Here is a 107,905-nt window from a genome sequence, read left to right on the forward strand (position 1 = left end):
ATGCCGCGCGCCTTCTCTTCCGGCGCCGCGTCAATCTGGTCATAGCGCTTGTATTCGCCAAAATACTTGGTGATCGCTGCCGTCAACGACGTCTTGCCATGATCAACGTGGCCAATCGTGCCGATGTTCACATGCGGCTTGGTGCGCTCGAATTTACCTTTTGCCATAGTCTCTTTCCTTGGACGGCCTGGACCTTCAGTTCAGTCGAATGCGGGGCGATTAGCGACAAAGGCCAAAAAACACAAGCGTCTTTTGCCCGGGCGCCGTCTCACTCGGTCCGAACCCGTGATCCGATTGCAGGGATATAGCGCTGATATAGGAACGTGCCGCGCGAAATGGAATGGCCTAAACCCCTGCGCAATGGCGCCGGCATTGCGCGCGCCGCTCGTCGGTTGCTGTCGGATTGGTCGCCGCTCCATGGCCCATTGCGGCGGCGTTCCCGCTCTGATTTCCTGCACCGATGCATTTCATCCCGATAGCCGTTCGCGGCCCCCTGTTCATGATCGTCTCGACCGGGTCGTATCTCGTCAACGATACGATGATGAAGCTCGCCACGGCCGGCCGGCCTATGAAGTGCTGTTCCTGCGCGGCGCGGCGGCGGCGCTCTGGGGCTTTCCGCTGCTGTTTGCGCTCGGTTATGGCAAGCAGATCCCGCTGATCTTCGACAAGCGCGTGCTGCACCGCAACCTGCTCGAACTGGCCGCCATCCTTTGTTACGTCGTGGCGCTCGCCAACATGCAGATCGCCGATTCCACCGCGCTCGGACAGGTCACGCCGCTCTTGATGCTGGTCGGCTCCTCCATCCTGTTCGGCGAGCGGATCGGCGGCCAGCGCATGGCGCTGATCGGGCTCGGCTTCATCGGCGCGCTGATGGTGGCGCAACCGACCATGCAAGGCATTTCGGTGTATGCCTTGCTGGCTCTTGGCAACGCGGCGTTCGCAGCCGCCCGCGATCTGGCCGGCCGCAAGATCACAGCCGAGGTGCCCGGAATGATCGTGGCGATTTCAGCCGTCGTCGTGGTGCTGATCGGCGCCGGTGCGGCACACCTGGTTTCAGAGCGCTGGATCATGCCCGAAGCGCATCATCTGCTGCTCATGGCCGGAGCCGGATTTTTCCTGATCTTCGGCCATTTCTTCATCTTCATGGCCTATCGCGTCGGGCCGACCAGCGCGGTGGCGCCGTTCTACTACTGCTTCACCGTCTGGGCGGTGATTTCGGGCCTGCTGGTGTTCGGACAATTCCCAAACGCGCTGGCGGTCTGCGGCATCCTTCTGGTTGTCGGCAGCGGATTGGCCATCGTCTCGCTCGACCAGCGCAAGCGCCGGCTGGCCGCCGTCGCATAGGCCTAGCGCCCTGGCAGGCGCCCGCATATGCCCTTTCAGCAGATATTGCAGTAGCCAGATTGATCGTCTAATCGGCGAAGCATCGTCCGACCGACCAAGACATGATGATCAGCCAAGGGAGATTCCCCATGACCGATTTTGACCAGAACAGGCACTCCGACGCCGAGCACAAGGCGGCCATCCGCAAGTCGCTTGTCGGCTGGGCGGTGTTCATCGCGGGAACGCTGATCTTTTTCGCCGCGGCCGACGCAATCCTGATGCCATAGGCAAGCTTGCCGGGCATACCGGCCGGAAGCCGGTGTTGCCTCGGCGGAATTCGAAATATCAGACAGTTCGGCTGGCGCTTAGATCGTGCGTTTGCCGGCGAACTGGTGGTAGGCCCACAACACGACCACGGCCCCCACCACCGCGACGATCAGGCTGTATATGTTGAGGCCGGTCACGCCCGACGCGCCGAAAGCGCTGAAGATCAGGCCGCCGACAATGGCGCCGACAATGCCGAGCACGATATCCATGATCATGCCCTGGCCGCTCTTGTTGACGATCTTGCTGCCAAGAAAGCCGGCGATGACGCCCAGAATAATCCAGCTGATGATTGACATTTTTCCTCTCCAATCCCCTGCCACGTCCATCATTTTCATATGATTGTCAAAAGCTCAAGCCAGCTTGAAATTCCGCCCGATTGCGTCATTGTGAGGATGGGACGGGCTTGGTTGACAAGGAGATCCACGATGGGACTGTTTGACAATGCCGTTCCGGGCGGCAACATCACCAAACCCCTGATGATCGCGCTCGGCGCGCTGCTGGTCGGAAAGATGCTGAGCGGCAGGAGTACCGAACAGCCGGAGCAACCCCAACCTCCCGCACCGGCCGAGCCCAGTGAAACCGCGGCCGGCGATGGCGGCCTGCTTGGCGGACTGGGCGGCCTGCTCGACAAATTGAAGAACTCCGGCCACGGCAACGTCGCCGATTCCTGGGTCGGCACCGGCCAGAACCAGCCGATCAACGCCAACGACCTGGGCAACGCGATCGGACCGCAGGTCATCCGCGAGATCGCGCAGAGGACGGGGCTCGACGAGCAGGAACTGCTCAAGCAATTGAGCACGGCCTTGCCTGGCATCGTCGACAAGCTGACGCCGAACGGCCAGGTGCCGCAGCAACACCAAGTCGCGTCGGCCTTCAACAGCTGAAGCGAGCGGACAGCCATCCTCTGGAGCGCTGCGCGACTTGGCCGCGCAGTGTTTCAGCTTGCCGATGGCGTGGGTTGGAAATCTGGAGCGGGTAGCGGGAATCGAACCCGCATATTCAGCTTGGAAGGCTGCTGCTCTACCACTGAGCTATACCCGCGCCTTGCCCTGAAGTATCGGATTTCCCGGAAAAGCGCCATGCGCTTTTCGCCTCCGATGCTTTCACGTTTCAGGGCTTCCGGGCCGGCAGTGGTGGAGAGGGTTGGATTCGAACCAACGTAGGCTAAGCCAACGGATTTACAGTCCGTCCCCTTTAACCACTCGGGCACCTCTCCAGTCTGCCGCCGGAGCCATGCAACGAGGCATTCTTGCCGATCCGGACCCGAGTATCACTTCTCCGAAATCAGCGAAGCGCCTTATGGCGGCAAGGCCAGTGGGTGTCAACCGCGTGGGAAGGGTTTTTCGATGTTGTTCGCCGGCTGTGGCGACGGGCCATATCCCTGGCCGCCGGAGACCGCTATAGAAGCCGGCCATGAGCAACAAGACCGGCACCCCGAAAGACACCCACTACGCCAAGCTGCGCCGTGCGCACCGCGACGAGAAGAGCGGCGGCGCGCCGGCGTTCCGGCCGCGCCAGCCCGTGCCACCAGGCGAAAACGCAGGCGACGGCCTGGTGCGTCTCTATGGCCTGCACACGGTGCGGGCGGCGCTCGACAATCCGCGCCGCAAGATCAAGAAAATGCTGGTGACGCGCAATGCCGCCGAGAGGCTGGGACTGGCCGACCTCGCGGCCCTGCCTTTCAAGGCGGAGTTGGTCGAACCCAGGGACATCGACAAGATCACGGGTTCGGATGCCGTGCATCAAGGCGTGCTGATCGAGGCCGAGCCGCTGAAGTCCAAGCGCCTCGACGCTCTCGGCGATACGAAGCTGGTGCTGGTGCTCGACCAGATCACCGATCCGCACAATGTCGGCGCCATCCTGCGCTCGGCGGTCGCCTTCGATGCCGGCGCGCTGATCACCACGGCGCGCCACAGCCCGCAGGAATCGGGCGTGCTGGCGAAATCAGCCTCGGGCGCGCTGGAGCATATCGACCAGATCGAGGTGAAGAACCTCGCCGACGCCCTTGGCCAGTTGCACCAGGCGGGCTTCCAGACCATCGGCCTCGATTCGGATGGGCCGGCGGAACTGGAGACCAGCTTTGCCGGTGACCGGATCGCGTTGGTGCTCGGCGCGGAGGGCAAGGGCCTGCGCCAGAAGACGCGCGAGACGGTGACGACACTGGCCCGCCTCGACATGCCCGGCGCCATCCGCTCTCTCAATGTGTCGAACGCCGCGGCGGTGAGCCTTTATGCGGCACGGAAATTTTTAGCGAGTAGCGAGTAGCGAGTAGCGAACTCCAATCCCGGCTCTCCGCGGCTGCAACCCCTATTCGCTATTCCCTACTCGCTATTCGCCTCTGCCTACCTCATGTCCCGCCATCCGCTCCAGCGCCCTGACCAGGGCCGAGTGATCCTCCCTGGCGCCGCCGTTGGCGGCGCAGGAATTGAACAGTTGCTGGGTGGTCGACGTGTTGGGCAGGGAGACGCCGAGCGCCCTTGCGCCTTCCAGCGCCAGATTGAGATCCTTCTGGTGCAGTTCGATGCGGAAACCCGGCGCGAAGGTGCGCCTGACCATGCGTTCGCCATGCACTTCGAGGATGCGTGAGGCGGCCAGCCCGCCCATCAGCGCCTGCCTGACCTTGGCGGGGTCGGCGCCGGCTTTCGAAGCAAAAACAAGCGCTTCGGCGACGGCTTCAATGGTCAGCGCGACGACGATCTGGTTGGCGACCTTGGTGGTCTGGCCGACGCCGTTCGGTCCGACCAGGGTGATGTTCTTGCCCATCTTCTCGAAAACGGGCCTGGCGCGCTCGAAGGCCTCTTCCTTGCCGCCAACCATGATGGTCAGCGATGCGGCCTTGGCTCCCACCTCGCCGCCCGAGACCGGCGCATCGAGATAGTCGCAGCCCAGTTCGTTGATTTTTTTGGCGAAGGTCTTGGTCTCGATCGGCGAGATCGAGCTCATGTCGATGACCAATTTGCCTTTGGAAAGACCTGATGCGACGCCGCTGTCGCCGAACAGCACCTCGGCCACCTGCGGTGTGTCGGGCACCATGGTGATGATGATGTCGGCGGCCTTCGCCACGGCGGCATGGCCGGTGACCGACTTCAGGCCCCTGGCGACGAGATCGGCCGGCGGCTTGGAGCGATGGTCGCTGGCGATGACCGTGTAGCCGGCGTCCAGCAAATGTCCCGCCATCGGCGCGCCCATGATGCCAAGGCCGATGAAGCCGATGGTTTCCATTGTGGTTCTCCGTCTTGTTGAGGTTGCGTTCCTTCACGCCCCCTCTGGCCTGCCGGCCATCTCCCCCACAGGTGGGGAGATTGGCAGTTTCGGCGCTGGCCCCAATTTTCTCGGTTTAAAATTTAGCGAGGCCGCCGGTGACATCCGATCTCCCCTTTTTGGGGGAGATCGCCGGCAGGCCAGAGGGTGGCGCCGTAGAGCGCGAGTTCAAATTCCTACTGCTAAGCCGCCGCACTCCCTTGCCCAGCCAACTCTTTGAACCAGCCCAAACCAGCCTCGGTCCCCGCCTTCGGCTTGTATTCCGCCCCGACCCAGCCGGTATAACCAATGCGGTCTATGTGCTCGTAAAGGAAGGGATAGTTGATCTCGCCCGTCCCCGGCTCGTGACGGCCGGGATTGTCCGCAAGCTGGATATGCGCGATGCGGCCGAGATTTGCCTCGATGGTACGGGCGAGATCCCCCTCCATGATCTGCATGTGGTAGATGTCGTATTGGAGGAACAGGTTCTTCGAGCCGACGCGGTCGATCAACGCCAGCGCCTGGTCGGAATAGTTCAGGAAGAAGCCCTCGATATCGCGCGTGTTGATCGGCTCGATCAGCAATTTGATACCGGCCTGCTCCAGTTTCTCCGCGGCGAAGGCGAGGTTCTCGGCAAACACATCCTCGAGCACGTTGCGGTCGACACCGGCGGGCGCGATGCCGGCCAGGCAATTGACCTGTGAGCAGCCGAGTGCCTGCGCGTAGGCGATCGCCTTGGCGACGCCCTGGCGGAATTCCGGCACGCGGTCCGGCAAAACGGCGATGCCGCGCTCGCCCTTGCCCCAATCGCCCGCCGGCAGGTTGAACAGCACCTGTGTCAGGCCGTTCTTCTTCAGCCGCGCGGCCACCACCTCGGGGGCATGGTCGTAGGGGCCTATATATTCGACGCCTTTGAAGCCCGCGCGGGCAGCTGCATCAAAACGTTCGAGGAAGTCATGCTCGCCAAAGAGCATCGAAAGATTGGCTGAAAAACGCGGCATTCTTTTTCTCCTAGTCCAGCATCACGATCGCCGTCGGCGCGTCTTCCTGATGTTCGGCAAGGTCCTCGAATTCGGTGATCTTGTCGATCTCAGTGCCCATCGAGATGTTGGTGACGCGTTCGAGGATGAATTCGAGCACGACCGGGACCTGATGCTCCTTCATTAGCCCCTGCGCCTCCTTGAAGGCGCCGGCGAATTCTTCCGGTTTGCGCACCCTGACCGCCTTGCAACCCATCGCCTCGGCAACAGCGACGTGGTCGACGCCGTAGCCGGCCTCGGGATCGTCCGACCGGTTGATATTCTCGAAAGCGAGGCTGACCTCGTAATCCATGGAGAAGCCGCGCTGCGCCTGGCGGATCAGGCCGAGATAGGCGTTATTCACGACGACGTGGATGTAAGGCAGCTTGTGCTGCGCGCCGACCGCCAGTTCCTCGATCATGAACTGGAAATCGTAGTCGCCCGACAGCGCCACGATGGTGCGCTCGGGATCGGCCGCGCGAACGCCAAGGGCTGCCGGCAGTGTCCAGCCGAGCGGGCCGGCCTGGCCGCAATTGATCCAGTTGCGTGGCTTGTAGACATGCAGGAACTGCGCGCCGGCGATCTGCGACAGGCCGATCGTGGTGACGTAGGTGACATCGCGCCCGAACGCCTTGTTCATCTCTTCATAGACGCGCTGCGGCTTCAGCGGCACCTGGTCGAAATGCGTCTTGCGCTTCATGGTCTTCTTGCGGTCCCGGCATTGCTTCGCCCAGCCCGACCAGTCGCGCAGTCTTCCGGCCGTTTTCCACTCGGTGGCGACGTCGAGCAGCATCTTCAGCGCGGCCCCCGCATCCGAGACGACGCCGAGATCGGGTGCGAACACACGGCCGATCTGCGTCGGCTCAATATCGACATGAATGAACTTTTTTCCCCTGGTGTAGACATCGACGGAACCGGTGTGGCGGTTTGCCCAGCGATTGCCAATGCCGAACACGAAGTCGGCCTCGAGCATCGTCGCGTTGCCGTAGCGGTGCGATGTCTGCAGCCCGCACATGCCGGCCATCAGCCGGTGGTCGTCGGGGATCGCGCCCCAGCCCATCAGCGTCGGGATGACGGGCACGCCTGCTATTTCGGCGAACTCGATCAGCAGGTCCGAGGCATCGGCATTGATGATGCCGCCGCCGGCGACAATCAGCGGCTTTTCGGCGGCGTTGAGCATCGCCAGCGCCTTCACGGCCTGGGCGCGCGTCATTGCCGGCTTGAACGGCGCCAGCGGCTCATAGGCGTCGATGTCGAACTCGATCTCGGCCAATTGGACGTCGACCGGCAGGTCGATCAGCACCGGTCCCGGGCGCGAAGACCTCATCAGGTGGAATGCCTTCTGAAGCGCCATCGGCACGAGATAAGGCTCCATGACGGTGACCGCCCATTTGGCGACGGGCGAAGCGATGGTCGCGATGTCGACGGCCTGGAAATCCTCCTTGTTCAGCCGCGCCCGCGGCGCCTGGCCGGTGATGCAGAGGATCGGGATGGAATCGGCTGATGCCGAATAGAGCCCGGTGATCATGTCGGTGCCGGCCGGGCCTGACGTGCCGATGCAGAGCCCGATATTACCTGCCTTGGCCCTGGTAAAGCCTTCGGCCATGTGCGAGGCGCCCTCCACATGGCGGGCCAGCACATGACGGATGGTGCCCCTCGCCTTCAGGGCCGAGTAGAGCGGATTGATCGCCGCGCCCGGCACGCCGAAGGCGCAGGCGATGCCTTCCTTTTCGAGAACGAGAACCGCCGCATCAACAGCGCGCATCCTGGCCATTTTCCGGCCCTCCACAGGGGTTGTCATTGTTGGATGGCGGAGAATGTCAGCAGGCCGTCTATTTTTCAATTTTTTCAGAATATTTTTTCATTTCTAGGAAGCTGCCGTTGTCTCTTGATTTCATTTCTCTTTTTGTTTTCCAAAAAGTGGCAATGCAGAAGGCGTGAAAAACTTTTTTATTGTCCGCTCGGGAAAATCGGGCATGATGGCGCCATGGAAACCGCTGAAAAACGCCAGCGCGGCCGGCCGCGCGCCTTCAACGGCCCGTCGGAGGCGGCTTCGGTGCAGTCGTTGGACCGGGCCTTGCGCATCCTGGCCATCGTTGCCGAGGGCAGCGGCCTGTCGCTGAGCGAGATTTCAGCGCAAAGCGGGCTGGCCGCCTCCACCGCCTACCGCATGCTGACGACGCTTGAAAACCACGGCATGGTCGAGTTCGACAGCACGGACCAGCTTTGGTCGATCGGCGTCGAGACCTACCGGATGGGCGCGGCGTTCCTGCGCCGCCGCAAGCTGGTCGACCGCGCGCGCATCGTCATGCAGGAACTGATGGAGAAAACCGGCGAGACCGCCAATCTCGGCGTCGCCGAGGACGATTGCGTGGTGTTCGTCAGCCAGGTCGAGACGCACCAGGCGATCCGCGCCTTCTTCCGGCCGGGCACGCGCAGCCCCTTTCATGCTTCAGGCATCGGCAAGGCGGTGCTGGCGCATCTGGAACCCGCGCGCGTCGGAGCCATCCTGCGCAAGGCCGGCCTGCAGCGCTTCACCGACAGGACGCTGTCCGACATCCCTGCCCTCGCCCGCGATCTCGCGACGATCAAGCTGCGCGGCTGGTCGGTCGACGACGAGGAACGGCATCCAGGCATGCGCTGCGTGGCATCAGCCATCTTCAACGAATTCGGCGAGCCGATCGGCGGCGTCTCCGTGTCGGGCCCGACGGTCCGGGTGACGCCTGAGCGGCTGGCCGAGATCGGGCCGATCGTGCGCAATGCCGCGGCCGAGGTCACCAGGATGATCGGTGGCGTACAAACCGGATGATCAACCTGCCCCCGGCAGCGCGCTTCTGCTCGCAAGATCGAAGAAATCGAGCAGGATCGCCATGCCGACACCGCAGGCGGTGAAGACGAGGCCGATGATGAAGATGCGATTGGCGTGTTCATAGAGGCGCCGCTGCAGGCACTTTGTGTCGAGCAGAAGCGACAGTGCCCGCATCTGCAAGGCGATGCCGGCCAGGATCGGTAGCACGGCGACGAGATGATAGGTCTGCCACGGGATCGGATTGGCAGCCCAATGCGTGATGAAGCCCAGCGAAAACGCCAGCAGGATGCCGACGGCCGTGACCGTGCCGTTGCGGAAAATAATTTCGACCTGTTCCTCTTTCGGGTCCTGCTCGTCCAAGGATCACCCTCCCCCATATCTGCCCGCAGATCATCGCCAAGCAGATTAGGCCTTCGGGAAATGCCTGTACATTGCCGATCGCATTGATGATTCAAGGTTCAGGCTTGCCCTTGACAGTCGGCCCAATCCAACAAATGTCCCGCCGTCCAGAGCAGCAGAAAAGGGGCTCGCCTGAACCCCTCTTCCGGTGCTGAACGGTGCTGCTCCTCTCAAAGACGGCAATAATGACGATAGCCGTCGTAACCAATGTAGGTGTCGGAGTCCGGATCGTAGCTCGAATAGCGATCGAAGCAGCGGCGGACGTGCCACGAGCCGCCGTCCTCATCCACATAGACAGCGCGGGGCTGGGCAAGCAGGCTGCCCAGGACAAAACCGCCGACGCCGGCGGCAATGCCGATGCCGATGCCATGGTGGTGGTGATGCGAATGAGCCGCCGAAGGCTGGACGGTGCCGATCAAAGCGGTGGCGGCGACGGTGGTGGCGATGAGGCTGGAAACGAGTGCGCGCTTGAACATGATGATCTCCTTGCTTCGTTTGGAGAGGCGACCCATCCGCCTCTTGATCATCTGTCGTTCGGCACAAGAAAAAGGTTCGAATCTTTTTTTAACGTGAACCGAGGAGGTCGTGCTGACGGCGACCTAAGAGCTTGACGAGACATTCATGACCGCCCCGCTTCGCCCAACGAAAAAAGGCGGCCGAAGCCGCCCTTTCGGGTGAATTGGGTTCCTCCATCAAAGGAAAATGATCACCTTGCCGTGCTTGTGGTGATGATGGTTGTGGTGCTTCCACCAGAACTTCTTGAAGTGCTTCTTGTGATGGTTGTGGTGGTGATGGTGGCCGTGCATGCCGTGGGCCGACGACGTGCCGACGGTGCCGGCGAGCGCGCCGGTGGCGACGAAGATGGCAACGAGGCCTGAAACGAGAGTGCGCTTGAACATGATGATCTCCTGGATCTTTTGATCGAGGCGACCCATTCGCCTCTGACCATCAGTCGGCGCGGCGCGGGAAAAGGTTCGAAAGGTGGAGGAGATTTTTTCGGAGAGGTCGGGGGAGTGGTGAATAGTGAATAGTGAGTAGTGAACCCGCACGACCGACCTCGGGTTCACTACTCACTACTCACTACTCACCACCCACTCTTCACCACCCCAGGCCCGTGACATGGCGCAGCCAGAAGGCGAGCGCGATGAAGCCGATGATTGTGGTGACGCCGGTCCAGTCGATGTTGGCGTTCTTGACGTCCCTGATGAGCTTCACCAGCAGCATCCAGGCTATGACGACGATCGGCAGGATGATGACGAATCTGATCATGCGACAGCCTCGCCCAAGCGATTGCACCTGCCGTAGGATATAGGAAGCGAATTGGCCGTTTTCAGGATGGCGTGTCTGTTGCCCGGCAGCGTCTATGAGCGCCTCAAACCCGACATTTGTCTTTACTGGCGCCGCAAATATGGCTAACCGGTGCCGCATGCCCTTGTAGCTCAGCTGGTAGAGCAGCGGTTTTGTAAACCGAAGGTCGCGGGTTCGATTCCTGCCGGGGGCACCACCACATTATCCAATAAAAACAGTAGCTTGTCGACTGCGCGCCAATCGATTCCAACGCATTTCGACCTTGCAACACGCCGCACTCAGAACGGCGCGTTTCAAGGCTTTGTCATTGATTCCCACGGAGTCCGTGCAACACGGATGCAACACGGGAGCACCACTAGCCGTAATGCTCTCCCCGCTTAATCGTCATATACGTCAGCCAATCGATCGTGCCTCGCCCTGAGTTACACTCCCAGCAGGCCAGGGCTATATTGTCCCTGTCATTGCGGCCGCCGGAGGCGCGTCGGTTCAAGTGCTCGAGCGTCTCGGAATCGGGCAACAAGTGGCTGCTGAAACTGATCCGCATCTTCGTCTGACAATAGCAACAGCGGCCACCCTGCTTTGCCCGCAGGGTGGCGCGCAGTTCAGGGCGCTGGCCGCCCTTGCCCATGTCAGGCCGCCGCAGCCATGGTGGCTTCGATGGCGTCAAGTTCGCCGTCGACGGCATAAACAAGCTGATGCAGCATTAGGCTATCGCGTTCATCGACCACGATCTCGCTTGCCGACATGAGAATGGCGCGGAGCATGGCGCGCGCGGTTTGGAAATGCTCTTCGGTGTCCGTGTCGTTAAGCATGCCGGCGACTCCTCGTTGCTAGTTGATGTTAGCAGCGGTAAAACAATGCAAGTTGGCTGTCAACTAGCATCTGCTAACAATTGCAAACAGGAGACGAAATGGCCAGGACCGCGCCACTCGGATTGAGGATTGAGCCTGAAGTGAAGGAGGCGCTGGAGCGTGCTGCCAAGGCCGACAAGCGCACCGTTGCTTCATACGTTGAGATCCTCATTGTAGCTGACTTGGAAGCGAAGGGTTTCCTTCCCAAAGCCGAATAGGGAAAGGGCCGCCACCCCCGAAGGTGACGACCCTGCCGTGCGTCATGTCCAGTGAACCTCTTTCGAGGCGCTAAAAAGCCACTCGGCAACAACCAAACGCCAACCGCCAGCGATTGTTCCCCGCTAACGAAGAATTCCTTACTGCTTTGCTCCGCAGAATCGGCAAGCATGGCATTTACGCAAGTTTTTTCCAAGTACAAATTGCGTAAACGCCTAGTTCATTATTCCGTGTGGACTCCATTCTTGTTTTATGGAATCTAGCTCCAATGAGCGATATTCCCGCGCAAACTCTGCTGGGCACCATCTACACCGCAAAGGAAGCGGCAGGGCGGCTTAGAATGACGCAGCGCGGCGTTATCACGCTCGGTAAGCGCTACGGATGCTGCTCATTGCATGGCGAGCGTAAGGTGCTGTTTTCCGAGCAGGATCTTGTCGACATTTGGCAAATCATGCGGGCGCCTGCCACTGCAGAAAAGCGTGCAACGGCCAGCGCCATTGCGTTCTATACGTCTGACGCTTCCTACAAAGACCTTCTCCGAACCGACCAACGGAAGCGCGACGAAAAACGACGCTTGCGCAAAGAACGCGAGGCCGTTGAACGCGAGAAGCGGCTGGAGGCAAAGCGCCAAACCACCCGCGCAAAGAGTGATGCGAGAGCCGCGAAGCGCGAAGCCAAGGTCCAGGAGTTAGCCGCGAAGCGTGCAGCGAAGGCCGTAAGCGCGTCTGAGTTAGATCGGGGGAACCACGATCCTGCCTACTGGACGGATGAGCGAAAGCGCGCGCTTCGAGACGAGCGCGTTGCCAGGATCCGAGAACGTTCTGAATGAACGAACCTAAGACCGTCACCAACGCTGCGTTGGATAAGTTGCCGCTTTTCGCCACCGACCTGGAAATTGCGGTCGCGGTCGTCGGCAAGCGGAACGCTTCACGCTGGAAGCGCGACGTCATTCCTATGCTCGAGCGCCAGGGCTTCCCGCGTTGGGACCCATTGCACCAAGGGCGGCCTGTACCGCACGTGCGGCAATTCTATGCGCTTTATCTTGGCATCACCGCCGGCTTCACGATGGCGCCGCCAGACGGAGAGGAACGAGCGTGGATTGGAAAGCGAGAGGAAAAGAAGATAGACGACGAAGAGCGGCGTCGTGCAGCCGGGGAGGACGTTCCAGAGCGACACCCCATCACAAACGAGCCGACAAAGCTAAAAGCAATAGCTGAATACAGGGCCAAGACGGCGGCAAAGTATGCCGAAACACCGTATCAGCAACGGTAGCGTGAAAGTGAGCTTGAACGGTTTCTGAGGACTGGAAAATAGGTTCAGCAAGACTCGGCCTTGACTTTCCCTCCCATTTTTGTGTGGGTGGGTTCATCGTTTGATGCCGGGAGTTAGAAATTGGTCGACAACAACAACGAAGTAGTCAACCTGACCGCAGACATCGTGTCAGCGTATGTGCGCAACAATCCCCTCCCCGTGGACGGTTTGGCGTTTTTAATTGCTTCGATCCATTCATCGCTGCTGGGTCTAGGTCAGCAAGCAGCGCCCGCTGTCGAAGCGCTGGTGCCCGCAGTCAAACCAAAGAAATCGGTTTTTCCGGACTACATCATTAGCTTGGAAGATGGCCGCAAATTCAAGTCAATGAAGCGTCACCTAGGCTTGTTGGGAATGACACCCGACGAATATCGCGAGAAATGGGGGCTGCCGAGCGACTACCCCATGGTGGCGCCGAACTATGCGGCGCAGCGGTCGGCGCTGGCGAAGGCATCGGGACTCGGGCGGAAGGTGGCTGAACCGGCTAAGAAGGTGCCTACGAAAAGGAAAGCGAAGGCGAAATAGCCAAACGGCTGCGGCGAGAATTGGAGTCGGTGACCGGCTGCTTTAATGCAAAAGGCTGCCATTCGGGCCGCTTTCGATCCGCCCTGCTTACGGACAAGACCCTCCACACCACTCGTCTCTCCGGCGGATTTCAACCTCGTCCCCCGTTTCCTGGTCTTTGTCGATTTGGAGAACCATGTCTCGACCTCAAGCTATATGCGTGTACTGCGGCAAGCCCGGACGCACAAAGGAGCACCTTTGGGGCAAATGGAGCATAAAGCATTTCCCGTCATTCCATAAAAGCTCCGTGCACAAGGTAGTCCGCTATCCCCACGTGACAGGCTTCCCCTTGCCCCTTCATCTCAAGGGCGCGCTAACCCGTCAGGGTCCTACCAGATCCCTAACCATCAAAGCTCCTTGCGAACGTTGCAACACAGGATGGATGAAGGGAATTACCGATCGCAACATTTCCATCTTGAAGAAACTTGGAATGGACTAATGGTGGAACCTGTCGCCGGCTGAACGCACTGACTTGGCCGCGTGGGTATGCATGTTCGTGATGACGTGGGAATTTGCCGATAAACTTACAGTTGCCGTTACTGGCGGTGAACGCAAATTCCTCATGGAAAATCTCAGGCCGCCTGACAACTGGAAGATATGGATAGGCCGCTATAACGGGATCACGTATAACGATCAAATCTCGCATCGCGCGTTTTCGCTCGGAGATATATCAATCAAAGAACCGAATTCGCAGACCACTACGTTCCAATTTGGAAAACTTGTAGTATCGTGCTTCAGCACCGGCGCCGATTTCGATTTCGAGGCCAGCAAATATGGACTCGCTGTTGGGCTCCACACATTGTGGCCGTTGGTCGATCAAGCAATCAGTCAACCCGCACTCGTCGCTGACGACGCGCGCGCCAAATTTCTCGCCACCGCCTTCACCAACGACTTGCTCAGGCTCTTTGGCTAGAGCGGACGTTCCATGTCGAAATGAAGTGCCGGCCAGTCCCGGCTCAGTAGACATTTCCAATCCTGGTACGCCAAGTACATAATTGGGACACAATCCTAGGTGCAGCCATACCTGGCGATGCGCCGTCCATCCGATGAACGGAACGGGCCCGGTAAGGTTTGGCAGGATCTTGATGCGGGCAACCAAGTGGCCGCTCATCCCCGGAACCGCTCGGTGTACCAGGTGATCTTGCCGCCGACCTTCACCGGCTTGTGAATCATCAGCTTCTTGGGCAGGTGTTCGGGATGCACCTCGAGCAGCGTGACCTTGATCGACGGCTTGCAGCGGTCGCAGGTGAAATTCAGGGTTTGCGGGTCACGGCCGCCGCCGAACACCATCATCAGGTCGGCCGAGCGATGATAGCGGACATTGCCGCAGCTGCATTCCGCCTTGACGAGCATGTTGTGCCGGGTCGCCTTGCCCAGCGTGTCTATCGGATCGTGCGCCATGAGAACAAAAAAGGAACAAATTCCTTGCCCGTCAAGATAGCCCCGATGAAAATTGACCGGCGCGCCTCAGAAATCAAACAGGTCTTTCGGCCCGAGGCCGATTTCGTCGATGATATCGGGCGTGTTGTTGCGCGGCGATCCGACCTTGCTGTCGATTGGCCACATCTTCATCAGGTCGGACGGGAACGGCTTCATCAAATCCCGTGGGTCCAGCTCGGGCCCGAGCCAGCGCATGTAGTCGCCCGGCGCCAGGATCACTGGCATGCGGTCATGAATTGTTGCCATGAGCTCATTGGGCTCGCACGTGGCAACTGCGAAGGTGCGGATCAGTTCGCCCGTCGCCCTGTCGGAATACTCCTCCCAAATCCCGGCCAGCGCGAACGGCTCGCCAGACTTCATAGCGATGGCGTGAGGCTGCTTCTTCTTTCCGGAGGGGTCGAGCTTCTGCCACTCGAAATAGCCGTCGATCGGCACCAGGCAGCGGCGTGAGGCATAAGCTTTCTTGAAAAGGCCGTTGGTGGCGATCGTCTCGCACCGAGCGTTGACCGGAGGCGGCCCGCCGCCGCCGTCCCTCGCCCAGCCAGGCACCAGTCCCCAGCGCGCCGAGACAAAGCCCGCCATGCTGGTCGACATCTCCTCACGGATGATGATCGGGTATGTCAGGCTGGGCGCGCCGTTCCAGAGCGGAAAGCTGTTGCCCAGCCGCTCGACATCGCCAGCATGGGCGAATTCAAACCGGCGAACCATATCGGGAATGGTCGTTTTGACGAAGACGCGTCCACACATGGCGGGAAAGATAGGAAGCCCCTTGTGGAGAGTCCACATCTGGACAGCTATTCGCTCCCGCCACCGCTTCGATTGGTGACAGCTTCGAACATCACGGCAAACACGCTGTCTACCTCCTCCTCGATCTCCCGAGGCGCTATCCCATCCCTAGCCGCCTCCGCCATGGCGCGATCGGCGAGATCGGTCGCAGCTCCCGGGTCCATGGAGGGATCATCAGCGATATTTTCGGTCATCCATTTGTGCAGAAAGTTCAGCCCGCGTGTGCTCATCCAGCGATAAGCTCGATCAACAATTTAGGTTCCCGGGCTGCTGATGTAGCGCGCAAAAACGCTTGGCACCGACTCGCAACTTCACTTGGCAGCGGATTCCTATGCACTCCGCTCCAATACTCTGCGTACGACCTGCTCAATGCCGTTCAACGGATGTTCCATAGCCCAGACAGCGAACAGCTCCTCAGTAGCTTGTTGAACGAAAGGCGCGATCGCGCTTGGGGAGGTTCCAGCGTCAATGACGACGAATCCCTCTGCCTGATCGTCGTAAGCTTGACCATGCGGCGAGTAGTAACGCCTCGGATCGGTCCACGACTGGATTTGGCGGCCTTGTAGCTTTTCCCACCTAAAGGCAAATGCCAGGGAGGTACCTTCACCACGCTCCAGGCCCTTGGCTATCGCTAAGCCCACAGCAATCGTCTCAGCGACCCGATAGATCATCAAACCGGGATCGAGCACGGTGGACGGCTCGACGTGTTCGCTCATGTCGTCACCAAGAACACGCCACAAATAGAACTCACCCGTGGCCTTGATCCGGTAGAAATCGGCGTGGGCGCCCCATGTCCTTCCTGGGCGGAGCACGATGGTGTCCCATCCCTTGTCTGTCTTGCGGGGGCGGAATTCCTCATCGTGGAAATTTCTGGAATCTAGCCAAACCGGCCAGCCCGTGTATTGGGGATTCGAATTCGCGACAGTGTCGAAAAACTTCTGACTGCTATCCTGATCTGGAAACGGCGGGTCAATGACCAGCATGGCCGACCAAGTTCCTGCTTTTTCTACCTGCTGCGCCCTTTCCCGAAACTCGTCTGAGTCAAAACACTGACGCCGGCGTCGATCATTCATGCGGAGCAACTCAAAAGTCCGAGACCTGAGAATGTTGCTCCTAGAATTCGCATCCCAGCGGAAGAAATCGACACCCTCGTCGACGGCGGCTCCCGATTTCAGGCCAGTGATGAGCTCAATTAGCATCTCAAGCTGGTTCGGGCCGAGGTGCCGACGCAAAAACCGGCCGAAGTCGGCCTCCCGATTCTCAAAACAGATCTCCACGATATCTGGCCAGTCTGAGTGTTTGGCAATCGAGGAGCTCGGCACGTTGCTGGAATTCAACGTGCGAAAGTAGACTGCGTCCTGGCGTATCAGATGCTTGCCGTCAACGATCAGAGGGCGCTTCGCCGCGACTGGAGCCCTAACACCTGGTGCAACACTGAGCACGGGGAACCGACCTTCGACGCGCTCGCCAAAGCCGACTTCCACCTCGAATGCGTGCGATGCAAAATAGGAGACTATTGAGTTAATTGAATCTGTGTTGAAGGCCTGGTGAAGATCTGCCGGCCTGCCGTCGGTGGATGGGTGAAGGGCCTTGTCATCAAAGCCGATGATCAGCCGCCCGCCGTTTCGGTTTCGCAGGGCCATGCAGGCAATAGCGATCTTTGCTTTCCCTTCGTCCGCCTTAGGATCGAGCCATCGCTTCACTTCAACGTTGAGACTCTCAGCCGGATTTTCGACGAGTTGATTTAGGATTTCCTGTGATGACGCCACGTTGAAAGATCTCCCCACCAACACCACGATGTCTGGCCAGTTCACAAAAAGCAAGTTTCATCGCCGCATCTCAGGCGTCACCGCATGGTGAATTGGAGGTCAGGCCGAAACGCCTGTCCTGGCTTCCAGCTTCTTGCCGAGCGTGTCTTAGTCCTGCTCCCAGAATCCTTCAGCGAGGCGTGGCGCAGCTTTTCCTCGCCCTTGAGAGTTTGGACCTTGCCGGCCAGGCCCGGCCGCAACCACTGTGCCTTTTCCTTCTTGAGTCCTTTCGGCACCGGCGCGCCGATCTTGCCCTGCACTCTATCCCATAGGGCTTGCCTCTTGTCGTGCCTGAAGCTGACGTTCGCCGTGCCGACATAGCGACCCTTGTCGGCCATGAACACCCGAGCCGCCTGGCCGGGATCACGCTGCACGCCTATGATCTCCAGGTCCTTTAGCTCGTAGCACTTGACCTTGCGCCAATGCATGGTCTCGCCGCTGCGATAGACGCTGTCCTTGCGCTTCGAAACGATGCCTTCAAGGTTTGTCTCACAGGCCAGGTGGTAAACGGCATCGCCGGTGCCCGGCAACGCCTCGCTGAACTGTATCCTACCGCCGGTTGGGATCATCTCGTGCAGGATCTCGCGACGGTCTTCCAGCGGCATATCACGCAGGTCATGTCCATTGAGGTGGAGGAGATCGAAGGCGACCAGATAGAGGTCCTTCGGCTTGCGCCCCGCGACGGCCGATTGCAAGGCGTGGAAGTCAGACAGGCCCGCTTCGTCGACCTTCATGACCTCGCAGTCGAGGATGAAGTTTTCCGCCTCGATCGCCGCCGCCTCGTCGGCAAGTTGGCGATACCGGTCCGTCCAGTCGTAACTCCTCCTGGTGAGAAAGCGGATGCCGTCAACGTCCTTGATGACCTGGGTTCGATAGCCGTCGAACTTGACCTCATGGCTCCAGCCGTCGCCTTGCGGCGGCCGGTCGACCAACTCCGGCTCCATCGGCTTGATGAATGTCAGCCGGCCTTCGCCGGAATGCTTGCGCAATTGAAAACCCCACGCCACCACGCGATTCAAGCCGCGACGCCCGATTCAGTTCCGGAACATTTTAGCTGAATTGAATGTTTGACCGGTTGAGGAGGTGCTCATGCTGATCAACTGTCCGCAATGCAAAGGCAAAGGCTTCTGGAGGCTCCCGGTCGAAGACATTGACGATCGCTACGACCTTGCGTTGGCCACCATGATCTATGCTGATGGGAAGCGTTGGCCCGCTATGTCGGAGGGACCGATTTGGAGAGTTCCCACAGGTGACCCCGTCACCTACGAATTCCCTTGCTTCAGGTGCCGCGGACTAGGCGAAATCGACCTGTGATAGCTGAAACGCAAAACCCCGCCCGGGCGGGAAATGCCGGTTGAGTGCGCCGTCAATACCTACTTTCAATGATAGACTGCCCGCTCGAACGCGCTACTTTGGCAGAAACGTTCAGGAGCGATACGATGTCACGCACTGAAGCCAAGCCCATCGACGCAGCATTGACCATTGCGGAACTGGCCAGTCCCGAGCGAGCGGTTATCGCCGCGATCGAGCTTTACGGGCAGGATGCTGCGACCGCCGTCGCTTGGTGCGCGCTAGACGCGAATCTAGCTGGTCGAAACGCCGACTACCGCTTTTGGTGTCAGGTCTTTCGAGAACTGACCGGCGCAAGCACGAAGCAATAAAAAAAGCCCGCCACCGTGAGGTAGCGGGCAATGACAGGAAGTGCTGGGATCAACCAGCGTAGGTCAACGAGCGGCGGCGGGGTCGGTTGCGCTAAATTTGACCCCATAGGCCTGTGATCAATTGATGATATTGATCCGCCAGGGCGCGACTCACCACGGTCGCGGGGACACGGTGATAGGTCGCAATCTTCACAAGCGTCGTCTCTCCTCTGGCCAATCGCTGCAAGTCGATCCCCCGGCATTCATATGGATAGAGGACTTCGATTGCCGCTATCTCGGCAAGGACCTCCGATTGAGTGGCTTGGTGAGGGGCCTCTCCGTTGGTAACCTCAAATTCGATCAATAGATCTTGGATCCGGCCGACGCCATCGGTCGACCAGTCCTCCTTTTCGTCAACGACGGGGTGGCACATCTCCTTCGTCGCAGTGAAGCGTTTGTGATCGTCAGTTTGGTCATGCTTGACGCGGATGATCACCTTATTTTTGTAACGCTCCATTAGCCCGCGTGTAAACGTGGAGGTGAACACGACTTGGGTTTTGATGATCTCAAGCTCGTACATCTGTTCAATGCATCGCTGAAGATCCTCGATGGATACCATGTTGGCGTCACCGCCCAGCACGTAGGAGCGATATTCCTCACGGAGCTGGCGCACCTTCCTCAAAACCTGAAGCAATTTTTCGGTTGAGACTAACATCTTAAAGAATCCACATATGAAAAAGGCCCTAGGACAACCTAGGGCCTTCAACAGAATTCGGCTAATAAACGCTATGGCCGAGTCGAGTCCTTGAAGTCAAGGGGGGTCTCTTCGCCCCGGTCCACAGCAGCGTACAGCGCCGAGACTTCAGCGCAGACAGCCTCAGCCGTTGCCTCATCCTGATTCCGGATGAAGAACTTCACGTCCAAAAGCCCGTCTGCCGCCATTCTCTCGAATCGCACAGCGAGCGTCTGGCATTGGGACATGCTATCCATGACTCGCTCCTTTCGTTGTGGTCGAACGTGTCGACCCCTGGTATGTTCCGTTGTTCACGTTAAATAAGGCTTTAATAGGCAGATTTGAGTGGGCGTTACCACAAAACGTCGCGTTGTCAAGCCCGCCGTGATCCTTGGAAATCATCCGCATAATATGATTCCTATGTCGGTTCGTCTATAGCGGTTCATACGATTTCGTATGTTTCGTTAATTTCGGCCGTTTGACGATGCGTTGGTCGTTCGCATGAAACGCCGGAAATCGCGAAGTCGGCTGTGATGCATTTGCGTTTGACGCGGACATGTACAAGGCACCAACATCTGCGTTTCGCTGGATAATTGTCGGTATCGTCCGCCGTAGCTGCTCAATCCCTCTTCATGTCCCCCTTGGATGACGTCACGGATAGAGTCGCCGATCTGATCTGCGATTTCTACAACGAGTCACCTAGCTCGGGTGCGTGTCTAGCCACCCCGCGCAGCGCGCCAGATGTCTACCAGTAGGCCGTAACAAGCGAATCCAAAGCAGCGGCGGCCCGGCGGCACAGGCTACTTGCCCTTGGAAACTTTGTAATAAATCTGGACGGCAAGCCAGACGATACCGAGAAGTGTAAGCGCCAGGGAGGCGCCGTCCTGAATGTATGGAAGCCAGAGGACGTTGGTCGTGGCTGCGGCGGCTATGCCGTTGGTTACGCGTTCTTGGATCACTTCTTGACGCCCCGCAACTCGGCATCACGCTGCGCGTAGAAGTCCCGAAGGGCAGCATGCCGCTTGGCACACGTAATCAGCGCCTTGCGGTCAGAAATCCAAAGCCGCTCGACGTCGCGCTGTGTCAGGACGCCCTTGGGTAGCCGTACTGGACCAAGGCATGCCGCGACCGTCTCGCGCGCGGGCTCTACCAGGGCGGGCGGCAGTGCCGTGCTAATGGATCGAGTCGATACGCAACCCTGCATCGCCAGACAGGCAAACGCGATCGCGATCAGGGTCAGCGTCCGCTTCATCTGATTTTTCCTTGATAAGTTGTTCTAGGGCTGCGTTCTCGGCCTCGAGTTGCGCAATGCGCTGCGCTTCTAGCGCCTTGGCCTGCGCGTTGGCCTGCGCCTGCCTTGATATCTCGGCGTTGGTGGCGGCTTGGATGGCTACTTCGCGCTGTTCGTATTTTAGGGACCAAACGGCTTCTTTGTGGGCGCCACCCAAGTGATAAGTCCATGCCAAAACCGCAGCCACAGCCAGCGCGGCCAAGCCGTACACGATGAGCGAGGCATAGCCGCCCGTCAGGGTGTCTAGGAGTTTCATGCATCCCTCATTTCGATAGGCGGCGGCTCGGGCACGGCGCCGTAATCGGCTCCCTGCTTCAGCGCTGTAAGCAGTTGCCGAAGATCCATGTGGCCGACGCCCATGTATCCTGCCGCAATGGTTGCGATGAATGAGAAGCCTGCAACAGCAACGGACGCCTGCGCGCTGTAAATCGAATAGAACAGCGCCACCCAAGCTAACACCACGCACGCAATCACTAGCCGCTTGCTGAAGGTGCGGCTCTTGGGAATGAGGTCAGCCGCCATAGCCAACCGCCTTTAGAGCCGCGTCGTACTGCACGGCGTGACCAGCTATCAAAGCGGCACGGTCAGTGCCGTTGATGATGCGGCGGGCACCAGCGAAGTTCGATTCCTGAAGGGTGATGTAGTCGGCGAGCTTCTTGCCGGTGAACCATCCGTCGCGCATACCGGTAACAAGGATGACAGCAGCATGCTCCGGGTCCAGAAGCAGGCGCGGGTTAGCCACGAAGTCCACGCCGAGTTTCTTGCTGGCCAACTCGTAGTTGCGCTTCCACGTCAACTGCACAAAGCCCATGCCGACATACGGGTAATAGGCTTTGCTGCGCAGATAGGTCTCGCCGCCCATCTCGCGCACCGGATGCATCGTGTGGCCCGTCTCGTGCCAAGCCGTTGCCAGCACGTACGCCGCCTGATTGCGAAGCAATCCTTCGGCGTTGCACTTCGCCAGAATGAGGCGAGTGCAGCCAAAATCTAGGTTCATTTGGATTCCTTTAGAGGCTACCCGTTGCGCAGGCGGCCAACCATGCTGGTGCCGCGGCGATCCCAACGCGCCAACTCAATCGCGCAATGATTTGGCTCGACCGCCTCCATGAGGCGGCAAAACAGGCAGTCGGGCCGCCAAGCGGCGATGCGGGCGCAGAGGGTTTGGTTTGCTGAGCCGCCTAGCGCGCGGTTGAGGAGGCGGGATAGGCGGCCGAAAGTGGTCATGGCAGTTCCGTCCCGCCCTCGCGGGCAGGTTGTTCAGGGATATGAGTGGTGTAGGAATCGACTCGCGTCAGGCGCGGTGTTTTGATGCTGGCGTCTTAACGGGAGGGGAAAATGGCTGGAGAGCCGCGTCGATGGCAAACCGAGAAGCTTCGTCTAGAACGCGAACCGCCTCAACATGATGACATCTTGCGAAGTATTGGAGAAATTGTCATAGCTTGGAATGGCGTCGAAGCTTCCATTCGGCTTATCCTTGAGTTTCTATGCGGCCCCTCTGCTGTAACGCAGGTTATGACGGCAGAATTGACGGCAGAGCAGTTGTCAAATTCGCTTCGCGCCGTCGGGAAAATAGCGGCTCCCGACGAGATCAACGACAATATTGAGTTCATCTGTGTGGCGATGAACGAACAGCGTCCATATCGGAACGACTACCTACATGGCATTGTTTATAGCGCACCAGGCACAGAAGGTCTGGGTGCGCAGATCAAGAACAAAAGCTCTAGATCGGGTCAACTGCGCCTACACGACCAAGTCATCGACGCTTACGAAATGTTCCTCACGAAAGAAGCGATGATACTGCTGTCTGGCCATGCTCTTGAAGTGTACTCCTGGCTTTGGCTTCATCGTAATAAGGGGACACTTTCAACATTGCCGCAAAGACCGACATTCCCGAAGCTTCATTCAAGACGCCTTCGAAATTGGCCGCCGCGTCCCCCAATGCCTCTGCCATCGCAGGAGTTACGATGATGCCGCCGACATTCCACGTTAAAGCCATTTCAATTTTCTCCAGCCATGACGTGTCCAGCAATTCTATGCTGTGTACGCCGGCCACAACTCGTCGGCGGTCACGTCGGCCGGCAGCGGATCCATGGCTTTGATCGCCCAGGACGCAGCATAGAGCGCCGAGACGTATGTTGCCGATTGCTGCCACAGGGAGAGGACCTGCTCCGGCGTCAGGTCATGATCGGTGTTGGTGCCGTCCCGAAAGGTCGTCAGCGTCGTCGCGTCGCCCTGGCCGAGGCGCAACTGGGCGCCAAAGGCAAGATCGCTGAGATTGCTGCGATCCTCATCCCGGCCGGTGACGGCGATCCCGTCGATGGTCTTGCCGGCGACGATGCGACGGGCACGTTCGCGATTGACCGCGGCACGCTGGTCCGAGGCAATGGCGGCGGCCTTCTGCTCGGCGGTGACGATTTTGGCGGGATCAGGCGTCCACATTTTCACTCTCCGGCGCTGATACTTCCGCGATGAACGTCGTTTGAACTTCATCCGGCTGATGCCAGCGGTGCTTGGTGACGACGATGTTCTTGCCACCCTCGACGCGGACTTCGGCGATATCGACCGTCGTACTGGCGGGCAAATCGACCGCACCATCAGGCACATCCTCCAGCGGCTCTGGGAACGCCTGCCATTGTTCGGCGTGGAATGGCGTCGGCAGCAGCAGCGTCAAGACGATTTCACCGTTGATGCGTTCGACATCGCCAATGATCCATTCACAGGGGATTTCTCCGGACGGGATCGTCGCGCCGTCTGGCAGGGTGGTGAAGTCAAACGCTTCGCCGTTGATGTCCAAAGCATCACCATTTTTGATAACAATCAGTGCCCCGTCGCGGCATTCAGGCGTTAAATTGATACGCATGTTAGAACCACCTTCCAATGGCAAGCCAGTCAACGCTGTAGGCTGTCGACGCGATGGATGTCGGGCTTGTTGCGACGATGTTGTTTGTTTGGAACGGATAGAACCAGGCACGAGTACCGACGCCTCCCGATCCCACGTAAAAACGCTGTGCGCCGCCGACGAAGGTTGTTGGCTGGGTGATTGAAACGCCGCCCGGTGAGATAAACATATTGCCGAATGCGGTATCGATGCTGGTCGTCCAGCTTTTGGTACCCCAATTGATCTGCGTTCCGTCACCGAGCCGGCAACTATTGCCGTTCGCATTGGTGGTGAAGACGGGAAGAACCGGCTTCCATGTTGACCACGTTGCGCCGCCGTCGTTACTACCCCGCGCGTACATTGCGCCGATGCCACCGGACGACGTTTCCAAATGCGAAATCTGCGTGACGATGGAAGACGATTGCATGACCAGAACATTGCAAAAACTTCCGGCAACGGGTTGGTTCAGCGTCGATGAAATCGCCAGGTAGAAACCCGGTTTAATCGCCAAATTCAGATCATTGCTGGGAGGCGCGATGCCATTCAGGCCAAGCCGGGTTCCGGCCGCGATCGTTTCGAGAGCTGCGGCGGCATTGGCATCGTCCAGCAGCGTCTTCGCGAAGGCTGAGACACCGAGCGTCGTCAGCATCGCCGATGCATCCGCATCGTCCAGCAGCGCGCGGGCCGCTGCCGTGAAATCAGCCAACGCAGCCGCACCGGGACCGGTGAAGTAGGGAAGCTTGTCCGCCGCACTGTTCAGGGCGGCAATGGCGGCGATATCGCCATCGGCCAGCAGCTCGACCAACGCCGTTGCCGCCGCGGTATAGCGAGCGCCGTCCGGCTGGAAGCGTATGCGATAGGCGGAGCCAGCGAGGGTTGTGCCGGGCCAATTTTCAGCCAGCACCAGATGGGTGTTGTCGGTGACGGACGCGATTGGGACGGCAAGGCCGGCTCGCATGAAGAGATCGCCCGGCCGAACGCTCGCCGCCGCCCATGCCGTGCCGACGCCCGTAACAGCCGTGCTGCCATTGGCGACCGACACCGTGCCGGTCTGATAGTCCTGGACGATCGCCATGTCAGTTTGCCTTTTGCTTCCCGACCGGCGCTTCGGCCGGCAGTGTGGCGAGCTCAGCTTCCAACTCGGCAAGCCGCGCCTTCAAGTTCGCATTGCTTTGCGCCAGGTAGAGGATCCTGTTCTTGGATGCCTTCTCCGCCGCTGCCAGCCGCTCGACCTCTTCCTCCAGCGCGACTTGCATAGAAATGGTCATGACCCCGGGATCATTGGTTTTCGTGTCTGACATAACGTTCTCCATGACTGGAAACCCCGCTCGAGGCAGGGCGAAGATGGTGAAAGGTGGTGAGCGCCTCTACGAGGCGATATAATTCCGGTAGGCGGCGAGCACTTCACCGGCTTCGTTCAACAGGACGACGCCTTGCTGCGTCTCCCCAACGTCAAATGTGTCCGGCGCAAAATCGCCGACCGGCTCGCAACAAACGATCTCGCAGTCGGTGACCCAAAGCGCCACCGAGCCGTCATCCCGAAACAGCTTGGTCGAGATGCCATCGTCCTCGAGGCGGGAAGCCTCGACATCGACTTCGATGCCGCTTGTATAGGTGATCCGATAGATCGTCATCGATACCTCATCAGCGCACCGGTGATCGACCCAGTGCCGCCAGAGAGCGCGTAGGTAGCCGTCCCGGCTGAACGGGAGTCTCCAACCACGCCACACTTGTTGCCAACGAATGAGAAAATCTGCTCCTGGTTGGGTCCACCAAAATTGTAGTAGAGATTTGCTGTTCCAGCCGTGGTCACGGCGAAGATCAATGCCGGCGTGGAATAGGCGTCGAAGACCACGTCGATATAGCGGTTAGTGCCAAGAGCGCCGCTATAGGGCGCGCAGAACTGCGTGATCGAACCATCCTTGATGGTGATTGTGGTGACGTTCAGATCGGCGATCTTGGCCATGATCCCCTACTTCTTGAAATACACGGCCATGAGCATTCCGGTCAGACTCGCGGAACCCAGGCCGCTTGCATTGGCGGCACCAGTTGTGGAGTAGACGGGAGCCGTTCCGGGGGTTGGATCGTAGACCGCTCCGCTCCATGGCAGTTGCACGCCAGGATCCCCGATGTCCGTCCTTGTGACGCTATTGCTATAGAACGTCGTAGCGCCACGCATGACGGAAAAATTCACCGATGCCGTGCGGGCCTGGCTGGAAGTCGCACCGCTGGCGCATACCCCATTGGCGTTCCAATATAGGGTTATCGGGTTGCCACTCGGATTCGATATCGCAACAGATGCATTAACGCTCGTCGATGGATTATAGGAAAAACTCGACTGGCCAGCGCCAGTCAGCGCGGCATTGCCGAACTTAATGGTATCGACATCAAGGAGTGCGATCTTCGCCATCTCACTTCACCGTGTAAAACAGTTCGGTGGTGATCGAGTTGATCGTGCAAGTAGCATTTGACCCCGTGAAGCTAAAGTTTGTAGAAATCGAATATTGTTGGTTTGCGCCCATGCCTACATCGACGGCGTTAACCTTGACGATCGCCGGCTGATTCCCACTGCCACTGAACGTCCTGGAGCTACCGCCAACCACTTCATTGCTGGGCGAGCGTTTGGTGGAGACATTGAGCACTCCGGAGGAGTCGGCCTGTGTGCCGTGATAAAGGCAGTCGACTATGATCCAGATGATGTTGGGGTAACTGCCGTCGCCGCCCGAGGTGATCGTTGTCGTGCCGGTTACAATCTTGGTGACCGCATTGGGTGCGACATTGAGCTTTTCAACGGTGAGGTTGGCAATCTTGGCCGCGGTCGACGACGCTCCCCTGATCAAAGACGGCCGATCCTGCCAGTCGTGCAATACCTGCATCTGACAGTGGCCGGGCCGGAGAAGCCAGTGCTGACACTGCCCAAAGACGACACCGGACGATTGACGCTGCTCTTCCATCAGGCGAACGGCGGAGGCCGGCAGGTCGTCAGGGTCAAGCCGGTTCTCGGCGCCGATCGACCTGACCACCGAACCAGGAGACAGATGGTGGACCCGGCCGCCTTCCTCGATCGCGATGCCACCACCGGCGCCGACGATGATGGCCGAGAACCTTCCAATCAGCCGCAGACTGGCGATCAGGCCGGGTGCGATCTCGGCAAGCTCGCCAATCGATTTCGCATTTGAACGACGGCACAGATCCGCAATCCTTGGACCAATGACCGACGGGCCGCTCCACGCCAAAAGCGCCTGCTGCACCGGCAGCGGGAACACCTTGTCGGCGAGATGATCCAGCCTGCCGGTGTCACTGTTGTAGTGCCCGGTGTCGGCAAACAAATGGGTTGCGTCTTGGTCGACGAAGACGTTGATCGCGGTCATTGGACCACCTCAAGCCGCTGCGTCTTGTGGGACGTAACCGCCAGGTCGTCGATATTGGCGCTGCCGATCTTGACCGAGCCGAGATACCATTGGCCACCTGTGAAGACGAGCGGATTGACGGCGCTGCCGCTAGACAGGTCGCCGAAATACAAGCTTGTCGCACTCAGGATGATTCGCGATTGCGTTGCCGTGGCCTCAAGGAACAGACCAGCATCGCGAAAGGCGCTGGCTGTATCAACGCGCACCTGGATGCCGATGCGAGAACTCCACCCGGCCGCTGGCGTGTAGCCAGTCGCCATCTTGAACGTAGCGCCAGCCGAAACATCGCCATAGCTGCTCTGCAAGGCCAAGATCGCCGACGCATTGGTCGCGATCGTGGCGCCTTGCGCCGTCACCGTGGTCGACAGCTCTTGCACGGCCGTCGAGTTGGCGGCGACGCCCGTTAACGGGTCATTCACCGTCGCCTGAAGCGCAGTGATATCGAGGACGATCGCCGAACCCGGCCCAGTGGCCGCAAGGATCTGCTCAGTGAATTGCGCTACCGCGCCGTCCGTGGTGGACCGCAGTTCCCGCCGCAGTTCCTGTTTGTCGGACATGCCGACCAGGATGTTGCCGGCTGCATTGGCATCGAGCGCCTGCAACTGCTCAAACACATCGCGAACAGCGTTGCTGGCCCACGCCTGGAAGTCCTTCACATCCTGCGCGAGTTGGTCGAGGTCTATGGGATAAATGTCGGAGCCGGCCAAGCGCGCATCGAGCGTCGTGACCTGAACCCAATCTGTCCACGGAATGGTGCGCGGCGGGTCTGAGACAAGCCGGTAGCGCGCCTCATAGTCGGAGAGCGAAATCACGCCCGCGACCATTTGCACGACCGTCTGATCGGAAGTCGCCGTCTCACCCATGACCGCATCCGGCTGGTCGACCGGGCGGTACTGGAATTCGACGCTGTCGATCGTGACGTCTTCGATCGCATTCCAGGAGGCGCGAAGGGCCGCCCGCTGCGAACCTGTCGCGGTCTGGATGATGATCGGGTCGAGATGGTAGTTTTCCAACTCGCCCTGATAGTCGCCGGCACCCGGTACAACAGCATCAGGCGGAGCGGTCTCGTAGGCGGTCGGATCAAAGATACCGTCACTGACTTCCTGAAGTGTCAGCGTGATGTTGCGGGCGCCCTTGTCGCCCAACGGACCAAGGCGCTTCTCAAGGATTTGGAACGTGACGGTCCCATACTCCGCAGAGTCCCATTCAATCCAACGCCCTGCGTTCGCATCGGCGAGGAACTTGGGATGGATCGTAATCTCTGCGTTGCCCTGGTACCGGCTGGCCCGGAATGCAATATCAGCCAAACGATCGCCAACCTCAGAACGGTTGACGGCGCTATAAGGCACAGACACGGCAAGGCGTTCGCCGTCAACCAACAGCGCCGGGCCGTCAATTCGAACGGCAAGCGGCGTCTGTTCGTAGAAGTTGTCCGGCTCGAGATAGGTACCGGCCAGCGTATTGATCAGTTCGGATTTGGTGCGCTTGGTCGAGTAGCGAAACGCCTCATCGACCATGATGTCGTCATCGGTGAAAGTGAAGGCGATGGACTGCGCGGCACCAGCAATCGGGTATTCGCCAGCCGCATCCTCAACCCACGACGATGCCGTAGCCTCAAGCAGTGGCTGCATGTTTTGATCGTGCGTGATGCCAGATCCGGCCGCAGCAATGAGTGCAGCGGAGTATCTGGCACCAGTGCCGACGATTTCATCGCAGATGTTTGCGGCCTGCGACCAGTTTGCGAGCGGCAGTCTGGATGCCGAAACACCCTTGCCGACCATCATCTCTGTGCCGTTGAAGAACCCGCGCTCGAGCGCGTAGGCCATCAGAATGGGGTTCTCTGAGAACGTCCACGTATTCTGATCGCTCCAGCGCTGATTGCCGTCGCCGCCAGCTGTGTCGTCAAGCCGCCAATCGTATAACGGGGCACCCTCGATTTCGAAGAACGCGTCCCACGGCTGCGTCAAGTGCTCACGATCTAGCATGCTCGTGATGACGGCATAAGCGATACCGGCACCGCGATGATCTGCAGTCCAACGCCCTGGCGGGTTGCTTTCTTCTATGAGATTTGGATCGGCAACCTGGTCGAGCCGTCCGGTGTAGAGTTTAACCCAAATCTCGGCGTCAGTATCCTGAACGCGGAAACCCAATTCGGCGTTCTCCGTCCCGCCGAGAGTCTTCCATTCGCCATCGACGCGAACGCGAGTGATGCCTGTGATCCTGAAGTGAGACAGGATGCGGACGTCCTGAACCCTGCGGTTTCCGGATCCATAGGCGTTGCGGTAAATAAGTTGTCCGGCCGTCCCGACCTTGCCCATAGCGACGGTACGTGCAAGATCTTCGCCGTAGGTGGTGTCAAGCTGAGAAGCCTGCGCTTGCTGCTTGGGAGCAAGCAGGGCGCCGAGCGCGTACTTGGCTGCAAGACCCAAACCAAAGCGGGCCAAGCCCGCCAGGATAGTGGACCCGCCAAGCAGGCTGACGGCGCCCGTAATTACCGAACCAATGGCGGCAAAGACCGGGACAAGAAAACCCATAAGCTAGTCCACCCATTTAGCCGACTCGAAAGGCGGTCTTTATTGCTGTCAGCGGAAGGAAGGTGCGCCCGGTCTCAGTGCGCGCGAGGAAGCCGCGATCGCAGACAAAACCCGCGCAAAGGACGCCGTGTTGTTCAACAACACCGACATCACCGCGGCGCGCTAGGAGCCTGCCAACCGTAGGCAAGCCGAAGAACTTGCCGAGCACGTCTTCGACGTTCTCGCAGCCTTCTTTGCGCATAAGGCGCGCGGCGCCGATTTCGGTTGTGTATCGACCGCGCCACGGAGCCATGATGTCTTCGCCGGTAACGGCTTCAATACCAGCCGCGGCGGTAAGCAGGCAGTCGGACGCGCCCCACACGCCGGGCGCGTCGGTGATGCTGGAAACCAAGCGCGCAAGGCGCCGGTCCCAGTCTGGCAACCGGGTTAAGGTAAGCATGCGGATCCTTGATAGGGCGGGCAGCTAGTCGAACGTGATGTCGAAGCTCTCGTGCTTCACCTTACTGGCGTACTGAAAGAATTTGTCGCCAGGTGAAACCAGTTGCTGGTCAGCGTCGCTTGCCGTGCGGTAGCCGTCGCGATGGTTGGCAATGGCACCCGAGCGCACATTGGCGACTAGCTTCTTCTCGCCACCATCCCGCGAATGGTCGATAGTGTCGATGAAGCCGTAAGCGCCGGGTTCTGCGTGCAAGAACGAGCGGTCATCCGGATCGAAATAGAAGTCGAACACCGTGACAGGAGCGTCCTTGTAGCCTTCGTTTTCGATAAGCAGCAGCTTGTCAGGCGTAAGGCCGGAATCGCGCTTGGCGACAAGGCTCATGGTGAATGTCGACGCCGCGGTACCCAAGCCATAGACCGGCTCAGATACTTCAATAAGCGTGTTGGGCCAATACAACTGACCATCGACGGTGATGTCGCCTTTACCGTTCCAAAAGCCATAGGTGCCGGTTGTACAAACGATCTTAATACCGGAACGGATAACTGCCCGCCCTTCGGTAAGGACGTCTTGCAGGCGCGTTGGAAAAGTCATTTCGGAATCTCAACCAATGTGAACGTAGCGACAGGAAGAAAGTCGTCCGGTATAGAGAACGAACCCGGCATAACGCGCATGTTGGCCACGGGATTCTTGAACGTCACAATTGCGCCGGCTGTGATGTACGAAGGTACCGTCGGCTCAACCGTGATGGTCATGGCATTGCTTGCCGCAATTGCACCAGTTTGGACCCTGACCAACGAATTGTAGCTGCCCGTAGTCAGGCTGATTAGATCGCCCGCCGAAAGCGTAAGTCCGTTGTTGACGCTGTTAATTACCAGGCTATTGCCGGTGATTGAAACCAGATTGCCGGTGTTCGCCAGTGCAGCGTTGTCTGCGTCGCCCCAATATGCGCGCGGGATGCACATATGCTTTGGCGTATAGGTCACAGTCGTAAGGCCGCCGCGGGAGGCGTCCTTGAACGCCTCCACCAGTAGCCGCTGCGCCGCCGACAGAGGGACGGTCTTCATTTGGACTGTCCAGTAAGCGTCGGCATACTCCACAAAGGCCATAGCGCGTGTGCCTGACCGGCTTACAGATACAGACTCCACAAGCTGCGGATAACTGATCTGGAACGGGACTGCGGGGAGCGCTATTGCCATTAGATCATTCCTGTCGTTCTGGCGTCCCGCAAGGACTTCAAGACACGAGGTGTGAACTCCCGTTCAAACTTCTTCAGCGCTTGCGTCACCTCTTCCCCTGCGCCCTTCTGGGCGTTTGGCATGTTGATGGTCGGCGCAAAGGTGATGCTAGGCGCACCATTCTGATTTGCAGGCGCCTGGATCCGCGGCAAGCTGGGAGCACCAACCAGACCGCCATTGGCGTAACCACGCTGAAGCATGGCCAAGTTGCCGACACCAATGCGCTTCACCGCGTCCTGGTCAAAGACGTACTCGCCCTTGTGAACGATGCCCGCGGGCTGGTTCTTACCGCCAGCTCCGGTGAAGCCGCCCGTGTCGAATAGACCGATACCGCTCTCACCACCGCCGCCGCTTGGTGCGGATGGGAATATGCCAGACGATCCGCTGCCCGTAAGGAAGCTTAGTGCCCGTCCGAGAAAACCAGTTCCACCGCCCGCTGAATTAGCCTGCAATATTGCATCGACTAGATCGTTCTCGATCTTGTCGATGATCTTGTCCAAGGCGTTTTCGGCGATCGTGGCAAAGTCCTGCCAATCGAGCTTTCCGTCATCAAGTGCCGACCGCAGATCGTCAAACGCACCTTTGAGCACGTCGCGCTGTAGATCGAACATATCCTGCGCCTTGCGCAGTTCGTCTGCCTGGCGAGCGTAGGCGTCGGACACTTGATCGATCGCCTTGACTTGCGTTGGCGACAACTGCGCATTTTGCCAGTCCGCATCGCCCTTCTTGCGGGCTTCCTCGCGAACTTGCTTCAGGGCTTCCTGCTCGATATCGAGGCTGACTTTGCGCTTTTGCTGAGCTTCGAAGGAAAGGCCGAGCGAATTGAACTCTTCGTTCAGCGCCGCGGTGCGATCACGAATGGATTGCAGGTCTTCGGCGAAACGATCATCAGCCGTCTTGGGCTGCGCCCGATTTGCACGACGAGCGGCTGCGTCAGCTTTTCGTTGGGCGGCCGCCACCGCCTTATCGTACTCAGCGCCAAGGTCTTCCCGGTTGGGGGCTGGTGTCGGAATGATGCTTGCGCCGCGCCTTTGAGCGTCTTCAACCTGTTGCGCTAATGGATTGTAGACGCGCCCATTCGGCGAGCCGCCAGCCGCGCGCGCATACATATTAGCCAATGCGGAGCTTGCACCCAGCGCCGTCGTAGTGACTCTCAGGATTTCCGATGTGATCGGCGTAAGGTCCGGATTAGCCTGCTCAAGCTTGGCCAATGCCTCCTTAATGCCTTCTATGCCGACTTTGCCATCGCCAGCCTTGTCGAAAAGGTCTTGCAGTTCCTTTTGAGCAGACTTCGAGTCAACCTGACTTAAGGCGCGCTGAAAGTCCGACACATTGTCGATAGCGTCGGGAAAGACGCCGCTGACCGTCTCAACCGCAGAAGCTGCATCTAGAGCGCTCTTTGAGAACGAAAGAAGCTCTTGGGCAGGCCCTGCAAGGTTAGGGTTGGCCTTACCTATCGCTGTGACGGCATCCGTAAACGTTCGTAGTGCTGTCGTATCCTTCGCACTGTTTTTCAGTTCATTAATTGCATCCTCAAAGGGTGCAAACTGGGATTTGATAAACTCGCGCGTACCACCCGCACGACCGACGCCGCTCTGCGTGGTTGCTGACGAGAAAATATCCTTGATCGCCGCCTGAAGCTTGGCCTTCGCGTCAGCAACGTCCTTGTCATTGATAAGTCCGGCTGTCGCCGCGCTTACCTGGGCGTACTTCTGCTGCTTGCCCACAACCTGATCGTAGGCATCACCAAGGCGCTTGATGTTCTCTTCGTGGCTTTTAAGTATTTCATCCAGAGAGCGGATGGATGATCCGCCAAGTGCGAGATACGCAGCAGCCGCAACGCCAGCCGCAGCAATTGCGGCCGTAGCCAGGGGGAACTTTGTGGCCAAAGTAACGGCCTGCGAACCGAGGGCCTTAAGCGATCCGGTAACGCCACCGTTGCCTTCCTGTAGGGCGCCGTAGACCTGACCGGCCTGCGATGCAAAGATCTGCATCGGGTGCGCGCCGAGCGCAAACATGGTAATGACGTCGTTACCCTGCCGCGACAGGTTCAACATCTGGTTGGCAGAAATCGCAGCCTGCTTACCCGTGAGCGTAAAACCTGCAGCGGCGTCGGCCAGCGCACCCTTCCACTCCTTAAGCGGCTTGGCTCCTGCATTCGCAATGCCCATCATATCGTTGATGCGCTTCTGCACTGGCGACAAAGACTGATCGATGCCCTTGCCTAAGCCATCAAACTGTTTCTGGATGCCGGAAGTAGTTTGCCCTATATCTTGCCCGAGTTGCTTCAACTGTCGTTTTATGGTAGTAAGATCAGTTGAAACTGAAATTAGAAGGTCATCGGTTTTATCGGCCATACTGCGACCTTCTTAAGCGAGGTTATAATATGAGGTTGCTTATGGGTGCTGCATGCATAGCGATTGTCGCGAGCGCTGGTTATTATATGGTCGCAGAGTACTCGGCCCATGCAACGGCCTTGGAACGCGACAAGGCCCTCGCTGAAGTTAAATACTGCGAGAGAAGCCTCGAGATTCTGAAATCTTATCGCGCCGGCACGGCGCCATTAAATGCGGCAATCTCGGAGACGACGGCCGATTTTATTGTCGAGGGGTGCGCAAAAAACGACGGCGCTTATGCGTCAAAGGCGTTGCCCTATCTCTCTAAAGAGGCGGCGGCAAACGTTTCTCTAGCCAACTAGCCATACCGCTGAATCAGCGAGGCCATATCTTGGTCGCTCGGACCTTCGTCCTTCTTGCCGCCGTTGGCCTCATTGAAGCCCTCAATGGCTAGCATGTATTCGGTAACTGTGGATCTCCAGAACACATCTGGTGTCCATTGAAGGGCGCCAAATGCGCCCTTCATCCAATCTCGCCATGGGAACGGCTTTTCTACCCCGCTGCCGGCGCGGCGTCGCCGTTTCCCTCGTCATCCTTGAAGTGATGCGCAAGCGCCAAGGCAAATGCGTCAGCGCAGGCCTTGAAGTCCTTAAGCTTCAATTTCGCCGCAGCCTCAACCTTGTCGCCCTTCACTGTAAGCAATTCGATGGCGGCATGGGTAGCCGCCACCTCAACGCCTGACAGCCTGACAAACAGGTCAGCAAGAGACTTGCACTCAAGCCGCGTACTAACCGCAGCCAGGCCCGCCATAGTGGCCGCAATAACGAGGTCGACGCCGCCAACCTTAAGTGCGACTTCCCCTCGTGCGCCGTTGACCTCCAGTGTCATCTAATTACTCCGCCACAAACGAAAGTGCGCCGCCGGCCATGAACGTGCCATCAAAGCCCATCGTGCCCTCCTGCTCGCCGTTCAGCGTGAAGTCAGTCACATACCAAGAGCCGGTAAACGTGCCCAAGCCAGGCACGATCACCTTGGCGTTGAAGACGGTCGCGTCAATGACATGCTGCATGAATGCGGTCTGACTCGCGCCAGCAACGAACTTGCCGGAACCGGTAAAGGTTCGGTTCTTGATGCCGGGAGTGCCGGTTTTTTGCGGGGTGTCGCCAGGATTGGTGCAATTCGGAATGGTCGTGTCTACGTCGTTAGCCGACATATTGAAACTGCGCGTCTGCACGCCGCACAGATTAGAGAACACTTCCGGATCGGCGCCATCGCCAATCTGGATGAGCAAAAGACGGCCAGTCTGCTGGCCCGGTGTAACTGCCATGTGAGGCTCCATAAAAAAGCCCGCACATGGCGGGCAGATTGGTGTGCTTGTTTATGCGGTTTGGACGACTAGGCTTCGATCACCGCTTCGAAGTTGATCACGCCGTGTCCGGTGGTGCCGTCCGCGTCGTAGAAGACCCGCTCGCCTGTATGCGCCAGAGTGACCAAGCGGTTATTCGGAAGCGCAAGCGGGTAGTGATGTAAGGCGTTGACGACTTCCCAGGCGATCGCTCGCGCATCTTGCAGCGCTCCTCCACCGTTCGGCAGGGGGTTGCTATCGTCGGTCCAGACATGGACTGTCAGGCTGGCGATTACTCCAGAGACGCACTGCATATCATCACGCCGTGTCGAGACGTCATCTACTGTGACATATGGCGGCGAGTACGACGCGGGCGGCCGGTAAAATATGCGAGTGGCCGCCACTAGGGCCGTAAGTGGCGCATAGCCACGCAGTCGCGCAGTTGCAACGCCGACAAGTTCATGTGCCGGTGCGGCCATTGTTGCTCCATGTAGGATATCTTACTTACCCATCGATGCCTTGACGGCCTGGCTGATGGCGCGGCTGATTTTGGCCTTGGCGGCCTTGCGATATGCCTTCCATGTGTAGAAGACAAAAGGCTGCGCGCGTGAGCCGGGGTGATCGACGGAGGGGATGGATACTATACCGCCGTCCCTGCCCCTGAACGTCAGGTTCTTACCATTGCGCCCGGCAATCTTGTGAGGCGCAGTCCCATGCTCCACGAATTTCCAAGTGAAGTCAGCGTATACGCCAGTTGCATCTGGATCCTTGGACTGTTGTCCGCCAACGGGCTTTACGCCAGGCATATCTGCTTGCCGTGCGCCAATGATGCTGTCTTTGAGAACACCTGTAGCGCCAACTGGCGCCCTCGCCGCAATGCGACTCGCAGCCTCGCGAGCGACTTCAATTTTCGCCTTCGCGGCCTCTTTGGACGCTTCCGGAACTAACTCATTCAGGCGCCGCTGTAGCGCCTCGCGGCCGATGATCTTGGTTTGGAAGGCCACTAGCTCGACTCGCCTTCCACGATAAGCATCTCCAGATACTGCCCGCGCTCATCCGGATTCACCACGGTCTTGATATTCCAGAACCGAACGGGCAGCCCGCTCACCGTGCCTTTGCGCGCATCGTATACGCGCCACGCAGGCGTCACGGCGCGCGTATCGGAGCAACTGCGGACTGTCAGGTTATATGGCTGCAACGCCGCTAGGCGGGCTGCTGTAACGGTTTCAACGTCGGTGCCGAACTTTGGCTGCAGCCGTGCTGCAGTCGTGAAGACGTCCGCGAATTCGCCAAGAACGTCGTTGTTGTATTCGTCCTGCACAATGGCGCGGGTTTGGAACGTCACACGGCAGTTGAGAGAGCCGGCACCAGATCGTTTGGCCATTCGGTCGGCTCCTCAGTTTTGCTGGTCTTGCGCAGTCGCGTCGCGACACCCGCTGCTATTGCGAGTTCCCCACATGCGGTGGGCACGTTGTAGTCGGCCGCCCTATAAGCCACAGTGCTGCTGGGCAGCCGCCAGTCCCACGGCGCGCTAAAGCGAACCCACATTACAGCGCGGCGTCGGGTGTCTGGATGTCGACATAAATGTCGGTAGCGCTGGTTGCCATGCCGATAAGAGCCGGATGGTCGCCCGTCGTAAGGTCGCCAACAGGTACAATCGTACCCGGCGTGCCTCCGAGGTAATACGCCACGCCAGGCGTCACGGTCGCGCCGATGGTCAAGGGGCCTTTCTGGTGGACCGCAAGAGGCTGACCAGAAGCAGCGGCATGCAGCGCAATGCCCTTCGGCTTGCGCACAATAGCCGAGGCATCGTTGGTATCGGCCAATTTATAACTATTGTCCGCAGCCTTATACACCGGCTGCCCAGCCGTTACGACTGCACCTGCGATGCCATTGTCACGCGTTGAATTCGCGCCAGCCAAGACGTTGGCCGCCGTAATCGATAGTGCCGTCAATGCGGCCTCCTTCGCGGCCTAGCCGCAGTTAGTAGTGTCGATGATTGCTCAGTAGCGAATCGAACGACGACCACTTGGAATCGTCTTCGCTCTCGCGGAACTCGTAGAGGTCGGCGACTCGCAAAAAGATCGCATGCTTGACTGCGGGCGGAACGTCCGCGGCGCCGACAATGGCAGTAACGGTGATTAGGGATCGCGGCTGCGTGGCGGGCCAATTCTGCCCATAGTTCAAAACGATTGAGTCGTTGCGAAGCTCGTATACCGTGTCGGCAAGCGTCTGTGCGTCGCCATTCGTGTCGATATAGGAAATCGACGTGACCGACTGCACCGGAGTCACAGGCAAGTGGCAGAAATCATTCCATCTGTCGGCCTTAACGGCAACGGTTTGCGTAGCCAAGATCGCGCCGCAGTACTTCTCTGCATGGTTTCGCGCAACTGCGATTAGATCGGTGAGATACGCATCGTCATCCGCAAAGTCGACAGCACGAACCTGCCGCTTTGCCTCCGCAATCGAGACGGGCTCGTCAGTCGGCTGAACCGTTACCGTCGTTGGATACCACATCGGTTCTCTTTCCGCGCCGCTCTGGCGCCCTGTCGGCCACGGCACGCTCCACCCTGGCGTCAGCTACTGGCACAGCGAACTCGGCCGCGACGAGGCGCAGCGCCTCAGCATCCGGAAAGTCACGCTCATCACCAGGACCAAGCGAATAGGCGTTGCCGGACAAGCCGACGAGCATTCGTATTTTCATTTGGATCCTCGCGAAAAAGGGGCGGGTCAAGGCCCGCCCCGTGCCGGTTAAGATGCGGCGGTAATGAGGTGGCGAACTGCAGCGGTGTTGGCCAACTCGCCGTCAAAGCGAATGAGACCAGCAATGCCGAGGTCAGGCCAGAAGCGTTCCCTCAACACGCCGATGACAGGCGAGCCGACCTTGCGAACCCAGTACTTTTTCAGGTCGCCGAAGAGCACGACCTTCTTGGCCGCTGCCAGCGAGTCCATGTCCTGGTTCACGTGGAAACGTCGACCGTTGATGGTGGCGGGTACGCCGGCTTGGAAATCACCTTTAGTCCACAGGTAGTTTCCGTCCCCATCTTTCAATTTTCTGATGGCCTTCAGCGTCGTGTCGTTGAACATAAAGCCAACGCTGGGCGCCTTTCGGTAAGCGGGATCCACCGAATGCTCGAGGTCGATCAGTTCGTCAGACGTAATGGCCGCAACCGCAGCCGACGTGACGCCGAGGGACGACGCAGTGACAATGCCGTTCGGAGCGGACGAGCCAGTGCCGATCGTCAGCTGCTTGTTGGCGATGCGCGCCAGGCGCTCACCCAGCAGATCGCCCAACAGGGCTTCCATGCTGAAGATCGAATCTGCTTCAAGTTCCCACGACCACTTGATGAACTCGGTATCGAAGGCAAATGCGTCCAGCGACTTCTGGCCGAAGGTCACATCCTCCGAGCCGTCATCTGTCAGAGCGGTGCCTTCCGTGTGCGCACCGGCAATCTTGGAGGTGTCGTCGACCGTCGGCAGCTTCAGCGGATTGCCGCCCGAAGTTTTCACTTCGCGGATAACATCCGCATCGTACATAGGGCCGTGCGCCTTCATCGAGATTTCAATCTCGTTGAGGAGTTCGGTCGGAACCGTGTAGCCGCCGGCCGTGGTCGTGCCGGTCGTCTGGATACGCTGCTCGAACTTGGCGGTGCCGCGCTTCAGAACCTCACGCTCTTCCGCAGTGAGATCGCTCGGGGCTACACCGCAAACGACCTTCGCAAATACCATGCGGTATTCCGGCTTCGACGTGTCATCCACGCCGCGAGTCTCAGCATCACCCCCATTCGGTCGCTGACGACGACGCTCTTCCTCCGCGCGCTCTTCACCACGACGCTCGGCCGCGGCAACACGCTGCTCGCGCGCGATCGTAGCCTCGACCCGGTCGAACTCAGCCATGATGTCGTCATGTCGCTTGTCGAGTTCAGCGGCACGAGCGTCGTCCGTGTTTTTCTTGATTTCGTCCAGCGCTTCTCGCGCCTGCGCGACAAGACGTTCGCGCTTTTCGTTCAGATCCTTGAGAGACATGTTCTTCCTTGTAGGCAACAAAAAAGCCCGCCGAAGCGAGCCTGGTCTTGGTGAATTGGCAGGACGTGCCGTCCGGCCCTCCGCTTTTCGCGGGTGACTACGAAGCGCCCTGCCCGTCGCCGTCCAGCGACTGGATGCCTCGGATTCTTTGCTCCTGCCGCGCTTCGCGCTCAGCTACACGGCGCCTGGCAGCCGCGGCATCGGCCAACTTCTTGGTCTTGCCTGCGTCCTCGCGCGCTTTTTCCAGCGAGCGGGCAGCTAGTGACGTGTCGGGATAGGCCGGGTTTGCTGTTGCGGTGACTTCGTAAAGTTCAGCCTCTATCACAGTACGCTTCGGGATATCGCCGCCCTCGTCCCACTCCTGCTTAGTGGCGCGGAACGCGAACGACATACCGCTAACATCGCCGCGGCCAACGAGGGTCCACAGATCGTTGCCGTCGCTTGTATCCGGCACGTCAATCTCGACCTTGAGGCCGTGATTATCTTCGCTAAGACGGAGCGTTTTCGACCGCGTGCGACCAAGTACGCGGCCCATATCGTGGTCGTAGAGCGCAAGGATGTCGCCACGAAGAGCCTTGGAAAAGGCTCCGGGCGCGATGCGCTCTATGAAATAGTCGCCAATTGTTGTGTCACTGTTCCAAACGGCAGCATAACCAACCAGGGTACGCTTCCCGTCCGCTTCGCGAACCTCAACGCCTAGCTCGCCGCTGCGCTTTTCAATGTCTATCATGCGGCCTCAGCCTCGTCGGGTTGTCCGGCGTTGTCATTTGCCGGAACGGGCGCTGCCGTTGGCTGTGTGCCGAGCGGCACAGTGGCGCCCTGAATGTAAAGTTTATCGGCCGCTTCGCCCTTCGCTGGAAGATTCTCGAGCGCGCGAACCTCGTCGGGAGTGCGAATGCCGTTCTGAATGGCCTGGCCGTAGCCGGTCATGCGAGACACGAAGTCACCGCGCTGCAAACCGTCGAGATTGTGCTCGACGTACCGCCCGCTGTTTCCGCGACCGAAAAGCTTGAGGTTCAACTCTCCTTCAAGCGCCTCCGCCCACTGGCCGACCAGGTGCTTCACGAGGTGAAGATCCTGCTGCTCGGCGTTCGTGAACGTCGCCCTTGTCAAGTCTTGCAAGAAGACTGGCGGCAACTGGAACGCCCGCGCGATTTCCTCGACCTGGAACCGGCGCGCTTCAATCATCTGACCCTTGGCTGGGTCCAGACCAACTGGATTTAGCGTGTAGCCAGCAGGAATTGGAAAGACGGGTTCGTTCGCGTTCTTCGCTGCGTCGACCGACCGCTTTATGTCGGCCTGCGCACGCTTCATCGCGTCGGCGCCAGCAGGCAGCGGGCCAGTTAACGCCAACGGCGGAACACCACCCCCCGCAAAGAAGTTGCTGCCGTAATCATTCATCGCGATAGCGAGCTGAATGGCCTTCGCGGCCATTGCTATCGGGCCGTAATGGCACAGCCCGTCAGCCTTCAGCATGAATGGCACATCGATGACGTCGGAGGAGTCGTACTCCTTGGCAATTCCAGAGAATTTGTAAAACGTCCTACCGCCCGACCGCCTCACCGAAGTCTTGGTAGGATCCATCTGCCAGAGGGCTTCAACGCCTTGCGGCGTGCGCTCAATCCAGGCCAGGCCGCGCCCGCCCGTGAAAACCTGCTGCCAAAAATACTGCCAGAACTTGAAGGCGTTCGTTTCGTCGTTCGGCGCATCGTGGACGACAGTCTCGAGCTTGCCGGAAAGTCGCTTTGGGCCTTCTTTTGTCGAGCGGTAAGCATGCCGCGGTAATGCCGCCAAAGTGCGCGACAAAAACGCCACCGCTGCCCACACTGCCGGTACCGATAGTGCGCTGTCGATCGTGACATGCGGCAAATTTGCCGACTGCACCCCGAAGAACTGCAGGAAATTGTCAGCGGTTACCGAGATGGTTGGGTTTTCGATGGTTGCCCGCGATTCTATCGCGTTTGGGGGCAGTTCTTGTCTATTGAGTCGGATATCAAGACCTAAAATATTCATTGTTCCGCCAATTCAGGCCGCTGCGGCCAATGAAAAATCAGGATCATCCCATGGCGAAGTCGCCACGGTCGCGTTGAACTCGTTGTCCGCAGAACCGGTCGCCATTGCGATCGTCACGAGGCCGTCTATGCGACCACGTGATCGCTTCTTATCGAAGGCACGATTGCCCTGGCCGTCCGCGTCGAGGAAGGCGTTGGCGGCACACATGTAGTTCACAGGCGAGTTGTCGATTTCGATAGTGCCGGCAAGGATACGATCCTCAAGTTTCTCAACAGACCTCGGCATACACAGCGCCCGATCTTCGAAGACGATGCGCTTGCCCTGACCGTGAGCGATCAATTTGAGACCATAGCCTTCAGGCTTGTCCGGACCTTCGTATCTCCACACCGGGAAGCCAATTTGCTCGCACGCACCGATAAAATCAGCCATGCCGGCTGGGTCGAAGGCCAGGAACTGGACATCGTGTTCGGAACAGAGTCGCTGGACTTGCGCCGCGACGAACGTTTTGTCGATTACGGCACCGGCAACAGCCGTAAAGTCGACCTCAGGGTCAGAAGCCCACTCGACGTATTTCGCATTGTCGGCGAGCGCGCGCTCCTTGAGCCCTTCTTTCGTCGTCCAGTACCAAGTCTTGATCGCGACAGGTCTGTCATCACGGCCGCCCCAGGCGGCGGACAGCGCTGTCAAATCATTCTTCTCACTAAGATCAAGCGATAGCCAGCATTTTCGACCCTTCTGCTCATCAGCACTCACCGGCTTCTGCACAGCTGACCATGCGTCCTCAGAAATCCAAAAATCGATTGAGCCGATCGGGATGCCGAAGTAGAGCCGCTTCACTGAAAAGGACGTAGAAAGCAGCACGCGAGCTGTGTTCACCTCACCGCGGATATTCTCCACCGGGAAGGTGACACCGAGCGCCGGCAAGGCCTTTGGCCAGCAGGCCTCGTTGTCGAACACGTTTTCGCGGTCAGCCTTGTCGACACGGGCGATGAAGGCAAAGGCCTCGTCGTCGATGACTTCGCCTGTTGCGACTTTCTGATAAAACTCGGAATAGTCCGTACCGACGATCTGCGTAGAGGCCGGCGTGTTCGTGCCTAGCAACATCAACGCGTCGCCTGGCATTTTGGCAATGGCGCGCTTCCACGTTTCGATCGAAGCATTCGACCGAAATTCATGAATTTCATCGGCTGCAACCAGCGTCGGACGGGGGCCGCTGATCGCCTCGCCGTTAGCCAGAGTTTGAAACTTGCTACCCGATTCCGGGAATTCGATCTTCCACGCGTTGTCCAGCTCACCGCGAATGACCACCTCGCCTCGCGAAAGCAACGAGTCGTCTTGGTCTTCGTCGCCGCCAGGTATCTTGGCACGGCACATCGCCACGGCGTCGCGGAACAGAACGTTCGCAGTCGCGCGATCCTGGCCGATCGCGTAGACCTCGGCGCGCTTGATGCCGTGCCAGCCGCCCATATACAGGCCAGTTGCCGCCATCCACGGCGACTTAGCCTGACCCTTCCCGGTCTCTACCCATGCCGATCGGAACCGCATCCGGCCACTGGCTTTGCGCCAGCCGAACAGATTGCCGGTGCAGAACAGGTGCCAAGGCAGGAGGTCGAACGGTCGTCCCTCATGGGCGCCCGCTGTCACGCTAAGCACTGCAGGCGGGAAGCCGATGGCTCGAGCCGCCAGTTCCGGACGCCAGTGCAGCCCGCGGGAGGCGCCGTCTTTTAGATCGCGCAGATGACGTTCGGCAGCCGCAATGTGATGCTCGCCAGCAATGATCTTTCCGGCCAGGACATCTGCGGCGTAGGCGCTGGTAGGATCATTCTGATGCGGGCTTGAGATAGGCGTCCGCAGCGCGGGAGACTTTCTTGCCACGAGCCACCTTCGTTGTCTTCCCGCGGCTCACCGGATCCAGGCCCAATTTCGATTCGAGCACTACAATCCGCGCGTCCGCCTGCTGCATGGCGCTCCAGAAAGGGTTCCACTGGCCAACCTTGGCCCGCTTGCTGGTGAGAATGGTTCCGTGCTCAGCCACGTGCCGGGCTGCCTTGCGGTACTGCACCCGAAACTCGACAAGGCGGATTACGGTGTGGCCATTGGCATCAGCCAAAGTGCCGGCCGCCTGGAGGTCGGCCATCACTGCGCGCCATTGATCTCCGGCTTCAGCGGCGTCCTGCGAGTCAGGGAACATCGTGCTCCAATCAGGAGCGCATAGGGGCTCAGTGGTCATGGTGATCCGCTGTGACAAAGGTTGTGTATTTCCCGTAGCCTCGATTGGTCTCATCGATGCAATCTGTTAGACCAACCTAAGCAACGGAAGGACGACCAAATGCTCAATATCAAGGACTTGAGGCTCGGCAACGGCAGCGTCACTTATCACCGCAAGATTGATCCCGTTCCGGATACAAAGGAAATCAATGAAAATGTCACGATAATTAATAAAGGTTCCAAAGGTTCGCCAGCTTACTATGAGGTCACCTTCATGATAAGCTCCGCGATTGAGAACGATGGACTCGAGACAAGAAACACGTTCCATTGGAATTGTCTTGTGGCCGAGGCGGATCATAACGCAGCGTATCGGTCTGTCGAAGATAGAGGCGCTAGGCTAATTGCGCCGATGCTTCGAGCGCTGGCGGACAAAATCGAGAAGGAATTGCCGTCATTTGCTGTCGCGCCACCGTCGGATTCCGCCTCCTGAGGAAGGTGATTGCCACATCCCCCTACCTTGGATTTTCTTTCAGTGCGAACGGAGGGGGGCCACGGGTTCCAAGTCACGATCTGCTGGGCTTTTGACCCACCCCCTGCCCGCGCGGCACTAGACGAGCGCAAGAACAGAGCGCACCATGCATTCTATTTGCTACGGAGAATCAGATTGGCTCGCGCTCACTACTACGTTCTGAAAGACGGCAACCAATGGAAGATTAGGTACGAAGGCAAAGACTATCCTTATGATACACAAGCAGCCGCGATGAAGGTAGCCGTCGACACGGCTCACAAGGCCGGTCAGCAAGGCCATGACGCACAAGTTCTCGTCCAAGGTCGTGATGGTAAGTGGCAGACAGAGTGGACCTACGGCCACGACCCCTATCCACCCAAGGGCTAGCTATTCCACGGATGCCGAGGATCCACGGGGCGACCGTTGACGTCGCTGCCGATCATGTAGCCTCGCGCTTCTTCCTTCTGGATCAGCGCGTCGTGGTGAGGTGCGCATGTACTCTCGTGGTTGGCTGGATCAATGAACAATGCCCAGTCGCCTTTGTGCGGGATCCGGTGGTTCACGACGGAGGCTCGGGTGATGATGTCTGCCTGGAGACAGCGCTCGCATAGAGGCTGTTTTGCTAGTTGGGTTGCACGCGCCAACTTCCATTCCTTTAGCCCATACCAACGGCGGTACTTTTGGGCGCCTGATGAGCGGTTATGCCCGGCTGAAGCCATTGCGCACACCTAACCCGGCGTCAGTGAAATGGTCTTCGCGTTGAAAAGCAAAATCTCGGTTCCATTTGCACTTCCTATCGGCGGCCCGCCGTCCGGAGGCTAGCGTCAGTCATTTTCGTTGACCGACCGCGTTTTAAGTCCATAATTCGCATGCTTAGGGGCATTGGGAGGGAGAGGAAAAGGCGCAGGCCGAGATGCGTTTCTACCAAGCTTTGCAGTCATCCTACGCTTGTACAAAGCAAGCGCGGGAAATCTCCCGAAGCGGAAAGGCGGGTTGTCTTTCTGACTTACTACGAAATGGCGGTCATTTTTTTGATGATCGTTCAGACACACACTATGATGACTAAACCGTAATGGACTAAACGGTAGCGGCGTCCGCCACTGGGCGGGCGGGCGCTTCTACTGGAAACGACATCAAAAAATTTCGAGGGTATGGGCGCTATGTCAGACAGAGAAACAACCAACGGCGGGGCTGCGTGGGCTGCGCTCTCACTCGTTCTAGTCAACAAGCGCCTACTTTCGGAAGACGAGTGGGCGCTCATTGTCTAGCGAAGGCTGGGGAGTTGCTGTCTACGCTTCCCAAAGGAGCAAAAGTGCAACCGAAGCGACTCGTGGTACTATGACAAATGCCTCCGCTTCATGCAGATTTAGGTTTGATCGCTGCCGGGAGTAGCTTTCGCCACTACAACCGGCAGCGTGACCGCCACAAAGTCGCCCGGAGGCGCCTGGCGGCAATGATTGTTTCCCGCCGCTAATCTCTCGCGGCGGGTCGATCGCTACATGAATTGAGCGCATCGAAACGCAAAACGGGCGGCGTTTCCGCCACCCGCAATTTTTGATCCTGAATCAGTGTAGCAAATCAGATGCGCTTGGTGCGCACGAGCTACTTGGACCTAACTGTTTCGGTCCATAGTGGCTTCGGCAGCGAGAGTGCGTCGATTGCTTCGGACGCGTTGTTCGGTGCACATCCGTAGTCCATGACAGCGTCAGAGCAGCGATTGCGCATGGCCTTCGCGGCTGCCTGGCGTTCTGCCTCCGCGTCAATCCTCGACACGCTTCCGCGCAGCATAAGTTCCAAGTCCGCGATGCGCTTACTCAGCGCGGCTGTTTCCGCATCCATTCGCTGCTGCACTTCCCGCTTACCATCGAGGCGACCTTCGTCGCGCGCCATCCGTTCCATTTCGTGCAGGGCATATCGGATGCGCCCTACCCTACCTTTGCTTTCGGAGATGGCCCGTTCGATCACGCGGACGAACCATTCGCTCAGGGCCTCTCCGTCCTTGGGGCGAATGTGCTCGAAGTTGAATGGAGACTTCATGCCCGCAAAATCCCATACTTCTGCGCCAACAGCCGCAGGCCACCGTTGAGCCGCTCTCCGGCCGCAGCAATGGCTTTGCCGCGGTCCCTAAATCTGGTGACTTCCGCGCCCACTTGGCCAAGTGATTTTCCCTCGATGACGACTGCATCGACAACCGCGCCGTATCGTGCGCCGAGCAATGACCTGGCTACGCGGTAGCGTTCGCGTGCGTCAGCCATCATCGTTGGCATGCCTTCCGACGATCCGCAGTCAACTTGGACACGACTGTAGTCGATAGCGCCGAGGGGGTTTAATCCGGCTAGGTGATGATCCTGCGCGTACCGAAGCCCGGCTGCATGCAGGACATCGTTGGCTTCCGGGTCGTCATCCAACTGCTTAGCTGTGTGCATCCGCTGAAAGTTATCCGACGTTCTGAAAACACCGCCCTTGGCTTCTGCTGCGTCGACATGAGGCCGGTTGTCATTCGCGGCCAAAATGGGGACAGCGACGCTGCTTTTGGAACCCCACAGATGCCGAGCAACGTCCGCCAAGCCCTGTGCGACCCGGTGGGGATTATCCAGGTCGATATTCGTATCTTCGACCACAAGGGCCTGCACCAGGGCTTTGCGACGAGGCTGGTATCGGATCGCATCAATGCATGCGTCCAATGCAGGACGGATCGTGTGACGCTGCACTTCGACCTGGCGCCACTTCCGGTCAGCCGTGCGGGCCGTGTAGCGCACAAGCGGGCTGGTTAGCGAGGAACGCGCGATCGATGCCAATTTGATCACATGATCGCCTGCATCCCGTTCGTCGGCTCCGATGTGTTGGTGGGCGAACAGCCAACCGAGGGCTGCGGGGCCCGGCATGGCTGTTGTCTTGGCCTGCTGCTGTTCGGCGAGGTTGTCGTTGGCGGCAGCGTAGGGATCGTGGGTCATGGTCTCGTTGACCTGACCGGCTCGGAGGGCAGAGTGCATCAGAATTCCTGAATTCAGGGAAGTGTCGGGGTTTGTTAGCCCGCTGAGGTCGTCCGGGTTCTGGGAACTAAAATCCAAAAACTCCGGGTGTCTTCTATGCAGGTGGGGTTGCTTAGGAATCTCACCCATTCACTGATTCAATGGATGAATGGATAAAAGGTAGGTATGTATATCTATGTTATTGATATTCCTAGATATTCCCTTAGAGTTTCGTCATCTGCCTCACCCCTTTCAGCCGATACAAAACTAAGGGCCATGGCTTTCATCCGAAGGACGAAACTATGCAGTGGACGAAACAAGTCGCCGCTTGGGGCGCCCGCCCGTGTTGGCTACTTCCTCACGAACCAAGTCAGCCTCACGCAAATCTTTGACGATTTCGTCGCGCTGGCGAGCGTCGATGGACTTGAGTCGGTCCGCCAACCGCCCAACCGTAATGCCCTTGCTGCCGGCAGCGCGGATGAGACCGAGTATCTTTTTGTAGTTCGCCTCGCGCGGATTGTCGGACAGACGCTCAGTGACCTGCGAGAGCATGCCGGCAGCGCACGTCCAGGCGAGCGACGAGGCCCAATCGACGTTGGCCTCGGTTATCATCGCTTGTTCACAATCGATACCGACAGCGACAATCAGCGCCAGTTTGATTGCGTTCTCTATGATACGCCTAACGAACGGTCGCGCTTCCGCAACAACACGCTTTTCGTGTTCCGCCACGGCCTCCTTTACAGATTCGAAAAGCGCAAGCGCACCTTCGGTCCACGGCACGACCAGAGGCATTGTCGGCGAGCTTGTGGCTACTGTCGGGATTTTGGCCGTTCGCGCCTTCACGACGTCAATGCCGGCGACGTCCGCCATACGATCGAGCAACATTGTCGGCACATATCGAACATCTTGTTCCGGCTTCACTGCAGCCGGAAGTGCCGTATCGACATTGAACAAGACCAAGCGAGGCAGCAGTCCGTCTTCTGCGCTGGCCGAAGAGAGCGCCGACCAGAATTGCTCCGGCGTTGACGTGCCGTGGATACAAAGGCCAGGGTTGTGGATCCTCCTGGGCGGATTGCCGCGATAAGCCGCACCCTCGAAATAGGTTGCGCTCGCACTGTAGTAGTCGCGCAGATCAGTCGATATCGCCCTTTGGTGACTTCCCGCTCGCCTGTCGGTTATGTCTCGAATGAACCCCCCAAATTCGTCAATCTGGCAATTTACCGACTGGTGCATTTCAAGAACTTCGCGGAGCGCCGACGCCGACATGATGCGCGCTGGCCCGCCGAACCTATCGAATACACCATGCCCAGCCGCGAGGAGCCGCTTTATCTGTGAGCGAGCGTGTTCCTTTCCGAAGCCTGACTCGGCGAGTGCAACAGAATAGATATTCGGGCGCGTGTCGCGACTGCCTGTCGAATAACGCGGCCCCATCAGGGCGGCCACCATTGGTAAAGCTGCAGCCAAGGCTAGGACGCGGCTGGGTTGCTCGGCCGAGGACACGATCCAGTCAATCAAATCCTGCACCAAGCCGCCAGGATGCGTCAGCGTATCGAGATCGGCGACGGCCTGAAGTTGGTAGTCGGGAACGTCGTCTTCCGGTTCGGTCGTCCGTGACGTCAGGTCCACGGCTTCGGCTGCTGCTTTGCGCTCATCAATCCCGGCAATGAAACCAACAGCGTCAACTGATGCCACGGCAACGTCACCTTCCTGGCCACGATGACGCCGTGCGATCTCGCTCAAATGAGCGCCGCCCTGCCTGGCAAGCTCGGCAAGAGATCCAAGGCCAACGCCGCCCGATGAGGTAAACCCCTTCCACTTGCTCGCGACGTCGCCTTTTTTGTATTTCTTGCCGCCTGCGCTCCAGGCATCGGCGATCGCCATTCCCTCCGCACCCAAGGCGGAATGAACAGCCATAAGAACGGACACCCAATCTTGGTATCCGCAATCGGGGCTGACGTAAGTCAGAAGCTCATCAATTTCTGCCGCGGTTGCACTCTCAAGCGATGTCGAGCCTGTACATTGAACTGGCGAGTGCTTTGGCTTCAGTAACAGGTCAAGAAGCCAAGACGGGGCTTCCGCTATCGGCTCGTCGTTGAGCCACTTGTATGTGCGGCCGTCGCTCATGACGCTGCCAGGGGCTATGAAGTAGCCCCCGTCGCCCCGGCTCTCTGCGCCGGATGCCAAGACCATGTTGCGTACGCCATGTGCGTGCTTGAACAGGTAGTGAAGACCGCCGCTTCCAGTTTCGGCAATCCTGGTCCTAATATGGCCGTGCCTTTCCTCCATGGCCGCTAACCAGGGACGACCGTCCTCATGACCTGGCGGCACGTCGATGTCCAGCACCCAAAAACCGCTACGTTCGCCAGTCGGGATGCCGATCAGCGCATTAGGATGTCTGGAGCCGAATTGCGCGTTAATGACATGCGGGCGCAGGCTGGCGTCATGGAATCCTTTGGGCGTAAGGGGTGATTTTGCGAGATGCACTTTGCCTGTTTCAGGGTCGGTGCTATCGCTTGGTCTGCATGGGAATACCGGACAACCGTTTGCAGCGTATGACAATGCTAAGGAAAGCGGGGCGGCGGATTCAGGCGGCTGCGCTGGCAATGCGGGCATTCAAATTCTCCAAAGCGATGACAGCCAGTTCTGCGATTTTGTCTCGGAAGATGGGCGCAAGGTCGGCGCTGTGCGTCCCGTTTTTAAGGTCCGGTGCATAGGCGTGATATGCGCCGCTCGGAGTGTGAATAAGTCTCCAGTCGTGAACCGTCACGAAGTCGCCAAATGCCAGGTCGAACATTGCGACGCGCCGAAAACCTTTTGGCGACGCAGTCTCGTCCGTCGCCCATATTGATTTGATGCGAGGGTCAAGCAGCACGGCGAGCCGCCTTGCGCGAGTAGGCTTCGATGCCGGTGCGGAGATACGCCTCCATGGCGGCGTCGGCTTCTTCTTCGGCCGCGCACTCGGCGGCATAGGCGCTTGCGGCTTCAAACGCCCTACGGTCGGTCTGCAAACAGGCGCTCGCATACTCAAGGTCGGCGAAGTCGTCTGGTTTCGCGCCGCGGTTCTTCATAGCGAACACACGACCGATTGCCAGTTCGTCGAACTTGTCAGCCCAAGAGAGGCGTAGAGATTTGAGGAAACGTCTAAAACGTGGCCCCTCGCCGCCGTCTGTTGTGACGAACTCCAGGTTAATTTCTTTCTCAGGGTCTCGGATGGGTGAGATCGAAACCAGAAACAAAAATGCGTCGTCGAACAAATACCGTGTATCGAGATTGATATCGTTGACACGATATGCGGCGAAATCAAATGTCGGCCTGAACTTGCGCAAAGATGTTCTCCCTCCCGCGACCGCGGGCTGCTCGGGATCAGTGCTAGGGTTTGGGTATTTAGCGTTGAGCGGATTTGTAAACACTATATATAGTATTTTAGCCTTAGGTCGTTCCAGTCAGGCTGCCGCTCTGGCCTCCTGCTCGGAGACCCATCTATTCAAAGTCGACTTCCTTGCGCAGATGATCTCGCCCATGCGAAAGGTAGGGATGTGGCCACACGCGACGGCGTGATAGATCGCCCTCCTCTTAAAGCCTGTCCAAGCTGCTATGGCATCGGCACCCTGCAAGATGTCCGCAGCCAGCGGGTTGTCGTTCATACCTCTCTCCGAAAAAATAATTCTGCAAGTGGGGTTGACACGCAGGCGACTGCCCGTGATATAAGGAGCAATGGCGTATTCTGCGCCCGCGACTCTTGCGGGATTCTCAAACTACGCGTTTACGCCTTCAATGTCAATCGGTTTCGCGCTTGAGCTATCCCTTCGCGCCTATTCCGTGTTGTAACGTGTTGCATAAAACCGCTGGTCGTGTAACGTCACCTTGAACAAGGAGACGAGCGCGTGGCCACGATTCGAAAGCGCGAACTGCCCTCTGGAAGGATTGTTTGGCAGGCCGACTATCGCGATGGCGGCGGGAAGCGCAGGGACAAGCAATTCCCTACCAAGAAGGCCGCCGACGACTTTCTGCTGACGGCGCGCGGCCAGGTCAGATCCGGCACGCACGTGGCAGAGAGCCAATCGAAAACGATCGACCAAGCTGCGAAACTCTGGCTGACCCAAGCCGAAAAGGCAGGCCGAGAGCGCGCGACGGTGGCGCGCTATAAATCCACCTACGAGCTTTACGTGAAGCCGCGTTTCGGCGCCACGAAACTGTCGGCAATCACGACTCCCATGATCCAGACGTTCATCGATGATCTGACCGGAACGATGTCAGCTTCATCCTTGGCAAAGGTTCACGGTGCTTTAGTCTCGATCTTCAAGCACGCTGTCTCGCGTGGACATGCCGCGACGAACCCTGCCCGCGACATTCAAATGCCTTCAGCAACTAGAGATAAGGCTCGGCCAGAGATGCCGACCAAAGAAGAGTTGCGCGCAATCCTGAAGGCTACACCCGCTCGGTGGATCCCATTCATTCGAACAGCGATGCTGACGGGCATGCGCGCAAGCGAGCTTCGTGGACTTCAGTGGCGCGACGTCGACCTGGCGGCCGGCATCATCCATGTCCGCCGCCGTGTGGACCGCTACAACGAATTCGGCCCACCAAAATCAGAAGCAGGCACGCGCGACATCCCAATTTCAGACAGCATGGTTGTAACGCTAAAGACGTGGAAGGCGGAGTGCCCCAAGGGCGAGCACGGTTTGGTGTTCCCAAACGGCGAAGGCAACATCGAAGGTCACGCCAACCTACTGCACAGAGTGTTCTGGCCGGTGCAGATAACGGCAGGCGTCACGATAGAGACCGACAAGAAGAACGAGGACGGCAAGCCGATTGTGGACGCGAAATACAGCCTGCACGCGCTCCGCCACGCCGCCGCCGCGCTGTTCATCGAGCAGGGCTTCCCGCCCAAGAAGGTGCAGACGTTGATGGGCCATGCGTCCCTTCAAATGACGTATGACGTGTATGGCTATTTGTTCAAATCAGAGGATGACGACAGGGTCAAAATTGCGGAGATGGAAGCAGCGCTGCTCGGTTGATTTGCATCCGTTGCAACACAGTCCATGCAACATATGTGCAACACGGAACGAATTTTCTAATTATAATCAATGTCAGTTTGCGGTTTTGTAAACCGAAGGTCGCGGGTTCGATTCCTGCCGGGGGCACCACCCTTCGCTCGAGCTTCGGGTGGCACGCCACCCAGAGCCCGTTATAAGAACACCAGATCTCGCGAAACGAAGAAGTGTCCTCCGAAGCCTGTCGCAGGAGGACTGCTCATGCGGAGAGGCGAAACCCAGCGGACTCTCGCTAGGCGGCCGTCGCAACCTGGCCGGCTGCCACTTCGCCGCCGAACGTATTCTTCACCCTGACGGACTTGTAGACGTAGGCGACCCAGGCCCCGGTGAGGATGAACGACAGAACGGGTGTCATCAGCGCATCTCCAGCGAGGATCTGGCTCACCGGGACGCCTAGGGTTGATGAGATCAAGATCGTGTCCACCACGAACACAACCGGTATCGCAATCCACTGGAACAGAAACAATTGTTGAAAGCGTCGGCTTCGCCGCAGCATCGAAATGAGCACAACCAGTTGAAGCGCCAGAAATGCCAGATTGAGGGCAACCTCGCTATACACCGCAACCGGCCCATTTGGCTGGGGCATGAGTTGCCGGTAACCCTCGACCGAATTGGCCAACGCGGCAAGCGTGCGCAGCGGCGACAACACCTGACCGATCGCCAGTAGCATAAGCCAGCCACCGAATCCTACAAGAGCCGCCAGGCCCTGTGACGGCTTCACGGCTGAGCGAACCGCAAAGAAAACAGGCACGCCGATCATCAGCAGCACGATCGCCCAATGCCCGATTGAAAACGTCCCCATTGACCATCTCTCCCCTCTGTCTGCCCCTATAAGTTGTATCAGGTTTCAAACTCAACTCAAGAGGTGAACTCGCGCAATGAGGTCGATGCCGAAGCGGCGACTTTCTCCTGCCTGTTCCTGGCTCTCGAGCCGATAACCCGGAACCAAACCCGGCCGGAGGCGGTTAACGATCGAAGGGACCGCAAACTCTGTAGCGGAACAATGATCGAACTCTTGGACATGGAACTGGCCCAGGCCAGGCAGCGAATTGGCCGAGCTGAACTCGCCCTCAAACGCGCGGAAGAAATGTTGGAGCGAGACTGTGGCGTCGGCATCAATCTCGCGCTTTGCAGCAGGATAAGGTCCGCGCAGCGGCGCGTCACCGAAGCGCGAGAGCGCCTGACGAAGATCGATCCGACCGATCACTGATTCTTACCTGCGCCACTGCGGCCGCGCGTCTGCTTTCCCTCAGTCGATGCTTCGAACGGATCGCTGGTCAGGGCCGGCGGCTACGCTGTCAATCCCTGCAATGTCAAGCCGCTAGGTCATCCCGTGCACCGGAGTCCTGCGGTGTAGACGGATGCCGCCGTTGGCACTCATCGTCAGTCACGCTGGCAGCGGAAGCTGGCTTCATGCCGCGCTCCCTCCTCACACCCCGATCGCCGCCACCAGGATCCGGTTCTGCCGTCGGATCGCCGCGCGCAGTTCCACTATCCTTGCCTCTTCGCGCTTCACGAATTCGATGAACATCATGTTCATGTTGTTGAAGACCAGCTCACCCACCGCCTGCCCGTCGACGTCGCGCCGCACCAGGCCGATCTCCAGCAGCCTTGCGATCAGGGCGCGGATCTGTTCGGTCAAGGCGCGGTCGAGCGCCGTGTAGGCCTGGCCGAACGGGCTGTCGGGCAGTTGCGTCGAGATCGCCATCGCCTGGCGCCACATTTCCTTGCTGAGATAGTGCAGCGAGTGTTCGATATAGATGCCGATCAGCGTGTCCAGCGCATCGCCGACATTGGCCGGTGGGCTGTCCACCACGCCTCGCCCGGCATTCAGCACCTCGTTGACCTCCATGGAGACGATGGCGCCGAGGATGTCGCCCTTATTCTGATAGTAATTGTAAATCGTCCCGATCGACACTTCGGCCTGGGCGGCGATCGTCTCGATCTTCGCGCCTTCATAACCGGCCTCGCGGAAAAGCTCGGCCGCCGCCTCGATGATGCGGCGGTGCCGGTCGGCCTTTTGCCTTGCCCTCAATCCACTCATGCCGGCTGTCTGCCACAAAAACAGAATTGACTCAATTTTAGAATTGGTTCAACTTTTTGCAAGAAGCCACAAAGGCAAGGGAGAACACTCGATGTCCGCACGATCCGCAGCCAATAATCCGCTTTCAACCCTGAAGAGGCATCTGCGCGCCGCTTGCGGCGCCACGGCACTGATGCTCTCAGCAGCCGGCGCCAGCCAGGCCGCCGATCTTAACGCCCTGATCTGGTGCGATCACGCCGACCCGGCGCTGCTGCAGCCCTTCGAAGAGGCCAACAACATCAAGGTCAACGTCAAGGAATTCGAGGGCACCGGCGCGGGGCTCGCCATCGTCGAGCAGTCGCAACCCGGCGATTGGGACGTGATGGTGATCGACAGCATCGATGTGCCGCGCGGCGTGGAAAAGGGCCTGTTCGAGCCGCTGCCGGAGGACAAGCTGCCGTTGGGCGACCTCTTCCCGCAGGTGAAGATGGACAGCTCCACCGTGGTCGGCGGCAAGCGCTACGGCATCACCGAAAAGTTCGGCTACAACACGATCGGCTTCAACAAGACCAAGGTCGACCCGGCCGACATGCAATCCTTGGCGTCGCTGACAAGCGACAAGTACAAGGGCAAGGTCGCCATCTACGATTATTACCTGCCGGTCATCGGCATGGCAGCACTCGCCATCGGCAAGAGGACGGCTGAACTCACCGAGGCCGACCTTCCCGCCCTCAAGGCCGAGCTGCTCAAGATGAAGGCCAACGCCAAGCTGGTTGGCGAGGTGACCGCCAGCCAGACGGCGCTCGCCACCGGTGAGGTCGATATTCTGGTCGGCGGCGGCGAATGGGTGACGGCGGGCCTGGCCAAGGAGAACCCGGCGCTGGACTTCTCGATACCCAAGGAGGGAGCGGTCCTGTGGTCGCAGTCGCTGGCCATGTTCAAGGATTCCAAGAACAAGGACATGGCGTTGAAATTCATCCGATACATCATGAGCCCGGAGGGCCAGGCCCGGCTTGCCACCTCGTCCTGCTACTGGGGCATGCCGGCGAACAGCAAGGCGGCGCTCACCGACGACCAGAAGAAGATCCTGCGCTTCGACGAGCAGCCCGAATTCCTTGCCCGCGCCCAGGCCTATCCGGCGCCGAATGCCGGTCTCGACAAGAAGATGCAGGACATGTGGACCGAGATGCTGCAGGCGCAGTAGACGGGCGTCGTGAGCAGCCCCGCGAACAAGGCCCTGCCCTGGGCGCTGGTTACGCCGGCGCTCGGCTGGACCTTGCTGTTCTTCGTCTTGCCTTTCATTGCCATGGGGCTTTCCAGCCTGACGGCGCATGAGGGCGGCGGCTTCACATCAGCCAACTACAGCCAGTTCCTCACCAACCCCGCCTATCGGCAGGCGATGGTCAACTCGCTCCAACTCACGGCGATCGTCACCGTTGTCTCGGTGCTGCTCGCCTACCCCTTCGCCTGGATCCTGGCCGAACAGGTGCCGGAACGCTGGCAGCGGCTGGCGCTGATGCTGGCCGTGCTGCCCTTCTGGACCTCCTATGTCGTGCGCTCCTACTCCTGGCTTTTGGTGCTGGCGCAGAATGGCGTCGTCAACCGCGCGTTGACCGGTATCGGCGCGATCAGCGAACCGCTGCAACTCGCCAACACCCGCTTCGCCACCGTGACCGGCTTCGTGCACTTCTTCGTCATGCTTTTGACGCTGACGATCTTCGCCAATTTGAAGCAGCTCAGCCCGAGCTACCGCAAGGCCGCGGCCGATCTGGGCGCCGGGCCGGTGCGGACCTTCCTGCATGTCATCCTGCCGCTGACCTTGCCGGGCATCATGGTCGGTGCCTTCCTCACCTTCGTGCTGTGCATCGGCGACTACATCACGCCGCAGCTCCTGGGCGGCAACAACGAGCTGGTCATGCCGCAGCTGGTGATGATGCAGATCGGCCGGCGCGGCGACTTTCCGCTGGCCTCGGCGCTCTCGATCATCCTGATGGCGGTCGTCACGTTAGCCTATCTCGCCTGCGCCCGCTGGCTGAAGATCGAGCGGGCCTGAGATGGGCCGGATCGTCCGCATCGCTTCCTGTCTCTACGCGATCGCCATCTATGCCTTCATTTTCCTACCGGTGGTCGTGCTCGTGCTGTTCTCGCTGCAGGCAACCTCCTTCCCCATCCCACCCTTCACCGGCCCGTCGCTGCGCTGGTACCAGGCCGTCCTGTCCGATACGCGGCTGACCTCGGCGCTGGTGAACTCGCTGCTGGTGGCCGTCCTTTCGTCGCTCGCAGCCGTCACGCTCGGCTTCCTCAGCGCCTGGGCGTTCGCACGCTTCGTGCTGCCGGGTTCGGCCCTGCTGCGGGGATTGATCACCCTGCCGCTGACGGTCAGCTATCTCATCATCGGCATGGGGCTGCTGGTGCTGTTCAACTGGGCCGGCGTGCCGAAATCGCTGATGGCCGCCGGCATCGGCCATGTCGTGATCAACCTGCCGCTCTGCTTCGCCATCGTCTACAGCCAGATGGGCGACCACCAGATCAACATCGAGCGCGCCGCGCGCGACCTCGGCGCGCCGGAATGGAAAGTGCTGCTCTTGATCACCGTGCCTGTCATGGCGCCGGCCATCTTTGCCGGCTTCTTCCTCTCGATGACCTTCTCCTGGGACGAGTTCGTGATTTCCTTCCTGCTGACGCGCTTCGAAACCACGCTGCCGGTGGAAATCTGGAACCTCTTACGCTCCGGCCTCAACCCCAAGACCAATGCCGTCGGCTCGCTGGTCTTTGCCGTCTCCATCGTGCTGGTGGTGCTATTCGAACTGACGCTGCTGCGGAGAAAGCCGGCATGAGCGCGCCCCTGGTCGATATCCGCGGGGTCTCGCACCGTTTCGGCCAGTTGGCGGTGCTGAAAGACGTCTCGCTGCGGATCGAGCCCGGCAGCTATACCATCCTGCTCGGACCGTCGGGCTCCGGCAAGACGACGCTTTTGTCGATTTTGGGCGGCTTCGTCACACCGAGCGAAGGCAAGGTGTTCATACGCGGCGAGGACTGCACCGCGGTTCCGCCGGCAAAGCGCCCGACAACGACGGTGTTCCAGGATTATGCGCTGTTTCCGCATATGAGCGTCGGCGCCAATGTCGGATTCGGCCTGCGCATGCAAGGCGTCGACGGCGCGACACGCGCCGCGAAAGCGCGCGACGCGCTAGCGCTCGTCGGACTGGCTGCCGCCTTCGACAAGAAGCCGCACCAGCTTTCCGGCGGCCAGCGGCAGCGCGTGGCGCTGGCGCGGGCACTGGTGATCGAGCCCGCAGTGCTGCTGCTCGACGAGCCGCTCGGCGCGCTGGACCTCAAGCTGCGCCGGCAGATGCAGGACGAATTGAAAGCGATCCAGAAGCGCGTCGGCACCGCCTTCATCCATGTCACCCACGACCAGGAAGAAGCCATGGCGCTGGCCGACCACTGCGTGGTGATGAGTGACGGTCGCATCGAGGACGAAGGGCCGCCCGAACGCGTCTATGCGCGCCCAAAGACACGCTTTTCGGCGACCTTCATGGGCGAAAGCACCATTCTTCGCGGAACGGTGGCGGAGATGATGGACAGGACAAGCACTGTCGCGACACAGGTCGGGCCGGTCTCGGCGTCCGGAGCGTTGCCGGTGGGATCGGCGGTTGCCTTGGCCATCCGGCCGGAGCACCTTGCCCTGGGCGCGACCTCAGGCCCCACAAAGCTGGGAAAGGCGCAGGTCAGCGATGTCGTGTTCCAGGGCAGCTTCAAGCGCGTGCTCGCGGTCTCCGCTGAAGACCCCACGCTGCAATTCATCGCCAAACTGCCCGCGACGTCCGCCGTGCAGCCGGGCGACACGGTCGCGGTTTCCTGCGATACAGACAAGATCATTCTGCTGACGGATTGAGCCATGGCGAAGCTCCCAATCATCGACGCGCCGGACTGGTACGAAACCATCCGCATGGGCGACGACATCACGCTGATCCACGAGCCGTGGATCAAACCGTTCTTCCGCTGCAATATGTGGCATGTGCGTGGTCGCGACCGCGATCTTCTGTTCGATAGCGGGCTTGGCCATTTCAGCCTGCGGACACATGTGCCGCTGGTCAGCGAGCGCAAGCTCACCTGCGTCGCCAGCCATACGCATTTTGACCATATCGGCTGTCACCACGAATTTCCCGATCGCTGTGTGCATCGCGCCGAGGCTGAAATCCTCGCCGATCCGCGCAACGAATGGACGGTGGCTGACCGCTACGCCAATGAAGAGATGTTCGATCGCCAGCCGGAAGGTTGGGACACGGCGCGCTATCGCATCATGCCCGCCCCGGCGGACCGCCTGCTCGAACATGGCGATATCGTCGACCTCGGCGATCGCGCCTTCGAGGTGATCCACACACCCGGTCATTCGCCCGGCGGCATCGCGCTCTACGAGAAGAAGACCGGCATCCTGCTTTCCGGCGACATCATCTATGACGGCCCGCTGATCGATGACGTCTACCATTCCGATATCGGTGACTATGTCGAAACGCTGCTCTCCATGCGCGCGCTCGATGTCTCGGTGGTGCATGGCGGCCATTTCCCGAGCATCGGCAAGGTGCGCTATCGCCAGTTGATCGACGAGTATCTGGCACAGAAACGCCAGACCGGCTGCCATCTGCAACCGCGCTCCTAGCAATCAGCTTGTTTGACCTACAGCGCCCTTTGCGGACAAGGCATTCCGGCGGCGTCGCCGCAGCGCGAGGCCGTGGGCAATGGCCTCAGGCTTGTTTCTTCCGAGTGGCGCACCAGTTCGGCGAAGATAAGCGCGAAGCTTCCCAGCACGACGGAGATGATGATCAGGCGTGTTACCAGCAATATGTTGGCCCCGGCTGGCGCGTGTCCCCGAAATCGGCCTCGACTCTCGAAGGTTTCGCGCACGATCAAAAGTGCCACAGCGTCTTTCGTATCCTGAAAGGCATAAGATCGCTGCGGGCGCCCCCACGCCACCCATGCCGGCTAACATGATCGATGCGGCTTTACGAGAGTTTAAGCCCGACCTTAACCATCACATTGGCTCGTTCCCTGATATGATTCGCGACTGCCGGTTCGAACCGCACGGCTGCGAGCTCTCTTTGCACACAGGCCCGACCATGCTACCCCGGCCCAGCCGCCAACCGGTCACCGTCGGAGAGCCATGAGCAAAGCCGCCAGCAGCATCGCCTTCGTCTCGTCGGGCACGCCTGACGCCAAAGCGGCGCTGGAAAGCCTGTCGGCGCGCTATGGCCAGCATTCCGTCGCGGAAGCCGAGGTCGTCGTGGCTCTGGGCGGCGACGGTTTCCTGCTGCAAACTTTGCGCGATACGATGGGAACCGGCAAAAAGGTCTACGGCATGAACCGTGGCACCATCGGCTTCCTGATGAACGAATACCGTTCCGGAGGTCTCACCGAGCGCATCGCGGCAGCGGTCGCCGAAACGATCCGTCCGCTGGAGATGCAGACGGTCACCTCGGATGGCGAAACCGTCTCGGCGCTGGCGATCAACGAAGTGGCGCTATGGCGCCAGTCCTATCAGACGGCCAAGATCCGCATTACCATAGACGACCAGGTACGGCTCGAGGAATTGAATTGCGACGGCGTGATGATCGCCACGCCGGCCGGCTCCACCGCCTACAATCTTTCGGCACACGGACCGATCCTGCCGCTCGACGCGCCGCTGCTGGCGCTGACCCCCGTCAGCCCGTTTCGCCCGCGCCGCTGGCGCGGCGCTTTGCTTTCCAACAAGGCAACCGTGCGCTTCGACATATTAGAGGCGGAAAAGCGACCGGTGAACGCCGCTGCCGACCATACGGAAGTCAAGGCCGTGGCTTCCGTGACGGTGCGGGAATCAGCGACGGAGACCGCAACTTTGCTGTTCGATCCCAATCACTCGTGGAACGAACGCATACTGGCAGAACAGTTCCGTTATTGAGCCGATATTGAGCCGGCGCGCGGATAAGCGGTCGGATCAGACATAGCAATTAAGGTTACGACTTCACAATCGAGCCATTCCCGGCCGTTTGTGTTGACAAATCGCGGGCTTGCGCCTAGTTGCAGTGATGATCTTGCGGGCGCGCGGCGCCTGCCGCGACGGATGCCGTTGCGCTTCCCCGAACAGCCAAAGACAGCCAGAACTTGTCCTCAGACACCCAGACCGCTCAAGAAGCGTTGACTTTCGCGGACCTCGGCCTATCGCCGAAGGTCCTTTCCGCAGTCACCGATGCCGGCTACCTCAAGCCGACGCCGATCCAGGCCGGCGCCATTCCGCACGCGCTTTTGGGCAAGGATGTGCTGGGCATAGCGCAGACCGGTACCGGCAAGACGGCTTCCTTCGTGCTGCCGATGCTGACACGGCTGGAAAAGGGCCGCGCCCGCGCCCGCATGCCGCGCACGCTGATCCTGGAGCCGACCCGCGAGCTTGCGGCACAGGTCGAGGAAAACTTCATAAAATACGGCAAGAACCACAAGCTCAACATCGCGCTGCTGATCGGCGGCGTGTCGTTCGACGAACAGGACAAGAAACTGGAGCGTGGCGCCGACGTGCTCATCGCGACGCCCGGCCGCATGCTCGACCACCGCGAGCGCGGCAAGCTCTTGCTCAACGGCGTCGAGATCCTCGTCATCGACGAAGCCGACCGCATGCTCGACATGGGCTTCATTCCCGATATCGAGCGTATCTGCGAGATGATCCCCTTCACCCGGCAGACGCTGTTCTTCTCGGCGACGATGCCGCCCGAGATCACCAAGCTGACCGAAAAATTCCTGCACGCGCCGGTGCGCGTCGAGGTTTCAAAGGCTGCCTCCGCCGCCACCAACATCATCCAGCGGCTGGTGAAGTCCGGTTCCAAACCCTGGGATAAGCGCGAGACGCTGCGCAACCTGATAAAGGCCGAGGATGCGGAGCTGAAGAACGCCATCATCTTCTGCAACCGCAAGATCGAGGTGTCGGAGCTGTTCCGCTCGCTGCTGAAATATGATTTCGACGCCGGCGCGCTGCATGGCGACATGGACCAGCGCGCACGCATGCAGATGCTGGCCAATTTCCGTGACGGCAAGCTTCGGTATCTGGTCGCCTCCGACGTGGCGGCGCGCGGCCTCGACATTCCCGACGTCAGCCACGTCTTCAACTATGACGTTCCGATCCACGCCGAGGATTACGTCCACCGCATCGGCCGTACCGGCCGCGCCGGGCGCTCCGGAAAATCCTTTACCATCGCGACCAAGTCCGACACCAAGTATATCGACGCCATCGAACGGCTGATCGGCACCAAGATCGAGTGGCATGACGGTGACCTGTCGACGGTTGTGGCCAGCGAAGGCGAGGACGAAGCTCCGCGCCGTGGCCGCGGTGCGCCGCGTCGCGCCGGCCGCAAGGACGACGACCGCAAGGACAGGGGCGAGCGCAAGAGAGGCGGACGCCAGGCCAAGCACAGCGAAGACGCGGCACCGGAAACCGTGCGCGAGGAACAGCCGGTCGAGGAAACGGTCGCCGACATCGGTGAGCGGCGCACACGCAAGGACGCTACCCGCTCGGAAAATTCCGAGCGCAAGAACTCCGCGGCGCGCAGCGAGCGACGTGCACCGGAGCGTGGCGACACCAGGCCCCAGCGCGATGACCGTCGCCCTGCCCGCAACCGAGAAGACGAAAACGACGCCACCGTTGGTTTCGGCGACGATATGCCGGCCTTCATGCGGATCGTCGCCAAGGGCTGACCGACGAGTGGTTCCAAGACAAGACGGCCATCCGGCCTGCCCTACCGGCAAGCTCCTGGCTGGGCCGGCCGTTACATCGGCCCAGGCATCATCTTGGTCGGTTTCTCCAACATCGGAAACTCGGCCTTGTTGCATTTCACGTTCGGGTTCGTCGGACTGAACACGCCGTTCGGATTATCACCCAGCCAGGCGTGAAGATCGTAGTGGACGAACTCCCTCGGGATGAGCGGATAGTGTCCCTCCATCGGACCCATGAAGGTTTGGCCAAACAGCTTCGGCGGCTCTTTGAGGTCCGGCGTCAGTGGCACCAGCCATTCCGCCCCGACCAGGCGCAGACCGTTTTTCGTCGGCTCGTAGATCAGCACATTGGGGCGCATCGGGTCGAGTTTTTGGCCGACACTTGGGACGTTGACGAAGTGGATGCCCATGGCGCCTTTCGGGTAGTACATCGCTCCGGATATCTTTTCTCCGCTATAGTAGACGCAACCGACCGTCGACAGATAAAGGTCGCGGACGGCGGCGGTGTAGTCCTCATATTTGGCGAGCGACTTTTTCAAGGCCTCGATGTCAGCTTTGTTGGCATCCTCGGCCCGAGCCGCCGCGACGCCCAACCATGCGCTTACAAGGCCTGTTAAAGCGAGGACGCCGCAGCGCCCGAGGCTGGCTGTTCTTGTCATGCATTCCTCCCAGATTTTTTTGATCTGGCCGTGCAAGACCGAGGCTGAAAAAGAAATGCGTATTGCGCGGCCAGGTGTACCGCCTCATCCCCCCGGAACAGCGACAATGCTATTCCTTTCCATGGCTGCGGGAAAGCGGTTATTTAGGGCTGGCTAATTCTCCGGCACGCCAATCTCAATCTGAGAGCGGCCGGTCGCGGCCGGTGAAGCTGTTGCCGTCATCGCCGAGCGACGCCACCGTTGGCTTCGGCGACGACCCACCGGCCTTTCATGCGCATCGTTGCCAAGGTTTGATATCGTCGTGTGTTGCAAGGACGCACGGCCTCGCCGAAAATGGCGTGATGAAGCGTCTGGTGGAAGATTGGGTCTATGGTGGCGTGCTTGCCGGCCTCACTCTGTGTGTGGTGGCGATCGGGCTGGCCGGCCAATTGGAGACAGCCGAACTCGCCGTCTTCCTGCTGATCCCGATTTACATGCTCCACCAATACGAGGAGCATGCCGAGGACCGGTTCCGGCTTTTTGTCAACAAGATGCTCGGCGGCGGGGCGCCGCTGCTTACACGTTTCGATGTCTTTGTGATCAACGTACCAGGTGTATGGGGCATCTACTCCCTGGTTTTCACCCTCGCTGCCAAGGTCGATGCCGGAATAGGGCTGATCGCCGCCTACACCACCCTGATCAACGCTTTGGTTCACATCGCGCAGGCCATCAGAATGCGCAGCTATAACCCCGGGCTCATCACCGCGATTGTCTTGTTCTTACCCACATCCATCTGGTCGATCCTGACGCTTTCCGGTTCGGGAACGGGCTTCCATGTCCTTGGACTTGCGGGCGGGCTGCTCATTCATGGACTGATCGTTGCCCATGTCGTCCGGCGGCAGCGCCTGATCCAATGAGCGACGATCGATAAGCCGACCTCACAACGCGGGGCCGCAGGCCTGGCCATCGGCCGCATTCTGCAAACAAAAAACGGCCCCTTGCGGAGCCGTTTTGCATTCTGATCGATGCTGCTCAGGTGAGCGGCGAAAGCTGGATCTCGACGCGACGGTTTTGAGCGCGACCCTCGGCGGTGGCGTTGGACGCGACCGGACGGGTCTTGCCGAATCCGGTGACCGCGAAGCGGCGCGAATCGACGCCCTGGCCAGCCAGGTAGTTGGCGACCGCCAGCGCGCGGCGCTGCGACAGATCGAAATTGTGCTGGTCGCCCCCGGTCGAGTCGGTATGGCCGAACACGTCGACCGTGGTCTGCTTGAACTTCTTCAGCACCAGCGCGACCGAATTCAGCACCTGGTAGAAGCCGGGCTTCACCGCGTCCTGATCGACGTTGAAGGTGATGTCGGACGGCATATTGAGGATGATCTGGTCGCCGGAGCGGGTGACGCTGACGCCTGTGCCCTCCAACTGCCGGCGCAGTTCGGCTTCGTTCTGGTCCATGGTGGCGCCGATGGCGCCGCCGGCCAGCGCGCCGATGCCGGCGCCGATCAGCGCGTTGCGGCGATCATTGCCGCCGGCAAGCAGGCCAAGGCTGGCGCCGGCCAGAGCGCCGAGGCCGGCACCGGCCGCGGTGTTGGAAATCTTCTGGTCACCGGTATACGGATCGGTGGTGGTGCAGGCGCTCACCAGCACAGCCGTCGCCACGACGACGAGCACGGTCTTCTTCATAGGATTGTCCCTCTCCAAGTCACGCCTTGCGGTGGCGCCAAATCAGCCCTTCGCGCGACTTGTACCATGAAATGCGGCGAAAAACGGAACGGAAAAAGCGCCGGCCACGGCTTTTCCCCGGGGCACAAATTTCCCGATTGGGCATCCGGGAATCTACCAGAGATTCTTGCCGTCGATGACCACCACTTCCACCTTGTCCAGATCGAAATCGTCAAACAGCCGCGAGTTGACGCTGATCTTGGGATTGTCGAAATCCGGCTCTCCGCTCGACCAGTCCGGTGTTTCGGTGAATGTCCCGCAGCCGCAGGTGTCGCAAAAACCATGCTTAACGGTCTTCGATCCCCACAGATAGAAGGAAACATTCTTCTGCGGCGTGAGGAGCTTGAACTGCGCCGGAGTGTAGTAGGCCCAGAGCGAGCCGCGTTTCGAGCAGAACGAACAAGTGCACTGCGTCAGCGTCTGCGGTGCTTGCGAAACCTCGAATATCGTCGCCTTGCAGTGGCAGCTTCCCTTGATGGTCATGGACGTCACCTCTCCCTTGTCCGCCGCCCGCAGGCAACGCAACACAAAGGAGCGGTCCTGGCAACCGTCCGTCAGCAGGCCCCCGCCCATCGCGGTCCGGGCCGGTCGCCGCTGTGCCTCCCGGGCTTAGTAGGAGCGCGGCGGCACGAACAGGCAGATCGTCTTACCGGCGTCTAGACCCGCTTGATGCGCGCACCAGTGGAATTCGCCGTCCGGGCTGTCCTTCACACGCTTGTCGGTCATCGGGACAACTTCCCCCGTCCCGGCGATCACATAACCCTCGGGTTTTTCCAAAACCTCGCCTGTATGGGCCGTGCGGCAATCGTAGTTGGCACAGCATGCGAATGGATAACTCCAACCCAGCGGTTTCGCCGCTGTAGGCTTGGCATCGTGGGAGAAGGCAGGCGCCATGGGCAACGCAATCGCTGCGATTGCAAGCAGGCAGAGCATGAGTCGGCTCACCGCGGCTCGAGCCGATCTTGATGGGGCAGCAGACATGGAAGCGCTCCTTTCAAACGAGCATCAAGCGTTTCGCTTGCCCGTTCCTGAAACGTGACTTCCCAGTGGCCGGATCGTCAGCAGGCATTTCTGCCGCGCCGGCCATAGATGCTTTTGTCTCCCCTCGACCATGAATGGTGAGCCGATTTGTGAGTCGGCGCAAGAAACCACTGCATGCCGATGTGGCAGGGCTGAATGCCGCGCATCGGCAACAGAAAAACAGGCGCCGTCTCTCGATTGGATAGGCAGGCACAACCATGCCCAGCAGACGGGATCGCAGATAACGAGATTCAGCGAGAGAAGTTCCGGCCTATTCGCCAGCAGGTCCTGCGATCACGTGTTCGTCATACTGCGGCAGGCCGTCACTGATCGTGTACCACGGCGCCTTGGAACCTACGAAGATATGCTCGGTCGGGCGGATGCTCGGGTCGTCGACGAGCGTTCCCATCGCGACATGGACGAAGGCGCCCTCACGCACGACCGAATAGAGCAGCGAACCGCACCGCTTGCAGTGCGCGTCATGGCCATTGTCGTCGCCGAAGACCAGCAGCATGTCGTGGCCCTTGGTCAGGACAAACTTGGCGCGTTCGATGCCCGCGAAGGGCTTGAAAGCCGAACCTGTCGTGCGCCGGCAGTTCGAGCAATGGCAATTCGCCGCGTACAGGAACTCGTCAGCGACCGCATAGTGCACCGCACCGCAGAAGCACTTTCCAACAAGCTTGCGGGCCATAATCCAATCCAGATGTGTGGCACTGTAGGCGCCGGCCCTAATCCAGGTCCGGCACCGCTTCCCCAGCACCACCCTCGATGCGTTGCGACAGCGAGGCTTCCATGAAGTCATCGAGGTCGCCATCGAGCACGCTCGACGGGCTGGTGCTTTCGACGCCAGTACGCAGATCCTTCACCAGCTGATAGGGCTGCAGCACGTAGGAGCGGATCTGGTGACCCCAGCCAATGTCGCTCTTCGATGCTTCGGTGGCGTTGGCGACGGCTTCGCGCTTCTTCAGCTCTTCCTCGTAAAGCCGCGAGCGCAGCATCTCCCATGCCTTTGCCCGATTTTTGTGCTGCGAGCGTTCGGCCTGGCAGGCGACCGCGATGCCGGTGGCGAGATGGGTAATGCGCACCGCCGAATCGGTGGTGTTGACGTGCTGGCCGCCCGAACCGGACGAACGATAGGTGTCGATGCGCACGTCGGATTCGGAAACGTCGATCTCGATCGTATCGTCGATGACAGGATAGACCCAGACGCTGGCGAAGGATGTGTGCCGGCGCGCGTTGCTGTCATAGGGTGAAATGCGCACCAGCCGGTGGACGCCGGACTCCGTCTTTAGCCAGCCATAGGCATTGTGGCCCTTGATCAGCAGCGTCGCGGACTTGATGCCGGCCTCTTCGCCGTCATGCACTTCCAGCACCTCGACCTTGAAGCGGCGGCGCTCGGCCCAGCGCGTATACATGCGCAGCAACATCGAGGCCCAGTCCTGGCTTTCGGTGCCGCCGGCGCCTGCGTGGATTTCGAGATATGTGTCGTTGGCGTCGGCTTCGCCCGAGAGCAGCGTCTCGACCTGGCGAGCCTTCGCCTCGCCTTGCATCGAGCGGATCGCGGCCTCAGCCTCGGCAACGACGCTCTCGTCGCCCTCTTCCTCGCCGAGTTCGATCAGGCCGATATTGTCTTCAAGCGCCTGGGTCAGCCCCCTGACCGCCGCGATGCCTTCCTCGAGGCCCTGGCGCTCGCGCATCAGCTTCTGCGCTTCCAGCGGTTCGTTCCAGAGGCTGGCGTCCTCGGCGCGCACATTCAGGTATTCAAGCCGCTTTATGGCCTGATCCCAGTCAAAGATGCCTCCTCAGCAGGGTAATCGCCTGCCTGATCTCATCGACAATATTCTGCGTTTCCGCGCGCATGGCCTGCTGTTTTATCCTGTTGCTGAAAGTGACGCCTGGTCGGCGCGATACATAGGGACGCCGCCGCCGCCTGTAAAGCAAATTGGACCGGCCCTGGGCCGGCCCAATCCTGCATGCATACCTGTCAGTAGAGGCCGCCGCCGCCCGACTGGATGGCCTGGTTGGCCTGAGGCGACAGCGCGCCGCCGGAGGCATTGGACCCGTCGGCGCCCATGCCGATCACCCAATAGCTGTCGGCTGGGCCGGTGCCCGGCTTGAAGGCTTCGATGATGGTGCCGGGATCGCCCGAATTGGCCCGCATGCCTGTCTTGCGGTTGATGGCGACCAGATTCATGCCTTCGGGAACCTTGAAGTCGACGTTGGGCGTGCCATCCAGCGCCACGCGCATGAAATCCTTGAAGATAGGAGCGGCGAGGCCGCCGCCGGTGGCGCCATGGCCAAGGCCGCGCGGCGTGTCGTAGCCCATATAGAGGCCGACGACGAGGTTCGGCGTGTAGCCGATGAACCAGGCGTCCTTTTCGTCGTTTGTAGTGCCGGTCTTGCCGGCAATGTGGCGTCCGAGCTCGGCGATGGTGGCGCCGGTGCCGCGCTGGACGACGCCTTCCATCATCGAAGTGATCTGATAGGCGGTCATCGGATCGAGCACCTGTTCGGAGTTATCGACGAGCTCGGGTTCCGGCTGGTTCTGCCATTCGGCCGCGTTGCAGCCCTCGCAGCCGCGTTCGTCCTGCTTGAAGACGGTCTTGCCGTAGCGGTCCTGGATACGGTCGATCAGTGTCGGCTTGATCGACTTGCCCCCATTGGCCATGATCGAATAGGCCGAAACCATGCGCATCACCGTCGTCTCGCCGGAACCCAGCGCCATCGGCAAATACGGCGCCAGATGGTCATAGACGCCGAAGCGCTCCGCATATTCGACGACCAGCTTCATGCCCATGTCGTTGGCGAGGCGCACAGTCATCAGATTGCGCGACTTTTCGATGCCGGAGCGCAGGGTTGCCGGACCGGCGACCGTGCCGTCGTAGTTCTTCGGCGTCCAGGTCGTGTTGCCGCTCTGGATGGTGATCGGCCCGTCCATGATGACCGACGCCGGCGTATAGCCATTGTCGAGCGCGGCGGAATAGACGATCGGCTTGAACGAAGAGCCGGGCTGGCGCATGGCCTGGGTGGCGCGGTTGAACTCCGATTGCGCATAGGAGAAGCCGCCGACCATGGCCAGCACGCGGCCGGTGTGTGGATCCATGGCGATCAGGCCGCCTTCCACTTCGGGGACCTGGCGCAGGCTGTAGGCGTCGTCGGAGCCTTCATTCTTCTGGACGAAGATGACGTCGCCCGGCTTCAGCACATCGGCCGGCGACTTGGCCCTGACCGTCTTGCCGCCGACCACATGGCGCATGGCAAAGCCCATGTCTTCCTTGCTGACGGTGCCTTCGACGCGCTCCTTGACGATGTCGCCCGACGCCTGGCGTGCCGGCTGCAAGCCAATCGACAGGCCGGATGCCGAACTGTCGAGCACGACTGCGAGCTTCCATTCGGGAACGTCTTCCAGCCCCTTCACATTGCCCAGCGGCACACCCCAGTCGCCGGACACGTCGATCGTCTTTAGCGGCCCGCGGTAGCCGCGCAGCGTGTCGTACTTGATCAAGCCGTTCTGCATCGCCTTGCGGGCGATGAGCTGGATCTTCGGGTCGAGGGTGGTGCGGACGGACAGGCCGCCTTCATAGAGGGCGTTCTCGCCGTAGCGGGCGATGATCTGGCGGCGCACCTCCTCGGTGAAGTATTCGCCGGCGAACAGATAGGTGCCGTTGCGGCGCGGCGTGACGCCGAGAGGTTCCGCCTTGGCCTTGTCGCCTTCCTCGCGCGTGACGTAGCCGTTCTCGACCATCTGGTCGATGACCCAGTTGCGGCGCTCAAGCGCGCGGTCGGCATGCTTGAAGGGGTGATAATTGTTCGGCCCCTTCGGCAGCGAGGCCAGATAGGCGGCCTCGGCCACGGTCAGCTCGTTCACCGACTTGTCGAAATAAGTGAGCGCGGCACCCGCAACGCCATAGGCGCCGAAACCGAAGAAGATTTCGTTGAGGTAAAGTTCGAGAATGCGGTCCTTGGAATAGGCCTGCTCGATGCGGAAGGCGAGGATCATTTCCTTGATCTTGCGCTCGTAGGTCTGGTCCGAGGTCAGCAGAAAATTCTTCGCCACCTGCTGGGTGATCGTCGAGGCGCCAACCTGACGCCTGCCCGAGCCGAAATTCTGCAGGTTGACGATGATAGCGCGGCCGAGGCCGGTCACGTCAATGCCGGGGTGGTTGTAGAAATTCTTGTCCTCGGCCGACAGGAAGGCCGCCTTGACGCGGTCGGGGATGGCCTGGATCGGCAAATACAGGCGCCGTTCGCGCGCGTACTCGGCCATCAGCGCGCCGTCCGAGGCATGGATTCGGGTCGTCACCGGCGGCTCGTACTTGGCCAGCACCTCATAGTCGGGCAGATCCTTCGACAAATGCCCGATATAGATGGCAACCCCCGCCGCGACCAGCAGGGCCAGCGTCGTGCCGATACCGAAGAAATAGCCAATGAGACGAATCATGCCCGCTCCAGTCCTTGGTTCGGGAATTTCCTAAACGAAGCCGCCTTCCGCGCAAGCATTCGAGCCGGTCCCAACCCGTAATCGAAAACCCATGTCGCTACCATGTGGGCAAAATACGGCAAGGTCGGATTTCGCGGCTGTGGGGCGGAAATAAAAGCGTCGGGTGTTGTCGCCGCGCAACGCTGCCTGTGGTTGCAGGCGTCGTCAGGCATTTCAGCCCCCGGTTCCCGTTCCGGCACGCGCTGAAGCGAACAGCGCGACGGCGTTGGTGATGCTTTGCGCCGCCTTGCCGCGCCAGTCGGCGTTGAGCAGTTGCGCCTCGTCCTTGGCATTCGAGAGATAGCCGAGTTCGACCAGCACGGACGGGACGTCAGGCGCTTTCAGCACCTTGAATCCCGCGGAACGCTGGGGATTGTTGATGAGGCCGACACTGGTCGACAGTTGGCCGACCAGTGTGTGGGCGAAACTCATCGAGAAGGTGTGAGTCTCGCGGCGGATCAGGTCGATCAGGATATCGGTAACTTCCTTGTTGTCGTCCTTGATCTCCATGCCGGCGAACTGGTCGGAGAGATTTTCACGATCGGCAAGCGCCTGTGCTTCCGGATCCGAAGCCTTGTCGGAAACGGTATAGACGGTCGCGCCCCGGATACCCTTGAGGCTGATAGTGTCGGCATGGATGGAGATGAGCAGGTCGGCCTCATGCTGGCGAGCGATGCGCACGCGGTCGTCCAGCCGCAAATATTCGTCGGTGTCGCGCGTCATGAAGACATCGTATCTGCCGACGGCGGCGAGCTTGTCGCGCAGTTCCGTGGCGAAAGCCAGCGTGACGTTCTTTTCGACGGTGCCGTTCAGGCCCTCGGCACCGCCATCGACGCCGCCATGGCCCGGATCGATGACGACGGTGAAGCGATGGCCCGGATTGGAGACCGGCCCGGTACCGACCCGCCCGCCCTTGTCTGTCGAAACCGTGGAACCGGTGGTCAGCGCCTGATTGGCAAGGGCAGTGTCGAACTCGCGTTCGGAGGCCGCCGACATGTCGATGGCGATGCGGTAGCCCACGCCGTCCTCGTTCTTGAGCACGTCGAGCTTGTCGACCGCGAACGGCCCCTTGCCGGTGAGAACCAGCCGCGACACGCCTGCCTCCAACTCACCCAGGCGCACGCCCTTGACCAGCCCGCGTGGCTTCAAATCCTTGGCATCGATGGCCAACTTCGTATTCGCCAGATCGATGACCAGACGATTGGGCCCGCGCAAGAGGAACCATTTGACGTCGGGCTCACGGTCGAAATTCATGACGATGCGCATCTTGGTGGCATCGCCCGCCATCTTGTAACCGGTTGCCGTGAGCGGGGCATCGGCGGCGTTGGCAACCAACGAGATGGTCATCGACAGAAGGAGGCAGAAGATCGCGAGCAAACGGCCGCCGGCACGACTGCCCTTGTCTGTGAAGCCTGCCAGTCCCATCTCTTTGCAGTCGCTCCCGGTTTGGCGCCAAGGCGCCCGGTCATGTGGTCGAAGTGCCGGTTAGGCCGCGAACTCGATTAACGATTGGTATCCAGAGAAGGTTAACCAAGCCTTTTCACGCGAGGCCCGGACTCGTGCTTACGTGGCGGAACCGCTTTTGCCGGCGTCGGAAATCGGGGTTGCCTTCCAACCCGCCAAATCATAAAAGCGATAGTGGATCACTGCAATCCTGGAACCGCCCTCCTCCGCAGCTTCCCGCTACAGGTGAGACGAAAGGCGGCTCCTTTCGCTCCATGCGAGAAGGGTTCAGGTGATCGCGACGAATTTCGCAGGTGTGCGCCCGTGGCGGGGGAATCGCCTGCGTGAGGAAAACGGCCGGGTTTGTCCCGCGCCGGCTCTGTATGAGCAAACAAGCTGGTCCGGTTTCCGGGCTTTGGTTCAAAAGGTTCTGCTGGTGACGATGGCTTCAAGCGCAATCATGGAAAGGTCCGCATCAAACCGCGCCAATATGGCTGCGGGCGGCACCGCCATGGCGCGCAGGCACCGTCCGGCGGACATTCAGACATCCGGCACCCACATTCATCCAGACACACAGCAGCGGCCCTTGCGCCGCAAGCTGCGGCTGACGGCTGCCGGGGGGAAACGAAATAATAATGCCCAACAAAATGCTGATAGACGCCTCCCACCCGGAGGAAACACGCGTTGTCGTCGTACGCGGTAATCGTATCGAAGAATTCGACTTTGAATCACAGGACAAGAAGCAGCTCAAAGGAAACATCTATCTCGCCCGCGTAACGCGCGTCGAACCCTCCCTTCAGGCAGCCTTTGTCGAATATGGCGGCAACCGTCACGGTTTCCTCGCCTTCAGTGAAATACACCCCGACTACTACCAGATCCCCGTCGCCGACCGTCAGGCGCTGCTGCGCGCTGAAGCGCAGGAAGCCGAGGACGAGGACGATGAGGACGGCGAAGGCGACGACCGCCAGAGCCGCGATCGCGGCCGGCGCGGACGCCGGCGCGGCGGCAAGGGCCGCGACCGCGCAGAACACAAGCGCGATGCGAGCGGGACCGATGCCGACGAGGCATCCGAAACGGCCGGCGAGGCAGGCGACGACGCCAATGGCAACGACGCCGTCTCAGAGAACACTTCCCGCGGTTCGGAAACCATCGAACATGCGGCCGATGCCCCGGAACAGGCCGCGGATGCATCCAATCATGGCGAAGCCTCCTCCGAGCAGAGTGACGAATCTTCCGGACAGAACGAAGGCGAGACCCGCGAGGGCGGCCCGACGTCGATCGCCGCCTCCGTCGACGCCGATGTGATTTCCGAACCCGTCCCGCAGACGGAACAGGGCAGTGAATCCAGCGACGATGATCGCGGCATGCTGGAAGAGGTTCAGTCTTCGCATCCGGACGATCACGAGGTCGAATCGGTCGGCGCCGAGGATGCCCTGGAGGAAGCGCGCAACCGCCGTAAGCCGATGCGCCGCCAGTACAAGATCCAGGAAGTGATCAAACGCCGCCAGATCCTGCTGGTGCAGGTCGTCAAGGAAGAGCGCGGCAACAAGGGCGCAGCGCTCACCACCTATCTGTCGCTTGCCGGCCGCTATTCCGTGCTGATGCCGAACACGGCGCGCGGCGGGGGAATTTCGCGCAAGATCACCAGTGCCGTCGACCGCAAGCGCCTCAAGGAAGTGGTCGCCGATCTCGAAGTGCCCCAAGGCATGGGCGTCATCCTGCGCACCGCCGGCGAGAGCCGCACCAAGGCCGAGATCAAGCGCGATTATGAATATCTGATGCGGCTTTGGGAGAACGTGCGCAATCTCACGCTCCAGTCCACGGCCCCTGCCCTCGTCTACGAGGAAGGCAGCCTGATCAAGCGTTCGGTGCGCGACCTCTACAACAAGGACATCGATGAGATCCTCGTCTCCGGCGAAGAGGGCTACCGCGAGGCAAAGGACTTCATGCGCATGCTGATGCCGAGCCACGCCAAGGTGGTTCAGCCGTTCCGCGATACGACGCCGATCTTCGTGCGCAATGGCATCGAGGCGCAGCTTGACCGCATGCTGCAGCCGCAAGTGACGCTGAAGAGCGGCGGCTACATCATCATCAACCAGACCGAGGCGTTGGTCGCCATCGACGTCAACTCGGGCCGCTCGACCAAGGAGCACTCGATCGAGGACACCGCGCTCCACACCAATCTGGAAGCAGCGGAGGAAGTCGCCCGCCAGCTCAGGCTGCGCGACCTTGCCGGCCTGATCGTCATCGACTTCATCGACATGGAGGAGAACCGCAACAACCGCGCCGTCGAGAAGCGGTTGAAGGATCACCTCAAGAACGATCGCGCGCGCATCCAGGTCGGCCGCATCTCGCATTTTGGCCTGATGGAGATGTCGCGCCAGCGCATCCGCGCCAGCGTGCTGGAATCGACCATGAAGCCTTGCCCGCATTGCGGCGGCACCGGCCATGTGCGCTCCGATTCGTCTGTCGCTCTGATGGTGGTCAGGGCGATCGAGGAGTTCCTGCTCAAGGATTCGCGCAGCCACATCACGGTTCGCACGCCTGCGGCGACCGCACTTTATGTGCTCAACCACAAGCGCGGCACGCTGGTGGAACTGGAAAGCCGCTTCGGGCTGACCATCACGCTTGAGGCCGACGACACGGTCGGTTCGCAGCATTATGCGATCTTCCGCGGCGCGCTGGCCGAAAAGCCGGAAGGCTTCGTCGAAGCGCGCACCCTGCCGGCCTATGTCGAACCGGAAGAGCCCGAGGATGAGATCCTCGCCGACGAGGAAGAAGAAGCACCGGCCCAAGCCGAACAGCCGCGTCAGCCTCAGCAAGGCCAGCACCAGCAGAGGCCCGGCGAAGAGGGCGAAGGCCGCGACCGCAAGCGCCGCAAGCGTCGCAGACGCCGCGGTGGCAAGGATCGCGATCGCGATCATGGCCACATCGACGGTGCTTCCGTGTCCGCGCAGGCCGACGAGTTGTCCACATCGGAAGGCCCAGTGAGCCGTGACGAGGCGGAAGCCGGCGACGAGGCCCCGGTCCCCGCGGCCGGAACTGCCGAAACGGCGGAAGCATCCGACGAAGGCCAGGGCAAGAAGCGTCGCCGCGGCAAGCGTGGCGGCAAGCGCAACCGGCGCGAGGACGGCGAAGGCGAGGCCGAGGCAAGCGTCGATGAAGCGACCGAGCCTTCCGGGATCGATGCTTCCGAAAGCGAGCCTGTGATCGAGCCGGTAGCCGTCGTGGCTGCGGAAGAGCCGGTGGCTCCGGTGAGCGACGAGGCGACGACCGCCGAGAAGCCCAAGAAGCCGCGGCGTGTAGCCAAGCCGAAGAAGGCAGCCGCCGAGGCCGTCGCCGAGGAGCCGATCGCTGAACTGGCCGTTCCGGCACCCGCCGAGACGCCAGCCACGGCATCGGACGAGGCAGCGGCGACGACCGCCGAGGACACACCGAAGGCCCGTCCGTCACGACGCAAGCCGGCGGCCATCGATGCGCCGGTCGTGCCGGTGGTTTCCTCGACCGTCGCCGAAGAGCCGGAAACCAAGACCGAAGAGAAGCCGAAGCGCGCCGGCTGGTGGCAGCGGAAAGGTTTCTTCTGAGATTTCAGCTCTTTGAACTGATTTCCTGAATAAAAAAAATCCCGCGCGGTCGAAAGACGGCGCGGGATTTTTCAGATCCGGTTTGCCGGAACGTTACGGCGCGAAGATCGACCAGTTCATCATCCTGGCGAGCTTTTCCAGGGCGATCGAGCCCAGCTTGGAATTGCCGTTGGCGTTGAGGCCGGGCGACCAGACGGCGAGCGAGGCGACGCCGGGCACGATGCCCAATATGCCGCCGCCGACGCCGCTCTTGCCCGGAATGCCGACGCGGAAGGCAAAATCACCGGAGCCGTCATAGTGGCCGCAGGTCAGCATCATGGCGCCGATGCGGCGTGCCCGCTCGACCGACACCACGGAATGTCCGGTCGCCGGATTCTTGCCGCCATTGGCGAGGAACCGGCCGGCCATCGCCAACTGCCGGCAGCTCATGGCGATGGCGCAATGGTGGAAATAGACGCCGAGCGCCAGCTCCGGCGCATGATGAAGATTGCCGAAGGATTTCATGTAGTTGGCGAGCGCGAAGTTGCGATAGCCGGTGGCGCGCTCCGACGCCGCGACCTCGCGGTCGATGATGATGGTCTCGTCGTCGGCGAGGAACTGGATGAAGCGCAGGATCTCGCCGATCGCCTCGCGCGGCTGATGACCGGCAAGCAGGATGTCGGAAATGACGATGGCGCCGGCATTGATGAAGGGATTGCGCGGAATGCCGTTCTCATGCTCGAGCTGCATGATCGAGTTGAACGGGTTGCCCGAGGGTTCGCGCCCCACCCTTTTCCACAGCGCATCGCCGACATTGCCCAGCGCCAGCGTCAAGGTGAACACTTTCGAGATGCTCTGGATCGAAAAGGGCTGGTCGGCGTCGCCCGCCATCAGCACGCGGCCGTCATTGGTGACGGCTGCGATGCCGAATTTCTTGGGATCAACCTTGCCGAGTTGCGGGATATAGGTGGCGACCTCGCCGCGATCGGTGCGTTCGGCCATTTCGGCCGCGACTTCGGCCAGGGCCTGCTCGAGTTCCGGCATGGATCTACCTCAGCCAGCGTTCGATGCGCGCCAATGCCTCGACCATGTCGTCATGGCTGCCGGCATAGGAAAAACGCATGGTGCGGTGCCCGGCCTGGGTGTCGAAATCACGGCCGGGCGTGGCCGCGACATGCGCCTCGGCCAGCATCTTGCGGGCGAAAGCCATGCTGTCATTGCTGTGCCGGGTGACGTCGCAAAAGGCATAGAAGGCGCCATCCATCGGTGCGGCCAGCGGAAAGCCGAGCTCCGGCAGACGCGTCATCAGGAGCTCGCGGTTCCAAACATAGCGACCCTTGACCGCTTCCAGCTCCTCGGTAGCGGCAAAGGCCTCGATTGCGGCGACCTGCGACAGTTCCGGCGGCGAGATGTAGAGGCTCTGCGCAATGCGCTCGATGGGCCGCACCAGCGCTTCCGGCAGCACCATCCAGCCGATGCGCCAGCCGGTCATGCAATAGTATTTCGAGAAGGAGTTGATCGCCGTGACACCGGTGCCAAAGGCGAGTGCCGTGGTGTCGGGCGCCGTATAGGCCAGCCGGTGGTAGATCTCGTCGGAGATGACGGCAATGCCGAGCGCCTCCGCCGTCCGGACCAGGTCCGCGAGATCATCGGCCGGAATGACCGCGCCGGTTGGGTTGGCGGGGCTTGCGAACAGCACGCCCTTGAGCGGTTTTTCGCTATGCGCGGTCTCCAGGTGAGCGGCATGAAGATAGGCTGCATCGCCGAGCTCTATCTCGATCACTTCGATGCCCAGCGCCGCCATGATGTTGCGATAAGCGGGGTAGCCCGGCGCTGCGATGGCGACGCGGTCGCCGGGATCGAACATTGCCAGGAAAGCGAGATTGAAGGCGGCCGAGGATCCCGTGGTGACCGCGATCCGGTCGGGCGCGACCTCAAGCCCATAGTGATCCCCATAGTGTTCCGCGATCGCCTTGCGCAATCCAGCCAGGCCCAGAGCATCGGTATAGCCAATACGCCCGTCCTGCAAAGCCCTGGCCGCCGCGGCACGAACGCGGGCCGGAGCCGGATCGGACGGCTGGCCGACGGCCATGGAAATGACCGGCGCGCCCGTCGCTCTCAGCCGGTTCGCCTCGGCCAGCACATCCATGGCGTGGAAGGGTTCGACATTGCCACGGCGTGAGAGCGAAACGACCATTTTGACCTCGATCCGGCGATTGAGCGCGCCACGTCCTGGCGCATGCGCCGCACAAATGCCCGATTGGTGTGAGGATCACAAGTTGAGGAAGTTTTTCCGGTGCCGACTTTTCATCTTTCGCCCGCTCGTCTACCAGTGGACACGTCATGTTGAGCCGACCCAAATCGATGGTTGCCCGGGCAGCGCGCGTCGTTGCGACGCTTTCGCTTGGCGTCGCCGTCGCGGTGTCTGGTTCCATCAGCGCCTTCGCCCAGAACGTGCCGGTCGTGCGCGATGCCGAGATCGAGGCGCTGGTGCGCGATTACGCCCGCCCGATCTTCAAGGCCGCCGGTCTGGCGAATGACGGCATCGACATCGTCCTGGTCAACGACCAGAGCTTCAATGCCTTCGTCACCGGACGCCGGCTGTTCATCAACACGGGCGCCTTGATGGAAGCCGAAACGCCCAACGAGATCATCGGCGTCATCGCTCACGAGGCCGGCCACATCGCCGGCGGCCACCAGCAGAAACTGCGTGACCAGCTCGAGCGCGCCAAAACGATGGCCATCATCGCGACCTTGCTGGGCGCCGGCGCCATGGTCGCCGGGGCGACCACCAACAGCCGCGGACTTGCCGGCGCCGGCGTGGGCGTGGCGGCTGGCGGCGGCGAGATGGCGCAGCGCAGCATTCTCGCCTATCAGCGCACCGAGGAAATGACGGCCGACCGCTCGGCGATCACCTATCTCAACGCCACCGGCCAGTCCGGCATGGGCATGCTGAAGACATTTCAGCGTTTCCAGACGGCCTTGTCGCTGTCGGGCGCGCAGGTCGATCCCTACCGGATCAGCCATCCGATGCCGCGCGATCGAATCTCCAACCTCGAAGTGCTGGTCAAGCAGAGCCCCTATCTCGACAAGGTCGATGCGCCGGCCCTGCAATTGCGCCACGACATGATGCGGGTGAAGATCGCTGTCTACATGGAAGGCCAGGCCGCCGCGTCGCGGCTGATGCGAAAGATGCAGGGCAGCCTTGCCGCGCAGTATGGCGAGGCCCAATCGGCCTATCTTTTCGGCAACATCGCCACCGCACTCGCCAAGACCAACGCCTTGATCAAGGCCCAGCCCGGCAACGCTTATTTCCAGGAATTGCGCGGCGATATATTGATGAAGGCGAACAAGCCCAAGGAAGCTGCCGACGCCTACGCCAAGGCAGTCAACCTCGACAAGGCGCGATCTGGATTGCTGCCGGTTTCGCTCGGCCAGGCGTTGATGGCGACGGGCACCCCAGACGCTCTGAAAAAGGCCGTGGTGCAGATCAACAACGGCTTGCGACGCGATAAGGAAAATTCCGTGGGATACCGCTATCTGGCGCAGGCCTATGGCGAATTAGGAGACATACCGGGCGCCGAGCTCGCCACGGCCGAGGGTCATTTCTATTCCGGTAACTACAAGGATGCGAAGATCTTCGCCATGCGAGCGCAGCAGCAACTCAAACGCGGCGAGCCGCGATGGATTCGCGCCCAGGACATCATAAACTACAAGCCGTCGGGCAAGGTATAATGAACCTTCCGGCCGTGCGCTGCGACGCAGCCAGACCGGAAAACAGGCAAAGGAACGGAACGATGAAAAAGGCACTGTTGCTGGGCACCACGGGAGTTGCGATAGCCCTTGCCATGCTGGCGTTCGGTTTTGTGGCCGGCAGCCCGCAAATCGCGGAAGCCGGTGCGGCGCAACCGCTTCAGACGGCCGCGGCCGATACCAAGATCGACCGCACCGAGGTCGAAGGCATCATCCGCGATTATCTCCTGAAGAATCCGGAAGTGCTGCTGGAAGTCCAGGATGCACTCGAGGCCAAGCAGAAGGAAGAGCAGCGCATTGCCCATCTCGGCGTCATCAAGGGCGCCAAGGAGCAGATCTTCAACTCCTCCTTCGACGGCGTGGTCGGAAACCCGAACGGCAAGGTCACGATCGTCGAGTTCTACGACTACAATTGCGGCTTCTGCAAACGCGCCATCGAAGACATGCAGGCGCTGACCAAGGCCGATCCGGACCTGCGTTTCGTGCTCAAGGAGTTCCCGATCCTCGGCCCGGATTCGCAGAAGGCCAGCGTCGTCTCGATGGCCTTCCACCTGATGATGCCGCAGAAGTATGGCGAGTTCCACAATGCGCTGCTCGGCGGCCAGGGACGCGCCACCGAGGCGGCGGCGATTAAGGTCGCGCTTTCGCTCGGCGCCGACGAAGCGACGCTGCGTGAAAAGATGAAGGACCCGTCCATCACCGAAGCCTTCTCCAAGACCTACGATCTCGCCAACAAACTGGCGATCACCGGAACGCCGTCCTACGTCGTCGGCAACGAGGTCGTGTTCGGGGCGCTCGGACAGGAAGTCCTGGCGGAGAAGATCGAGGCGGCGAAAGCCGCGCTTTGATCGGCCGCGGGTTTTCTTCACGGGCGCATTTCCGCCTGTTGTGGACAGTGAAAGAACGCACTTGCGCTCTTTCCGCGGGCGTCTATGCCCATTATAGAGGGCCCAACGCCGGTTGTACGCCGGTGCCGGGAAAGGTCAGCATTTTTTGAAAACGGTTTTCGTCCTGAACGGTCCCAATCTCAACGCGCTCGGCAAGCGCGAGCCTGGCATCTATGGCGGCAAGACGCTTGCCGCCATAGCGGAGGACTGCAGAGAGGCGGGCACGGCGCTCGGGCTCGAAATCGACTTCCGCCAGTCGAACCACGAGGGCGACCTCGTCGACTGGATCCAGGAAGCGGGCGACAAGGCCGCCGGCATCGTCATCAATCCCGGCGCCTATAGCCACACCTCTATCGCGATCCACGACGCCATCCGTTCCGTGGCGCCGCTGCCGGTCGCCGAGGTCCATCTTTCCAACATCCATGCGCGGGAATCATTCCGCCACGTCTCCATGGTCGCGCCGGTCGCTGTCGGCATGATCTGTGGCTTTGGGCCGCTCGGCTACACGCTGGCGCTGCAGGCGCTGGCCGCACGCCTATGACCGGCCAACAAACAGAAGGCTCGAAAATGTCGATAAAGAAGAACGGTGTTGACCAGCAGCTGATCCGCGACCTGGCGGGCATACTGAACGACACCAATCTCACCGAGATCGAAGTCGAGCTGGGCGACCTGAAGGTGCGCGTGTCTCGACAGGCGCCGGCCGTTCACGCGATAGCTGCGCCGCAGCCGGCCTTCGCGCCGGCGCCGGCGGCCCAACCTGCCACCGCAGCCGTTCCGGCCGCCGCCGACGTGTCGAAAAACGCCGTGGCCTCTCCCATGGTCGGCACCGCCTACCTGGCGCCCTCGCCGGATGCCAAGCCGTTCATCGAGATCGGCCAGAACGTCAAGGAAGGGCAGACGCTGCTGATCATCGAAGCGATGAAGACGATGAACCAGATCCCCTCGCCGCGCGCCGGCACGGTGACGGCGATCCTGTTCGAGGACGCACAGCCGGTCGAATACGGCATGCCGCTCGTCGTGATCGAGTAGAGCGGCCCTAATGTTCCAGAAGATTCTCATCGCCAATCGCGGCGAAATCGCGCTTCGGGTGCTGCGCGCCTGCAAGGAGCTTGGCATCCAGACGGTGGTGGTGCACTCGACCGCCGACGCCGACGCCATGCATGTTCGGCTCGCCGACGAGAGCGTATGCATCGGGCCACCGCCATCGCGCGACAGCTACCTCAATATCCACCAGATCGTCGCCGCCTGCGAGATCACCGGCGCCGACGCCGTGCATCCCGGCTACGGTTTCCTGTCGGAGAACGCCAAGTTTTCCGACATATTGGCAGCGCATAACATTACCTTTATCGGTCCGACCGGTGACCATATCCGCATCATGGGCGACAAGATCGAAGCCAAGCGCACCGCCAAACGCCTTGGCATTCCGGTGGTTCCCGGCTCCGACGGTGCGGTGACCGAGGAAAAGGAGGCCAAGCGCATCGCCGCGGAGATCGGCTATCCCGTAATCATCAAGGCGTCGGCCGGCGGCGGCGGACGCGGCATGAAAGTGGCGCATACCGAGGCCGACCTCGAAGTCGCCTTGCAGACGGCCCGCTCGGAAGCGGGCGCGGCCTTCGGCGATGACGCCGTCTATATCGAAAAGTACCTGCAAAAGCCGCGTCATATCGAGGTTCAGGTGTTCGGCGACGGCTTTGGCCGGGGCGTGCATTTCGGCGAGCGCGACTGCTCCTTGCAGCGCCGCCACCAGAAAGTCTGGGAAGAGGCCAACTCACCCGCCCTCAACGCCGAGGAACGCTCGCGCATCGGCGATATCTGCGCCAACGCCATCGCCGACCTCGGCTATTCCGGCGCCGGCACGATCGAGTTCCTCTACGAGAATGGCGAGTTCTATTTCATCGAGATGAACACGCGCCTGCAGGTGGAGCATCCGGTGACGGAGGCTATCACCGGCATCGATCTGGTGCATGAGCAGATCCGTGTCGCCTCGGGCGGCGGTCTTTCGGTCAAGCAGGAAGACATCCGCTTCCAGGGCCATGCCATCGAGTGCCGCATCAATGCAGAGGATCCGCGCACCTTCACGCCCTCGCCCGGCACGATCACCCATTTCCACACGCCAGGCGGTCTTGGCATCCGCGTCGATTCCGGCGTCTATTCCGGATACAAGATCCCGCCCTACTACGACAGCCTGATCGGCAAGCTGATCGTGCACGGGCGCAACCGCGTCGAATGCATGATGCGGCTGCGCCGGGCGCTGGACGAATTCGTCGTCGACGGAATCAAAACGACGTTGCCGCTGTTTCGCGACCTCGTCGGCAACGCCGACATCGCCAATGGCGACTATGACATCCACTGGCTGGAAAAATATCTGGCCAAAGGCGAATAGCCCCCCCGACTTGCCGCTATAATGAAGCGATGACCCGCCCTTACGCGCCAGGCTATCGTATCCCGACCGACCTTCTGCTCAAGGCCTACGCCTCGGGCGTCTTCCCGATGGCCGAAAGTGCCGCCGACCCGGAAGTGTTCTGGGTGCGGCCGGAAACGCGCGGCATCATCCCGCTCGACCGCTTCCACGCACCGAAAAGTCTTAAGAAGGCGATTCGGCGAAACCTCTTCGACATCCGTTTCGACTTCGATTTCGAGGCGACGATCGATGGCTGCGCCGAAAGGCGCGAGGAGCGCCGTTCCACCTGGATCAACGCGCCGATCCGCGAGGCCTATGTGCAATTGCATCGCATCGGCCATTGCCATTCTGTCGAGGCCTGGCGCGAGGAGCGGCTGGTCGGCGGCCTCTACGGTGTCTCGCTGGGGCGGGTGTTCTTCGGCGAAAGCATGTTTTCCCGGGAAACGGACGCTTCGAAGATTTGCCTTGTGCATCTCGTCGAACGCCTGCGGGCGCGCGGTTTCGCGCTGCTCGACACGCAGTTCACCACCGAACACCTCAAGCGCTTCGGCGCAATCGACGTGCCGCGCGGCAAATACGAGAAGATGCTGGCCGACGCGCTGAAGGGTGAAGCGGTGTTTTTCCCCTGATGATCCAGCCCGTCAGCGGACCTTCGTTTCCAGCGGAGCCTGCGAATGGAACATCATCTTCCAGCCGTTGACGCGATGGACATAGCCGGTGCTGACCAGCGCCGCGTAGGCTTCGCCATTGCCCCTCACGGCATGCACTTCATAGGCCAGGATGACGATGTCGCTGCCTGGTTCGACCACGCCCTTGAGATCGATCTCGAGATCACGCCATCGCTTGGGATCGGCGGCGGTTTCGGCGAGATCGGCATTGCTCATGGTCTGGGCCATCCGCGGAAATGCCACCAGGCACTCGGTGTCGGCATTGGCCGCGAAAAATGCCGAATCGCCTGTCCAGAAGCCCTTTTCGAGCTCAAGCAGTTCCTTGATGCTGGCGGTGATCCGCTTTCTGGCAGACATCGGAAAATCCTCCCGGCGCGCATCGTATGGCCGTCAACGCCCAACGCATTGCCGTCAGCGCGGTTCCGAAGGATCAGTTGGTGCTGGTCGTAGGCGGTTCCGTGGCTTCCGGTTCGGCCGCAGCCGGAGCGGCCGTGGCATTCGGCTGGGCTGTATCGGGCTTGGCCCCATCGGTCTTGGCCGCATCGGGCGCTGGCACATCCGACTTCTGCTTGCAGGCCTTCAGCCAGACGTCATAGACGGCATGCTCGACGGCATTGAGACCAGGGCTTTCGGCAAACATCCAGCCAGTGAAGATGCGGCGGATCTTGCGGTCGAGCGTGATCTCGTCGACTTCGACAAAGGAATCGGTCTTCGGCTCCTCGTTCTGCGGCCGGGAGTAGCAGACGCGCGGCGTCACCTGCAAAGCACCGAACTGCACCGTCTCGTCGATATAGACGTCGAAGGTGATGATACGGCCGGTGATCTTGTCGATGCCGGCGAATTCGGCGACCGGGTTGGTGATTCGATCCGACCCCGGCGCCGGCGCGGGTGCGGCCGGCTCTGCCGAAGCGGCAAGTGCTGCGGTGCTAACGGTGAGCCCGGCGGCTACCATCAGTGCGCCCATCGATGTCAGGCTGGAAATGCTCATGCAGGGATACCGGTGGTTAGCGCCCGGGTGATTCTCTTTATCACAAAGGCTAGTCGCCGTTTTTTGATCAGCAAGCAGCTAAACACCAATTGTGGCGATAAAGGACCGACGCCCGCTTACGATCCGGGCGTCCAGGCGTCGTAGTCGCCGGTGACCTGCGGACGGTGCTGGTTGGTCAGCACCGAGCCCTTCGGACGATAGGCCGAGGGCGAGCCGGTCAGGTTCGGTTGATGCGGCTTCTGCCAGTCGCGCGGCTTGTAATCGTCGCTCGGCGGCGCGACGTCGACGCGGTGATGGATCCAGCCGTGCCAGCCGGGCGGGATAGAAGAAGCCTCGGAATAATCGCGATAGATGACCCAGCGGCGCGTGCGTCCTTCGGAATCGACACCGCCTTCGTAGTAGACGTTGCCCACCTCGTCCTGCCCGACCTTCCTGCCGTAGCGCCAGGTGTGCAGGCGCGTGCCAAGCGTCTGGCCGTTCCACCAGGTGAAAAACTGCGTAAGGAAAGTCTTCATCTTCAAAACCCTCGCGCCGATGGCGCCCGTTTCCTGCTTATGGCGTCAGCCCTTCGTGAAGGCAAGGGGCTTGCCGCCAAGAGGGCGCAAATGGCGCGCCGGTAAGGCGACACAAGCCGGTGATGCATTGCCGGCGCCTATGGCGCTTGCCAAGCACCCTCAGCCTTTCTAAAGCTCTGCGCGCGCGCCCCGTGCGGGTATCCTGCCGACCATTGGCCGAGGGAGGTGACGATTGGCCAGGGAATCGCCGACCGCCGACATTCGCATCGGCGCCGATGCCATTCGCCGCCGCAAGCGTGGCGTGCCGATCGTCTGTCTCACTGCCTATACCTACCCCATCGCCCGGCTGCTCGACGACCATGTCGATCTGCTCCTGGTCGGCGACAGCGTCGCAATGGTCCTGCATGGCCACAAAACGACGCTGGGCGCCTCGCTGGAGATGATGATCGCGCATGGGCAAGCGGTGATGCGCGGCTCCGCCAAGGCTTGCGTCGTCGTCGACATGCCGGCCGGCAGCTATGAGGATTCGGCGGCCCAAGCGGTGGCCTCGGCGCGGCGTATCGTTGGCGAAACCGGCTGCCAGGCAGTGAAACTCGAGGGCGGCGTCGGTATGGCCCGGCAGATCGCCGCAGTCGTGGATGCCGGCATCGCGGTCATGGGCCATATCGGCCTACTGCCGCAATCCGTCGAGAAGGATGGCGGCTACAGGATCAAGGGCCGGACCGACGAGAATGCGGCAGCGCTATTTGCCGATGCGCGCGCCGTCGAAGAAGCGGGCGCCTTTTCGGTGGTCATCGAGGGCACGGTCGAGGCGGTCGCGGCCGAAATCACCCACCGCATCGCCATTCCGACCATCGGCATTGGCGCCAGCGGCGTTTGCGACGGCCAGATCCTGGTCATAGACGACATGGTCGGGCTCACCGTCGATCGCGTGCCGAAATTCGTCAAGGAGTACGCCGATTTGCGCAGCGTGGTCTCGCATGCGGCCGCACGTTACGCCAGCGAGGTACGAGACAGGACATTCCCCGGCCCCGAAAATGTGTTTTCGGCCACCTTGGGCAAGGACAACCGATGAGCCGGCCCCTCGTCGTCGACACGGTCGCCAGCCTTCGCGCGCGGATCCGCGACTGGCGGCGCGACGGCCTTCGCGTCGCCATGGTGCCGACAATGGGCGCCTTGCACGAAGGGCACCTGTCGCTGGTCAGGATCGCGCTCGAACGAGCCGAGCGCTGCGTCGTCTCGATCTTCGTCAACCCGACGCAGTTCGCGCCAAGCGAGGATCTCGACAAATATCCACGTCAGCTCGCCCGCGATCTCGACCAGCTCGCTTTGGCCGGAGCCGATCTTGCCTACACGCCTGGGGTTGGTGAGATGTATCCTGCCGGCTTTGCCACCAAAATCTCGGTCGGCGGTCCCTCCACCGGGCTCGAATCGGATTTTCGACCGACTTTTTTCGAAGGCGTCGCCACCGTCGTGGCGAAGCTGCTCCTGCAGGCGTCGCCCAACGTCGCGGTCTTTGGCGAAAAGGATTATCAGCAATTGTGCGTCGTCAGGCAGCTCTGCCGCGACCTCGACCTGCCCGTCGAAATCATCGGCGCGCCGACGATCCGCGACGCGCACGGCCTCGCCATGTCATCGCGTAACGCCTATCTCGGCGAGGCCGAACTCCAGATCGCCCGCCGGCTCAACGTGATCCTGCGCAAGGCAGCCGCGGCGCTGGCAGCCGGCGCCGACCAGAACGGCGCGACAGGCGAAGCCAGCCGCGCCCTCCTCGCGGCCGGTTTCCAGAAGGTCGATTATGTCGAAGCTCGCGAGAGCCGGACGCTGGCGCCATGGCGCCGCGGACAGGAGGGCCGCCTGCTCGCCGCCGCCTGGCTGGGCAAGACCAGGTTGATTGACAATGTGGATATCTCCACCAGATAGGCCGCGGCTCGATCGCTGAATCCGACCGCCGGATTGCGCACCCGAAAAGCTCCGCCGCTATGCGGCAAGCAGCCTTTCATAGACGAGCGCCGGGATAGCGGAATGGGCCGAACCGCAATTGTCGGTGCGGCCGGTCTGGACGAAGCCGTTCGCCTGGTAGAAGGCAATTGCGCGCGTGTTCTTCTCTTCCACTTCCAGCCGGATGGCGCGGGCCTCGGGGAAGCTTTCAATGATCTCGTCGAGAAGCATGCCGCCGATGCCCCGGCCCTGCAGGCCGGGCTGCACGTAAAGCTGCTTCAGCATGATCAAGCCGCCGCTATCGACCGCTTCGGCAAATGCCATGCCGCCAATGCGCTGGCCATCGTCGGCGACGAGGAACTCGCTGTTCGGCTTTGCCAGCCGCGCCGTGAGCGACGCGATCGAATGCCACTCATCGGTGATCTCTGTCACCCGTTCGGCGCCGTAGATGGCGTCGTAAGTCGCATGCCAGGTCTCGACCAGCAGCGCCCGGATGGGGGCGAGGTCGCGATCCCCGGCGGTGCGCACGAACATAGCCTACTCGATGCCCAGCTTGGCCTTGACCAGGTCATTGACGGCTTGCGGGTTGGCCTTGCCGCCGGTCGCCTTCATCACCTGGCCGACGAACCAGCCGGCCATGGTCGGCTTGGCGCGCGCCTGCTCGACCTTGTCCGGGTTGGCTGCGATCACCTCGTCCACCGCCTTTTCGATAGCGCCGGTGTCGGTAACCTGTTTCATGCCGCGGCTCTCAACCAGCTGGCGCGGGTCGCCGCCCTCGTTCCAGACGATCTCGAACAGGTCCTTGGCAATCTTGCCGGAGATGGTGCCATCCTTGATCAGATCGATGATGGCGCCGAGCTGGTCTGGCGAAACCGGAGCGTTTTCAATGTCCTTGCCAGCTTTGTTCAATTGTCCGAGCAGGTCGTTGATGACCCAATTGGCGGCGAGCTTGCCGTCGCGGCCGGCGGCCGCCTTCTCGAAATAGTCGGCGATCGGCTTTTCCGACACCAGGATCGAGGCATCGTAAGTCGACAGGCCGAGCGAGGAGATCAACCGCGCCTTCTTGTCATCAGGCAGTTCCGGCAATTCCTTGGCCAGCGCTTCGACATAAGCCTGGTCGAACTCCAGCGGCAACAGGTCGGGATCGGGAAAATAGCGGTAGTCGTGCGCCTCTTCCTTGGTGCGCATCGAACGGGTTTCGCCCTTCACGGCGTCGAACAGCCGCGTTTCCTGGTCGATCGTGCCGCCATCCTCGATGATGGCGATCTGCCGGCGCGCCTCGAAGTCGATCGCCTGGCCGATGAAGCGGATCGAATTGACGTTCTTGATCTCGCAGCGCGTGCCGAATTCGCCGCCCGGCCGGCGTACCGAAACATTGACGTCTGCGCGCATGGAGCCTTCGTCCATATTGCCGTCGCAGGTGCCGAGATAGCGCACGATGGTGCGCAGCTTGGTGACATAGGCCTTGGCTTCGTCGGCCGAACGCATGTCCGGTTTGGAGACGATTTCCATCAGCGCCACGCCGGAGCGGTTGAGATCGACATAGGACATGGTCGGATGCTGGTCGTGCATCGACTTGCCGGCGTCCTGCTCCAGATGCAGGCGCTCGATGCCGACCTCGATGTCCTCGAACTCGCCCTGGCGGTCGGGACCGACGGAGATGATCACCGTGCCCTCGCCGACGATCGGCTGCTTGAACTGCGAGATCTGGTAGCCCTGCGGCAGGTCCGGGTAGAAGTAGTTCTTCCGGTCGAAAACGGACTTGTGGTTGATCTGCGCCTTCAGCCCGAGGCCGGTACGGATCGCCTGCTTGACGCATTCCTCGTTGATGACGGGGAGCATGCCGGGCATTGCCGCGTCGACCAGGCTGACATTGGCGTTGGGGGCGGCGCCGAACGACGTCGAAGCGCCGGAAAACAGTTTTGCTTCCGATGTCACCTGCGCATGGACCTCGAGCCCGATGATGATTTCCCAGTCGCCGGTGGCGCCGGGGATCAGGCGTTTCGCGTCGGGCGTGCGGGTGTCGATGATGCTCATTGTGGCCTGCGAACTGAATAATGGAAGTTGCATTAATGCACATTCTGATTTGCAACTTCGCTAGTGCAAACCGCATCACGAGACAAGCGTAAAGCCGTCCGCTGGCCTTTTCCGCCGCTTTCGCCTATAGGCCATCCATCCCAATGGAGAGTGGATGTCCACTTACGCTCAGTCCCGGTAAGGCCCTGACCTCGTAGCGAGGCAGGGCAGAAACCTGAAACCCCGTGCCGCGAAGCTTCGCGGCGGCGGCTTTTGTTGTTTTCCCGGAAAACTCTCCCATGGATATTTCGCGTATTGAACAACGCGTTCTGCACCTGCTCGCCCAGGGCGGGCGCATCGAGATCGAAAAGAGCGACAAGAAACGGATTGCCTCCGTCAAATGCCTGACCCGCGACGGCTGGCACTACCCCGGCGTCGATCTCGACCTGTTTCGGAAGCTGAAACGCAAGAAGGCGGTTTCGTCATCGGACGGCGGCCCCTACCGCATCACGCGGCGCGGACTCCAACTCGTCCGCTCCGAACTCGACAACAGGTAGCTATCGCCCGCCGGCCGTTGCGCGGCCGGCGGTTGCTTGCCGCTCAGGCGGTAGCGATATAGGCGCGGATTTCCTCAGCCTCGCGCTCGACATCCTCGATACGACGCTTGACCACGTCGCCGATCGAAACGATGCCGTCGAGCATGCCGTCCTTTTCCACCGGAAGATGGCGGAATCGGCCCCGGGTCATGATCTCCATCACCTCGTTGACGGTGTGGTTCTCGTTGCAGATCTTCACTTTCGGCGTCATCGCGGAACGAACGGCTATGTCGAGCGCGGCAGCGCCTTCCCTGGCGACGACGCGCACGATGTCACGCTCGGAGAGAATGCCGACGATCTTGCGATCGCCATTGGTGATGACCAACGCCCCGATCCTGTGTTCGGCAAGGATGCGGATGGCTTCGCTCAGTTTTTCGTTCGGCCCGAGCGTCAACACGTCGTGGCCTTTTTGCTCGAGAATGGCCTTAACCGTCATGGCGTCCTCCTCTACTTTGCCAACCGGTTCCTGCCCTGACCGGCTTTCACGTAAGAGTGAACATCGTGCGCCGCGATCGGTTGCATTTCAAGTGCGGTGGTCGGTCGTCTCCCAGTCGAGCGGCTGCCAACGTCTGTCGAACCAGCGCAAGCCGAAGAAGCCGGCGACAAAGCCGCCAATGTGAGCCTCCCAGGCGATCTGGCTGTCGATGCCGGGGGCGAAGCCGACAAGGCCGGTGACAAGATTGATCACCATCCAAACGGCAAGGAAGATCATCACGCCACGCGAGCGCAGCACCATTGCGATCGGCAGCACGGGGCCGGCGAAAGCGGCTTTGCCCGCCGAACGATCCGTACGGAAGCCAAAGCGTGCCGCCGCTCCCATCATGCCCGATATCGCACCGGAAGCACCGACCAGCGGCGCTTCGCCATATGGATGCATGGCCCAGAAAAGCGCCACTGAAGCCAGTCCCGTCGCGGCGAAGAACAACGCGAACCAGAACGCTCCGAGCCGATTGGCCAGCGGCGAGCCAAAGGCAGCGAGCCAGACCATGTTGATGGCGATATGGGCAAATCCACCATGCATGAAGGCATATGTGAAGGGCCGCGTGAACAGGAACCAGTCGAAGCCGTATTGGCCGGTGTAGAGGACAGGGATGAAGGCTCCGTCGTAAAGCAGTGTCATTTGCTGAGCATCACTCAGCACGTATTGCTGCAACAGGTAGACGGCCACGCAAATGGCGATCACCGCCAGCACGATCGGCGGCAGGTTGAAGACCGGCTCGCGACGCGGCTCGGGCTCGCGATCCGCCTGTTCCATTTCCGGTGGGCTTACAGGTTCACTCATGCGCACTAGCACTCGGTCCAGGATTCGTTGTTGCGAGCATCTAGACCACTGCCCGCCGGACCACAAAGGGCGAATCGCCGAGCGCGAATCAAAAGTGCCGAATCAAAAGAAAGCCGTCCAAGGTTTCCCTTGAACGGCTGTCGAGTCCCCTGTTCCCCCGAACTCTTGACTGAAGTGCTGCCGATCGTCGCGAAACGACCGCTTCTGGAGTGGTTTTTGTGTGCCACGCGGCTCGCCTGGGCGCAACGTAAACCACTTGTTAACCTTAACGGCCCCGACCCGTGAACAAGTGTTAACGACGCTGGCACGCTTCCTGCTCCGCAACGCATGTAGGTCATCGGAGGGCGCCCTTCTGTTCACCGATGGGACATCAGACGACAGAATGCGCGGAGCTGCTTAGCATGAACCAGAACGGATCGATCACGCTGTTCCAGTATTGGAACCGCTTGCGTGATGAACGCCCTGCTCCGAAGCGCTCGGAAGTAGAGCCGGCCGATATCAAGTCGCTGCTGGCCGACACGTTCATCCTGGAAAGGGACACACGTGGGCAAGCGGTGTTCCGGCTGGCCGGCACAAGGCTCTGCGCCTCCTACGGCCGCGAACTCAAGGGGTTCTCCTTCCCTTCGCTGTGGCGCGAGAAGGACCAGCGGCTGGTTTCGAAGCTGATCCATGGCGTGTTCGACCAGAAATCCGTCGTGCTGATCATATTCGAGGGCTTCAGCCGCAACGGCCGTTCCAACAAATTCGAATTGCTTGCCTTGCCGCTGGATGGCGGCGTCGAAAACCCGCGTTGCCTTGGCGTGATCAGCGCTGTGGAGAAGCCGTTCTGGCTGGGTGCCGACCCGATCACGGACGCTTTGATCGATTCGATCCGTGTCATCGATCCGGAAAAAGAGCTGCTGGCCAGCCGCCCGGCGATCGACGTTCCCTCGCTTGTTCCCGCCGAACTGGAGGCGCCCGAAACCATCTCGGCGCTCGGCCGCGCGCGCCGCATTCGCCACCTCGTCGTCTTCGATGGCGGGCGCGAGGAATAGTTGACGATCCTACAGCCCGCCGGCCCGTTTTTCCCCTTTGTTAACCCGCTTTGCTGTAGTTCTGGGATGAAGTCCCTGGCATCGGCGCGCGGGGATGCCAAACGGGGTGTAGGCAGTCATGAGGTCAGCGGCGGTCGACTACGCGCCGTCCCAAGCTGAGAGACGTAACTTTCAGCGCGTCCGGGTCAAGATATACGGGCGCTTCATGCTGGAAGACCGCACCGAACATCCTTGCCAGGTCGTCGATATGTCGCCGGGTAACGTCGCGCTTCGCACGGACCGCATCGGCATGCCCGGCGAAAAGGTCATCGCCTATATCGACCATATCGGCCGCATAGAAGGCGTCGTCACCCGCACCTTGCAGGACGGTTTCGCAATGACGGTGATTGCGTCGGACCGCAAGAAGGACAAGCTCGCCGCGCAATTGACGTGGCTCGCCAACAAGCACGAACTCGATCTGCCCGAAGACCGCCGCCACGAGCGCGTTGCCCCCCGCAACCCGACCAGCATCCTGCAGCTCACCGATGGCCGTCAGTACCAGTGCCGCATCATCGACCTGTCGCTCTCCGGCGCGGCGATCGAGATCGACGTCAAGCCGGCGATCGGCGTCCAGGTCATGCTCGGCACCATGCGCGGACAGATCGTGCGTCATTTCGAGGATGGCGTCGCCATCGAATTCGCCGTCATCCAGCGGCCTGAGACGCTCGATTCGGAATTCAACACGCCGCGCGCCTGAAGCCCCAACAGCGTCCAGATCAAAACCGGCCCTCGCGGCCGGTTTTATATTTCACGACAGCGCAATTCGAGGCACTTCAGTTCCCGAAACGTTAAACGATTGACCGTTCAAAAGTTTCAAATTTGATACTTATTCTAGGGGCGTTTTACTCAATATCTACTGCGCGCTTTTGCGTCGAATAAATCCACCTGTGGCAATGTCTCCTTCGAACGGGGAGACAAAAACAATGAAGAAAACGAGGGGCAAGCTGTTGCTGATGGCAATGGCGATGCAGCTTTCCGCTTGGGGATCAGCATATGCCGCGGGACCGGCCTATATGCACACCGGCGGCCGCACCACACAGCCTGTCGGCCACTATGAATTCTGCCGGCGCATACCGGGCGAGTGCAGCGAGCGGACACCTAAGGGGGCGCCGGTCGAATTGACCCGCAAGCTGTGGGCGACGATCGTCAGCATCAACAATTCGGTCAATACCCGCGTCAAGCCGCGCACCGACATGGAAAACAACGGCGTCGAGGAATATTGGGCCTATCCCGACAATGGCTATGGCGATTGCGAGGACTACGCGTTGGAAAAGCGCCGCGAGCTGATGGACGCCGGCGTTCCGGCCGGCAACCTGTTGATGACGGTCGCGCGCCAGCCGAACGGTGACGGCCACGCGGTGCTGGCTGTGCGCACCAGCCTCGGCGAGTTCATCCTCGACAATCTGGAAACCAAGGTCCTGTCCTGGACGGACACCGACTACACCTACCTCAAGCGACAATCGGATACCAACTCCGGCGTATGGGTGACGATCAACGACGGCCGTGCCGACGCGGTCGCCAGCGTCCGCTGAGGCGTCGATCCATGCCGACCAACGCGCAGCTTTGGGGGACCGGCACGCTTGAACCAGAGACCAGGCGCTACGCATCAACGCGATGCGCCTAAGGAGAAACCCGGTCGAGTCCCCACCCTCCCCGTCCCAACGACCGGGTCTAAGGAGCCGGCCCCGTCCCCGGGCCGGCTCCGCCATTTCTGGCGGAGACTCAGACCTTCTTCAACGCCGCCTTGAACCGCTTGCCGTTGGCGACATAGTGCGCGGCCGAGGCCCGCAGCCTCGCGATCGCCGTCTCGTCCAGCACCCTGATCGCCTTGGCCGGCGAGCCGACGATCAGCGAATTGTCCGGGAATTCCTTGCCTTCGGTGACCAGCGCGCCGGCGCCGACCAGCGAATTCTTGCCGATCCTGGCGCCGTTGAGCACGATTGCGCCCATGCCGACGAGGCTGTTGTCGCCAATGGTGCAGCCATGCAGCATAGCCCGGTGTCCAATCGTGCAGCCTTCGCCAATGGTCAACGGAAAGCCGGGATCAGTGTGCATGACCGTGTGCTCCTGCACGTTGGTGTCGGCGCCGATCACGACAGGTTCATTGTCGCCGCGGATGACGACGCCGAACCAGAAGCCGGCATTGCGGCCGATGCTGATGTCTCCGATGAGCGTCGCATCGGGCGCGATCCAGTTCGAGTCCGCATCCGCGAAGCTTGGTTCGCTGCCATCGATCGCATAAAGCGGCATTTCCGGTCTCCGATTCGTCTCAAGCCTGGAAGTCGAACGACCCTAGGTTGGCAGCCCCCCAACACGCAATGGCGACGAGGACGACGCCGAGCGCCAGCATCCAGGCCACCGCCGTGCAGCCGCAGGAGATCAGCGCCACCGACGAAATGCGACCCTCGCGGCGGGCGTCCAAGGCATCGTTGAGCAGCATGAACGGCCCGGCGCACGCGGTGGCGGCGAGCGAACGCAGTACGTGCGCGGAGGACACATAAGGCTCGGTGAACGCGACCTTGCGCCCGGCAACCAACTCCATCGCCGATCCGACCAGCCCGCAAGCCGTCAACCCGACAAGAAAAGCGAACGCAGTTAGCTCAACCGGGCCCATCTTTACCTTCCGTTTACCATGAAATCGCACAGTCGCTGGGAGGACTGCAAGAGCCGTGCCGTGCGATGCGTGCCGTCACGGGACAGGAATCCGGGGACAGAGATGAAGCAGGCAGCGATCGCCGACGATCCCGAATTCACCGTGGTCGATTCCACGCTGATGAAGCGGGTGTTCTACGCCTTCGCAGCACTCGCCCTGCTGTCGGTCGCAATCAGCCTTGCCGGCAAATGGTTCGGCCATTCGATCGCCATGGCCGGCTACACGGATGATGCGACGATGCGCAAGGTGGTGATCGGCAACAATGTCATCGCCGTGCCGGCCAACTTCATCCGTTTCGAGCAGGCGCGGCGCGACGGCATCGCCTCGCGGCTCGACCTCTACCTGCGCTACCCCCAGATGGATGGCTACAGCGAAGCTGCCCGCCGCGATTTCAATCACACGGGGCCAACCAAAAGCATCGTCTTCCTATCCTTCGAACAGCAGATGATGTCTCGCGACATGAGCGGACGTTTCGGGCCGATCTACAGCGCGCTGATCGTGCAGCCCGGCACGGCAGGTCCGGGCGGCACGACGATTTACGGTTTCAACGCGAAATCAGGTTACCTCAACGAGGTGCTCGTTGTCGGCAACCGGCCCGGCAAGGACCCGTTCGTGGCCCGCTGCCTGAGTGGGCCGGCAGCCGAACAATCGCTGGCGCCTTGCGAGCGCGACATCCATGTCGGCGAGGATCTCAGCCTCACCTATCGCTTCCCGAAGGAATTTCTGGGGGATTGGCAGGCCCTTGACGCGGCAATCACCGCCGAGGCCGGGCGTGTCCTGAAGGCGGGACATTGACGGGAAGGCCGGCCGCGTTTGCGTCCGGCGTCGCCATGGGACGGTAGGATCAGCCCAGATCGATGTCGAGAATCGCCATCGAGAAATTGTAGTCGCCGTCATCCTCGTCCTTGAAGACGATGCCGAGGAATTCGTCGCCGACATAGACTTCGGCCGAATCCTCCTTGCGCGGCCGTGCCTTGACCTCGAGCTTGGGGTTCTGGAAGACGCGCTTGAAATAGGCGTCCAGCTTTCTGATTTCGTCAGGCTTCAACAGTCTTCTCCGATCATCGGGCTTGCTCGTTTGAACGGCGCTTCTGACACGTCGACGATGGCCATGTAAAGGCAAGCTCGCCGTATTGCACGGCAATCGAAGCCGCCGGCGCGAGCAGTGCGGAACTCCGCGACGCCCCGCGGTAAAAATCAGATGTCGAAGCTGACGACCTGGTCCATCGTCTGCGACGGCAGAAGCTGGTCCATCTGGCGCGATGGCTGGTCACAACCGGTCTCGCCGACGACGCGAGCCGGCACGCCCGCGACCGTCTTGTTGTGCGGCACCGGCGAAAGCACCACCGAACCGGCGGCGATCTTGGAGCAATGGCCGATTTCGATATTGCCGAGGATCTTGGCGCCGGCGCCGATCAGCACGCCACGACGGATCTTGGGGTGGCGGTCTCCGCCGGCCTTGCCGGTGCCGCCGAGCGTGACACCGTGCAGGATCGACACGTCGTCCTCGATGACCGCTGTCTCGCCGACGACCAGACCGGTGGCGTGGTCGATGAAGATGCCCTTGCCGATGCGGGCCGCCGGATTGATATCGGTCTGGAAGACCGAGGACGAACGGCTTTGCAGATAGAGCGCGAAATCCTTGCGTCCCTGGTTCCACAGCCAATGCGCCAGCCTGTGGGTCTGGATGGCGTGAAACCCCTTGAAGTAGAGCACCGGCATGATGAAGCGGTCGCAGGCCGGATCGCGGTCGTAATAGGCCTGGATATCGACACGCACCGTGGTCGGCCAATCCTTGTCGTCGGCCAGCATCGACTTGAAGGTCTGGCGGATGAGATCGGAGCCGATGTCCTGGTGCGCCAACCGCTCGGCCAGCCGATGGATGACCGCCTCCTCCAGGCTCTCCTGATTGAGGATGGTCGAATAGAGGAAGGCCGCGAGCAGCGGGTCGCGATTGACCGCGTCCATCGCTTCGTCACGGATCGAGCGCCAGATCGGATCGACCGGCTGCAACGCGCTGTGTCGGGAAATGCTGATGCTGTTCATCGACGTCGTCCTGCCGCCTTGCCTAATGTCGGGCCGCACATATAAGCCAGATCATAGCACGATTGAACTCAATTTTCCTTAGTGCTTTGTCAAATGGATTTGGTTCGCGGGAATTCAAGCCGCCATGGAAAATGAACGCTTGCTCGACGATGCCCTCAAACGCGAGCTTTCCACCCTCTACGAGGACAAGGACCGCCACTACCACAACCTTGCCCATATCGAGGCGATGCTGGCGCTGGCCAGTGAATACCGGGAGCTGCTCGGCGATCCCGAGGCCGTCGAGGCCGCGATCTGGTTCCACGACGCCGTCTATGACAGCCGGGCCAAGGACAATGAGGCGCAAAGCGCGGCGCTCGCGGAAAAAAAGCTCGCGGGCCGCATCGACGCCCAGCGCCTCGGCCGCATCAGCGCCATGATCCTTGCCACCGCGACACACCGGTTGCCGGTCTTCGAAGACATGACCGCGACGCACGACGCCGCCCTTTTCCTGGACATGGACCTGTCGATCCTCGGCGCCCCGCCAGATGCATTCGACGCCTATGAGCGCGCGATCCGCGCCGAATATCAATGGGTGGAGGAGCCGATGTGGCGGGCCGGTCGCGGCGCGGTGTTGAACAGCTTCCTCACCCGCCCGCACATCTTCCACAGCGAGGAATTCCGCCGGCGCTTCGAACCGCAGGCCAGGCTGAACCTTGCCCGGTCGCTCGAAGCGCTTAAGGAATAATTTAAACCCCGGGATCGCAAATGCCGTCTGGCTCAAGGCCCAACGCCGGACAATGACCGCTCAAAGCGGATTTTCGGCGTAGAATTCCAGTACACGCTGCTTGAAGGTCTTGTCGCCGACGGCCAGCATATGGTCCCGGCCCTCAATGTGGAAAGCTTTTGCGTTGGGCATCAGCGCGGCAAGCTCGTCGGGCGAGCCGCCAATATCGTCCGTGGTACCGACGGCGATCAGCGTCGGCTGGGCGATCCGGGCAATTTCGTCCTCGCTCAGCAACTCGCGGGACGTGGCGATGCAGGCCGCGAGCGCCCGGCGGTCGCTGCGGGTCTGGTCGGCGAAGGCGCGGAACGAACGGCCGCGGGGATGGGTGGTCTTGGCCGGATCGTCGGCAAGAAGGGCCGCCGCGATCGGATCCCAATCGCCGACGCCGTCGATCATGCCGATGCCGAGACCGCCGAAAACCAGCGTCGCGACCTTGTCGGGATCCGACAGCGCCAGGAATGCCGCTATCCTTGCGCCCATCGAATAGCCCATGACATGGGCGCGCTGGATGCCGAGATGATCGAGCAAAGCAGCCGCGTCCGAGGCCATCCGGGCCGGGGTGTAATCTGCCTCTTCGTAGCTTTTCGATGACGAGCCGTGGCCGCGATTGTCCAGCGCAATGGCACGGTAGCCGGCATCGTTCAGCGTCTTGAACCAGCCGGGCGAAACCCAGTTGACGTAATGGCTGGATGCAAAGCCATGGATCATCAGCACAGGATCGCCCCGGCCCGATCCCGGCTGGCGATCGAGGAAGGCGATATCGAACCCGTCATGGGAAAAAAACTGCATCGGCTATACTGTCCGCGTCCTCAACCGCCACCGCCGTTCGGCGCATCGCCATTGTCCGATGGCGGCACCCCGGGACCTGATATAGTGTCAACGGCCGGATGGCGCACCAAGTCGCCATACCCGATGCCGTTCCTGGCGGCGGTGCCCGCCTTGAGCTCGAGCACGAAGCGCACCGGGACGCCAGGCGAAATCAGGGCCTGGGATTGCGGCTCGCCGTGCTTGACCGCCCGGATCTTGCCATCCTGGCCGATAAAAACCAGGTCAAGCGGCATCGGCGTGTTCTGCATCCAGAAGTTGACCTGCTGCTGCATGTCGAAGACGAACAACATGCCGTGATCGTCTGCCATATCTTGGCGATACATCAAGCCGGCCTCGCGTTCAGCGTCGGTGTCGGCGATTTCGATGGAAAAGGAGCGATCTCCGCCTTTCGTCGCCACGACCAGCGGCGTCGGGTCCACCGGCAAGGTCATCACCCGGCTGTCGGCCGCCGTCGGTGCAGGCGAATAGAAATAGGCGCCCGCGGCGACGATGACGGCAGCCAGGACGCACATTGCGCCCGCCGTCAGCCAGTTCCTATGTGTCATGCGAAAATCCTCGGCAACCGCCCTAATGCGCGACCGGCAAGGTTCCCATATCGGGATGGATTTCGGCAGCCATAAGGCCTTTGTCGCCGCGCCCGAAGCGGACAAGCACGACCTGCCCCGGCCGAAGCTCGGTGATGCCGTAGCGGCGCAAGGTCTCCATATGGACGAAAATGTCCTCGGTGCCCTCGCCCCGCGTCAGGAAACCAAACCCCTTGGTGCGGTTGAACCACTTCACCAAGGCGCGTTCCAGCCCGCTCTCCGGCGTCACCGAGACATGTGTGCGCTGCTCCTGCATTTCCGCCGGATGGACAGCCGTGGTGACATCCATGGAGAGAATCCGGAAAGCCTGCAATCCGCGCTCGCCCTGCTTGACGAGGCAGACAACGCGCGCTCCCTCCAGAGCAGTCTGGAAACCATCCCGTCTAAGGCATGTCACATGGAGGAGGATGTCGCCTGAAACGCCGTCATCCGGGAGGATGAAGCCATAGCCCTTGGCTACATCGAACCACTTGATGGCGCCGGATATTTCGGTCAGATCGACAGCATCGCCGCCTTCGTCGCGCTTCATGGCGTCGCCAAGGGTTTCGGACCGCCCCGTCAAAGAGGCCTTTTCCCCCATAAGAATGCCCCCTTTTTTCAAGACCACCGCAACTGATTCTTGACACCAGATTAACACTGCGGCTTCCGGTGTGTGCAAGACCTGACGTGCCTTTTTTCACGGCTCATTATGCGAATGCCGGATTTGTTCTTTGGCGGCGCCGGCGGCCGCCTGGGATTTGCCCTTTGGACGGCCCACCCCTATGTTGCGCCGCAACCCAACAAGTCGAGGAAATCACATGCGCTATCTGCACACCATGGTCCGCGTCGCCGACATCGATGCTTCGCTCGATTTCTACTGCAACAAGCTCGGCCTGAAGGAAGTGCGCCGCTACGAGAACGAGCAGGGCCGCTATACGCTGATCTTCCTGGCCGCGCCGGAAGACGAGCAAAGCGGCATCGACGAGAAAGCACCGCTGGTCGAGCTCACCTACAATTGGGACCCGGAAGACTACAAGGGCGGCCGCAATTTCGGCCACCTCGCCTATGAAGTCGACGACATCTACGCCACCTGCCAGCGGCTGATGGACAGCGGCGTCACCATCAACCGGCCGCCGCGCGACGGCAACATGGCTTTCGTCAAGTCGCCGGACGGAATCTCGATCGAACTTCTGCAGAAAGGTCCGGCGAAGGCAAAGGCCGAACCGTGGGCGTCGATGCCGAACACCGGAAGCTGGTGATCGATCACCTTTTCGAGCGGTCGGCAGCCGGCCTATGGCGGCGGGCGAGGTTGCGCCTATCTATGCGGCGATAGCGCCCGCCTCGAAAGCGGGCGCCGTTTCGTGCGTTTCACCCTCGGAGATCCCTTCATGACGATCAGCCATGCCGATGTCACCACCGCACATGCAAGCCGTTATCTGCAGCAATTGTGCAAACATTGGGCCCACAAATTCCCCGTGGAATTCGATCCCAACCATGGCGCCATCGACCTTTCGCTCGGCCGCACCATCATGGATGCCGATGGAGCTGCGCTGCACATCACCGTATCGAGCGACGACCCCGGCTCTATCGAGCGCCTTGAAAGCGTCGTCGCCGACCACATCAAACGCTTTGCGTTTCGCGAGGAGCTGACGTTCGACTGGAAACGCGCCGAGGCGGCATAGGCTCTTCTTTGCGCATTACGGCAGGCATCAATCAGCCGCCGCCGGACTTGCCGGCCATCTCCAGCAGCGCCAGCACCGAGCGCCAGTTGCGGGCAGTGCCCGGTACCTTCAGCGTGCGTGGAATGAGATTGGCAAACACCGATTTGCCCAGTCCGTCGGGTGCATGCAGGTAAAGCACGTCGCCCTTGATCTCGAACCGCTCCGGACCCGTACATCTTTCGGCCAGCCGTGCCACCTCCTCGGCGGTCGGCGCGCGCTCCAGCGCATACGCGTGCAGCTTTGTCGGCTCCTCGGCAATCTCCGGATAGGGATTTTCCCTGACCAGCCGTTCGACCCAGCCGAGATCGCGCACCATGATGCGCGAATGGAACCCCCATTTCTTCTCGAAGGCTGCCTCGATCTCTTTCGTCAGCGTGGCAGCGTCCCCCTTCTCCGACCGAAACACGGCATTGCCGCTCTGCACGTAGGTGGCGACGTCGCAAAAGCCGAGATCCTCGAAGAATGCCCGCAAGTCCGCCATCCTGACGATGCGGTTGCCGCCGACATTGATGCCTGAAAACAGGGCGATGAAGACGTTTCCACTCATATGATGAACCCGGCCAATGTCTCGTTGTCCGTGATATCCTGATGCTGGACGCCTTCGGCCTCGAAATTCGCTTTCAGCAGGTCGAAATTGCGGCGATCCTTGGTTTCGATGCCGATCAGAACCGAGCCGAAATTGCGTGCCGACTTCTTCAGATATTCGAAGCGGGCGATGTCGTCGTCCGGCCCAAGCATTTCAAGGAAGTCACGCAGCGCGCCCGGCCGCTGCGGAAAGCGAATGATGAAGTATTTCTTCAGGCCTTCGAAGCGCAGTGCCCGTTCCTTGACGTCCGGCAGCCGTTCGAAATCGAAATTGCCGCCCGAAACCACGGCCACGATGGTCTTGCCGCGGATTTCCTTCCTGGAAAAATCCTTCAGCGCATCGATAGCCAGCGCGCCGGCCGGCTCCAGCACCACGCCCTCGACATTGAGCATCTCGATCATGGTCGCGCAGAGCCGGTTTTCCGGGATCAGCCGCACCGTCTCGGCGGCGAAGTCCTTGAGGTGCCGCAGGGGCTCACGGCCGATTTCGGCGACCGCCGCGCCGTCGACGAAATTGTCGACCTTGGCGAGTTTGAGTCGTTTTCCCGCCGCAAGGCTCTCGCGCAGGCTTGGCGCCCCTGCCGGTTCGCAAAAGACGAAGCGCGCCTCACGCCCCTGATCGGCGAAGTAGTGCGTCACCCCTGCGGCCAGACCTCCGCCACCGACCGGCAGCACGACAATGTCGGGCATGCCCGCGCCGGGCATCTGGTCGGCGATCTCATAGGCGACCGTCGCCTGTCCCTCGATGATGTCCTTGTGGTCGAAGGGCGGCACCATATGAGCGCCGGCGCTTTCTGTGAATTCAATGGCGGCGCGATAGCAATCGTCGAAGAAATCGCCGATCAGCCTGATCTCGACGAAGTCGCCGCCGAACAGCCGCGTCTTGTCGATCTTCTGCTGCGGCGTCGTCACCGGCATGAACACAACGCCCTTTTTGCCGAAATGGCGGCAGACGAAGGCAAAACCCTGCGCATGGTTGCCTGCGGAAGCGCAGACGAACAGTTCGGCATGGTTGCCCTCGCCCAGAGCCTTGCGGAAGAAGTTGAAGGCGCCGCGGATCTTGTAGGAGCGCACCGGGCTCAGATCCTCGCGCTTCAAAAATACCCGCGCGCCGGTCTTCTTCGACAGATAATCGTTCTCCTGCAGCGGCGTTTCCGGAAAGATCCGGCGGATGGCGGAAGCAGCGGTGGCAACGCGGGAAGAGAAGCTGGTCATCGGGGCCACCTTGAACGCATGTCGTTTGGGAATGTCTATCATCGATTGACCACGGAACGACCGTTTGTCGCGAGCCTTGCCGCCGAGCAACCCGATTCCGTCTATTGCACAGGCGGCCCCGTGAAACCATTGCCCGGTCACTCATGTTCCCAAGTCGTCGGCGTTTCGTGATATATTTGCCGTTAGTTGGGGATGGTTGTTCATGTAATTCTTGAAATCCATGCGGGTGCCAAGGCCCGTCGGGGCCCGTCCTGATGCCAGTCTGGCTTTCGTGCAACACTGCGGCGGCGGTCGCCGTACGCCGACCGCTTTTCGGCTGGACACGACTTACTTCCGCCGCACTTGCCCTGTCGGGGGAGACTTGTGGAGGCGATTGGCCTTTTCGGGCCGGAGTGGAATTTCAGACGTGCCGTTGAAGACGATTTTTGCCATTGGCCTAGCCTTGCTTGTCGCGGGCTGCGCGGGACAGCAGACCCAGGAACTGCTCGGCAGCGCCATCGTGGCAGCGCCGGTGACCGAGATCGCCGGCAATCACAGCATCTTCATCGCCACCACGCGCAAGAAATCCGACGATCCGAACAAGGTCTTCGACGGCGAGCGATCGGCCACGCTGAACTACGCCCGCGTCAACGTCACCGTGCCCGGCATCCACCAGACCGGGCAGATCGAACGCCGCTCGCGCGGCAAGTCGAACGATCCGGCCAAGTATTTCATGGCCTCCGAGGTCGTCGGCTACGACACCCAGCCGAAATTCGCCAGTGCGCTGAGTGCTGACATCGCGGCGCGCGGCGACCGCGTCATGGTCTTCGTCCATGGCTACAACACCGGCTTCGACGACGCCGTTTACCGCCTGACCCAGATCGTCCACGATTCCGGCTATCCCGGCACGCCCGTGCTGTTTTCCTGGGCATCCGGCGCCAAGACTACCGACTATGTCTACGACAAGGAAAGCGCCAGCGCCGCGCGCGACCAGCTCGAAGTGACGTTGCGCATGCTGGCGCAGACCGGCGCGCGGCGCATCGATATCGTCGCCCATTCGATGGGAACCTGGGTGACCATGGAGACGCTGCGCCAGCTCGCAATCACCGGCGACCGTGATCTCGGCGGCAAGCTCGGCGACGTCGTGCTCGCATCGCCCGACATCGATGTCGACGTGTTCAAGAGCCAGATGCGCCGCTATGGCAAACCCAACAAGCCGTTCATCCTGTTGTTGTCCGATGATGACCGCGCGCTCCGGCTCTCTGGCCTGATCGCCGGCGCGCGGCCGCGCGTCGGCGACTACAAGGACGCCGCCGACCTTGCATCCTACGGCGTAACCGTCGTCGACCTCTCCAAGATCAAGGGAGCGGACAGTTTCAACCATACGAAATTCGCCGACAATCCCGCGCTGGTGAAGATGATCGGCCAACGGCTGCGCGAAGACGATGGATTTGCCAGCGACCGCGACGTGACCGACCGCATCAGCCTGCTCGGGCAATAGATGCATTGCCGCGGCTTGGCGTGGCCCGCTTGGCCTTGCGAAGGTGCCGACCAACTTTGAACTGGACCGCGCCGGCCTCTGGCCTTATCGAAATATCCAGCGACGTCACGCGTTGACGTCCTCCTTTGCGGGAGCCGGCGTGTGACGGTGCATTCGAAGAGTTTCGTCGTCATTGCGTTCGCGCTGCTGGTCGCAGGCTGCGCCGGCCGAAACACGCACGATCTGCTGAACAGGACTATGGTTGCCGTACCCGCGTCCGACATCGCGGCCACCCACGAGATATTCGTCGCCACCACCCGCCAGAAGGCGACGAAGGACCCGCGGCAGGTGTTCGACGGCGATCGCTCCTTGACCACCAGCTTCGCCCGGGTCGACGTCACCGTGCCGAAAAGCCACAAGGTCGGCATGATCGAGCGTGTCCGAGGGTCTGCCAACAGCAATCCAGCCAAGGACTTCACCGCCAAGGATGTCGCGTTCTATGCGGATGCGCCGCAATTCGCCAAGGCGGTCGGTGCCGACATCGCCATGCGCGGCGACCGTGCGCTGGTTTTCGTGCACGGGTTCAACAATGGTTTCGACGACGGCATCTACCGGCTGACGCAGATCGCGCACGACACGAAATATCCGGGCACGCCGGTGCTGTTCTCCTGGGCTTCGAGCGGCAAGACGACGGGCTACATCTACGACAAGGAGAGCGCCAACGCGGCGCGTGACGACCTCGAGGCAACGCTCAGGATGCTGGCAAAGACGCGGGCCAAGAGCATCGACATCGTCGCCCATTCGATGGGAACATGGGTGACCATGGAGGCGCTGCGCCAGCTTGCCATCACCGGCGACCGCGATCTCCACGGCAAGCTTGGTTATGTCATCTTGGCCTCGCCCGACATCGACGTCGACGTGTTCAAGAAACAGATGATCCGCTACGGCAAGCCGGACAAACCCTTCGCCATCCTGCTTTCCGCGGACGACCGGGCACTCAAATTGTCTTCCCTGATCTCGGGCGACAAGCCCCGCGTCGGCGACTATGGTGACGCGGCCGATCTCGCCAGCTATGGCGTGTCTGTGGTCGATCTCAGCCAGACCAAGGGTGGCGACCGGCTGAACCACGCCAAATTCGCCGACAATCCGATCCTGGTTCAGTTGCTCGGCGACCGGCTGCGGGCCCCGGCCGGCCTGGCGTCGGACGAACCCCCAGTGCAGCTCAACAACCTCGGCCAGGGCCTTGGCAAGGCCGTCGGCTCGGTTGCCGAGATCGTCATCACCACGCCGTTCAAGGTGTTGACGATCGCCACCGGCGGATGAGCGAAGCGACCGCAACTGCTCTTACACGAAGAGGTCGACCTTCTGGAAGGTCGTCACGTCTATCAGGCCGACATCGGAAATCCTGAGCTCCGGAATGACGACCAGCGCCAGCAGCGAGTGCTGCATGTAGGCGTTGTTCAGCGAGCAGCCCATCTGGCGCATGGCCTCGGTCAGTTTGTCGGCCTTGGCCGCGACGATTTCGGCCCGCTCGTCCGACATCAGCCCGGCGATCGGCATTTCGACCAATGCCAGTTCCTTACCCTTGGAAAACAGCACGACGCCGCCACCGACCTCGCCCAGTCGGTTGACCGCAAGCGCCATATCCCGCTTGTTGGTGCCGACGACGATGATGTGGTGGGCATCATGCGCGACGCTCGACGCCATCGCGCAATCGCCGATGTAGCCGAAGCCGGAGACAAAGGCATTGGTGATGCCGCCGGTACCCTTGTGACGCTCGACCAGTGCGATCTGGCAGATGTCGTTGCGGCGATCCATGGCGACCAGCCCGTCCTCGACGGCGAGATCCGCTTCCAGCGCCCGCGTCGGTGCCTGATTTTCGATGACCCCGATGACCCTGACGCGCACCTCGTTGGCGCCCTTGGGTGCCGCGACGTCGAAATCCGCGGCTTTGAGTTTCTTGCCAAGCTTGACCGTATTCTTCGCAGTCTCCGGATAATCGTAGGCCGGAATATCGATGTCGAGCTTGCCGCCCTTGGCCAGCCTGACGCCGCGCGCATAGACCTCGTCTATGGCCATTGCAGCGAGATCCGAGACAATCAGAAGATCGGCCAGCCGCCCCGGCGCGATCGATCCGATCTCGCGCTCCAGCCGGAAATGCTGAGCGGTGTTGAGCGTCGCCATCTGGATCGCTGTCACCGGTTTTAAGCCCTGGCTGATGGCGTGGCGGACCACGCGGTCCATATGCCCCTGGTGAACCAAGGTGCCGGAATGGCTGTCGTCGGTGCACAGGATGAAATTGCGCGGATCGATGCCGCCCTCGGTGACCGCCTTGATCTGCGAGGCGACGTCGTACCAGGCCGAGCCCAGCCTGAGCATCGCCTTCATGCCCTGGCGCACGCGTGCGATGGCATCCTCGGCGCGCGTGCCCTCATGGTCGTCCTCCGGGCCGCCGGCGACATAGCCGTGGAACGGCAGGCCGAGATCGCGCGAGGCATAATGGCCGCCGACCGTCTTGCCCGCCTTCACCGTAGCGGCGATCTCGCCCGACATCACCGGATCGTTGGCGGCGACGCCCGGGAAATTCATCACTTCGCCCAGCCCGATGATGTTTTCCCAGGTCATCGCTTCCGCCACGTCGGCGACCGTCAGCTCGGCGCCGGCATGTTCGAGCCCGGGGGCCGAGGGCACGCAGGACGGCATCTGGACATGCACGTTGATCGGCATGGCGACGGCCTCGTCATGCATCAGCCGCACGCCGGGCAGGCCGAGCACATTGGCGATCTCGTGCGGATCGATAAACATGGAGGTGGTGCCGTGCGGAATGACGGCGCGGCAGAACTCGGTCACCGTCACCATGCCGCTCTCGACATGCATGTGCGCGTCACAGAGGCCGGGCACCAGATAGCGTCCGCCGGCATCGACCACCTTGGTGCTCTGCCCGATCGCGTGGCCGGCATTCGGCCCGCAATAGGCGAAGCGCCCGCCGGCAATGGCGATGTCGGTGCCGGCTATGATCTCGCCTGAGTGAACATTGACCCAGCGGCCGTTGCGGATGACGAGGTCAGCGGGTTTCCTGCCCATGGCGACATCGACCAGATGCGTCGCCATTTCAGTCCATGGTCTGGGTTTGCTGCCCGACGGCGTGTTCGCCATGAAGCGACTCCTGTTTGCTCGACTGTGCCAAGCCGCCACGGTTTTGGCCAGCCTCACACTTTCTCCCGATTGTTCCAAGACCCGACGCAGAGAGCGTAAATCAGCCGCACAGAAATGCGATTCCGTTTTGCCGCAAATCGGGTTAGCGTGCCAGCCAGGATCTTCCAGCTCTTCGTTCGGGGAGTTCGATGCGTCGGCTAATGCTTGCAAGTGTCGGTTTTCTTGCCGCTCTGGCCGCACCGGCTTTCGCAGCCGAACCTGTGGCCGATGTGCCGATGACCGCGCCCGGTTTCGACTGGACCGGCTACTATGCCGGCCTGCAAGGCGGTTATGGCTGGGGCAGTTCGGACATTTCGGGAACCGAGGGCGAGCCGTTTGCCGCCTCGCCAGACCTCGACGGCGGTTTCGTCGGTGGCCATGTCGCCGGTCTGTGGCAATTCGACCAAGCGGTGCTCGGCGCCGAAGCAGAGCTCAACTATTCCTCGGCAAAGGGCGCCGAAGAACTGGGTGCGGGAAATCTGCTCGGCACGGATGTCAAGTGGTTCGGTTCCATCAATGCCAAGGCCGGCTATGCGATGGACCGGTTCCTGATCTACGGCATCGGCGGCATCGCCTTTGCCGGCATCGAAACCTCGCAAGATGCCGGTACCTTGTTCGACAACACGCGAACCAGCATAGGCTGGACGGTTGGCGCCGGCGTCGATTATGCGCTGACCGACAGGTTCGTCGTCGGGGCGCAGTATCGCTACTATGATTTCAGCAAGGAGCATTTCGATGCGCCGGACGATTTTCTCGATCGCGACCAGAATGTGAAGCTGAATACGGTCGGCATCAATCTGAGCTACAAGTTCTGAGCCCATCGCCACGTCCGGTCAACGGACAGGATCATGCTCGATCTCGCATGGTCCGCGACTGCAATTCTACGGCAATTCCAAGGACTGAGGGGCCGGCGTCCCCAGTGGGCGGGGGGATGGGTTGGGCCCGGTAGACGCCGGCCTAGACGGATCAGATCCGCCGCGCAAACACCGTATCATTGCCCGCGGCGCGCGGAATTGCGTGATCGCACCAGTATCACCATGCCCGCTTGTCTGAAAGCGACCGGCGCAGGAGCTGATGCCGCGTGTCGTCATGTTCCCTGCGTGCGAACATCGAAGAGTCGCATCGGGAAAACAGCCGTCGAGTGGCAAGCGCGACGAAGGTCCAAGTAAATCCGCAAGACCTTGGTCCGAATATCTGCGGCAGAGGTCCGATCAGCTCCCCTGCGAGGAACGTACTGGCATTCCTCCCATTTGTTTGATGGGTGCAGCAACGGTCCCTTCATGCGCCCATGAGAGCAGGGGTCACCAATCAACTCCGACCCAACCCGTTGGCGGCCCCTGCTCATTCCGCTGCAAAAGCCCAAATCGAGATTTCTTGCGACTTTGGCTGTTGTGAACGTATCCGAGGGACCGGGAAGATGGAGAACACTTATGAAAGCGATTCTGTTGACAAGTGCCATGGCGCTCATTTTCGTCGCAATGCCGGTTGTCGCGTCGGCGGCAGAGGCCGATGTCGTCATCAAGACCCACCGCCATCATCACCGCCATGTCGCGGTAATCAACGATCAGGGCCAGCGCCTCCATCATCGACGTCACGGCACCGTGGCCTTCTATGATCATGGTCGTCGGCATCATAGCCACGACACCGTCGTTGTTACGGGCTCAATCGAACGTCGCCACCATCGGCATCACCCAGCGGTGATCGACGATCGCGACTACTAATGCATGTTGCCCAAAGCGATCTGAAGCGCGTCGCATGAATTCCTTCAACGCGGCGCGCTTTTGATGTCCTGCCGCCAACCCGGGCTAGCGGAAGCCAAGTCTAACGAAAAACCAGGATCGCTCAACGAAGACGCGACCACCGGCAGCCAGATTTGCCACACGATGGGCCTCGAGGGCACCCCGGCTCAAGCTGCTCGTTCAAGAGGGCAAGAGTAAAAAATAAACACCGGCGACCAGTGTCGATGTCAAGCAAATCGCCATCAGCACGACCACCTTGGCAGCGAGGCGCTCAGCTTTCGCGCAAAGCACGTCGGCGAAGTCGTCGCTCTGGACAATGTCCAAGAGCGACTCGGTGGGAATATCGGCGCCAGCCATCTGATTGTCGTTAGC

Annotated in this window: 129 protein-coding genes, 3 tRNA genes and 1 pseudogene (1 of these 133 cut by a window edge); 46 read left to right on the plus strand and 87 right to left on the minus strand. The window is 60.7% G+C overall.

Annotation, left to right across the window (positions count from 1 at the left end; translation table 11 throughout):
* Nucleotides 1-167: GTP-binding protein (locus LB532_RS09340; RefSeq protein ID WP_263492174.1), on the minus strand; the 167-nt coding region annotated here is incomplete at its 3' end.
* Nucleotides 168-573: 406 nt separating this feature from the next.
* Here LB532_RS09340 and LB532_RS09345 point away from each other — a divergent pair.
* Nucleotides 574-1,344: a DMT family transporter gene (locus LB532_RS09345; protein WP_224556661.1), complete on the plus strand. Its 771-nt coding sequence runs from the start codon at nucleotides 574-576 to the stop codon at nucleotides 1,342-1,344.
* Nucleotides 1,345-1,472: 128 nt separating this feature from the next.
* Entirely contained in the window at nucleotides 1,473-1,610 is a 138-nt protein-coding gene (locus LB532_RS09350) for a hypothetical protein (protein WP_181169285.1), read from the plus strand.
* A gap of 78 nt (nucleotides 1,611-1,688) precedes the next feature.
* Here the strand turns inward: LB532_RS09350 and LB532_RS09355 are convergent, their stop codons facing one another.
* A complete protein-coding gene (locus LB532_RS09355) occupies nucleotides 1,689-1,946 on the minus strand; it encodes a GlsB/YeaQ/YmgE family stress response membrane protein (RefSeq protein ID WP_140493554.1) in 258 nt (85 codons plus the stop codon).
* Between the two features lie 129 nt (nucleotides 1,947-2,075).
* On the opposite strand from LB532_RS09355, the gene LB532_RS09360 reads away from it, so the two are divergent.
* Entirely contained in the window at nucleotides 2,076-2,534 is a 459-nt protein-coding gene (locus tag LB532_RS09360; RefSeq protein WP_140638042.1) for a YidB family protein, read from the plus strand.
* A gap of 83 nt (nucleotides 2,535-2,617) precedes the next feature.
* On the opposite strand, the gene LB532_RS09365 is transcribed toward LB532_RS09360, so the two are convergent.
* Together LB532_RS09365 and LB532_RS09370 are read right to left on the minus strand one after the other, a co-directional pair.
* A tRNA-Gly gene (locus LB532_RS09365) sits at nucleotides 2,618-2,691 on the minus strand.
* Nucleotides 2,692-2,781: 90 nt separating this feature from the next.
* A tRNA-Tyr gene (locus LB532_RS09370) sits at nucleotides 2,782-2,866 on the minus strand.
* 197 nt (nucleotides 2,867-3,063) lie between these two features.
* On the opposite strand from LB532_RS09370, the gene LB532_RS09375 reads away from it, so the two are divergent.
* A complete protein-coding gene (locus LB532_RS09375; RefSeq protein ID WP_140638041.1) occupies nucleotides 3,064-3,915 on the plus strand; it encodes a TrmH family RNA methyltransferase in 852 nt (283 codons plus the stop codon).
* Between the two features lie 63 nt (nucleotides 3,916-3,978).
* On the opposite strand, the gene LB532_RS09380 is transcribed toward LB532_RS09375, so the two are convergent.
* The 3 genes from LB532_RS09380 to gcl all read right to left on the minus strand — a co-directional run bounded on the left by LB532_RS09380 (nucleotide 3,979) and on the right by gcl (nucleotide 7,683).
* Nucleotides 3,979-4,872, minus strand: coding sequence for a 2-hydroxy-3-oxopropionate reductase (locus LB532_RS09380; RefSeq protein ID WP_140638040.1), 894 nt, complete (start codon nucleotides 4,870-4,872; stop codon nucleotides 3,979-3,981).
* 221 nt (nucleotides 4,873-5,093) lie between these two features.
* On the minus strand, nucleotides 5,094-5,891 hold the full coding sequence (hyi, locus tag LB532_RS09385; RefSeq protein WP_140638039.1) for a hydroxypyruvate isomerase: 798 nt from the start codon (nucleotides 5,889-5,891) through the stop codon (nucleotides 5,094-5,096).
* Between the two features lie 10 nt (nucleotides 5,892-5,901).
* Complete coding sequence (gene gcl / locus LB532_RS09390; RefSeq protein WP_140638038.1) at nucleotides 5,902-7,683, minus strand: glyoxylate carboligase; 1,782 nt, start codon at nucleotides 7,681-7,683, stop codon at nucleotides 5,902-5,904.
* A 213-nt stretch (nucleotides 7,684-7,896) separates the two neighbouring features.
* On the opposite strand from gcl, the gene bhcR reads away from it, so the two are divergent.
* Complete coding sequence (gene bhcR, locus LB532_RS09395) at nucleotides 7,897-8,718, plus strand: HTH-type transcriptional regulator BhcR (protein ID WP_140638037.1); 822 nt, start codon at nucleotides 7,897-7,899, stop codon at nucleotides 8,716-8,718.
* Here the strand turns inward: bhcR and LB532_RS09400 are convergent, their stop codons facing one another.
* From LB532_RS09400 to LB532_RS09415, 4 genes are all read right to left on the minus strand, one after another.
* Complete coding sequence (locus tag LB532_RS09400) at nucleotides 8,719-9,078, minus strand: hypothetical protein (RefSeq protein WP_140638036.1); 360 nt, start codon at nucleotides 9,076-9,078, stop codon at nucleotides 8,719-8,721. It lies immediately after the preceding gene.
* A gap of 209 nt (nucleotides 9,079-9,287) precedes the next feature.
* Nucleotides 9,288-9,593, minus strand: coding sequence for a BA14K family protein (locus LB532_RS09405; RefSeq protein WP_140638035.1), 306 nt, complete (start codon nucleotides 9,591-9,593; stop codon nucleotides 9,288-9,290).
* Between the two features lie 216 nt (nucleotides 9,594-9,809).
* A complete protein-coding gene (locus LB532_RS09410) occupies nucleotides 9,810-10,016 on the minus strand; it encodes a hypothetical protein (protein WP_140638034.1) in 207 nt (68 codons plus the stop codon).
* 199 nt (nucleotides 10,017-10,215) lie between these two features.
* The gene (locus tag LB532_RS09415; protein WP_140638033.1) at nucleotides 10,216-10,386 is read right to left on the minus strand and encodes a hypothetical protein; all 171 of its coding nucleotides are present in this window, start codon (nucleotides 10,384-10,386) and stop codon (nucleotides 10,216-10,218) included.
* Nucleotides 10,387-10,545: 159 nt separating this feature from the next.
* Here LB532_RS09415 and LB532_RS09420 point away from each other — a divergent pair.
* Nucleotides 10,546-10,621 (plus strand) — tRNA-Thr (locus tag LB532_RS09420).
* Between the two features lie 159 nt (nucleotides 10,622-10,780).
* Here the strand turns inward: LB532_RS09420 and LB532_RS09425 are convergent.
* The gene (locus LB532_RS09425; RefSeq protein ID WP_318011214.1) at nucleotides 10,781-11,110 is read right to left on the minus strand and encodes an HNH endonuclease; all 330 of its coding nucleotides are present in this window, start codon (nucleotides 11,108-11,110) and stop codon (nucleotides 10,781-10,783) included.
* Nucleotides 11,055-11,237: a hypothetical protein gene (locus LB532_RS09430; protein ID WP_224556667.1), complete on the minus strand. Its 183-nt coding sequence runs from the start codon at nucleotides 11,235-11,237 to the stop codon at nucleotides 11,055-11,057. The genes LB532_RS09425 and LB532_RS09430 overlap by 56 nt, the downstream gene beginning before the upstream one ends.
* A gap of 98 nt (nucleotides 11,238-11,335) precedes the next feature.
* Between LB532_RS09430 and LB532_RS09435 the strand changes: the two genes are divergently transcribed.
* The 5 genes from LB532_RS09435 to LB532_RS09455 all read left to right on the plus strand — a co-directional run bounded on the left by LB532_RS09435 (nucleotide 11,336) and on the right by LB532_RS09455 (nucleotide 14,277).
* Nucleotides 11,336-11,494 (plus strand): DUF1778 domain-containing protein, encoded by a 159-nt coding sequence (locus LB532_RS09435; protein WP_224556670.1) that lies wholly within the window; start codon nucleotides 11,336-11,338, stop codon nucleotides 11,492-11,494.
* 266 nt (nucleotides 11,495-11,760) lie between these two features.
* Complete coding sequence (locus LB532_RS09440) at nucleotides 11,761-12,321, plus strand: hypothetical protein (protein WP_224556672.1); 561 nt, start codon at nucleotides 11,761-11,763, stop codon at nucleotides 12,319-12,321.
* On the plus strand, nucleotides 12,318-12,764 hold the full coding sequence (locus LB532_RS09445) for a hypothetical protein (RefSeq protein WP_224556673.1): 447 nt from the start codon (nucleotides 12,318-12,320) through the stop codon (nucleotides 12,762-12,764). Before LB532_RS09440 ends, LB532_RS09445 begins: the two co-directional genes overlap by 4 nt.
* Nucleotides 12,765-12,884: 120 nt before the next feature.
* The gene (locus LB532_RS09450; RefSeq protein WP_224556675.1) at nucleotides 12,885-13,325 is read left to right on the plus strand and encodes a MucR family transcriptional regulator; all 441 of its coding nucleotides are present in this window, start codon (nucleotides 12,885-12,887) and stop codon (nucleotides 13,323-13,325) included.
* A gap of 529 nt (nucleotides 13,326-13,854) precedes the next feature.
* A complete protein-coding gene (locus LB532_RS09455; protein ID WP_224556677.1) occupies nucleotides 13,855-14,277 on the plus strand; it encodes a hypothetical protein in 423 nt (140 codons plus the stop codon).
* Between the two features lie 194 nt (nucleotides 14,278-14,471).
* On the opposite strand, the gene LB532_RS09460 is transcribed toward LB532_RS09455, so the two are convergent.
* The 5 genes from LB532_RS09460 to LB532_RS09480 all read right to left on the minus strand — a co-directional run bounded on the left by LB532_RS09460 (nucleotide 14,472) and on the right by LB532_RS09480 (nucleotide 18,342).
* Entirely contained in the window at nucleotides 14,472-14,765 is a 294-nt protein-coding gene (locus tag LB532_RS09460) for a hypothetical protein (RefSeq protein WP_224556679.1), read from the minus strand.
* Nucleotides 14,766-14,831: 66 nt separating this feature from the next.
* A complete protein-coding gene (locus LB532_RS09465; protein WP_224556813.1) occupies nucleotides 14,832-15,551 on the minus strand; it encodes an SOS response-associated peptidase in 720 nt (239 codons plus the stop codon).
* A gap of 47 nt (nucleotides 15,552-15,598) precedes the next feature.
* Complete coding sequence (locus tag LB532_RS09470; protein ID WP_224556681.1) at nucleotides 15,599-15,784, minus strand: hypothetical protein; 186 nt, start codon at nucleotides 15,782-15,784, stop codon at nucleotides 15,599-15,601.
* Between the two features lie 135 nt (nucleotides 15,785-15,919).
* Nucleotides 15,920-17,413: a helix-turn-helix domain-containing protein gene (locus tag LB532_RS09475; RefSeq protein ID WP_224556685.1), complete on the minus strand. Its 1,494-nt coding sequence runs from the start codon at nucleotides 17,411-17,413 to the stop codon at nucleotides 15,920-15,922.
* Between the two features lie 23 nt (nucleotides 17,414-17,436).
* Nucleotides 17,437-18,342 carry an RNA ligase family protein gene (locus LB532_RS09480; RefSeq protein ID WP_224556815.1) on the minus strand — a complete coding sequence of 302 codons (906 nt, stop codon included), beginning with the start codon at nucleotides 18,340-18,342 and terminating at the stop codon, nucleotides 17,437-17,439.
* Nucleotides 18,343-18,837: 495 nt separating this feature from the next.
* Here LB532_RS09480 and LB532_RS09485 point away from each other — a divergent pair, with 495 nt between their 5' ends.
* Nucleotides 18,838-19,059, plus strand: a complete 222-nt coding sequence (locus LB532_RS09485; RefSeq protein WP_224556688.1) for a hypothetical protein — start codon at nucleotides 18,838-18,840, stop codon at nucleotides 19,057-19,059.
* 91 nt (nucleotides 19,060-19,150) lie between these two features.
* On the opposite strand, the gene LB532_RS09490 is transcribed toward LB532_RS09485, so the two are convergent.
* From LB532_RS09490 to LB532_RS09510, 5 genes are all read right to left on the minus strand, one after another.
* On the minus strand, nucleotides 19,151-19,753 hold the full coding sequence (locus LB532_RS09490) for a hypothetical protein (RefSeq protein ID WP_224556690.1): 603 nt from the start codon (nucleotides 19,751-19,753) through the stop codon (nucleotides 19,151-19,153).
* A gap of 973 nt (nucleotides 19,754-20,726) precedes the next feature.
* Nucleotides 20,727-21,023, minus strand: coding sequence for a dehydrogenase (locus LB532_RS09495; protein ID WP_224556694.1), 297 nt, complete (start codon nucleotides 21,021-21,023; stop codon nucleotides 20,727-20,729).
* Complete coding sequence (locus LB532_RS09500; RefSeq protein WP_224556696.1) at nucleotides 20,944-21,318, minus strand: hypothetical protein; 375 nt, start codon at nucleotides 21,316-21,318, stop codon at nucleotides 20,944-20,946. The genes LB532_RS09495 and LB532_RS09500 overlap by 80 nt, the downstream gene beginning before the upstream one ends.
* Complete coding sequence (locus LB532_RS09505; protein ID WP_224556698.1) at nucleotides 21,315-21,584, minus strand: hypothetical protein; 270 nt, start codon at nucleotides 21,582-21,584, stop codon at nucleotides 21,315-21,317. The genes LB532_RS09500 and LB532_RS09505 overlap by 4 nt, the downstream gene beginning before the upstream one ends.
* Nucleotides 21,574-22,059 (minus strand): carboxypeptidase, encoded by a 486-nt coding sequence (locus LB532_RS09510; protein ID WP_224556700.1) that lies wholly within the window; start codon nucleotides 22,057-22,059, stop codon nucleotides 21,574-21,576. The genes LB532_RS09505 and LB532_RS09510 overlap by 11 nt, the downstream gene beginning before the upstream one ends.
* 338 nt (nucleotides 22,060-22,397) lie before the next feature.
* Here LB532_RS09510 and LB532_RS09515 point away from each other — a divergent pair, with 338 nt between their 5' ends.
* Nucleotides 22,398-23,030: a hypothetical protein gene (locus LB532_RS09515; RefSeq protein WP_224556702.1), complete on the plus strand. Its 633-nt coding sequence runs from the start codon at nucleotides 22,398-22,400 to the stop codon at nucleotides 23,028-23,030.
* A 63-nt stretch (nucleotides 23,031-23,093) separates the two neighbouring features.
* On the opposite strand, the gene LB532_RS09520 is transcribed toward LB532_RS09515, so the two are convergent.
* From LB532_RS09520 to LB532_RS09580, 13 genes are all read right to left on the minus strand, one after another.
* Nucleotides 23,094-23,501, minus strand: coding sequence for a DUF4376 domain-containing protein (locus LB532_RS09520; RefSeq protein WP_224556703.1), 408 nt, complete (start codon nucleotides 23,499-23,501; stop codon nucleotides 23,094-23,096).
* On the minus strand, nucleotides 23,488-23,922 hold the full coding sequence (locus tag LB532_RS09525) for a hypothetical protein (RefSeq protein WP_411908874.1): 435 nt from the start codon (nucleotides 23,920-23,922) through the stop codon (nucleotides 23,488-23,490). The genes LB532_RS09520 and LB532_RS09525 overlap by 14 nt, the downstream gene beginning before the upstream one ends.
* A gap of 1 nt (nucleotide 23,923) precedes the next feature.
* Nucleotides 23,924-25,015, minus strand: coding sequence for a hypothetical protein (locus tag LB532_RS09530; protein ID WP_224556705.1), 1,092 nt, complete (start codon nucleotides 25,013-25,015; stop codon nucleotides 23,924-23,926).
* Nucleotide 25,016: 1 nt separating this feature from the next.
* Nucleotides 25,017-25,241: a hypothetical protein gene (locus LB532_RS09535; protein ID WP_224556707.1), complete on the minus strand. Its 225-nt coding sequence runs from the start codon at nucleotides 25,239-25,241 to the stop codon at nucleotides 25,017-25,019.
* A gap of 66 nt (nucleotides 25,242-25,307) precedes the next feature.
* Nucleotides 25,308-25,574, minus strand: coding sequence for a hypothetical protein (locus LB532_RS09540; RefSeq protein ID WP_224556708.1), 267 nt, complete (start codon nucleotides 25,572-25,574; stop codon nucleotides 25,308-25,310).
* Nucleotides 25,571-25,906 (minus strand): hypothetical protein, encoded by a 336-nt coding sequence (locus LB532_RS09545; RefSeq protein WP_224556709.1) that lies wholly within the window; start codon nucleotides 25,904-25,906, stop codon nucleotides 25,571-25,573. Before LB532_RS09545 ends, LB532_RS09540 begins: the two co-directional genes overlap by 4 nt.
* A gap of 6 nt (nucleotides 25,907-25,912) precedes the next feature.
* On the minus strand, nucleotides 25,913-26,350 hold the full coding sequence (locus LB532_RS09550; RefSeq protein WP_224556710.1) for a hypothetical protein: 438 nt from the start codon (nucleotides 26,348-26,350) through the stop codon (nucleotides 25,913-25,915).
* A 1-nt stretch (nucleotide 26,351) separates the two neighbouring features.
* Nucleotides 26,352-27,311 carry a hypothetical protein gene (locus LB532_RS09555; protein WP_224556711.1) on the minus strand — a complete coding sequence of 320 codons (960 nt, stop codon included), beginning with the start codon at nucleotides 27,309-27,311 and terminating at the stop codon, nucleotides 26,352-26,354.
* Entirely contained in the window at nucleotides 27,308-29,884 is a 2,577-nt protein-coding gene (locus LB532_RS09560) for a phage tail protein (RefSeq protein WP_224556712.1), read from the minus strand. Before LB532_RS09560 ends, LB532_RS09555 begins: the two co-directional genes overlap by 4 nt.
* 16 nt (nucleotides 29,885-29,900) lie before the next feature.
* Nucleotides 29,901-30,323, minus strand: coding sequence for a DUF6950 family protein (locus LB532_RS09565; protein WP_224556713.1), 423 nt, complete (start codon nucleotides 30,321-30,323; stop codon nucleotides 29,901-29,903).
* A gap of 24 nt (nucleotides 30,324-30,347) precedes the next feature.
* The gene (locus tag LB532_RS09570; RefSeq protein WP_140740503.1) at nucleotides 30,348-30,914 is read right to left on the minus strand and encodes a DUF2163 domain-containing protein; all 567 of its coding nucleotides are present in this window, start codon (nucleotides 30,912-30,914) and stop codon (nucleotides 30,348-30,350) included.
* The gene (locus LB532_RS09575) at nucleotides 30,911-31,387 is read right to left on the minus strand and encodes a hypothetical protein (protein WP_224556714.1); all 477 of its coding nucleotides are present in this window, start codon (nucleotides 31,385-31,387) and stop codon (nucleotides 30,911-30,913) included. Before LB532_RS09575 ends, LB532_RS09570 begins: the two co-directional genes overlap by 4 nt.
* A 131-nt stretch (nucleotides 31,388-31,518) precedes the next feature.
* Nucleotides 31,519-33,915, minus strand: coding sequence for a phage tail length tape measure family protein (locus LB532_RS09580; RefSeq protein ID WP_224556715.1), 2,397 nt, complete (start codon nucleotides 33,913-33,915; stop codon nucleotides 31,519-31,521).
* A 41-nt stretch (nucleotides 33,916-33,956) separates the two neighbouring features.
* Between LB532_RS09580 and LB532_RS09585 the strand changes: the two genes are divergently transcribed.
* On the plus strand, nucleotides 33,957-34,256 hold the full coding sequence (locus LB532_RS09585) for a hypothetical protein (protein WP_224556717.1): 300 nt from the start codon (nucleotides 33,957-33,959) through the stop codon (nucleotides 34,254-34,256).
* On the opposite strand, the pseudogene LB532_RS09590 reads toward LB532_RS09585, so the two are convergent.
* From LB532_RS09590 to LB532_RS09655, 14 genes and pseudogenes are all read right to left on the minus strand, one after another.
* A pseudogene (locus LB532_RS09590) lies at nucleotides 34,253-34,426 on the minus strand (phage tail assembly chaperone); the annotation flags it as partial. The gene LB532_RS09585 and the pseudogene LB532_RS09590 overlap by 4 nt on opposite strands.
* 20 nt (nucleotides 34,427-34,446) lie before the next feature.
* Nucleotides 34,447-34,782, minus strand: coding sequence for a hypothetical protein (locus LB532_RS09595; protein WP_224556719.1), 336 nt, complete (start codon nucleotides 34,780-34,782; stop codon nucleotides 34,447-34,449).
* A gap of 4 nt (nucleotides 34,783-34,786) precedes the next feature.
* The gene (locus LB532_RS09600; protein WP_224556720.1) at nucleotides 34,787-35,221 is read right to left on the minus strand and encodes a phage tail tube protein; all 435 of its coding nucleotides are present in this window, start codon (nucleotides 35,219-35,221) and stop codon (nucleotides 34,787-34,789) included.
* Nucleotides 35,222-35,289: 68 nt separating this feature from the next.
* Complete coding sequence (locus tag LB532_RS09605) at nucleotides 35,290-35,718, minus strand: DUF3168 domain-containing protein (RefSeq protein WP_224556722.1); 429 nt, start codon at nucleotides 35,716-35,718, stop codon at nucleotides 35,290-35,292.
* A 21-nt stretch (nucleotides 35,719-35,739) separates the two neighbouring features.
* Complete coding sequence (locus tag LB532_RS09610; protein WP_224556723.1) at nucleotides 35,740-36,243, minus strand: HK97 gp10 family phage protein; 504 nt, start codon at nucleotides 36,241-36,243, stop codon at nucleotides 35,740-35,742.
* Nucleotides 36,243-36,623: a head-tail adaptor protein gene (locus tag LB532_RS09615; RefSeq protein WP_224556724.1), complete on the minus strand. Its 381-nt coding sequence runs from the start codon at nucleotides 36,621-36,623 to the stop codon at nucleotides 36,243-36,245. The genes LB532_RS09610 and LB532_RS09615 overlap by 1 nt, the downstream gene beginning before the upstream one ends.
* A 163-nt stretch (nucleotides 36,624-36,786) precedes the next feature.
* Nucleotides 36,787-37,194 (minus strand): hypothetical protein, encoded by a 408-nt coding sequence (locus LB532_RS09620; RefSeq protein WP_224556725.1) that lies wholly within the window; start codon nucleotides 37,192-37,194, stop codon nucleotides 36,787-36,789.
* A gap of 28 nt (nucleotides 37,195-37,222) precedes the next feature.
* Entirely contained in the window at nucleotides 37,223-37,756 is a 534-nt protein-coding gene (locus LB532_RS09625; RefSeq protein WP_224556726.1) for a phage head-tail connector protein, read from the minus strand.
* Nucleotides 37,719-37,943: a hypothetical protein gene (locus tag LB532_RS09630; RefSeq protein WP_224556728.1), complete on the minus strand. Its 225-nt coding sequence runs from the start codon at nucleotides 37,941-37,943 to the stop codon at nucleotides 37,719-37,721. The genes LB532_RS09625 and LB532_RS09630 overlap by 38 nt, the downstream gene beginning before the upstream one ends.
* A 47-nt stretch (nucleotides 37,944-37,990) precedes the next feature.
* Entirely contained in the window at nucleotides 37,991-39,265 is a 1,275-nt protein-coding gene (locus LB532_RS09635) for a phage major capsid protein (RefSeq protein ID WP_224556730.1), read from the minus strand.
* A 97-nt stretch (nucleotides 39,266-39,362) separates the two neighbouring features.
* On the minus strand, nucleotides 39,363-39,995 hold the full coding sequence (locus tag LB532_RS09640) for an HK97 family phage prohead protease (protein WP_224556733.1): 633 nt from the start codon (nucleotides 39,993-39,995) through the stop codon (nucleotides 39,363-39,365).
* Nucleotides 39,992-41,278 carry a phage portal protein gene (locus LB532_RS09645; protein WP_224556735.1) on the minus strand — a complete coding sequence of 429 codons (1,287 nt, stop codon included), beginning with the start codon at nucleotides 41,276-41,278 and terminating at the stop codon, nucleotides 39,992-39,994. Before LB532_RS09645 ends, LB532_RS09640 begins: the two co-directional genes overlap by 4 nt.
* Nucleotides 41,279-41,290: 12 nt before the next feature.
* A complete protein-coding gene (locus LB532_RS09650; protein ID WP_224556737.1) occupies nucleotides 41,291-43,153 on the minus strand; it encodes a terminase large subunit in 1,863 nt (620 codons plus the stop codon).
* Nucleotides 43,098-43,469, minus strand: a complete 372-nt coding sequence (locus LB532_RS09655; protein ID WP_224556740.1) for a P27 family phage terminase small subunit — start codon at nucleotides 43,467-43,469, stop codon at nucleotides 43,098-43,100. Before LB532_RS09655 ends, LB532_RS09650 begins: the two co-directional genes overlap by 56 nt.
* 138 nt (nucleotides 43,470-43,607) lie before the next feature.
* Here LB532_RS09655 and LB532_RS09660 point away from each other — a divergent pair, with 138 nt between their 5' ends.
* Both LB532_RS09660 and LB532_RS30185 read left to right on the plus strand, forming a co-directional pair.
* Nucleotides 43,608-43,976, plus strand: a complete 369-nt coding sequence (locus LB532_RS09660; protein ID WP_224556743.1) for a hypothetical protein — start codon at nucleotides 43,608-43,610, stop codon at nucleotides 43,974-43,976.
* A 42-nt stretch (nucleotides 43,977-44,018) separates the two neighbouring features.
* Entirely contained in the window at nucleotides 44,019-44,381 is a 363-nt protein-coding gene (locus LB532_RS30185) for a DUF2188 domain-containing protein (RefSeq protein ID WP_224556818.1), read from the plus strand.
* A 1,215-nt stretch (nucleotides 44,382-45,596) separates the two neighbouring features.
* On the opposite strand, the gene LB532_RS09670 is transcribed toward LB532_RS30185, so the two are convergent.
* The 5 genes from LB532_RS09670 to LB532_RS09690 form a co-directional block, all read right to left on the minus strand.
* A complete protein-coding gene (locus LB532_RS09670; protein ID WP_224556744.1) occupies nucleotides 45,597-46,031 on the minus strand; it encodes a hypothetical protein in 435 nt (144 codons plus the stop codon).
* Complete coding sequence (locus LB532_RS09675) at nucleotides 46,028-47,116, minus strand: hypothetical protein (protein ID WP_224556746.1); 1,089 nt, start codon at nucleotides 47,114-47,116, stop codon at nucleotides 46,028-46,030. Before LB532_RS09675 ends, LB532_RS09670 begins: the two co-directional genes overlap by 4 nt.
* A gap of 150 nt (nucleotides 47,117-47,266) precedes the next feature.
* Nucleotides 47,267-49,579, minus strand: coding sequence for a bifunctional DNA primase/polymerase (locus LB532_RS09680; protein WP_224556747.1), 2,313 nt, complete (start codon nucleotides 49,577-49,579; stop codon nucleotides 47,267-47,269).
* A complete protein-coding gene (locus tag LB532_RS09685) occupies nucleotides 49,551-49,760 on the minus strand; it encodes a hypothetical protein (RefSeq protein ID WP_224556748.1) in 210 nt (69 codons plus the stop codon). The genes LB532_RS09680 and LB532_RS09685 overlap by 29 nt, the downstream gene beginning before the upstream one ends.
* Before the next feature lie 67 nt (nucleotides 49,761-49,827).
* Nucleotides 49,828-50,292, minus strand: coding sequence for a hypothetical protein (locus LB532_RS09690; protein WP_224556749.1), 465 nt, complete (start codon nucleotides 50,290-50,292; stop codon nucleotides 49,828-49,830).
* Between the two features lie 558 nt (nucleotides 50,293-50,850).
* Between LB532_RS09690 and LB532_RS09695 the strand changes: the two genes are divergently transcribed.
* Complete coding sequence (locus LB532_RS09695) at nucleotides 50,851-51,984, plus strand: tyrosine-type recombinase/integrase (RefSeq protein WP_224556750.1); 1,134 nt, start codon at nucleotides 50,851-50,853, stop codon at nucleotides 51,982-51,984.
* Nucleotides 51,985-52,252: 268 nt separating this feature from the next.
* On the opposite strand, the gene LB532_RS09700 is transcribed toward LB532_RS09695, so the two are convergent.
* The 3 genes from LB532_RS09700 to LB532_RS09710 form a co-directional block, all read right to left on the minus strand.
* Entirely contained in the window at nucleotides 52,253-52,822 is a 570-nt protein-coding gene (locus tag LB532_RS09700; RefSeq protein ID WP_140637992.1) for a DUF2569 family protein, read from the minus strand.
* A gap of 51 nt (nucleotides 52,823-52,873) precedes the next feature.
* The gene (locus tag LB532_RS09705; RefSeq protein WP_181169250.1) at nucleotides 52,874-53,227 is read right to left on the minus strand and encodes a hypothetical protein; all 354 of its coding nucleotides are present in this window, start codon (nucleotides 53,225-53,227) and stop codon (nucleotides 52,874-52,876) included.
* A 222-nt stretch (nucleotides 53,228-53,449) separates the two neighbouring features.
* Nucleotides 53,450-54,064: a TetR/AcrR family transcriptional regulator gene (locus LB532_RS09710; protein WP_140637990.1), complete on the minus strand. Its 615-nt coding sequence runs from the start codon at nucleotides 54,062-54,064 to the stop codon at nucleotides 53,450-53,452.
* 91 nt (nucleotides 54,065-54,155) lie between these two features.
* Between LB532_RS09710 and LB532_RS09715 the strand changes: the two genes are divergently transcribed.
* The 5 genes from LB532_RS09715 to LB532_RS09735 are packed head-to-tail and all read left to right on the plus strand — an operon-like array spanning nucleotide 54,156 to nucleotide 58,706.
* Entirely contained in the window at nucleotides 54,156-55,247 is a 1,092-nt protein-coding gene (locus tag LB532_RS09715; RefSeq protein WP_140637989.1) for a spermidine/putrescine ABC transporter substrate-binding protein, read from the plus strand.
* A gap of 9 nt (nucleotides 55,248-55,256) precedes the next feature.
* Nucleotides 55,257-56,096: an ABC transporter permease gene (locus tag LB532_RS09720; RefSeq protein WP_140637988.1), complete on the plus strand. Its 840-nt coding sequence runs from the start codon at nucleotides 55,257-55,259 to the stop codon at nucleotides 56,094-56,096.
* A gap of 1 nt (nucleotide 56,097) precedes the next feature.
* The gene (locus tag LB532_RS09725) at nucleotides 56,098-56,880 is read left to right on the plus strand and encodes an ABC transporter permease (RefSeq protein WP_140637987.1); all 783 of its coding nucleotides are present in this window, start codon (nucleotides 56,098-56,100) and stop codon (nucleotides 56,878-56,880) included.
* The gene (locus LB532_RS09730) at nucleotides 56,877-57,941 is read left to right on the plus strand and encodes an ABC transporter ATP-binding protein (RefSeq protein WP_140637986.1); all 1,065 of its coding nucleotides are present in this window, start codon (nucleotides 56,877-56,879) and stop codon (nucleotides 57,939-57,941) included. The genes LB532_RS09725 and LB532_RS09730 overlap by 4 nt, the downstream gene beginning before the upstream one ends.
* 3 nt (nucleotides 57,942-57,944) lie before the next feature.
* Nucleotides 57,945-58,706, plus strand: a complete 762-nt coding sequence (locus tag LB532_RS09735; RefSeq protein ID WP_140637985.1) for an MBL fold metallo-hydrolase — start codon at nucleotides 57,945-57,947, stop codon at nucleotides 58,704-58,706.
* 17 nt (nucleotides 58,707-58,723) lie between these two features.
* On the opposite strand, the gene LB532_RS09740 is transcribed toward LB532_RS09735, so the two are convergent.
* The gene (locus LB532_RS09740; protein ID WP_181169249.1) at nucleotides 58,724-58,888 is read right to left on the minus strand and encodes a hypothetical protein; all 165 of its coding nucleotides are present in this window, start codon (nucleotides 58,886-58,888) and stop codon (nucleotides 58,724-58,726) included.
* A 319-nt stretch (nucleotides 58,889-59,207) separates the two neighbouring features.
* Between LB532_RS09740 and LB532_RS09745 the strand changes: the two genes are divergently transcribed.
* Both LB532_RS09745 and LB532_RS09750 read left to right on the plus strand, forming a co-directional pair.
* Nucleotides 59,208-59,981, plus strand: coding sequence for an NAD kinase (locus LB532_RS09745; RefSeq protein WP_140637984.1), 774 nt, complete (start codon nucleotides 59,208-59,210; stop codon nucleotides 59,979-59,981).
* Nucleotides 59,982-60,184: 203 nt separating this feature from the next.
* Nucleotides 60,185-61,762, plus strand: coding sequence for a DEAD/DEAH box helicase (locus tag LB532_RS09750; protein WP_181169248.1), 1,578 nt, complete (start codon nucleotides 60,185-60,187; stop codon nucleotides 61,760-61,762).
* A 71-nt stretch (nucleotides 61,763-61,833) separates the two neighbouring features.
* Here the strand turns inward: LB532_RS09750 and LB532_RS09755 are convergent, their stop codons facing one another.
* A complete protein-coding gene (locus LB532_RS09755; RefSeq protein ID WP_140638311.1) occupies nucleotides 61,834-62,439 on the minus strand; it encodes a hypothetical protein in 606 nt (201 codons plus the stop codon).
* 62 nt (nucleotides 62,440-62,501) lie between these two features.
* On the opposite strand from LB532_RS09755, the gene LB532_RS09760 reads away from it, so the two are divergent.
* On the plus strand, nucleotides 62,502-63,335 hold the full coding sequence (locus LB532_RS09760) for an HXXEE domain-containing protein (RefSeq protein WP_224556751.1): 834 nt from the start codon (nucleotides 62,502-62,504) through the stop codon (nucleotides 63,333-63,335).
* A gap of 115 nt (nucleotides 63,336-63,450) precedes the next feature.
* Here LB532_RS09760 and LB532_RS09765 read toward each other — a convergent pair whose 3' ends face one another.
* From LB532_RS09765 to LB532_RS09795, 7 genes are all read right to left on the minus strand, one after another.
* A complete protein-coding gene (locus tag LB532_RS09765; RefSeq protein WP_140493627.1) occupies nucleotides 63,451-64,101 on the minus strand; it encodes an OmpA family protein in 651 nt (216 codons plus the stop codon).
* Between the two features lie 153 nt (nucleotides 64,102-64,254).
* The gene (locus tag LB532_RS09770; protein WP_140548721.1) at nucleotides 64,255-64,623 is read right to left on the minus strand and encodes a GFA family protein; all 369 of its coding nucleotides are present in this window, start codon (nucleotides 64,621-64,623) and stop codon (nucleotides 64,255-64,257) included.
* Nucleotides 64,624-64,749: 126 nt separating this feature from the next.
* Nucleotides 64,750-65,121, minus strand: coding sequence for a hypothetical protein (locus LB532_RS09775; RefSeq protein ID WP_140637983.1), 372 nt, complete (start codon nucleotides 65,119-65,121; stop codon nucleotides 64,750-64,752).
* Nucleotides 65,122-65,431: 310 nt separating this feature from the next.
* A complete protein-coding gene (locus tag LB532_RS09780; RefSeq protein ID WP_140637982.1) occupies nucleotides 65,432-65,851 on the minus strand; it encodes a GFA family protein in 420 nt (139 codons plus the stop codon).
* Between the two features lie 37 nt (nucleotides 65,852-65,888).
* Nucleotides 65,889-67,020, minus strand: a protein-coding gene (gene prfB / locus LB532_RS09785; RefSeq protein ID WP_140637981.1) for a peptide chain release factor 2 whose coding sequence is annotated in 2 segments (ribosomal slippage) — nucleotides 65,889-66,953 and nucleotides 66,955-67,020 — 1,131 coding nt in all. Because the reading frame shifts where the segments join, the coding sequence is not laid out codon by codon here.
* 124 nt (nucleotides 67,021-67,144) lie between these two features.
* Nucleotides 67,145-69,601: a penicillin-binding protein 1A gene (locus LB532_RS09790; RefSeq protein WP_140548729.1), complete on the minus strand. Its 2,457-nt coding sequence runs from the start codon at nucleotides 69,599-69,601 to the stop codon at nucleotides 67,145-67,147.
* Between the two features lie 213 nt (nucleotides 69,602-69,814).
* Nucleotides 69,815-71,065, minus strand: a complete 1,251-nt coding sequence (locus LB532_RS09795) for an N-acetylmuramoyl-L-alanine amidase (RefSeq protein WP_140637980.1) — start codon at nucleotides 71,063-71,065, stop codon at nucleotides 69,815-69,817.
* 653 nt (nucleotides 71,066-71,718) lie between these two features.
* Between LB532_RS09795 and LB532_RS09800 the strand changes: the two genes are divergently transcribed.
* Complete coding sequence (locus tag LB532_RS09800) at nucleotides 71,719-74,667, plus strand: ribonuclease E/G (RefSeq protein ID WP_140637979.1); 2,949 nt, start codon at nucleotides 71,719-71,721, stop codon at nucleotides 74,665-74,667.
* A 93-nt stretch (nucleotides 74,668-74,760) separates the two neighbouring features.
* Here the strand turns inward: LB532_RS09800 and LB532_RS09805 are convergent, their stop codons facing one another.
* On the minus strand, nucleotides 74,761-75,690 hold the full coding sequence (locus LB532_RS09805) for a glutaminase (protein ID WP_140637978.1): 930 nt from the start codon (nucleotides 75,688-75,690) through the stop codon (nucleotides 74,761-74,763).
* Between the two features lie 4 nt (nucleotides 75,691-75,694).
* Nucleotides 75,695-76,843, minus strand: coding sequence for a pyridoxal phosphate-dependent aminotransferase (locus tag LB532_RS09810; protein ID WP_140637977.1), 1,149 nt, complete (start codon nucleotides 76,841-76,843; stop codon nucleotides 75,695-75,697).
* Nucleotides 76,844-76,989: 146 nt separating this feature from the next.
* Here LB532_RS09810 and LB532_RS09815 point away from each other — a divergent pair, with 146 nt between their 5' ends.
* From LB532_RS09815 to aat, 6 genes are all read left to right on the plus strand, one after another.
* Nucleotides 76,990-78,381, plus strand: a complete 1,392-nt coding sequence (locus tag LB532_RS09815) for a M48 family metalloprotease (RefSeq protein WP_140637976.1) — start codon at nucleotides 76,990-76,992, stop codon at nucleotides 78,379-78,381.
* Between the two features lie 62 nt (nucleotides 78,382-78,443).
* On the plus strand, nucleotides 78,444-79,247 hold the full coding sequence (locus tag LB532_RS09820) for a DsbA family protein (protein ID WP_140517637.1): 804 nt from the start codon (nucleotides 78,444-78,446) through the stop codon (nucleotides 79,245-79,247).
* A gap of 145 nt (nucleotides 79,248-79,392) precedes the next feature.
* A complete protein-coding gene (aroQ, locus tag LB532_RS09825; protein ID WP_140637975.1) occupies nucleotides 79,393-79,827 on the plus strand; it encodes a type II 3-dehydroquinate dehydratase in 435 nt (144 codons plus the stop codon).
* 26 nt (nucleotides 79,828-79,853) lie between these two features.
* Entirely contained in the window at nucleotides 79,854-80,315 is a 462-nt protein-coding gene (accB, locus tag LB532_RS09830) for an acetyl-CoA carboxylase biotin carboxyl carrier protein (protein WP_140637974.1), read from the plus strand.
* Between the two features lie 10 nt (nucleotides 80,316-80,325).
* Nucleotides 80,326-81,669: an acetyl-CoA carboxylase biotin carboxylase subunit gene (gene accC / locus LB532_RS09835; RefSeq protein WP_140493663.1), complete on the plus strand. Its 1,344-nt coding sequence runs from the start codon at nucleotides 80,326-80,328 to the stop codon at nucleotides 81,667-81,669.
* A gap of 29 nt (nucleotides 81,670-81,698) precedes the next feature.
* Nucleotides 81,699-82,316 carry a leucyl/phenylalanyl-tRNA--protein transferase gene (gene aat / locus LB532_RS09840; protein WP_140637973.1) on the plus strand — a complete coding sequence of 206 codons (618 nt, stop codon included), beginning with the start codon at nucleotides 81,699-81,701 and terminating at the stop codon, nucleotides 82,314-82,316.
* Nucleotides 82,317-82,328: 12 nt separating this feature from the next.
* Here aat and LB532_RS09845 read toward each other — a convergent pair whose 3' ends face one another.
* The 3 genes from LB532_RS09845 to LB532_RS09855 form a co-directional block, all read right to left on the minus strand.
* The gene (locus tag LB532_RS09845) at nucleotides 82,329-82,712 is read right to left on the minus strand and encodes a hypothetical protein (RefSeq protein ID WP_140637972.1); all 384 of its coding nucleotides are present in this window, start codon (nucleotides 82,710-82,712) and stop codon (nucleotides 82,329-82,331) included.
* A gap of 73 nt (nucleotides 82,713-82,785) precedes the next feature.
* Nucleotides 82,786-83,343, minus strand: a complete 558-nt coding sequence (locus tag LB532_RS09850) for a DUF2155 domain-containing protein (RefSeq protein ID WP_181169247.1) — start codon at nucleotides 83,341-83,343, stop codon at nucleotides 82,786-82,788.
* 116 nt (nucleotides 83,344-83,459) lie between these two features.
* A complete protein-coding gene (locus LB532_RS09855; RefSeq protein ID WP_140548754.1) occupies nucleotides 83,460-83,858 on the minus strand; it encodes an NADH:ubiquinone oxidoreductase subunit NDUFA12 in 399 nt (132 codons plus the stop codon).
* A gap of 232 nt (nucleotides 83,859-84,090) precedes the next feature.
* Between LB532_RS09855 and panB the strand changes: the two genes are divergently transcribed.
* Together panB and panC are read left to right on the plus strand one after the other, a co-directional pair.
* On the plus strand, nucleotides 84,091-84,933 hold the full coding sequence (panB, locus tag LB532_RS09860; protein ID WP_140637971.1) for a 3-methyl-2-oxobutanoate hydroxymethyltransferase: 843 nt from the start codon (nucleotides 84,091-84,093) through the stop codon (nucleotides 84,931-84,933).
* Nucleotides 84,930-85,781, plus strand: a complete 852-nt coding sequence (gene panC / locus LB532_RS09865) for a pantoate--beta-alanine ligase (protein ID WP_140637970.1) — start codon at nucleotides 84,930-84,932, stop codon at nucleotides 85,779-85,781. The genes panB and panC overlap by 4 nt, the downstream gene beginning before the upstream one ends.
* A gap of 57 nt (nucleotides 85,782-85,838) precedes the next feature.
* On the opposite strand, the gene LB532_RS09870 is transcribed toward panC, so the two are convergent.
* The gene (locus LB532_RS09870; protein WP_140637969.1) at nucleotides 85,839-86,333 is read right to left on the minus strand and encodes a GNAT family N-acetyltransferase; all 495 of its coding nucleotides are present in this window, start codon (nucleotides 86,331-86,333) and stop codon (nucleotides 85,839-85,841) included.
* Between the two features lie 3 nt (nucleotides 86,334-86,336).
* On the minus strand, nucleotides 86,337-87,836 hold the full coding sequence (gatB, locus tag LB532_RS09875; protein ID WP_140637968.1) for an Asp-tRNA(Asn)/Glu-tRNA(Gln) amidotransferase subunit GatB: 1,500 nt from the start codon (nucleotides 87,834-87,836) through the stop codon (nucleotides 86,337-86,339).
* Nucleotides 87,837-88,114: 278 nt separating this feature from the next.
* Between gatB and LB532_RS09880 the strand changes: the two genes are divergently transcribed.
* Nucleotides 88,115-88,372: a YjhX family toxin gene (locus LB532_RS09880; protein WP_140637967.1), complete on the plus strand. Its 258-nt coding sequence runs from the start codon at nucleotides 88,115-88,117 to the stop codon at nucleotides 88,370-88,372.
* 43 nt (nucleotides 88,373-88,415) lie between these two features.
* Here the strand turns inward: LB532_RS09880 and LB532_RS09885 are convergent, their stop codons facing one another.
* Complete coding sequence (locus tag LB532_RS09885; RefSeq protein WP_140493682.1) at nucleotides 88,416-88,847, minus strand: CBS domain-containing protein; 432 nt, start codon at nucleotides 88,845-88,847, stop codon at nucleotides 88,416-88,418.
* An 87-nt stretch (nucleotides 88,848-88,934) separates the two neighbouring features.
* Nucleotides 88,935-89,693 carry a rhomboid family intramembrane serine protease gene (locus LB532_RS09890; RefSeq protein WP_140637966.1) on the minus strand — a complete coding sequence of 253 codons (759 nt, stop codon included), beginning with the start codon at nucleotides 89,691-89,693 and terminating at the stop codon, nucleotides 88,935-88,937.
* Between the two features lie 401 nt (nucleotides 89,694-90,094).
* Between LB532_RS09890 and LB532_RS09895 the strand changes: the two genes are divergently transcribed.
* From LB532_RS09895 to LB532_RS09905, 3 genes are all read left to right on the plus strand, one after another.
* Nucleotides 90,095-90,727, plus strand: coding sequence for a PAS domain-containing protein (locus LB532_RS09895; RefSeq protein WP_140637965.1), 633 nt, complete (start codon nucleotides 90,095-90,097; stop codon nucleotides 90,725-90,727).
* A 118-nt stretch (nucleotides 90,728-90,845) separates the two neighbouring features.
* Nucleotides 90,846-91,463 carry a PilZ domain-containing protein gene (locus LB532_RS09900; RefSeq protein ID WP_140548770.1) on the plus strand — a complete coding sequence of 206 codons (618 nt, stop codon included), beginning with the start codon at nucleotides 90,846-90,848 and terminating at the stop codon, nucleotides 91,461-91,463.
* A 226-nt stretch (nucleotides 91,464-91,689) separates the two neighbouring features.
* The gene (locus LB532_RS09905; RefSeq protein WP_140637964.1) at nucleotides 91,690-92,298 is read left to right on the plus strand and encodes a transglutaminase-like cysteine peptidase; all 609 of its coding nucleotides are present in this window, start codon (nucleotides 91,690-91,692) and stop codon (nucleotides 92,296-92,298) included.
* Nucleotides 92,299-92,488: 190 nt separating this feature from the next.
* On the opposite strand, the gene LB532_RS09910 is transcribed toward LB532_RS09905, so the two are convergent.
* Nucleotides 92,489-93,016, minus strand: a complete 528-nt coding sequence (locus tag LB532_RS09910; RefSeq protein WP_140637963.1) for a gamma carbonic anhydrase family protein — start codon at nucleotides 93,014-93,016, stop codon at nucleotides 92,489-92,491.
* Between the two features lie 19 nt (nucleotides 93,017-93,035).
* Nucleotides 93,036-93,380: a DUF6949 family protein gene (locus LB532_RS09915; RefSeq protein WP_140637962.1), complete on the minus strand. Its 345-nt coding sequence runs from the start codon at nucleotides 93,378-93,380 to the stop codon at nucleotides 93,036-93,038.
* Nucleotides 93,381-93,482: 102 nt separating this feature from the next.
* Between LB532_RS09915 and LB532_RS09920 the strand changes: the two genes are divergently transcribed.
* Complete coding sequence (locus LB532_RS09920) at nucleotides 93,483-94,214, plus strand: hypothetical protein (protein ID WP_140637961.1); 732 nt, start codon at nucleotides 93,483-93,485, stop codon at nucleotides 94,212-94,214.
* Between the two features lie 49 nt (nucleotides 94,215-94,263).
* Here LB532_RS09920 and LB532_RS09925 read toward each other — a convergent pair whose 3' ends face one another.
* Together LB532_RS09925 and cysE are read right to left on the minus strand one after the other, a co-directional pair.
* Complete coding sequence (locus LB532_RS09925; RefSeq protein WP_019857879.1) at nucleotides 94,264-94,467, minus strand: DUF3126 family protein; 204 nt, start codon at nucleotides 94,465-94,467, stop codon at nucleotides 94,264-94,266.
* A 149-nt stretch (nucleotides 94,468-94,616) separates the two neighbouring features.
* Nucleotides 94,617-95,465, minus strand: a complete 849-nt coding sequence (gene cysE / locus LB532_RS09930) for a serine O-acetyltransferase (protein ID WP_140493699.1) — start codon at nucleotides 95,463-95,465, stop codon at nucleotides 94,617-94,619.
* A gap of 124 nt (nucleotides 95,466-95,589) precedes the next feature.
* On the opposite strand from cysE, the gene LB532_RS09935 reads away from it, so the two are divergent.
* Nucleotides 95,590-96,189, plus strand: coding sequence for a hypothetical protein (locus LB532_RS09935; RefSeq protein WP_140637960.1), 600 nt, complete (start codon nucleotides 95,590-95,592; stop codon nucleotides 96,187-96,189).
* A 60-nt stretch (nucleotides 96,190-96,249) separates the two neighbouring features.
* Here LB532_RS09935 and LB532_RS09940 read toward each other — a convergent pair whose 3' ends face one another.
* Genes LB532_RS09940 through LB532_RS09950 form a run of 3 tightly spaced genes read right to left on the minus strand, consistent with a single transcriptional unit; the run spans nucleotide 96,250 to nucleotide 98,169 of the window.
* Complete coding sequence (locus LB532_RS09940) at nucleotides 96,250-97,017, minus strand: alpha/beta fold hydrolase (RefSeq protein ID WP_224556752.1); 768 nt, start codon at nucleotides 97,015-97,017, stop codon at nucleotides 96,250-96,252.
* A 20-nt stretch (nucleotides 97,018-97,037) separates the two neighbouring features.
* Nucleotides 97,038-97,601: a DUF192 domain-containing protein gene (locus LB532_RS09945; protein ID WP_140637958.1), complete on the minus strand. Its 564-nt coding sequence runs from the start codon at nucleotides 97,599-97,601 to the stop codon at nucleotides 97,038-97,040.
* 22 nt (nucleotides 97,602-97,623) lie between these two features.
* Nucleotides 97,624-98,169: a cold-shock protein gene (locus tag LB532_RS09950; protein ID WP_181169246.1), complete on the minus strand. Its 546-nt coding sequence runs from the start codon at nucleotides 98,167-98,169 to the stop codon at nucleotides 97,624-97,626.
* A gap of 268 nt (nucleotides 98,170-98,437) precedes the next feature.
* On the opposite strand from LB532_RS09950, the gene gloA reads away from it, so the two are divergent.
* Nucleotides 98,438-98,878 (plus strand): lactoylglutathione lyase, encoded by a 441-nt coding sequence (gloA, locus tag LB532_RS09955; RefSeq protein WP_140522101.1) that lies wholly within the window; start codon nucleotides 98,438-98,440, stop codon nucleotides 98,876-98,878.
* A gap of 129 nt (nucleotides 98,879-99,007) precedes the next feature.
* Nucleotides 99,008-99,301 (plus strand): DUF2218 domain-containing protein, encoded by a 294-nt coding sequence (locus LB532_RS09960; protein WP_140522099.1) that lies wholly within the window; start codon nucleotides 99,008-99,010, stop codon nucleotides 99,299-99,301.
* 31 nt (nucleotides 99,302-99,332) lie between these two features.
* On the opposite strand, the gene LB532_RS09965 is transcribed toward LB532_RS09960, so the two are convergent.
* Nucleotides 99,333-99,887 (minus strand): DUF1697 domain-containing protein, encoded by a 555-nt coding sequence (locus LB532_RS09965; protein WP_140637956.1) that lies wholly within the window; start codon nucleotides 99,885-99,887, stop codon nucleotides 99,333-99,335.
* On the minus strand, nucleotides 99,884-101,140 hold the full coding sequence (gene ilvA / locus LB532_RS09970) for a threonine ammonia-lyase IlvA (protein ID WP_140637955.1): 1,257 nt from the start codon (nucleotides 101,138-101,140) through the stop codon (nucleotides 99,884-99,886). The genes LB532_RS09965 and ilvA overlap by 4 nt, the downstream gene beginning before the upstream one ends.
* 406 nt (nucleotides 101,141-101,546) lie before the next feature.
* Between ilvA and LB532_RS09975 the strand changes: the two genes are divergently transcribed.
* On the plus strand, nucleotides 101,547-102,620 hold the full coding sequence (locus tag LB532_RS09975) for an alpha/beta hydrolase (protein WP_140637954.1): 1,074 nt from the start codon (nucleotides 101,547-101,549) through the stop codon (nucleotides 102,618-102,620).
* 141 nt (nucleotides 102,621-102,761) lie between these two features.
* The gene (locus LB532_RS09980) at nucleotides 102,762-103,922 is read left to right on the plus strand and encodes an alpha/beta hydrolase (protein WP_140637953.1); all 1,161 of its coding nucleotides are present in this window, start codon (nucleotides 102,762-102,764) and stop codon (nucleotides 103,920-103,922) included.
* A gap of 21 nt (nucleotides 103,923-103,943) precedes the next feature.
* Here LB532_RS09980 and ade read toward each other — a convergent pair whose 3' ends face one another.
* The gene (gene ade / locus LB532_RS09985) at nucleotides 103,944-105,755 is read right to left on the minus strand and encodes an adenine deaminase (RefSeq protein WP_140637952.1); all 1,812 of its coding nucleotides are present in this window, start codon (nucleotides 105,753-105,755) and stop codon (nucleotides 103,944-103,946) included.
* 188 nt (nucleotides 105,756-105,943) lie between these two features.
* Between ade and LB532_RS09990 the strand changes: the two genes are divergently transcribed.
* Nucleotides 105,944-106,609, plus strand: a complete 666-nt coding sequence (locus LB532_RS09990) for an outer membrane protein (RefSeq protein ID WP_140637951.1) — start codon at nucleotides 105,944-105,946, stop codon at nucleotides 106,607-106,609.
* Between the two features lie 615 nt (nucleotides 106,610-107,224).
* Nucleotides 107,225-107,515: a hypothetical protein gene (locus LB532_RS09995; protein WP_140637950.1), complete on the plus strand. Its 291-nt coding sequence runs from the start codon at nucleotides 107,225-107,227 to the stop codon at nucleotides 107,513-107,515.
* Between the two features lie 198 nt (nucleotides 107,516-107,713).
* Here the strand turns inward: LB532_RS09995 and LB532_RS10000 are convergent, their stop codons facing one another.
* Nucleotides 107,714-107,905, minus strand: the 3' portion of a protein-coding gene (locus LB532_RS10000; RefSeq protein WP_140637949.1) for a hypothetical protein. Its footprint extends 51 nt past the window's final position; only the last 192 of its 243 coding nucleotides appear in the window; its start codon lies beyond the right edge, outside the window — the gene reads right to left on this strand; it ends in the stop codon at nucleotides 107,714-107,716.

The organism is Mesorhizobium sp. ESP-6-2 (assembly GCF_020164675.1).
Classification (GTDB): domain Bacteria; phylum Pseudomonadota; class Alphaproteobacteria; order Rhizobiales; family Rhizobiaceae; genus Mesorhizobium.

Bases quoted from the DNA above. Each gene is read 5' to 3' on its own strand.
- LB532_RS09350 (WP_181169285.1), top strand. From the start codon at position 1,473: ATGACCGATTTTGACCAGAACAGGCACTCCGACGCCGAGCACAAGGCG.
- LB532_RS09355 (WP_140493554.1), bottom strand. From the start codon at position 1,946: ATGTCAATCATCAGCTGGATTATTCTGGGCGTCATCGCCGGCTTTCTT.
- LB532_RS09360 (WP_140638042.1), top strand. From the start codon at position 2,076: ATGGGACTGTTTGACAATGCCGTTCCGGGCGGCAACATCACCAAACCC.
- LB532_RS09375 (WP_140638041.1), top strand. From the start codon at position 3,064: ATGAGCAACAAGACCGGCACCCCGAAAGACACCCACTACGCCAAGCTG.
- LB532_RS09380 (WP_140638040.1), bottom strand. From the start codon at position 4,872: ATGGAAACCATCGGCTTCATCGGCCTTGGCATCATGGGCGCGCCGATG.
- hyi (WP_140638039.1), bottom strand. From the start codon at position 5,891: ATGCCGCGTTTTTCAGCCAATCTTTCGATGCTCTTTGGCGAGCATGAC.
- gcl (WP_140638038.1), bottom strand. From the start codon at position 7,683: ATGGCCAGGATGCGCGCTGTTGATGCGGCGGTTCTCGTTCTCGAAAAG.
- bhcR (WP_140638037.1), top strand. From the start codon at position 7,897: ATGGAAACCGCTGAAAAACGCCAGCGCGGCCGGCCGCGCGCCTTCAAC.
- LB532_RS09405 (WP_140638035.1), bottom strand. From the start codon at position 9,593: ATGTTCAAGCGCGCACTCGTTTCCAGCCTCATCGCCACCACCGTCGCC.
- LB532_RS09410 (WP_140638034.1), bottom strand. From the start codon at position 10,016: ATGTTCAAGCGCACTCTCGTTTCAGGCCTCGTTGCCATCTTCGTCGCC.
- LB532_RS09415 (WP_140638033.1), bottom strand. From the start codon at position 10,386: ATGATCAGATTCGTCATCATCCTGCCGATCGTCGTCATAGCCTGGATG.
- LB532_RS09425 (WP_318011214.1), bottom strand. From the start codon at position 11,110: ATGCCGTCGACGGCGAACTTGACGCCATCGAAGCCACCATGGCTGCGG.
- LB532_RS09430 (WP_224556667.1), bottom strand. From the start codon at position 11,237: ATGCTTAACGACACGGACACCGAAGAGCATTTCCAAACCGCGCGCGCC.
- LB532_RS09435 (WP_224556670.1), top strand. From the start codon at position 11,336: ATGGCCAGGACCGCGCCACTCGGATTGAGGATTGAGCCTGAAGTGAAG.
- LB532_RS09440 (WP_224556672.1), top strand. From the start codon at position 11,761: ATGAGCGATATTCCCGCGCAAACTCTGCTGGGCACCATCTACACCGCA.
- LB532_RS09445 (WP_224556673.1), top strand. From the start codon at position 12,318: ATGAACGAACCTAAGACCGTCACCAACGCTGCGTTGGATAAGTTGCCG.
- LB532_RS09455 (WP_224556677.1), top strand. From the start codon at position 13,855: ATGTTCGTGATGACGTGGGAATTTGCCGATAAACTTACAGTTGCCGTT.
- LB532_RS09460 (WP_224556679.1), bottom strand. From the start codon at position 14,765: ATGGCGCACGATCCGATAGACACGCTGGGCAAGGCGACCCGGCACAAC.
- LB532_RS09465 (WP_224556813.1), bottom strand. From the start codon at position 15,551: ATGTGTGGACGCGTCTTCGTCAAAACGACCATTCCCGATATGGTTCGC.
- LB532_RS09470 (WP_224556681.1), bottom strand. From the start codon at position 15,784: ATGACCGAAAATATCGCTGATGATCCCTCCATGGACCCGGGAGCTGCG.
- LB532_RS09480 (WP_224556815.1), bottom strand. From the start codon at position 18,342: ATGGAGCCGGAGTTGGTCGACCGGCCGCCGCAAGGCGACGGCTGGAGC.
- LB532_RS09485 (WP_224556688.1), top strand. From the start codon at position 18,838: ATGTCACGCACTGAAGCCAAGCCCATCGACGCAGCATTGACCATTGCG.
- LB532_RS09490 (WP_224556690.1), bottom strand. From the start codon at position 19,753: ATGTTAGTCTCAACCGAAAAATTGCTTCAGGTTTTGAGGAAGGTGCGC.
- LB532_RS09495 (WP_224556694.1), bottom strand. From the start codon at position 21,023: ATGAAGCGGACGCTGACCCTGATCGCGATCGCGTTTGCCTGTCTGGCG.
- LB532_RS09500 (WP_224556696.1), bottom strand. From the start codon at position 21,318: ATGAAACTCCTAGACACCCTGACGGGCGGCTATGCCTCGCTCATCGTG.
- LB532_RS09505 (WP_224556698.1), bottom strand. From the start codon at position 21,584: ATGGCGGCTGACCTCATTCCCAAGAGCCGCACCTTCAGCAAGCGGCTA.
- LB532_RS09510 (WP_224556700.1), bottom strand. From the start codon at position 22,059: ATGAACCTAGATTTTGGCTGCACTCGCCTCATTCTGGCGAAGTGCAAC.
- LB532_RS09515 (WP_224556702.1), top strand. From the start codon at position 22,398: ATGGCTGGAGAGCCGCGTCGATGGCAAACCGAGAAGCTTCGTCTAGAA.
- LB532_RS09520 (WP_224556703.1), bottom strand. From the start codon at position 23,501: ATGTGGACGCCTGATCCCGCCAAAATCGTCACCGCCGAGCAGAAGGCC.
- LB532_RS09525 (WP_411908874.1), bottom strand. From the start codon at position 23,922: ATGCGTATCAATTTAACGCCTGAATGCCGCGACGGGGCACTGATTGTT.
- LB532_RS09530 (WP_224556705.1), bottom strand. From the start codon at position 25,015: ATGGCGATCGTCCAGGACTATCAGACCGGCACGGTGTCGGTCGCCAAT.
- LB532_RS09535 (WP_224556707.1), bottom strand. From the start codon at position 25,241: ATGTCAGACACGAAAACCAATGATCCCGGGGTCATGACCATTTCTATG.
- LB532_RS09540 (WP_224556708.1), bottom strand. From the start codon at position 25,574: ATGACGATCTATCGGATCACCTATACAAGCGGCATCGAAGTCGATGTC.
- LB532_RS09545 (WP_224556709.1), bottom strand. From the start codon at position 25,906: ATGGCCAAGATCGCCGATCTGAACGTCACCACAATCACCATCAAGGAT.
- LB532_RS09550 (WP_224556710.1), bottom strand. From the start codon at position 26,350: ATGGCGAAGATCGCACTCCTTGATGTCGATACCATTAAGTTCGGCAAT.
- LB532_RS09555 (WP_224556711.1), bottom strand. From the start codon at position 27,311: ATGACCGCGATCAACGTCTTCGTCGACCAAGACGCAACCCATTTGTTT.
- LB532_RS09560 (WP_224556712.1), bottom strand. From the start codon at position 29,884: ATGGGTTTTCTTGTCCCGGTCTTTGCCGCCATTGGTTCGGTAATTACG.
- LB532_RS09565 (WP_224556713.1), bottom strand. From the start codon at position 30,323: ATGCTTACCTTAACCCGGTTGCCAGACTGGGACCGGCGCCTTGCGCGC.
- LB532_RS09570 (WP_140740503.1), bottom strand. From the start codon at position 30,914: ATGACTTTTCCAACGCGCCTGCAAGACGTCCTTACCGAAGGGCGGGCA.
- LB532_RS09575 (WP_224556714.1), bottom strand. From the start codon at position 31,387: ATGAAGACCGTCCCTCTGTCGGCGGCGCAGCGGCTACTGGTGGAGGCG.
- LB532_RS09580 (WP_224556715.1), bottom strand. From the start codon at position 33,915: ATGGCCGATAAAACCGATGACCTTCTAATTTCAGTTTCAACTGATCTT.
- LB532_RS09585 (WP_224556717.1), top strand. From the start codon at position 33,957: ATGGGTGCTGCATGCATAGCGATTGTCGCGAGCGCTGGTTATTATATG.
- LB532_RS09595 (WP_224556719.1), bottom strand. From the start codon at position 34,782: ATGACACTGGAGGTCAACGGCGCACGAGGGGAAGTCGCACTTAAGGTT.
- LB532_RS09600 (WP_224556720.1), bottom strand. From the start codon at position 35,221: ATGGCAGTTACACCGGGCCAGCAGACTGGCCGTCTTTTGCTCATCCAG.
- LB532_RS09605 (WP_224556722.1), bottom strand. From the start codon at position 35,718: ATGGCCGCACCGGCACATGAACTTGTCGGCGTTGCAACTGCGCGACTG.
- LB532_RS09615 (WP_224556724.1), bottom strand. From the start codon at position 36,623: ATGGCCAAACGATCTGGTGCCGGCTCTCTCAACTGCCGTGTGACGTTC.
- LB532_RS09625 (WP_224556726.1), bottom strand. From the start codon at position 37,756: ATGTGGTATCCAACGACGGTAACGGTTCAGCCGACTGACGAGCCCGTC.
- LB532_RS09630 (WP_224556728.1), bottom strand. From the start codon at position 37,943: ATGAAAATACGAATGCTCGTCGGCTTGTCCGGCAACGCCTATTCGCTT.
- LB532_RS09635 (WP_224556730.1), bottom strand. From the start codon at position 39,265: ATGTCTCTCAAGGATCTGAACGAAAAGCGCGAACGTCTTGTCGCGCAG.
- LB532_RS09640 (WP_224556733.1), bottom strand. From the start codon at position 39,995: ATGATAGACATTGAAAAGCGCAGCGGCGAGCTAGGCGTTGAGGTTCGC.
- LB532_RS09645 (WP_224556735.1), bottom strand. From the start codon at position 41,278: ATGAATATTTTAGGTCTTGATATCCGACTCAATAGACAAGAACTGCCC.
- LB532_RS09655 (WP_224556740.1), bottom strand. From the start codon at position 43,469: ATGTTCCCTGACTCGCAGGACGCCGCTGAAGCCGGAGATCAATGGCGC.
- LB532_RS09660 (WP_224556743.1), top strand. From the start codon at position 43,608: ATGCTCAATATCAAGGACTTGAGGCTCGGCAACGGCAGCGTCACTTAT.
- LB532_RS09670 (WP_224556744.1), bottom strand. From the start codon at position 46,031: ATGAAGTCTCCATTCAACTTCGAGCACATTCGCCCCAAGGACGGAGAG.
- LB532_RS09675 (WP_224556746.1), bottom strand. From the start codon at position 47,116: ATGGGTGAGATTCCTAAGCAACCCCACCTGCATAGAAGACACCCGGAG.
- LB532_RS09680 (WP_224556747.1), bottom strand. From the start codon at position 49,579: ATGCCCGCATTGCCAGCGCAGCCGCCTGAATCCGCCGCCCCGCTTTCC.
- LB532_RS09685 (WP_224556748.1), bottom strand. From the start codon at position 49,760: ATGTTCGACCTGGCATTTGGCGACTTCGTGACGGTTCACGACTGGAGA.
- LB532_RS09700 (WP_140637992.1), bottom strand. From the start codon at position 52,822: ATGGGGACGTTTTCAATCGGGCATTGGGCGATCGTGCTGCTGATGATC.
- LB532_RS09710 (WP_140637990.1), bottom strand. From the start codon at position 54,064: ATGAGTGGATTGAGGGCAAGGCAAAAGGCCGACCGGCACCGCCGCATC.
- LB532_RS09715 (WP_140637989.1), top strand. From the start codon at position 54,156: ATGTCCGCACGATCCGCAGCCAATAATCCGCTTTCAACCCTGAAGAGG.
- LB532_RS09725 (WP_140637987.1), top strand. From the start codon at position 56,098: ATGGGCCGGATCGTCCGCATCGCTTCCTGTCTCTACGCGATCGCCATC.
- LB532_RS09730 (WP_140637986.1), top strand. From the start codon at position 56,877: ATGAGCGCGCCCCTGGTCGATATCCGCGGGGTCTCGCACCGTTTCGGC.
- LB532_RS09735 (WP_140637985.1), top strand. From the start codon at position 57,945: ATGGCGAAGCTCCCAATCATCGACGCGCCGGACTGGTACGAAACCATC.
- LB532_RS09745 (WP_140637984.1), top strand. From the start codon at position 59,208: ATGAGCAAAGCCGCCAGCAGCATCGCCTTCGTCTCGTCGGGCACGCCT.
- LB532_RS09755 (WP_140638311.1), bottom strand. From the start codon at position 62,439: ATGACAAGAACAGCCAGCCTCGGGCGCTGCGGCGTCCTCGCTTTAACA.
- LB532_RS09765 (WP_140493627.1), bottom strand. From the start codon at position 64,101: ATGAAGAAGACCGTGCTCGTCGTCGTGGCGACGGCTGTGCTGGTGAGC.
- LB532_RS09770 (WP_140548721.1), bottom strand. From the start codon at position 64,623: ATGACCATCAAGGGAAGCTGCCACTGCAAGGCGACGATATTCGAGGTT.
- LB532_RS09775 (WP_140637983.1), bottom strand. From the start codon at position 65,121: ATGTCTGCTGCCCCATCAAGATCGGCTCGAGCCGCGGTGAGCCGACTC.
- LB532_RS09780 (WP_140637982.1), bottom strand. From the start codon at position 65,851: ATGGCCCGCAAGCTTGTTGGAAAGTGCTTCTGCGGTGCGGTGCACTAT.
- LB532_RS09790 (WP_140548729.1), bottom strand. From the start codon at position 69,601: ATGATTCGTCTCATTGGCTATTTCTTCGGTATCGGCACGACGCTGGCC.
- LB532_RS09795 (WP_140637980.1), bottom strand. From the start codon at position 71,065: ATGGGACTGGCAGGCTTCACAGACAAGGGCAGTCGTGCCGGCGGCCGT.
- LB532_RS09800 (WP_140637979.1), top strand. From the start codon at position 71,719: ATGCCCAACAAAATGCTGATAGACGCCTCCCACCCGGAGGAAACACGC.
- LB532_RS09805 (WP_140637978.1), bottom strand. From the start codon at position 75,690: ATGCCGGAACTCGAGCAGGCCCTGGCCGAAGTCGCGGCCGAAATGGCC.
- LB532_RS09810 (WP_140637977.1), bottom strand. From the start codon at position 76,843: ATGGTCGTTTCGCTCTCACGCCGTGGCAATGTCGAACCCTTCCACGCC.
- LB532_RS09815 (WP_140637976.1), top strand. From the start codon at position 76,990: ATGTTGAGCCGACCCAAATCGATGGTTGCCCGGGCAGCGCGCGTCGTT.
- LB532_RS09820 (WP_140517637.1), top strand. From the start codon at position 78,444: ATGAAAAAGGCACTGTTGCTGGGCACCACGGGAGTTGCGATAGCCCTT.
- accB (WP_140637974.1), top strand. From the start codon at position 79,854: ATGTCGATAAAGAAGAACGGTGTTGACCAGCAGCTGATCCGCGACCTG.
- accC (WP_140493663.1), top strand. From the start codon at position 80,326: ATGTTCCAGAAGATTCTCATCGCCAATCGCGGCGAAATCGCGCTTCGG.
- aat (WP_140637973.1), top strand. From the start codon at position 81,699: ATGACCCGCCCTTACGCGCCAGGCTATCGTATCCCGACCGACCTTCTG.
- LB532_RS09845 (WP_140637972.1), bottom strand. From the start codon at position 82,712: ATGTCTGCCAGAAAGCGGATCACCGCCAGCATCAAGGAACTGCTTGAG.
- LB532_RS09850 (WP_181169247.1), bottom strand. From the start codon at position 83,343: ATGAGCATTTCCAGCCTGACATCGATGGGCGCACTGATGGTAGCCGCC.
- LB532_RS09855 (WP_140548754.1), bottom strand. From the start codon at position 83,858: ATGAAGACTTTCCTTACGCAGTTTTTCACCTGGTGGAACGGCCAGACG.
- panC (WP_140637970.1), top strand. From the start codon at position 84,930: ATGAGCCGGCCCCTCGTCGTCGACACGGTCGCCAGCCTTCGCGCGCGG.
- LB532_RS09870 (WP_140637969.1), bottom strand. From the start codon at position 86,333: ATGTTCGTGCGCACCGCCGGGGATCGCGACCTCGCCCCCATCCGGGCG.
- gatB (WP_140637968.1), bottom strand. From the start codon at position 87,836: ATGAGCATCATCGACACCCGCACGCCCGACGCGAAACGCCTGATCCCC.
- LB532_RS09880 (WP_140637967.1), top strand. From the start codon at position 88,115: ATGGATATTTCGCGTATTGAACAACGCGTTCTGCACCTGCTCGCCCAG.
- LB532_RS09885 (WP_140493682.1), bottom strand. From the start codon at position 88,847: ATGACGGTTAAGGCCATTCTCGAGCAAAAAGGCCACGACGTGTTGACG.
- LB532_RS09890 (WP_140637966.1), bottom strand. From the start codon at position 89,693: ATGAGTGAACCTGTAAGCCCACCGGAAATGGAACAGGCGGATCGCGAG.
- LB532_RS09895 (WP_140637965.1), top strand. From the start codon at position 90,095: ATGAACCAGAACGGATCGATCACGCTGTTCCAGTATTGGAACCGCTTG.
- LB532_RS09900 (WP_140548770.1), top strand. From the start codon at position 90,846: ATGAGGTCAGCGGCGGTCGACTACGCGCCGTCCCAAGCTGAGAGACGT.
- LB532_RS09905 (WP_140637964.1), top strand. From the start codon at position 91,690: ATGAAGAAAACGAGGGGCAAGCTGTTGCTGATGGCAATGGCGATGCAG.
- LB532_RS09910 (WP_140637963.1), bottom strand. From the start codon at position 93,016: ATGCCGCTTTATGCGATCGATGGCAGCGAACCAAGCTTCGCGGATGCG.
- LB532_RS09915 (WP_140637962.1), bottom strand. From the start codon at position 93,380: ATGGGCCCGGTTGAGCTAACTGCGTTCGCTTTTCTTGTCGGGTTGACG.
- LB532_RS09920 (WP_140637961.1), top strand. From the start codon at position 93,483: ATGAAGCAGGCAGCGATCGCCGACGATCCCGAATTCACCGTGGTCGAT.
- cysE (WP_140493699.1), bottom strand. From the start codon at position 95,465: ATGAACAGCATCAGCATTTCCCGACACAGCGCGTTGCAGCCGGTCGAT.
- LB532_RS09935 (WP_140637960.1), top strand. From the start codon at position 95,590: ATGGAAAATGAACGCTTGCTCGACGATGCCCTCAAACGCGAGCTTTCC.
- LB532_RS09940 (WP_224556752.1), bottom strand. From the start codon at position 97,017: ATGCAGTTTTTTTCCCATGACGGGTTCGATATCGCCTTCCTCGATCGC.
- LB532_RS09945 (WP_140637958.1), bottom strand. From the start codon at position 97,601: ATGACACATAGGAACTGGCTGACGGCGGGCGCAATGTGCGTCCTGGCT.
- LB532_RS09950 (WP_181169246.1), bottom strand. From the start codon at position 98,169: ATGAAGCGCGACGAAGGCGGCGATGCTGTCGATCTGACCGAAATATCC.
- gloA (WP_140522101.1), top strand. From the start codon at position 98,438: ATGCGCTATCTGCACACCATGGTCCGCGTCGCCGACATCGATGCTTCG.
- LB532_RS09960 (WP_140522099.1), top strand. From the start codon at position 99,008: ATGACGATCAGCCATGCCGATGTCACCACCGCACATGCAAGCCGTTAT.
- LB532_RS09965 (WP_140637956.1), bottom strand. From the start codon at position 99,887: ATGAGTGGAAACGTCTTCATCGCCCTGTTTTCAGGCATCAATGTCGGC.
- ilvA (WP_140637955.1), bottom strand. From the start codon at position 101,140: ATGACCAGCTTCTCTTCCCGCGTTGCCACCGCTGCTTCCGCCATCCGC.
- ade (WP_140637952.1), bottom strand. From the start codon at position 105,755: ATGGCGAACACGCCGTCGGGCAGCAAACCCAGACCATGGACTGAAATG.
- LB532_RS09990 (WP_140637951.1), top strand. From the start codon at position 105,944: ATGCGTCGGCTAATGCTTGCAAGTGTCGGTTTTCTTGCCGCTCTGGCC.
- LB532_RS09995 (WP_140637950.1), top strand. From the start codon at position 107,225: ATGAAAGCGATTCTGTTGACAAGTGCCATGGCGCTCATTTTCGTCGCA.